The organism is Marinobacter pelagius, from assembly GCF_003315345.1.
GTDB classification, from domain to species: Bacteria; Pseudomonadota; Gammaproteobacteria; order Pseudomonadales; family Oleiphilaceae; genus Marinobacter; species Marinobacter pelagius_A.
The window spans coordinates 1-114439 of sequence record NZ_QNRO01000008.1; the positions used below are offsets into that span (position 1 = coordinate 1).

At 58.0% G+C, this 114439-nt stretch carries 99 protein-coding genes, 4 tRNA genes and 1 pseudogene (1 of these 104 cut by a window edge); 59 read left to right on the top strand and 45 right to left on the bottom strand.

Features of this window, described 5'->3' with window-relative positions:
* Positions 1-52: 52 nt before the first annotated feature.
* The 3 genes from DET50_RS08860 to DET50_RS08870 all read right to left on the bottom strand — a co-directional run bounded on the left by DET50_RS08860 (position 53) and on the right by DET50_RS08870 (position 2195).
* Positions 53-403, bottom strand: coding sequence for a transposase (locus DET50_RS08860; RefSeq protein ID WP_113862507.1), 351 nt, complete (start codon positions 401-403; stop codon positions 53-55).
* Between the two features lie 232 nt (positions 404-635).
* Positions 636-1943, bottom strand: a complete 1308-nt coding sequence (locus DET50_RS08865; protein WP_113862508.1) for a type II toxin-antitoxin system HipA family toxin — start codon at positions 1941-1943, stop codon at positions 636-638.
* Positions 1944-1946: 3 nt separating this feature from the next.
* Positions 1947-2195 carry a helix-turn-helix domain-containing protein gene (locus tag DET50_RS08870; protein ID WP_113862509.1) on the bottom strand — a complete coding sequence of 83 codons (249 nt, stop codon included), beginning with the start codon at positions 2193-2195 and terminating at the stop codon, positions 1947-1949.
* A gap of 376 nt (positions 2196-2571) precedes the next feature.
* On the opposite strand from DET50_RS08870, the gene DET50_RS08875 reads away from it, so the two are divergent.
* The 4 genes from DET50_RS08875 to DET50_RS08890 all read left to right on the top strand — a co-directional run bounded on the left by DET50_RS08875 (position 2572) and on the right by DET50_RS08890 (position 5346).
* On the top strand, positions 2572-3309 hold the full coding sequence (locus tag DET50_RS08875) for a PEP-CTERM sorting domain-containing protein (protein WP_113862510.1): 738 nt from the start codon (positions 2572-2574) through the stop codon (positions 3307-3309).
* A 359-nt stretch (positions 3310-3668) separates the two neighbouring features.
* On the top strand, positions 3669-4580 hold the full coding sequence (locus DET50_RS08880) for a hypothetical protein (RefSeq protein WP_113862511.1): 912 nt from the start codon (positions 3669-3671) through the stop codon (positions 4578-4580).
* A gap of 213 nt (positions 4581-4793) precedes the next feature.
* Positions 4794-5036 carry a DUF2442 domain-containing protein gene (locus tag DET50_RS08885; RefSeq protein WP_113862512.1) on the top strand — a complete coding sequence of 81 codons (243 nt, stop codon included), beginning with the start codon at positions 4794-4796 and terminating at the stop codon, positions 5034-5036.
* Between the two features lie 115 nt (positions 5037-5151).
* A complete protein-coding gene (locus DET50_RS08890; protein WP_113862513.1) occupies positions 5152-5346 on the top strand; it encodes a type II toxin-antitoxin system VapB family antitoxin in 195 nt (64 codons plus the stop codon).
* A gap of 75 nt (positions 5347-5421) precedes the next feature.
* Here the strand turns inward: DET50_RS08890 and DET50_RS08895 are convergent, their stop codons facing one another.
* On the bottom strand, positions 5422-6444 hold the full coding sequence (locus DET50_RS08895) for a site-specific integrase (RefSeq protein WP_113862514.1): 1023 nt from the start codon (positions 6442-6444) through the stop codon (positions 5422-5424).
* A 297-nt stretch (positions 6445-6741) separates the two neighbouring features.
* Between DET50_RS08895 and sbcB the strand changes: the two genes are divergently transcribed.
* Positions 6742-8190 carry an exodeoxyribonuclease I gene (sbcB, locus tag DET50_RS08900; protein WP_113862515.1) on the top strand — a complete coding sequence of 483 codons (1449 nt, stop codon included), beginning with the start codon at positions 6742-6744 and terminating at the stop codon, positions 8188-8190.
* Positions 8191-8285: 95 nt separating this feature from the next.
* Here the strand turns inward: sbcB and brnA are convergent, their stop codons facing one another.
* Positions 8286-8555 carry a type II toxin-antitoxin system BrnA family antitoxin gene (brnA, locus tag DET50_RS08905; protein ID WP_113862516.1) on the bottom strand — a complete coding sequence of 90 codons (270 nt, stop codon included), beginning with the start codon at positions 8553-8555 and terminating at the stop codon, positions 8286-8288.
* Entirely contained in the window at positions 8545-8808 is a 264-nt protein-coding gene (locus DET50_RS08910) for a BrnT family toxin (RefSeq protein ID WP_113862517.1), read from the bottom strand. The genes brnA and DET50_RS08910 overlap by 11 nt, the downstream gene beginning before the upstream one ends.
* 237 nt (positions 8809-9045) lie before the next feature.
* On the opposite strand from DET50_RS08910, the gene DET50_RS08915 reads away from it, so the two are divergent.
* Positions 9046-10257, top strand: a complete 1212-nt coding sequence (locus DET50_RS08915) for an argininosuccinate synthase (RefSeq protein ID WP_113862518.1) — start codon at positions 9046-9048, stop codon at positions 10255-10257.
* A gap of 158 nt (positions 10258-10415) precedes the next feature.
* Here DET50_RS08915 and DET50_RS08920 read toward each other — a convergent pair whose 3' ends face one another.
* Positions 10416-11435 carry an AraC family transcriptional regulator gene (locus DET50_RS08920; RefSeq protein WP_113862519.1) on the bottom strand — a complete coding sequence of 340 codons (1020 nt, stop codon included), beginning with the start codon at positions 11433-11435 and terminating at the stop codon, positions 10416-10418.
* Between the two features lie 474 nt (positions 11436-11909).
* On the opposite strand from DET50_RS08920, the gene DET50_RS08925 reads away from it, so the two are divergent.
* Positions 11910-12158 carry a type II toxin-antitoxin system Phd/YefM family antitoxin gene (locus DET50_RS08925; protein ID WP_113862520.1) on the top strand — a complete coding sequence of 83 codons (249 nt, stop codon included), beginning with the start codon at positions 11910-11912 and terminating at the stop codon, positions 12156-12158.
* Between the two features lie 154 nt (positions 12159-12312).
* On the opposite strand, the gene DET50_RS08930 is transcribed toward DET50_RS08925, so the two are convergent.
* Genes DET50_RS08930 through DET50_RS08945 form a run of 4 tightly spaced genes read right to left on the bottom strand, consistent with a single transcriptional unit; the run spans position 12313 to position 20219 of the window.
* Positions 12313-13581 carry an ISL3 family transposase gene (locus DET50_RS08930; protein WP_113862521.1) on the bottom strand — a complete coding sequence of 423 codons (1269 nt, stop codon included), beginning with the start codon at positions 13579-13581 and terminating at the stop codon, positions 12313-12315.
* Positions 13582-13585: 4 nt separating this feature from the next.
* Positions 13586-16843 (bottom strand): type I restriction endonuclease subunit R, encoded by a 3258-nt coding sequence (locus tag DET50_RS08935; RefSeq protein WP_113862522.1) that lies wholly within the window; start codon positions 16841-16843, stop codon positions 13586-13588.
* Positions 16843-18195 (bottom strand): restriction endonuclease subunit S, encoded by a 1353-nt coding sequence (locus DET50_RS08940; protein ID WP_113862523.1) that lies wholly within the window; start codon positions 18193-18195, stop codon positions 16843-16845. Before DET50_RS08940 ends, DET50_RS08935 begins: the two co-directional genes overlap by 1 nt.
* Positions 18192-20219: a type I restriction-modification system subunit M gene (locus tag DET50_RS08945; protein ID WP_113862524.1), complete on the bottom strand. Its 2028-nt coding sequence runs from the start codon at positions 20217-20219 to the stop codon at positions 18192-18194. Before DET50_RS08945 ends, DET50_RS08940 begins: the two co-directional genes overlap by 4 nt.
* Before the next feature lie 79 nt (positions 20220-20298).
* Here DET50_RS08945 and DET50_RS08950 point away from each other — a divergent pair, with 79 nt between their 5' ends.
* Positions 20299-20634 (top strand): type II toxin-antitoxin system RelE family toxin, encoded by a 336-nt coding sequence (locus tag DET50_RS08950; RefSeq protein ID WP_404932731.1) that lies wholly within the window; start codon positions 20299-20301, stop codon positions 20632-20634.
* 59 nt (positions 20635-20693) lie between these two features.
* Here DET50_RS08950 and DET50_RS08955 read toward each other — a convergent pair whose 3' ends face one another.
* Positions 20694-21665: a response regulator gene (locus tag DET50_RS08955; protein WP_113862525.1), complete on the bottom strand. Its 972-nt coding sequence runs from the start codon at positions 21663-21665 to the stop codon at positions 20694-20696.
* Positions 21666-22017: 352 nt separating this feature from the next.
* On the opposite strand from DET50_RS08955, the gene DET50_RS08960 reads away from it, so the two are divergent.
* Together DET50_RS08960 and DET50_RS08965 are read left to right on the top strand one after the other, a co-directional pair.
* A complete protein-coding gene (locus DET50_RS08960; protein ID WP_113862526.1) occupies positions 22018-22500 on the top strand; it encodes a YajQ family cyclic di-GMP-binding protein in 483 nt (160 codons plus the stop codon).
* Between the two features lie 78 nt (positions 22501-22578).
* The gene (locus tag DET50_RS08965; protein WP_181799960.1) at positions 22579-23913 is read left to right on the top strand and encodes an AmpG family muropeptide MFS transporter; all 1335 of its coding nucleotides are present in this window, start codon (positions 22579-22581) and stop codon (positions 23911-23913) included.
* A gap of 158 nt (positions 23914-24071) precedes the next feature.
* Here the strand turns inward: DET50_RS08965 and DET50_RS08970 are convergent, their stop codons facing one another.
* Together DET50_RS08970 and DET50_RS08975 are read right to left on the bottom strand one after the other, a co-directional pair.
* Positions 24072-24380: an MGMT family protein gene (locus DET50_RS08970; protein ID WP_113862527.1), complete on the bottom strand. Its 309-nt coding sequence runs from the start codon at positions 24378-24380 to the stop codon at positions 24072-24074.
* A gap of 156 nt (positions 24381-24536) precedes the next feature.
* Positions 24537-25298 carry an SDR family oxidoreductase gene (locus DET50_RS08975; protein ID WP_113862528.1) on the bottom strand — a complete coding sequence of 254 codons (762 nt, stop codon included), beginning with the start codon at positions 25296-25298 and terminating at the stop codon, positions 24537-24539.
* Between the two features lie 488 nt (positions 25299-25786).
* Between DET50_RS08975 and DET50_RS08980 the strand changes: the two genes are divergently transcribed.
* From DET50_RS08980 to gspD, 6 genes are all read left to right on the top strand, one after another.
* Positions 25787-26326: an FxsA family protein gene (locus tag DET50_RS08980; protein WP_113862529.1), complete on the top strand. Its 540-nt coding sequence runs from the start codon at positions 25787-25789 to the stop codon at positions 26324-26326.
* A 197-nt stretch (positions 26327-26523) separates the two neighbouring features.
* Positions 26524-26811, top strand: coding sequence for a co-chaperone GroES (gene groES, locus DET50_RS08985; protein WP_011785505.1), 288 nt, complete (start codon positions 26524-26526; stop codon positions 26809-26811).
* Positions 26812-26886: 75 nt separating this feature from the next.
* Positions 26887-28539 (top strand): chaperonin GroEL, encoded by a 1653-nt coding sequence (gene groL / locus DET50_RS08990; RefSeq protein ID WP_113862530.1) that lies wholly within the window; start codon positions 26887-26889, stop codon positions 28537-28539.
* A gap of 167 nt (positions 28540-28706) precedes the next feature.
* A complete protein-coding gene (gene gspN, locus DET50_RS08995; protein WP_113862531.1) occupies positions 28707-29498 on the top strand; it encodes a type II secretion system protein N in 792 nt (263 codons plus the stop codon).
* Between the two features lies 1 nt (position 29499).
* Positions 29500-30351, top strand: coding sequence for a type II secretion system protein N (locus DET50_RS09000; RefSeq protein WP_113862532.1), 852 nt, complete (start codon positions 29500-29502; stop codon positions 30349-30351).
* 32 nt (positions 30352-30383) lie between these two features.
* The gene (gene gspD / locus DET50_RS09005; protein WP_113862533.1) at positions 30384-32345 is read left to right on the top strand and encodes a type II secretion system secretin GspD; all 1962 of its coding nucleotides are present in this window, start codon (positions 30384-30386) and stop codon (positions 32343-32345) included.
* A 255-nt stretch (positions 32346-32600) separates the two neighbouring features.
* Here gspD and DET50_RS09010 read toward each other — a convergent pair whose 3' ends face one another.
* The 5 genes from DET50_RS09010 to purE all read right to left on the bottom strand — a co-directional run bounded on the left by DET50_RS09010 (position 32601) and on the right by purE (position 38073).
* On the bottom strand, positions 32601-34574 hold the full coding sequence (locus tag DET50_RS09010; protein ID WP_113862534.1) for a M48 family metallopeptidase: 1974 nt from the start codon (positions 34572-34574) through the stop codon (positions 32601-32603).
* 10 nt (positions 34575-34584) lie between these two features.
* Positions 34585-35172: a LemA family protein gene (locus DET50_RS09015; protein ID WP_092000506.1), complete on the bottom strand. Its 588-nt coding sequence runs from the start codon at positions 35170-35172 to the stop codon at positions 34585-34587.
* 188 nt (positions 35173-35360) lie between these two features.
* Complete coding sequence (gene sodB, locus DET50_RS09020) at positions 35361-35939, bottom strand: superoxide dismutase [Fe] (RefSeq protein ID WP_113862535.1); 579 nt, start codon at positions 35937-35939, stop codon at positions 35361-35363.
* A gap of 71 nt (positions 35940-36010) precedes the next feature.
* The gene (locus DET50_RS09025) at positions 36011-37129 is read right to left on the bottom strand and encodes a 5-(carboxyamino)imidazole ribonucleotide synthase (protein WP_113862536.1); all 1119 of its coding nucleotides are present in this window, start codon (positions 37127-37129) and stop codon (positions 36011-36013) included.
* Positions 37130-37581: 452 nt separating this feature from the next.
* Positions 37582-38073: a 5-(carboxyamino)imidazole ribonucleotide mutase gene (purE, locus tag DET50_RS09030; protein ID WP_113862537.1), complete on the bottom strand. Its 492-nt coding sequence runs from the start codon at positions 38071-38073 to the stop codon at positions 37582-37584.
* Positions 38074-38458: 385 nt separating this feature from the next.
* Between purE and DET50_RS09035 the strand changes: the two genes are divergently transcribed.
* From DET50_RS09035 to DET50_RS09065, 7 genes are all read left to right on the top strand, one after another.
* Positions 38459-39604 (top strand): RNA-guided endonuclease InsQ/TnpB family protein, encoded by a 1146-nt coding sequence (locus tag DET50_RS09035; protein WP_113862538.1) that lies wholly within the window; start codon positions 38459-38461, stop codon positions 39602-39604.
* Between the two features lie 166 nt (positions 39605-39770).
* Positions 39771-40745, top strand: a complete 975-nt coding sequence (locus tag DET50_RS09040) for a coiled-coil domain-containing protein (RefSeq protein ID WP_113862539.1) — start codon at positions 39771-39773, stop codon at positions 40743-40745.
* Between the two features lie 139 nt (positions 40746-40884).
* On the top strand, positions 40885-41727 hold the full coding sequence (locus DET50_RS09045) for a DUF2846 domain-containing protein (protein ID WP_113862540.1): 843 nt from the start codon (positions 40885-40887) through the stop codon (positions 41725-41727).
* A gap of 102 nt (positions 41728-41829) precedes the next feature.
* Entirely contained in the window at positions 41830-42072 is a 243-nt protein-coding gene (locus DET50_RS09050) for a hypothetical protein (RefSeq protein WP_113862541.1), read from the top strand.
* A gap of 166 nt (positions 42073-42238) precedes the next feature.
* Positions 42239-42314, top strand: a tRNA-Val gene (locus DET50_RS09055).
* 76 nt (positions 42315-42390) lie between these two features.
* Positions 42391-42467: transfer RNA gene (locus DET50_RS09060), tRNA-Asp, on the top strand.
* 9 nt (positions 42468-42476) lie between these two features.
* Positions 42477-42552 (top strand) — tRNA-Val (locus tag DET50_RS09065).
* Positions 42553-42797: 245 nt separating this feature from the next.
* On the opposite strand, the gene DET50_RS09070 is transcribed toward DET50_RS09065, so the two are convergent.
* Positions 42798-44204: a 3-oxoacyl-ACP reductase gene (locus tag DET50_RS09070; RefSeq protein ID WP_113862542.1), complete on the bottom strand. Its 1407-nt coding sequence runs from the start codon at positions 44202-44204 to the stop codon at positions 42798-42800.
* 398 nt (positions 44205-44602) lie between these two features.
* Between DET50_RS09070 and DET50_RS09075 the strand changes: the two genes are divergently transcribed.
* Together DET50_RS09075 and DET50_RS09080 are read left to right on the top strand one after the other, a co-directional pair.
* Entirely contained in the window at positions 44603-45928 is a 1326-nt protein-coding gene (locus DET50_RS09075; protein WP_113862543.1) for an acetyl-CoA C-acetyltransferase, read from the top strand.
* Between the two features lie 99 nt (positions 45929-46027).
* Positions 46028-46104, top strand: a tRNA-Met gene (locus DET50_RS09080).
* A gap of 451 nt (positions 46105-46555) precedes the next feature.
* On the opposite strand, the gene DET50_RS09085 is transcribed toward DET50_RS09080, so the two are convergent.
* Complete coding sequence (locus tag DET50_RS09085; protein ID WP_113862544.1) at positions 46556-48430, bottom strand: sensor domain-containing phosphodiesterase; 1875 nt, start codon at positions 48428-48430, stop codon at positions 46556-46558.
* A gap of 383 nt (positions 48431-48813) precedes the next feature.
* Here DET50_RS09085 and phnC point away from each other — a divergent pair, with 383 nt between their 5' ends.
* The 6 genes from phnC to DET50_RS09115 all read left to right on the top strand — a co-directional run bounded on the left by phnC (position 48814) and on the right by DET50_RS09115 (position 54310).
* Positions 48814-49629, top strand: a complete 816-nt coding sequence (gene phnC, locus DET50_RS09090) for a phosphonate ABC transporter ATP-binding protein (RefSeq protein WP_113862545.1) — start codon at positions 48814-48816, stop codon at positions 49627-49629.
* Between the two features lie 5 nt (positions 49630-49634).
* On the top strand, positions 49635-50483 hold the full coding sequence (phnD, locus tag DET50_RS09095; protein WP_113862621.1) for a phosphate/phosphite/phosphonate ABC transporter substrate-binding protein: 849 nt from the start codon (positions 49635-49637) through the stop codon (positions 50481-50483).
* Positions 50484-50542: 59 nt separating this feature from the next.
* A complete protein-coding gene (gene phnE, locus DET50_RS09100) occupies positions 50543-51343 on the top strand; it encodes a phosphonate ABC transporter, permease protein PhnE (RefSeq protein WP_220150136.1) in 801 nt (266 codons plus the stop codon).
* Positions 51344-51393: 50 nt separating this feature from the next.
* Positions 51394-52401, top strand: a complete 1008-nt coding sequence (locus DET50_RS09105; RefSeq protein ID WP_220150137.1) for a phosphonate dehydrogenase — start codon at positions 51394-51396, stop codon at positions 52399-52401.
* The gene (locus DET50_RS09110; protein ID WP_113862546.1) at positions 52398-53276 is read left to right on the top strand and encodes a LysR family transcriptional regulator; all 879 of its coding nucleotides are present in this window, start codon (positions 52398-52400) and stop codon (positions 53274-53276) included. The genes DET50_RS09105 and DET50_RS09110 overlap by 4 nt, the downstream gene beginning before the upstream one ends.
* Before the next feature lie 536 nt (positions 53277-53812).
* Complete coding sequence (locus DET50_RS09115; protein ID WP_113862547.1) at positions 53813-54310, top strand: CHASE4 domain-containing protein; 498 nt, start codon at positions 53813-53815, stop codon at positions 54308-54310.
* A 25-nt stretch (positions 54311-54335) separates the two neighbouring features.
* Here the strand turns inward: DET50_RS09115 and DET50_RS09120 are convergent, their stop codons facing one another.
* From DET50_RS09120 to tnpA, 4 genes are read right to left on the bottom strand one after another with little or no spacing between them, the layout of a single operon-like run.
* The gene (locus DET50_RS09120) at positions 54336-54605 is read right to left on the bottom strand and encodes a hypothetical protein (protein WP_113862548.1); all 270 of its coding nucleotides are present in this window, start codon (positions 54603-54605) and stop codon (positions 54336-54338) included.
* Entirely contained in the window at positions 54595-56223 is a 1629-nt protein-coding gene (gene tnpC, locus DET50_RS09125) for an IS66 family transposase (RefSeq protein ID WP_181799963.1), read from the bottom strand. The genes DET50_RS09120 and tnpC overlap by 11 nt, the downstream gene beginning before the upstream one ends.
* 28 nt (positions 56224-56251) lie before the next feature.
* Positions 56252-56596, bottom strand: a complete 345-nt coding sequence (gene tnpB / locus DET50_RS09130; protein ID WP_016915087.1) for an IS66 family insertion sequence element accessory protein TnpB — start codon at positions 56594-56596, stop codon at positions 56252-56254.
* Positions 56593-56883, bottom strand: a complete 291-nt coding sequence (gene tnpA, locus DET50_RS09135) for an IS66 family insertion sequence element accessory protein TnpA (protein WP_113862549.1) — start codon at positions 56881-56883, stop codon at positions 56593-56595. The genes tnpB and tnpA overlap by 4 nt, the downstream gene beginning before the upstream one ends.
* A gap of 67 nt (positions 56884-56950) precedes the next feature.
* On the opposite strand from tnpA, the pseudogene DET50_RS09140 reads away from it, so the two are divergent.
* Positions 56951-57307, top strand: a pseudogene (locus DET50_RS09140) (HD-GYP domain-containing protein); the annotation flags it as partial.
* Positions 57308-57353: 46 nt separating this feature from the next.
* Here DET50_RS09140 and DET50_RS09145 read toward each other — a convergent pair.
* Entirely contained in the window at positions 57354-59321 is a 1968-nt protein-coding gene (locus DET50_RS09145) for an EAL domain-containing protein (protein WP_113862551.1), read from the bottom strand.
* On the bottom strand, positions 59308-59847 hold the full coding sequence (locus tag DET50_RS09150) for a putative pterin-binding protein (protein ID WP_147252205.1): 540 nt from the start codon (positions 59845-59847) through the stop codon (positions 59308-59310). Before DET50_RS09150 ends, DET50_RS09145 begins: the two co-directional genes overlap by 14 nt.
* 576 nt (positions 59848-60423) lie before the next feature.
* Between DET50_RS09150 and DET50_RS09155 the strand changes: the two genes are divergently transcribed.
* Positions 60424-62553 (top strand): bifunctional diguanylate cyclase/phosphodiesterase, encoded by a 2130-nt coding sequence (locus tag DET50_RS09155; protein ID WP_113862553.1) that lies wholly within the window; start codon positions 60424-60426, stop codon positions 62551-62553.
* A 73-nt stretch (positions 62554-62626) separates the two neighbouring features.
* Here the strand turns inward: DET50_RS09155 and DET50_RS09160 are convergent, their stop codons facing one another.
* Complete coding sequence (locus tag DET50_RS09160) at positions 62627-63070, bottom strand: helix-turn-helix domain-containing protein (RefSeq protein ID WP_220150138.1); 444 nt, start codon at positions 63068-63070, stop codon at positions 62627-62629.
* 395 nt (positions 63071-63465) lie between these two features.
* Between DET50_RS09160 and DET50_RS09165 the strand changes: the two genes are divergently transcribed.
* The 3 genes from DET50_RS09165 to DET50_RS09175 all read left to right on the top strand — a co-directional run bounded on the left by DET50_RS09165 (position 63466) and on the right by DET50_RS09175 (position 67045).
* Positions 63466-64281 carry a hypothetical protein gene (locus tag DET50_RS09165; protein WP_113862554.1) on the top strand — a complete coding sequence of 272 codons (816 nt, stop codon included), beginning with the start codon at positions 63466-63468 and terminating at the stop codon, positions 64279-64281.
* 486 nt (positions 64282-64767) lie between these two features.
* On the top strand, positions 64768-65799 hold the full coding sequence (locus DET50_RS09170; protein ID WP_113862555.1) for an NAD-dependent epimerase/dehydratase family protein: 1032 nt from the start codon (positions 64768-64770) through the stop codon (positions 65797-65799).
* A gap of 508 nt (positions 65800-66307) precedes the next feature.
* Positions 66308-67045, top strand: coding sequence for a response regulator transcription factor (locus DET50_RS09175; RefSeq protein WP_113862556.1), 738 nt, complete (start codon positions 66308-66310; stop codon positions 67043-67045).
* Positions 67046-67067: 22 nt separating this feature from the next.
* Here DET50_RS09175 and DET50_RS09180 read toward each other — a convergent pair whose 3' ends face one another.
* Positions 67068-68333 (bottom strand): sensor domain-containing phosphodiesterase, encoded by a 1266-nt coding sequence (locus DET50_RS09180; protein ID WP_113862557.1) that lies wholly within the window; start codon positions 68331-68333, stop codon positions 67068-67070.
* A gap of 41 nt (positions 68334-68374) precedes the next feature.
* Complete coding sequence (locus DET50_RS09185; RefSeq protein ID WP_113862558.1) at positions 68375-69355, bottom strand: L-threonylcarbamoyladenylate synthase; 981 nt, start codon at positions 69353-69355, stop codon at positions 68375-68377.
* A 330-nt stretch (positions 69356-69685) separates the two neighbouring features.
* On the opposite strand from DET50_RS09185, the gene DET50_RS09190 reads away from it, so the two are divergent.
* The gene (locus DET50_RS09190) at positions 69686-73171 is read left to right on the top strand and encodes an EAL domain-containing protein (protein WP_113862559.1); all 3486 of its coding nucleotides are present in this window, start codon (positions 69686-69688) and stop codon (positions 73169-73171) included.
* A 27-nt stretch (positions 73172-73198) separates the two neighbouring features.
* On the opposite strand, the gene DET50_RS09195 is transcribed toward DET50_RS09190, so the two are convergent.
* Together DET50_RS09195 and DET50_RS09200 are read right to left on the bottom strand one after the other, a co-directional pair.
* Entirely contained in the window at positions 73199-74668 is a 1470-nt protein-coding gene (locus tag DET50_RS09195; RefSeq protein WP_113862560.1) for an amidase, read from the bottom strand.
* Between the two features lie 38 nt (positions 74669-74706).
* Positions 74707-75714 (bottom strand): hypothetical protein, encoded by a 1008-nt coding sequence (locus DET50_RS09200; RefSeq protein ID WP_113862561.1) that lies wholly within the window; start codon positions 75712-75714, stop codon positions 74707-74709.
* 212 nt (positions 75715-75926) lie between these two features.
* On the opposite strand from DET50_RS09200, the gene DET50_RS09205 reads away from it, so the two are divergent.
* Both DET50_RS09205 and DET50_RS09210 read left to right on the top strand, forming a co-directional pair.
* A complete protein-coding gene (locus DET50_RS09205) occupies positions 75927-77630 on the top strand; it encodes an autotransporter assembly complex protein TamA (protein WP_473741716.1) in 1704 nt (567 codons plus the stop codon).
* Positions 77627-81379 (top strand): translocation/assembly module TamB domain-containing protein, encoded by a 3753-nt coding sequence (locus DET50_RS09210; RefSeq protein ID WP_258546096.1) that lies wholly within the window; start codon positions 77627-77629, stop codon positions 81377-81379. Before DET50_RS09205 ends, DET50_RS09210 begins: the two co-directional genes overlap by 4 nt.
* Before the next feature lie 7 nt (positions 81380-81386).
* On the opposite strand, the gene DET50_RS09215 is transcribed toward DET50_RS09210, so the two are convergent.
* Genes DET50_RS09215 through DET50_RS09225 form a run of 3 tightly spaced genes read right to left on the bottom strand, consistent with a single transcriptional unit; the run spans position 81387 to position 83829 of the window.
* A complete protein-coding gene (locus tag DET50_RS09215) occupies positions 81387-82070 on the bottom strand; it encodes an SIMPL domain-containing protein (RefSeq protein WP_113862562.1) in 684 nt (227 codons plus the stop codon).
* 15 nt (positions 82071-82085) lie between these two features.
* Positions 82086-82835 carry a gamma-glutamyl-gamma-aminobutyrate hydrolase family protein gene (locus DET50_RS09220; protein ID WP_113862563.1) on the bottom strand — a complete coding sequence of 250 codons (750 nt, stop codon included), beginning with the start codon at positions 82833-82835 and terminating at the stop codon, positions 82086-82088.
* Entirely contained in the window at positions 82828-83829 is a 1002-nt protein-coding gene (locus tag DET50_RS09225) for an amidoligase family protein (protein WP_113862564.1), read from the bottom strand. Before DET50_RS09225 ends, DET50_RS09220 begins: the two co-directional genes overlap by 8 nt.
* A 197-nt stretch (positions 83830-84026) precedes the next feature.
* Here DET50_RS09225 and lexA point away from each other — a divergent pair, with 197 nt between their 5' ends.
* Complete coding sequence (gene lexA, locus DET50_RS09230; RefSeq protein ID WP_092000408.1) at positions 84027-84635, top strand: transcriptional repressor LexA; 609 nt, start codon at positions 84027-84029, stop codon at positions 84633-84635.
* 46 nt (positions 84636-84681) lie between these two features.
* Positions 84682-85173 (top strand): cell division inhibitor SulA, encoded by a 492-nt coding sequence (locus tag DET50_RS09235; RefSeq protein ID WP_113862565.1) that lies wholly within the window; start codon positions 84682-84684, stop codon positions 85171-85173.
* A gap of 34 nt (positions 85174-85207) precedes the next feature.
* Here the strand turns inward: DET50_RS09235 and DET50_RS09240 are convergent, their stop codons facing one another.
* Both DET50_RS09240 and DET50_RS09245 read right to left on the bottom strand, forming a co-directional pair.
* Positions 85208-85468, bottom strand: coding sequence for a hypothetical protein (locus tag DET50_RS09240; RefSeq protein ID WP_113862566.1), 261 nt, complete (start codon positions 85466-85468; stop codon positions 85208-85210).
* 51 nt (positions 85469-85519) lie between these two features.
* A complete protein-coding gene (locus DET50_RS09245; protein ID WP_113862567.1) occupies positions 85520-86032 on the bottom strand; it encodes a DUF6586 family protein in 513 nt (170 codons plus the stop codon).
* A gap of 196 nt (positions 86033-86228) precedes the next feature.
* On the opposite strand from DET50_RS09245, the gene DET50_RS09250 reads away from it, so the two are divergent.
* The 5 genes from DET50_RS09250 to DET50_RS09270 all read left to right on the top strand — a co-directional run bounded on the left by DET50_RS09250 (position 86229) and on the right by DET50_RS09270 (position 91842).
* Complete coding sequence (locus tag DET50_RS09250; RefSeq protein ID WP_113862628.1) at positions 86229-87587, top strand: DUF1329 domain-containing protein; 1359 nt, start codon at positions 86229-86231, stop codon at positions 87585-87587.
* A 298-nt stretch (positions 87588-87885) separates the two neighbouring features.
* Entirely contained in the window at positions 87886-89337 is a 1452-nt protein-coding gene (locus tag DET50_RS09255) for a sigma-54 dependent transcriptional regulator (RefSeq protein WP_113862568.1), read from the top strand.
* Between the two features lie 123 nt (positions 89338-89460).
* Positions 89461-89766 carry an STAS domain-containing protein gene (locus DET50_RS09260; RefSeq protein ID WP_113862569.1) on the top strand — a complete coding sequence of 102 codons (306 nt, stop codon included), beginning with the start codon at positions 89461-89463 and terminating at the stop codon, positions 89764-89766.
* Positions 89763-91505 carry a PP2C family protein-serine/threonine phosphatase gene (locus DET50_RS09265; RefSeq protein WP_258546097.1) on the top strand — a complete coding sequence of 581 codons (1743 nt, stop codon included), beginning with the start codon at positions 89763-89765 and terminating at the stop codon, positions 91503-91505. The genes DET50_RS09260 and DET50_RS09265 overlap by 4 nt, the downstream gene beginning before the upstream one ends.
* Positions 91495-91842 (top strand): Hpt domain-containing protein, encoded by a 348-nt coding sequence (locus DET50_RS09270; RefSeq protein ID WP_113862570.1) that lies wholly within the window; start codon positions 91495-91497, stop codon positions 91840-91842. The genes DET50_RS09265 and DET50_RS09270 overlap by 11 nt, the downstream gene beginning before the upstream one ends.
* Before the next feature lie 52 nt (positions 91843-91894).
* On the opposite strand, the gene DET50_RS09275 is transcribed toward DET50_RS09270, so the two are convergent.
* Positions 91895-93151 (bottom strand): uracil-xanthine permease family protein, encoded by a 1257-nt coding sequence (locus DET50_RS09275; RefSeq protein WP_113862571.1) that lies wholly within the window; start codon positions 93149-93151, stop codon positions 91895-91897.
* A gap of 2 nt (positions 93152-93153) precedes the next feature.
* The gene (upp, locus tag DET50_RS09280) at positions 93154-93792 is read right to left on the bottom strand and encodes a uracil phosphoribosyltransferase (RefSeq protein ID WP_113862572.1); all 639 of its coding nucleotides are present in this window, start codon (positions 93790-93792) and stop codon (positions 93154-93156) included.
* Between the two features lie 167 nt (positions 93793-93959).
* Between upp and DET50_RS09285 the strand changes: the two genes are divergently transcribed.
* The 12 genes from DET50_RS09285 (at position 93960) to ccmI (ending at position 105584) form a co-directional block, all read left to right on the top strand.
* On the top strand, positions 93960-94766 hold the full coding sequence (locus DET50_RS09285) for a MinD/ParA family protein (protein ID WP_113862573.1): 807 nt from the start codon (positions 93960-93962) through the stop codon (positions 94764-94766).
* 35 nt (positions 94767-94801) lie between these two features.
* Positions 94802-97084, top strand: coding sequence for an ATPase, T2SS/T4P/T4SS family (locus DET50_RS09290; RefSeq protein WP_113862574.1), 2283 nt, complete (start codon positions 94802-94804; stop codon positions 97082-97084).
* Entirely contained in the window at positions 97081-98190 is a 1110-nt protein-coding gene (locus DET50_RS09295; protein WP_113862575.1) for an ATP-binding protein, read from the top strand. The genes DET50_RS09290 and DET50_RS09295 overlap by 4 nt, the downstream gene beginning before the upstream one ends.
* A gap of 177 nt (positions 98191-98367) precedes the next feature.
* On the top strand, positions 98368-99006 hold the full coding sequence (gene ccmA / locus DET50_RS09300) for a cytochrome c biogenesis heme-transporting ATPase CcmA (protein WP_113862576.1): 639 nt from the start codon (positions 98368-98370) through the stop codon (positions 99004-99006).
* A complete protein-coding gene (ccmB, locus tag DET50_RS09305; RefSeq protein WP_113862577.1) occupies positions 98996-99718 on the top strand; it encodes a heme exporter protein CcmB in 723 nt (240 codons plus the stop codon). Before ccmA ends, ccmB begins: the two co-directional genes overlap by 11 nt.
* 33 nt (positions 99719-99751) lie before the next feature.
* The gene (locus DET50_RS09310; RefSeq protein ID WP_113862578.1) at positions 99752-100495 is read left to right on the top strand and encodes a heme ABC transporter permease; all 744 of its coding nucleotides are present in this window, start codon (positions 99752-99754) and stop codon (positions 100493-100495) included.
* A 3-nt stretch (positions 100496-100498) separates the two neighbouring features.
* The gene (gene ccmD / locus DET50_RS09315; RefSeq protein ID WP_113862579.1) at positions 100499-100732 is read left to right on the top strand and encodes a heme exporter protein CcmD; all 234 of its coding nucleotides are present in this window, start codon (positions 100499-100501) and stop codon (positions 100730-100732) included.
* 14 nt (positions 100733-100746) lie between these two features.
* Entirely contained in the window at positions 100747-101217 is a 471-nt protein-coding gene (gene ccmE, locus DET50_RS09320) for a cytochrome c maturation protein CcmE (RefSeq protein WP_113862580.1), read from the top strand.
* Between the two features lie 31 nt (positions 101218-101248).
* Positions 101249-103252 (top strand): heme lyase CcmF/NrfE family subunit, encoded by a 2004-nt coding sequence (locus DET50_RS09325; RefSeq protein WP_113862581.1) that lies wholly within the window; start codon positions 101249-101251, stop codon positions 103250-103252.
* On the top strand, positions 103249-103785 hold the full coding sequence (locus DET50_RS09330; RefSeq protein WP_113862582.1) for a DsbE family thiol:disulfide interchange protein: 537 nt from the start codon (positions 103249-103251) through the stop codon (positions 103783-103785). The genes DET50_RS09325 and DET50_RS09330 overlap by 4 nt, the downstream gene beginning before the upstream one ends.
* The gene (locus DET50_RS09335; protein WP_404932732.1) at positions 103785-104264 is read left to right on the top strand and encodes a cytochrome c-type biogenesis protein; all 480 of its coding nucleotides are present in this window, start codon (positions 103785-103787) and stop codon (positions 104262-104264) included. Before DET50_RS09330 ends, DET50_RS09335 begins: the two co-directional genes overlap by 1 nt.
* Positions 104265-104315: 51 nt before the next feature.
* The gene (gene ccmI / locus DET50_RS09340; protein ID WP_113862583.1) at positions 104316-105584 is read left to right on the top strand and encodes a c-type cytochrome biogenesis protein CcmI; all 1269 of its coding nucleotides are present in this window, start codon (positions 104316-104318) and stop codon (positions 105582-105584) included.
* Positions 105585-105603: 19 nt separating this feature from the next.
* Here the strand turns inward: ccmI and DET50_RS09345 are convergent, their stop codons facing one another.
* From DET50_RS09345 to DET50_RS09370, 6 genes are read right to left on the bottom strand one after another with little or no spacing between them, the layout of a single operon-like run.
* Positions 105604-107319 carry a BatD family protein gene (locus DET50_RS09345; RefSeq protein ID WP_258546098.1) on the bottom strand — a complete coding sequence of 572 codons (1716 nt, stop codon included), beginning with the start codon at positions 107317-107319 and terminating at the stop codon, positions 105604-105606.
* Between the two features lie 17 nt (positions 107320-107336).
* On the bottom strand, positions 107337-109142 hold the full coding sequence (locus tag DET50_RS09350; protein ID WP_113862585.1) for a VWA domain-containing protein: 1806 nt from the start codon (positions 109140-109142) through the stop codon (positions 107337-107339).
* Complete coding sequence (locus DET50_RS09355; RefSeq protein WP_113862586.1) at positions 109135-110160, bottom strand: vWA domain-containing protein; 1026 nt, start codon at positions 110158-110160, stop codon at positions 109135-109137. Before DET50_RS09355 ends, DET50_RS09350 begins: the two co-directional genes overlap by 8 nt.
* The gene (locus tag DET50_RS09360; protein WP_113862587.1) at positions 110154-110624 is read right to left on the bottom strand and encodes a DUF4381 domain-containing protein; all 471 of its coding nucleotides are present in this window, start codon (positions 110622-110624) and stop codon (positions 110154-110156) included. The genes DET50_RS09355 and DET50_RS09360 overlap by 7 nt, the downstream gene beginning before the upstream one ends.
* Positions 110621-111568: a DUF58 domain-containing protein gene (locus DET50_RS09365; protein ID WP_113862588.1), complete on the bottom strand. Its 948-nt coding sequence runs from the start codon at positions 111566-111568 to the stop codon at positions 110621-110623. Before DET50_RS09365 ends, DET50_RS09360 begins: the two co-directional genes overlap by 4 nt.
* A gap of 31 nt (positions 111569-111599) precedes the next feature.
* Positions 111600-112562 carry an AAA family ATPase gene (locus tag DET50_RS09370; RefSeq protein WP_113862589.1) on the bottom strand — a complete coding sequence of 321 codons (963 nt, stop codon included), beginning with the start codon at positions 112560-112562 and terminating at the stop codon, positions 111600-111602.
* 160 nt (positions 112563-112722) lie between these two features.
* On the opposite strand from DET50_RS09370, the gene DET50_RS09375 reads away from it, so the two are divergent.
* Positions 112723-114439, top strand: the beginning of a protein-coding gene (locus DET50_RS09375; RefSeq protein ID WP_113862590.1) for an NAD-glutamate dehydrogenase. Its footprint extends 3170 nt past the window's final position; only the first 1717 of its 4887 coding nucleotides appear in the window; the start codon lies at positions 112723-112725; its stop codon lies off the right edge, out of view.

Genomic DNA, 114439 nt, shown 5'->3' on the forward strand with positions numbered 1-114439 from the left:
CTTCGGAATAGCGTGGCATGAATGCTCCCATGCCGCCCCTGATTGGTTAAATTCAGGCGAAACCGCCTACTGGACAACTAGGCTGACAGAGGGGGAACCGGCCTTCCCATAAACTGCCGGTGCGGTCATATCTGCGATTGAAATAGCGGACATATCGCCGGCCGATGGCCTGCATGAATAATGAGATGCTTTTATCCGTTTCCGGCGTGGCCAGAAAATGGACGTGGTTGTCCATCAATACCCAGGCATGGAGGGAGACGCGGTGTTCTTCGGCGTAGTTTTTCATGAGATTTGTATAAAAGGCCTGATCGCTGTTGCCGCGGAAGATGACCTGGCGGTTGTTGCCGCGTTGGACGATGTGTTGGGGGATGCCGGCGGGGCAGAAGCGTTGGGTGCGGGGCATTTCATCACATCCTTGTGACTGCTGGGTTACTTTGGGGCGGGACTTTAGGGGGTTATCGGGAGTGAGGCTGTGATCTTTGTCACGGGGTTGGGAATTGGGGTCTGAAGAACGCCTTCTTCTGACCCCTTTTTGAAAGCTGGCTCTGAGTTTGGCTTGAAAATGGAGTCAGATGAAGGATTTCATCAGACCCCTGTGCCGGACAGGCCTCTGCGTCATCTTTGGACTCCTGTGTCTAACCCTCTGAAGTGCTCGCGAGCTTTTCGCCTTGCTTCCTGATCCCTTCCAGAATCGGCCCGCTGACATGTTCAGGAAAGCCCCCGGGCAGCATTGCCTCTATTTCGGTAATGACGCGCTCTGTCTGGGCTGAGATTTCTTTGATTAGTTCTTTGGCGTGGCTGATTGAGTATCCGACCTGTTTTGCAGTGCTCAGGAAATGTCGGGGCTGAATTCGGTTCCAATGGTAGTGTTTGTTTCGGCCCCGGACCGCCATGGCCATTTGGGCTCTTTCTGGCGGGAGGCTTCCTTGCGCCATCAGTGGGTAAGCAGATATGACATCGTACAGAGGCGTCATGCGGTAAGCGGAGCCTGGTTCTATGAACAGGCTGAAGTTCTTGGCATGCCCATCGATAGCGCCCAATAGCCAGAACAGGATCTGTGCTTTGAAAAAACGCTCGCGATCCAGGTTTGCCTGTTGGGAGCCAAGTAACAGTTCCATTCCCTCCCGGATACCCGGTCCGCCATCGCTTTCATATTTGATGGCAGGGGCGACACCCAATGCCTGGCAAAAATCCTCCTGGGGAAGCCTTATTAACCAGGAACCGTCACCAGACCAGCGCCTATCGAAGCGCTCGACAATCAATACCTTCTGGTCTGCGAATTCGGCGAGTTCCGCGTTGGGAACGGGGGCGCCGAAGGCTTTCAGAATGTGTAGGCAAAGCCATTCATTCTCGCCGCTTTCCCGAAGGTCGATGTTGCTGTGGTCGAGGAACCCGATTGGAAGCTTGAAGATGTGACTTGTCGGTGTGCTGCCGACAGGGCGCTGCCACTGGTTGTTGTGCCACAGTAGGGCTGTTTTCTCTTGTGCTCCTGCCAGGGAAATTCTGAAATTCTGTTCGCCTGTCATTCCGAGGGGCGCGTCTCGATAACCCTTGAGTAAATTTGCAATGGTTTGGGTATCCAGCGGCTCGGCGGTTACTGCCCTGACATCCGGAATGGATGCGTTCCCGGGGAAAAGCTGGATGGCGCCCACGCAGTCGCGGCCAATGGTGGACAGTAGGTCGAACGGGTGCCGGGATGGGATTTTGAACCGGGCTTGCATCCGTGCGCGAATGGCGTCTGAGTCTGGCAGGAGGTTGTCGAAAAAATTGTAGACCAGCTCACCCCTGTAGGGTGACCGTGACAAGGGTAGTGAAAGCGAGATGGCGCGTGCACCGGGCCTGTCTAGCCATTCTGCGTTGTACTGGAATTCCATTCCTCCGGAGCGGTCCAGGGTCAGTGCGCCGACATGAAGGCCGTTAAGGGCGACGATGAGTTGCGGCATGATTTACCACTCCTGGTCCCAGCCGGATGTCTGCTCAGCCGTGCCACGCTCGGAAAGCTTTAGCTCGAGATTCAGGGCGGCCAGTAACTTGAAGAGTGTTTCCAGGCGACTGTTCTCCGGGTTGTTTTCGAGCGCTGATACGGTGGCCTGTTTGATGCCAACCAGATCGGCTGCCGCTTGTTGGGTCAGGCCAAGTTCCTTTCGGGCGTTTTTGAGGGCTTGGGCTAATTGTTCGGGCGAGGTGATTTTCATGGCTATACCCTTGGGCGGATAATTTTTACGATATACCTCATAGAGGATAATGACAAGTTTATCCTCTAGTTGGGATGAGGGGCTTGGGGTCTGAAGAAAACCTTCTTCTGACCCCGTCTTGGACTGTGGCTCGGAGTTTGGCCTGAAATCGGGGTCAGAAGAAGGTTTTCTTCAGACCCCTGTGCTGTTCATCAGACCCCTGTGCCGGCCTCGTGTCCCCCTTTGCTCGTGTCGACATTTTTAACGGATGCCGGTCTGGGCGGGTTCATGGTGGGATGTAAATGCCCGTAATGAGCGTTATTCCCGGTAACCGGAATGGTTCCTGCCTTCGGACTGATGCACATTACTAATTCATAAGGAGTTATGGAGTAACACCATGCAGGGATATGTTCGATTGATGCAGGCTGGTTTGATCATTCTGGCGCTGGCGTTTTCGGCCAGGGTGTTTGCGGTGCCGGTGACCTATGACGGGATTACGTTTCCGGATGGGGATGTGAGTTTTGCCGATGGGGTTCTTGATTATGATCCGTCCTACAGTGATGAGGCTGGGCCGACGGATCCGAATTATATGGATCCTGCGGAGGCGCTGGGTGCTCCGGATTATACCGGTTCGGTTGGCTCGGTTTCTCTCGGAAGTGGCGGTCTGATTGAGCTGGTTTTTACTGATAATTCGCTCACCAACAGTGGCGACGATGCCTATGACCTTCACATCTTCGAGATTGGCCCGGATGTGGAGGATACCTTTGTTGCGATCCGGCCGACGCTGGATACCTTCGATCTTTTGGGCTCGAGCTATGACATCAATGGTGACGGGTTCTTCGAGATTGGATCTGTGAATGGTTCGACCTCCTCCCTGGATATCGACGCAATCTTCAGTGGGTTTACCGCGGGCTCGCTGTTGTTCGATGCGGTGCAACTGATTGATGACCCGGACAAGGACGGGCAGGGCGGCAGCACTGTAGGGGCGGATATTGATGCCGTGGGTGCGATTTATTCGGCGCCGCCAGCACCTGACAAGCCGCCGGTGGCCAGCGTGCCTGAGCCGGGTACCATTGGATTACTTTCAATTGGGTTGTTGGCCCTGGGGCTGGTTCGGCGCCGGACCTCGGGCTGAGTGGCGTGCACCTGGGGTCTGAAGAACACTTTCTTCTGACCCCGTCTTGGACTGTGACTGTGAGTTTGGCCTGAAAATGGGGTCAGATGAAGGCTTTCATCAGACCCCTGAGCCAAGACCTCTGAGTCGGCCGCAGAGCCCTGTGCCTGCTTCACGCTCTTCCTCCACATTTCCTTCCCTCGATTGTGAATAGCCGCACACCACCCGCCATGGCTTCTCGGATATAGTGCTTCCGTGGCTGATCAAAAAGAATACAAAGTGGCCGCCTGCGATCGCTGGTAAAAAGAAAAATAAGCCGCGGTGGCAGTGGAGTCGGGCGTCGAAACTGGCTCTTGAATCAACAATCCGAGATACAACCTATGAAACAGCAAGCGTATGGATACGCTGCCCTTGCCGTGTTCTGCCTGGGTTTGGCGCCCGTTGCCCATGCAGAGCTTGAGCCCATTTCCGAGGAAAGGATGGGCGAGGTGACAGGGCAGGCTTTTATGAACATTGAGAACCTTCCTGTGGACACCACGGCCTCCGGGCATGAGTTCACGCGGATGACCCTGAATATGGATATCGAGACCAGGGTCAATATCGATGATGTCGTGGTCGGCCAGATTGATGGTGGGGCGGATTTTGCTGCCAGCCATGTGGCGCTGGGCCATATTGCCCGGGAGGGCGACGGCGCCCAGTACGACGGCGTGACCTACGCGGCCGGTGAAGCCGTTCCTTTCGAAGCCTATGATCCCTATATCGAGCTGGCGGTGGATCCGGATGAGGTGAATCCGGATAACTCGGTTGGCCGGCTTTCTGGGTTCCGGATGGGGTTCAAGCAGGCTCGGGGGTCTGTTTCTTCAAATACCACCTCCTTCAGTGGCGATATTGGTCTGGTGATCAATGACTCTTCGGGAAACCCTCAGCAGGCGACCCTGTTCGGGCCAGATAATCTCGAAACCACAAAGCGTGCAACGCAGATTGGTATCGCTGACGCAAATGGTGCCTGTGTGCCCGGCGAAACATGCGCTGCTTTATCCCAATTGCGTTCGCTTATTGTCGGTGCTGATAATGGCTCCGGTGGAACCGGCTTCACCGATGATTTCTTTATAGGTTTCCAGCGCGAGGATGTGAAGTGGCAGAGTCCCGACGGGGCCAATGTAATTGAGGCTGGGCAGGGGGTGTTTATTAACCTGCCGACCAATATGACGGTGGATATGAGTACTTTGACTGGAGCCGGGGTGCCGCGGTTGCGGACGCACCAGACGGATTTGGGAGAGAGTCTGTTCTAGGGTTGCCTGTGTTGCACGAGGGGTCTGAAGAAAGCTTTCTTCTGACCCCGTCTTGGACCTTGGCTCCGAGTTCGGCCGGAAGTTGGGGTCAGAAGAAGGTTTTCTTCAGACCCCTTTGCCAGAGAGTGAATTACAGTTCCCTGAAGAATCAGGGACTGAAAGAATGCCTCAGGATCATTGAAATTTATCGGGTTGAATTTCAGGAGAGGTGGGATGCCTGGTTTAAAAGGAAAGGATGTCCATATTGACGATCGGTATCTTCATGTGGAGTTGGAGGATGGCCGGGTTATTTCAACTCCGGTCTCCTGGTATCCCGAACTTGAGCGGGCTTCAATTTCCGAATTTCGGAAGTACCGCTTCATTTGTGACGGCACGGGGATCGAATGGGAGACGCTGGATTACCATTTGAGTATCGAGGCGATGCTGTATCGAGACGCTAAGCAGGGTGCGGCGTAAACAGGGGGGGGTTCTCGGACGGTGATTGTCGCTCTGAAGTTAATTGTAATCGTATCCGTATCTGTGAAGCCCTAAGTTGTGTATATATTGGTCTGTTTCTGCACAGAGGAGCGGCATGAGAACGAACATTGTCATAGACGACGAATTGATGGCCGCAGCTTTGAAGGCATCGGGTTGCGAAACCAAAAAAGAAGCTGTCGAGAAGGGCTTGAAGCTGTTGGTACAGGTGAGCAGGCAGAAGGAAATTTGTCAGTTGCGGGGCGAAATAAAGTGGGAGGGTGATCTTGATGAAATGCGGAGCGCCAGATGACTGTAGGACAGGCCGCATCCATGTCTGCCTGTCCGCAGTTAAATCACAACCTTAAATTAATAGAGCATCATCCTCTTAACCGAGAGAAGGATCCTGAGAGGAAGAATCGTCAGGAATATCTTCAAGTGAGCTATCCAGTGTGTTGGTGTCCTCCCTTACAGGGTACGTGGCCTCAACCTTCACTAGCATTCCGCTACCTCCTCTGGCCCTCCGCCCTTGAGCGAAGTGGCCATAGGCGCTGCGCGATTTCCCGGAACGATGCCCTAGAGCCAGAGACAACAAAGTAGTGTTTTGGTTGGCGCTTTTGAGGTCGCTTGAAAACTGGTGTCGAAAACAATACGGAGCAAGTTCTGGCCAGCCAAGTGCGGTCACCACTTTTTTAAAACGCTTTCTGAAAGAGTCCGGATTTGGGCACATTATTTCAATTTCGGGACGTCGGGTGTGCGACATCACCGAGATGACCTCTTGGGCGAAAGGGTTAAGTGCCGAGACCGTAATAATTCGTTCAGGCTGTCCGCCGCCCGTTAAATCACTGACCTTCGCTCCCTTGATTGTCACTTCGAGCCCGACCTCCACAACTTTGAGCTCAATACCCTTGGCCGTTTCTGCGGGCCTGCAGCCTGTCATCGCGTATATTTGGCCCAACAACCAATCCTCAGGTTGAAGCTTTTGAATAACGACTTCTCGCCAGTTTTTCGGCTTTCCCTTCAGTGCCTTTCGCTTGGAGTTCTTTTTCCGCTCAACCTTTGGTGTGTAGCTCTTATCTAGCGCATCCAAAAGATTCGGGTAAAGTAGTTCCAATAAAAGGAAAGACCATGCCTCGGCTAGATGATGCCTCTCCTCGTTTCGATAGCGGTCAATATATCCGATTATCGTCGCGAGGCGGTGTGCCTCGAAATATCGAAATGCGGCCCGTACGGTCTTGGCCGTGTTTCTTCGTAGGTCCCTTTCCACGCAATAATCGATCCACTCCTTGTCGACTAAACGACTAGCAATTTGCTTATATTTTTGGAGTGTTGAAGGAGCCTGGTTGCGTAAAACGCCGGCTGCAAACTCCCGAACGTTGTCCTCGGATAGCGGATGTTGGTTTAGATGCATGTTAAATATTCCTGATAGTTAGGTCATTGGAAGATCTCTCCGGCCGGTGAGATAAAATGTTGCGCGCGATTTCATCCTAAAGGTGTTGTCAGTTGGTCTGGGCCGAGAGCCTATAAAAAATCTATATTGAATTCGAATATGCATATGTCATGTGAGCATAAGTGTTGAGGGACGGCTTTGTAGCGGGGGTTTGAAGGCCTTAAGAGGCTGTTCAAGGCACAACCAGACGGGAGCTGTTTGTTTCAAATCCGTTTTTCGTTCTAAACTCCTGCATTCTGCGTTCTTAGGAGGTTGCATTTGATCCGCTCATTCTACTGGCACGATTACGAAACCTTTGGTGTCGATCCGGTGCATGACCGGCCTGCACAGTTCGCCGGGGTTCGGACGGATGCGGATCTGAATATTATTGAGGATCCGCTGGTGATCTACTGCAAGCCGACGGACGATTACCTGCCGTCACCTGAAGCCTGCCTGATTACCGGGATTACGCCACAGAAAGCGGTGGAAGAGGGCTACCCGGAAGCGGAATTCATTGCCCAAATCAACGAGGCGTTCAGTCAGCCGGGAACCTGTGTGGTCGGGTACAACAGCCTGCGATTTGATGACGAGGTAACGCGGCACACGCTGTATCGGAACCTTCGCGATCCCTATGCCCGGGAGTGGCAGAACGGGAATTCCCGGTGGGACATCATTGATATGGTGCGGCTGACTTACGCGCTGCGGCCCGAGGGGATCAACTGGCCGAAGAAGGAAGACGGCAGCCCCAGTTTCAAGCTGGAGGAGCTGACGGTGGCCAATGGCATTGCCCACGAGAGTGCCCACGATGCCATGTCGGATGTGGAGGCGACCATTGCGGTGGCCAAGCTGATCAAGGAAAAGCAGCCCAAGCTGTTCGACTTTGTGTTGCAGAATAAAGACAAGCACTCGGCCCGGCAGATGCTGGATACCGGGACCATGAAGCCGGTGTTTCATATTTCCGCCAAATACCCGGCCAGCCGGGGCTGTTGTGCGATGGTGGCGCCAGTGGCGGACCACCCCACCAACAAGAATCTGGTAATTGTCTATGACCTGCGGGAAGACCCCGACGAGCTGATTGCGGCTACGCCGGAGCAGATTCGTGAGCGGGTGTTTACCTCCCAGGCGGAGTTGGGGGAGGGTGTGAGCCGGTTCCCGCTCAAGGGCGTGCAGCTGAACAAATGCCCGGTGCTGGCGCCGGCGAATATGTTGTCAACGCTCTCGGCCGAGCGACTGGAAGAGCTGGAGTTGGATGGCGATGTACTGCGTGCCAACCTGGCCAAGCTGCGCAAGGCGCCGGATCTTCCGGCTCGCATTGCCCAGGCGTTTGACCAGGATTTTGAGGGCAGTGACCTGACCGATCCGGACGAGCAGCTCTATGCCGGTGGGTTTATCAGCAAGACCGATCGGGAAAAACTGAACTGGCTGCTGAGCCAGCCGGTGGAGACGCTGGGAGAGCAGGAAGTGCGGTTCGAGGATGACCGGCTGCAGGAGCTGGTGTTCCGATATCGCGCCCGGAATTACCCCAGCACCCTGATCGGCGAGGAGATGGAGCGCTGGGAGCAGTTCCGCTCCGAGCGGCTGATGCACCCTAAGAAGGGCTGGCGGTCGCTGGAGGCCTATGCCCACGAGCTGCAGCGCCTGGCGGCCGATCCGCAGCTGACGCCGGAGAAGCGGCATGTTTTGGAAGAGTTGCATTTTTATGGAGAGTCGTTGATTCCTTATGTGTGATGGCGCACAGGGGGTTGATGGGCAGAGGGGTCTGAAGAACGCTTTTTTCTGCCCCCAAGTTCCATCCAGCTTCTGAGTAGAGATCTACCGCTCCTCTAATGTGCGCCGCCTGTGGCGTCACCATTGAGCGGCTTATTAGCAGACTCTGCCTGTAAACGCTCAACCAGCCACACCTTGATGATCGATTGGCGGGTAACGCCAATGCGCGCCGCCTCGCGATCCAACGACTCTACAACCCAGGCTGGAAAATCAACGTTGATTCGTTTTTGTTCCTGATTAACACGGCGAGCAGAAGACAGGTCGAGGATATCAACAATATCTTCCTGATCTTCCTCAAATTTTTTATCGAAGTTTTCAGCTTTCATAGAGCTCAACCTCCTTCTTACGGGAACGCCTGACAGAAATCAGGCGAATACGACCTTCCTTGTAGGTAACGACAGCGGACCAATGCTCTTCACCAATCTTGCCTATCAGCACGAATCTTGGCTCGTCTTCTGATTTTGCTCGGATTTCCAGCAGGTATGGATCCTTCCATAGCCCTTGGGCAGCTACGAAATCAATTCCGTGCTTATCTAGGTTCGCTTGGCTTTTGGTTTTGTCGAACTCAAACTCATCCATGAGTAAAAAATATTCCTTTTTTACTCAAATCGCAAGATGCTGGAGGGGGGGTTGAGCTGCTAACTCGGGGTCAGAAGAAAGTTTTCTTCAGACCCCAGTGCCCAACCAGACTCCGCTGCCGCGCCAGACCCCTGTGCCACGCCCCCACCATTCGCCCAATAGCCTTTCCTCCCGCACTTCCGTACAATATTGCTCTTCTTTTCAACACATCCATTCTGTTCAGTCTGGAGCAAGGGCATGTCTGATATCAAAAAGGTGGTTCTGGCCTATTCCGGTGGCCTGGATACTTCCGTGATCGTGCGGTGGTTGCAGGATACCTATAACTGTGAGGTAGTGACGTTCACTGCCGACATCGGCCAGGGCGAGGAAGTGGAGCCGGCGCGTGCGAAGGCGGAAGCGCTGGGCGTGAAGGAGATCTACATCGAGGATCTGCGCGAGGAGTTTGTGCGCGATTACGTGTTCCCGATGTTCCGCGCCAACACCGTTTATGAAGGTGAGTACCTGCTGGGTACGTCCATTGCCCGCCCGCTGATTTCCCGTCGGCTGATCGAGATTGCTAACGAGACCGGTGCGGATGCTATTTCCCACGGTGCCACCGGCAAGGGTAACGACCAGGTGCGTTTCGAGCTGGGTGCCTACGCGCTGAAGCCGGGTGTGAAGGTGATTGCGCCCTGGCGTGAGTGGGATCTGAACTCCCGCGAGAAGCTGATGGCCTACTGCGACGAGCGCAACATTCCGGTGGAGAAGAAGAAGGGCAAGAGCCCGTACTCCATGGATGCCAACCTTCTGCACATCTCCTACGAAGGCATCAACCTGGAAGATCCCTGGGCGGAAGCCGAGGAAGACATGTGGCGCTGGAGTGTTGCTCCGGAAGACGCGCCGGACAAGCCGACTTACATTGAGCTGACCTATGAGAAGGGCGACATCGTTGCCATCGATGGTCAGGCCATGAAGCCCCACGAGGTTCTGGAGCACCTGAACAAGGTGGCCGGCGCCAATGGTATCGGCCGGATCGACATCGTCGAGAACCGCTACGTGGGCATGAAGTCCCGCGGCTGCTACGAAACCCCGGGCGGCACCATCATGCTGCGTGCGCACCGTGCCATCGAGTCCATCACCCTGGACCGCGAAGTGGCCCACCTGAAAGACAGCATCATGCCGCGCTACGCCGAGGTGATCTATAACGGTTACTGGTGGTCCCCGGAGCGTGAGGCTCTGCAGGCGCTGATCGACAACACCCAGGAATACGTCAACGGTACCGTTCGCCTGAAGCTCTATAAGGGCAACGTGGACGTGGTTGGCCGGAAGTCTGACGATTCCCTGTTCGACGAGAAGATCGCCACCTTTGAGGAAGATCAGGGTGCGTATGATCAGAAGGATGCGGAAGGCTTTATCAAGCTGAATGCATTGCGGTTGCGGATTGCGGCCAGTAAGGGGCGGAAGCTCTGAGGTAGGGTTTAAGACGGGGTCAGATGAACGCTTTCATCTGACCCCTTTTTTTATGCTTTCACTTTGGGGTTGAGTCTAAGTTGGGGTCAGAAGAAGGTTTTCTTCAGACCCCTGAGTTGCTCCGGGGTCTGATGAACTCCGTTCATCTGACCCCATCTTCACGATTCCCCACGCCGAAACTCCCCGGGCGTCTTCCCCGCCACTACCTTGAACTTCCGGTGAAACGACGTGGTCTCGCTATACCCCAGCCTCAGCGCAATATCCGGTATCGCCATGTCGCTGTTTCGCAGGTAATCCTCCGCCATCTGTTGCCGCACTTCATCCAGTAAGCGCTGGTATGACACGCCTTCCTGGCTCAGTTTTCGTTGCAGGGTGCGGCTGGTGAGGCCGAGGTCTTCGGCCACGAGGTCTTGCCGGGTGATGCCTTGGTTGAGCTGCTTCTGGATGCAGTGTTTCACCCGGGTGGTCAGATCGCTGTCGGTTTCCAGGGATGCCAGTTGGGTGAGGGCATGGGCTTCCAGGGTTTTGCGCAGCAGCGGGTCGGGCTGGCGGAGGCGGCTGTCCAGCAGGGCTTTGGGGAGGGTGATGCAGTCCTCCTCGGCCCCGAACACGACAGGGCAGTGCCAGCGCTGATGGTAGGCGGCTTCCTGCTTTGGGTCTGGCGATTGCCGGCGCAACTGGACGGCGGTTGGCGCAGTGGTGGTGTCATCTGCCAGCCAGCGGGCGTAGTTGATCCAGGAGGCAAACACGTTATCCACCAGGTGCGGGCGCACCACCCGATCGTCGTAGTTGCAGTGCCAGGTCAGTTTGAGGGTATCGCCATGCACGGACAGGCGGGTGGTGCCCATGTCGCCGACCAGTTTTTCGAACGGGGCAATTCGCGCCACGGCTTCGCCCAGGGTGGAGCAGCTCATGGTGATGTAGCCGAGCACGCTGTAGGAGCCGGGTTGCACGAAATCGCCGGTTTCCAGGCCGAGGATGGGGTTGTTGGCCATGTCGACGAGCTGGCGGATGAAGTTCTGGAACTGTTCGCCGTTGATGCGGTCGTCATCGGTTTCCAGGATGGCGGGATCCAGTCCGGCACGGGTAACAAGAGGGCGGATATCGATGCCCGAGGCTTCGGCGGCACGGACGTATTGGCGCAGGGCAGCGACGGAGACGGTTCCGGGAGTTGTCATGGTTATACGGTACGGCTTTGTTGTCGTCGTTTGTTGCCGAGTATACAGGAGAAGCGGGGCGGGACTCAGGCCAAATAAAAAGGCCAGCTAAAAAGCTGGCCTGAAAACACGGAAAGAACGAAAGTGCCTGAAAAAATTCGTTAATCCTGTGAACTCATCGCCCATATGGCGGCGGAGGTACTGCACGGCTCCTCCGCCATGGGGGATACTGCTTGAATCCACGGCTTTAGATTACGTATTTGCTCTCGACATGTCTGTTTGTGAGTTGTGTCTCAGTGTTACGGATTGTTTTTTGGGTGGGCTGTACATTGCCAGAGATCAACCGGAGCTTGGCCGGAAAAGCATAGATCGTCAACCGCGCTGGTAAGATTGCGCATATCCTCTAAAAAAGACCTTTAAACCAGTCATTTTGCTTGCCAAAATGTGTACCCTCTAACACAATAAGACCTAATAACAGGTCCTTTAGGTGATCGCATGACTCATCAAATCTACTCAGAAGTTACCGCAAGCATTTCAGAGCTCAAAAAGAATCCGATGGCGGCCGTGGATTCCGGAGAGGGATTTCCAATTGCTGTTTTGAATCGGAACAAGCCTGCATTTTACTGTGTTCCGGCTGAAGTTTATGAAGCCATGCTCGACAGATTGGACGATCAGGAGCTGGCAGCCATTGTGAAAAAAAGAAGTGCAGAACCAAGCGTTCGAGTTGACCTGAATGAGCTTTAAATATTCGGCTATTTGCATTCTAGGGTTGGAATTCCCTCGCTCTGACCCTGGATTCGAGATCAGGTCAAATGTAGCCTCTGGTTGGATTTCTCTGTTTTTCGCTGCCTCACCAGAATCTAACATTGGTTGGATTCTCTGATGCAACTCTCTCGCGTTAATCCAGCTCACCACTCTCTGCCTGTTTCAACAACGTCGGAATGTGCGGCCCATATTCCACCTTGCCGTGACCTGCTCGAATACCACTCCCGACCTTTCGGGCTTCTTTGGAGTACAGCGTCTTTGCTCGAATGATGGGGTAGCTGTAACCCCGACCTAATCGGTTGGACATCTTGATCAAACCGTTGAGCCCTTCGGTGTAACCATTAGTGATCGGGAATGGTGCATCCCAGTAGGCAAAGATGTCGTCGTAATGGTTGTGAACCGTTTTGGCCAGCTTCTTGAATGCCACTAGCCCTTGGTCTGGCAAGCTGTTCTCCCAGGCTTCAAAGGCGTTCTGAGCGCTCTGCTTGTCGGGTTCATCGTAGATGCAGAAGAAGGCTTCCTTGAAATCATAGGCTACGGCAAGCTCTGGGATCGCCTGCTTCACGACCTCCAGCGCCTTTTGTTCTGCGGGCGTCAGGTTACCGGGCCGCTTCAGGGTGAGCCAGCGAATGGACTTTTTGACGTAAATCCGGTCTTCTTTGCTTAGCTGAGCCTGATAGTTCTTGCGCTCAACTTCCAGCGCTTCGGAGGCCATTTTAACGACATGGAATTTGTCGATAACCAGCTTGGCGTTGGGCAGGTATTGAGCAAAAGAACGTTTGAAGGGCCGCCACATATCCGTACAGACCCATTCCACCTTGTCAGCGTCCGGTAAATCCTTGAAGAAGGGCTTCAGGTGCTCTTGAGTACGATGCTCCAACATATCAAAGACGTTGTTGGTTGCCAGGTTGGTAATTACACAGCGATACCCGCCTGCCAGGTTCACTTCGTCGATGCCCATGATGACCGGGGTTTCATAGCGAACGGTTTGGGAGAGTTCCTCAATGAGGTCATGAGCGATGTTCTTGACGGTGTTCACCGCCACGCCGGTTTGCTCGGCTAAAGCATGGAAGGTGGTTCCAAGGCACTGTTGCCGAATGACATCGACCAGCCGTTTGGTGGCTCGGCGTTTGTCATCCAGAAAACTCAACTCCGGCATGGACATTTTGCCGCACAACTCACATCGAAAGCGCGGGCGCTGAACTTCAAGACGGACGGGCTCCATGTACAACGGCGTGTCCATGAACTTGTTTTTGCGCGTGCCGTGTTTGTGCATAGGAGTGTTGCAGTCCCCACATAACGGCACCTCGACCGTTTCCGGCTTGGCAACTATCACAAGGCCTTTGCTCTCATGGCGCATATCCACCGGTTTTATGCCAGGCAGATTCAGCAGGTCAAGCATCGGCTTAATCCATATCCAAGTCGATGTCTTGGCCTTCGCGCAGCAGGTCATACACCACGTCAACCAGTGCGGCCATGCCCTGACGATCAGACTTGAGCACCTGGGTGGCCAGCTTCTGGTGACTGGACAAAGCACGTACCACCGCTTGCTGAACAGCGCCAGGCAAGTTGCCTTTCATGGCCTGTTCGCGGGTGTTGCTTTCCACCTGAGCCATCACCACATCGCTTTCACCGGCGATTGAAAAGATCTGATTCACGAAGGCCACCTGATCCTGAATCGGCGTTGCCTCACCAAACAGGCTGTTGAGCCGCTCAATAATCTCTTTGACGAATTTCGGCTTGTCGCCTGCCACACCACCACCGCCTGCACCTACCGGTTGCAGTACCGGGGTTTCGCCTTCGTCCTCCGCGTTCTCTGAACGAGCATTGATGTCAAAACCGGTGAGCACCAGGCCGGTCAAGTCAACGGTTTCAGGTGCTTCGTGCAATAGACGCTTTTGCAAGAGCTTGGCGAAGGCGGCGAAGTTCTCCAGCTCCGGGTCGCCAAAATCAATCAGTTGGGCGATATAGGAGTAGGTACGACAAAAACGCCCCAAATCCGACTTGAAGCCAATCAGCGCCTTGATTTGCTCGGCGTACTCATCCTGATGGTGATCGGCAGACTTCATGCCCGCCTCATCACCTTTGGCGCGGGCCTTCTCAAAAGCCGCTTCCCAGGTCGCCATGCCATCGCGCAGCATCTTCATCTTGTCGTTATACAAGGCCGTCGCTCCAGCAGTGGCGGCATACAGTGCCTTGTGCTGTGGCGATTTGGTATGGGTGATGTCGCGGATGGTCTTGAAGCGAGCTTCCTTGAACGTAGCCAAGTCCTTCTCGTCGTACAGGCCGTGCTCGTCCAGGCGCTCCTTGATCTCATAGACCACATTGAGGTCTTGCACTTCGTCGATGTGAGCGCCCTTGTCATAAGTGGTAAAGGCCTGGCGCACGTTCTCCGGGTCGTTCACAAAGTCGATGATAAAGACCTCATCCTTACCTGGTGCCGTCCGGTTGAGGCGGGCGAAGGTCTGCACAATCTCCACATGGTTGGCGATTTTCTTGTCTACATACATGGCGACCAGTTTGGGCTGGTCAAAGCCGGTCTGGAACTTGTCGGCCACCAACATCACCCGGTATTCAGGGCGGTCAAAGGCAAAGCGCAAATCCTGCCCTTGGACATCCGGGTTCATGCTCTGCTCAGTGAACTCCTCGCTCTCATCGACGGTAAACACATCGTCCTTAAACTCACCGTCATCCTGGTGCATCACCTGCTTGCCGGTCATCTTGCCGGAGAAGGCCACCAGTGAATGAATAAAGCCGTACTCGCTGTGCTGCTCGATATAGCGGTCAAACGCCTTCTTGTAGCGAATGGCGGCGGCACGGGAGCTGGTGACCACCATGGCCTTGGCCTTGCCATCCAGCCGATGGGCGACGTTCTTGGTGAAGTGCTCAACGATAAACTGCACCTTCTGAGTCACATTGGTGGGGTGCAGGGACATCCACTGTGCCAAGGCGCGTTTGGCGGCCTTGCCGCTCACCCGCTTACTGTCTTCAACTTGCTTGGAAAGGTTGAAGGCCGTTTTGTAGGGCACATAGCCTTTCAGCACATCGAGAATGAACTTCTCCTCGATGGCCTGGCGCATGGTGTACAGGTGGAAGGCTTGTGGCGGGTTATCGTTCGAGGCCGGCTGGCTCGGGTCTTTCGGGCGACCGAACAGCATCAAAGTGGAGTGCTTCGGCGTACCGGTAAAGGCGAAATAGCTGATATTGTCCGGACGGGCGCGGGACTTTTGCAGTTGTTCCAGCAACTCATCCACCGTCATGGTGGACATCTTGCCTTGCCCGCTCATTCCCAGTGCGGCTTGCAGCTTGGCGGCGGTAGCACCGGTCTGCGAGTTATGCGCCTCATCAATGATCACCGCAAAGTTTTTCCCTTTCAGGGCTTTGTCGGTGATGATGGCTTCCATCGCATAGGGGAAGGTCTGAATCGTGACCACCACAATCGGTGTTCCAGACAACAGAGCTTCCGAAAGCTGCTTGCTCTTGGACTTGGACGATTTCTGCCGGTCGATGGCGGCGATCACGCCAAACTGGTGGTCAATCTGCTTCACCGCATCCTGGAGCTGGCCGTCCAGCACATTGCGGTCGGTGACAATAATCACGCTGTTGAATACCGCGTCGCCGTTGTCTTCGCGCAGCTTCACCAGATCATGGGCCGTCCAGGAAATGGTGCTGGTTTTGCCGGAACCGGCGCTGTGATCGCACAGGTAGGTCATGCCTGGGCCGTTCTGACTGGCATCGGCCAGCATCTGGTTCACTGCCGTCCACTGGTGGAAGCGCGGAAAAATCAGGGTCTCTTTCTTTGACCAGTTGCCCTGAATATCCACCACGTCCTTTGTCTCTACGTAGACAAAGCTATGGAAAATCCGCAGCCAGGCGTCCGGCTGGCAGACCGCCTCCCAGAAGTAGGCTACCGGGTATTCCTGGGTACCATCGGCCTTGATCTCACCGGGCGGGTTGCCCGCATGTACCGCGCCGCTTTCGTCCTTGCGACCCTTGTTGAACGGCAGGAAGAACGTATTTTCCCCTTCCAGCTTGGTTGCCATCATGATTTCGGAATCAGACATGGCAAAGTGCACCACCGCCCCGCGCTTGAAGGTCAGCAGTGGTTCCCTTCGTTTGGTCTTGGGATCATACGGCAAGCGGTCATTTCGGTATTGATCCATCGCCGCTTCCGCCGACTGGGTAAAGTCGGTTTTGAGCTCCACCGTCGCCACGGGAAGACCATTGATAAACAGCACCAGGTCAATGGCGAACTCACGAGCGGGGTGATACTTCAGCTCGGGCACCACGCGCAGAATATTGGCCTGGTAGCGCTCAATGACTGTTGCATTGCGCTTGTCTTCCGGTGCGGCCTCGGTCATCTCGATCAGGCCGCAACCGGCAATGGAAAAGCCCTGACGCAGCACCTGCACAGTGCCTTGTTTCTCCAGCGCTTTATCCAGCCGCGCCAACAATACCTCTAGGGTCTTGGCCCCATTGAGCCGTTCCAGCTTGTCCCACTTTTCCTGCTGGCCGCTGGTCTTGATCCAGCTTTCCAGATCTTCGGGGTATACCGCTCGCTCGGTGTCGTAATGCTGGTTATCGCCTAGCTTCCAGCCTTGTTCTACCAGTCGGTCGATGATGTATTGCTGGAAGTGTTTTTCCTGATGGGCGGATGTCTGCATTATTGCTCTCCTCGCAAATCAATCTGGCCGGTCACAGCGGCGGTAATAAAGGCGGCGCGGCGCTCTTTGAGCAGGGTAATGCTTTGTTCCGCCTTGCCGATCAGCGTATCAATGCGGGCGGTTTCGCGGTCGAGGGTGGCGGCGATGGTGGCTTGTTCGTCTGGTGGAGGCAGCGCTACTGGGGCATTACCAATAGTATTTTGATTCAGGCCATATCGGGTTATTCCCGGCGACTCAACAAAGAAGTGAGCTTTTGTATGATCCGACTGGAGCGAACGATGGATATAGCTTCCATAGTTATCATTTAAGGCACGAATCATGGTGAGATGATAGCCACAAATCACTCCGGGCATATCATGTGGAACAAAGGCTGGAATCCCTATGTCGGACGGGTCTTCCGAATCCTTCGTGATAATGACATCGCCTTTTTTCAGAGTGAACTGCTCAATCTCGTGGGTGCTGGCAGTAGCCTGCATGAAAGGCATATCATCACTGATGAACTCGTTGTAATAGACATCCGTGTAGTTACAAAGCTCAACCGTCTGCTGGTCTTCGTAGCTCTTCTTGTCAACGCCACTATTAGAGTAACGCCCGACATGACGTAGTCTTTTCACCTCCCAATGCTCCGGCACCTGCCCAATCCACTCAACGCCAGAATCTTTCATCCGCACATTAGGGTTCAAACCTTTCGTAACTGCATGGGTGATCAGCGCCTGGCGCTTTTCCTTCAGCAGCTCGATAAAGCGGGTTTTCTTCTGGATTAGCGCATCAATGCGGGCGGTTTCGCGGTCGAGGGTGGCGGCGATGGTGGCTTGTTCGTCTGGTGGAGGCAGCGCTACTGGGGCATTACCAATAGTATTTTGATTCAGGCCATATCGGGTTATTCCCGGCGACTCAACAAAGAAGTGAGCTTTTGTATGATCCGACTGGAGCGAACGATGGATATAGCTTCCATAGTTATCATTTAAGGCACGAATCATGGTGAGATGATAGCCACAAATCACTCCGGGCATATCATGTGGAACAAAGGCTGGAATCCCTATGTCGGACGGGTCTTCCGAATCCTTCGTGATAATGACATCGCCTTTTTTCAGAGTGAACTGCTCAATCTCGTGGGTGCTGGCAGTAGCCTGCATGAAAGGCATATCATCACTGATGAACTCGTTGTAATAGACATCCGTGTAGTTACAAAGCTCAACCGTCTGCTGGTCTTCGTAGCTCTTCTTGTCAACGCCACTATTAGAGTAACGCCCGACATGACGTAGTCTTTTCACCTCCCAATGCTCCGGCACCTGCCCAATCCACTCAACGCCGGAATCCTTGTACGCGGGATACACTTTGTACTGGCTCATTCGCTGGCCACCTCTGCCAGTAGCGCGGCAATCTCGGCTTCCACCTGCTTCAGGTCTTCATCAATATCATGCAGCTTGCGCGGCGGCTGATACTGGTAGAAGAAGCGGTTGAAGTTGATCTCGTAGCCGACGCGGCCCAATTGACCGTCCTTGGCATCGGTAAAGCTCTCGTCCAGATAGGCATCCGGGACATGGGGCAGCACTTCGCGGGCGAAGTAGTCGTCAATGTCTTCCAGGTAGGGGACATTTTCGTAATCGGTCAGGTCAGTATCCGGCACCAGGTTGCCGTTGGCATCCGTGACCGGCTCGGCTTCCGGGTCTTTGTGACCAAAGGCGTTGATCAGCGCGGCGATAAAGGTCTTGTTTGCCTTGACCTTGAGCTGCTTGGCTTCGTCGGACTTGATTGCGTCCTTGGCAAAGGTTTCTGCCCAGCCATAGGTCTGCGTTTGCCCGATCAGCGGCTTGAGGGCGTCGCGCCAGAATGTCTGATGCGCGTCAGAGAGCTTTTCCCAAGCGGGGTCGGCTTCCAGCCGCTCCGTGCCTGCCTTATCCAGTTCCAGGGTCATGCGCAGCGGGCGCAGTACCTTGATACGGCGGTAGCCAAAGGTGCGGTAGTCGAGCATCCGGGAAAGCGCATCGGTTTCCCCAGCGGCGTAGATGTCCAAAATCTGGCGGCACTGATCATGGCTGACAATACGGCGCTTGTTGCCCTCGTTGCGGATTGAAGTCCACAGGTCGGTGGCGTTGATCAACTGCACCTTGCCTTTGCGCTCCTGCGGCTTCTTGTTAGACAGAATCCACAGGTAGGTGGCGATATTGGTGCGGAAGAACAGATCCGTTGGCAGGGCCACAATGGCTTCAATCAGGTCGTGTTCCAGCAACCAGCGGCGGATTTCCGATTCGCCAGACGCGGCACCACCGTTGAATAGTGGCGAGCCGGACAGCACGATAGCGGCGCGGCCACCGCCGTTGATCGGCAGCTCCAGTTTGCTGGCCAGGTGCATCAAAAACAGCATGGAGCCATCGCTGATCTTCGGCAGGCCTGGCCCAAAGCGGCCCAATTCGCCTTTCTCGTGTTCCGCTTCGACGGCGTTTTTGTCCTTCTCCCATTTCTTCCCAAAAGGCGGATTGGACAGACAGTAGTGGAAACGCTCACCGGCAAACTGGTCGTTGGACAGCGTGCTGCCTTGACGAATGTTCTTCGACAGGTCGCGGCCAGGGTCGGACTCCAGACGGCGGATCAGCATCCCCGCCACACAAACCGCATGGGTTTCCGGCTCCAACTCCTGGCCGTGCGGCACCAGTACCGGCGGTACCTTGTCGCGGCCACCGTAATCGCCCACATGGTTCATGGCATCAGTGAGGAACCCACCCGTGCCGCAGGTCGGGTCATACAGGGTACGAATCAAACCGGGGCTGGCCTCAAACAGGGCGTCATCCGGGTCAAGCAAAAGCGCGGTCGCCAAGTGAACGATGTCACGCGGCGTCATGAAGTCCTCGGCCCCTTCGTTGACCTCGGCACCAAAGCGGCGAATCAGGTGTTCGTAGATGTTGCTCATCACCCGATCCGGCACCACATCAGGGTGCAGGTCGATCTTGGCGAAATTCTGGCAAATCTTGTACAGCAAGCCAGCCTTCTCCAGCCGGATCACGGTATTGCCGAACTCGAACTCCTCGAAGATAGCGCGGGCGTTATCCGAAAACAGGGCGATGTAGTCTTCCAGATTGCGGCGCGTCTTGGTGCTACCGAGGGTGCCAAGGGAGTATTCTGAGGTGTTGTAGAAGGGGTATTCAGCGGTTGAGCGCAGAATGGTGTCCAGCTCAACATCGGCATCCTTGAAAGCGGCGTATGCCTCTCTCACCGCCTCGCGGGTCGGCTCCAACGCACACTCCAGGCGGCGCAGCAAGGTAAACGGCAAGATGATTTTGCCAAAGTCCGTATGTTTGAAGTCCCCCCAAAGGTCTTCCGCGTTCTTCCAAATAAAGTCAGCCTGTGAAGCTGCCGATCCCGTAAATTCGTTCATCCTGGCCTCCAACCACCTTTTGCACGAAACGCTATCATGATCAGCTGGTGATTATCAACCATATTTTGCACAAAAGAGGATGGATTCCAATTCTTGGCTGAATCTGCAATCCTACCTCAGAATGCAAATAGCCAAATATTCGCTTGCGTTCAAGCCCTCAGCCCTGAAGGAATGGAAAAAGCTCGCACCGGCGATTCGAGACCAGTTCAAGAAAAAGCTCACAAAACGGCTAAACGATCCACACGTTCCAGCTGATGCCCTATCCGGGCTTTCAGGTTGTTACAAGATTAAACTGAGGAGTGTCGGTTATCGTTTGGTCTATCAGGTCGAGGATGCAGAGGTTCTCGTTACTGTTGTTGCTGTGGGGCGGCGCGAACGTGGTGCCGTCTACAGCAAAGCTGAAGATCGCATTTAACTTTTGGAGGTGGGCGTTCAACTCGGGGTCAGATGAAGGCTTTCATCAGACCCCTGGGGTCACCCTGCCTGCAGCGCCCTTGGCGAGACTTCGGTAAACCGACGCGTTTCGTAAGCACTCATCAGTCCCTCCATAGCGGTGTGTTCCATGTCGTGCACGGAGGGCGAGCCGTTGGTGGCGTCGGCTCGGCAGAGGACCATGCCGGCTTCGACGGAGATGTAGCCTACAGAGGTTTTCAGGGCTTTGTGGTTGATGCCGTCGAAGATGCGGCGGAAGGTGGTGGCGGTGCAGTGTTCGCGGTTCGGGACGTAGGCAACCAGGGCGAACTGGTTGTCACCTACGCGGCATAGCACATCAATGGGGCGGACCAGGGATTTCAGGCGGCGGGCGATGCCGGTGGCCAGTTCGCGCATCACTGATGGCGGGTGCTTGCGGCTCAGTTCCTGCCAGTTGCGGATGCCGCACAGTACGTATGCGGCGGCACCGCCCCGGGCTTCGGCGTGGCGCAGGGTTTTGTCCAGGCGGTCCCGGGCGTATTTGTGGTTACAGAGGCCGGTTTCCAGATCGATGATGTTGGAGGATTCCAGAACCCGGTTGTTTTCGATCAGCAGAGCGTTGGTCCGCAGCAATGTGTTCTGACGGTCGGCCATGCGGTCGGCGGCGAAGATCCGTGGGATTAGCTGCTTGGTCATGTCCGATTTGCAGATGAAGTCATCCACGCCTCGGTCAAAGGCTTCGGACAGAGCTTCCACGCCTTCCCGGGCGGTGAGCAGGATGACGTAGGTGTAGTGTTTGGCCAATTCGTCCTGCTGCCGCACCTGGTCCGTGAGCGCCAGGCCGTCCATTTCCGGCATCAGCCAGTCGGCGATCAGCACGCTTACCGGCCGCTGCTCGATCATTTCGAGGGCGGCGGGGGCGTTGTTGGCCACGCGTATGTCTCGATAACCGGCATTTCGCAGGGTGCGTCCAACCACCATACTGCTGAATTTGGCGTCATCGACGACGAGAATGGGTAGGTCCAGGTTTGGCATAGCGTCTACTTCTTTCCAGTCCATTGTCAGATGCGGTGTTTGCCGGGGCTTGGTATGATCCTCGGCATGAATCGGGGGCTTGCGCCTGGGGTCTGAAGAAAGCCTTCTTCTGACCCCATTTTCGACATTGCCCGCTAAGATGGGGTCAGATGAAGGTTTTCATCAGACCCCTGAGTTGGCCTTGAACTCGCGGCTTGCACGAGGGGTCTGAAGAACGCTTTCTTCTGACCCCATTCTCGACTTAGCCGCTAAGCTGGGGTCAGATGAAGTCTTTCATCAGACCCCGACGTGCCACGTCAGCCCCTGACATTTTCGCCAGTATACCTCTGCCAAATTTTGGAGAATGACGACCATGCCCTCTTTTGACATAGTTTCTGAAATAGATATGCACGAAGTCACAAATGCGGTGGATCAGGCCAAGCGGGAGCTGGGTAACCGCTGGGACTTCAAGAATGTGGAGGCGGATATCGAGCTGGAGGGCGAGCGCATTACCATCAGCGCCGAGCAGGAATTCCAGCTGGAGCAGCTGAGGGACATGCTGCGGATGGCGTTTGCCAAGCGCAACATCGATACCAGGGCGCTGGCGGAGGAAGGTGACAGCAAGGCCGGCAAGCTGGTGAAGCAGCATTTCACGCTGAAGCAGGGCATCGAGACCGACAAGGCCAAGAAGATCGTGAAGATGATCAAGGACCAGAAAATGAAGGTCCAGGCCAGCATCCAGGGCGACAAAGTGCGGGTGACCGGCAAGAAGCGGGACGATCTGCAGGAGGCGATTGCCATGCTCCGTGAAGCCGAGCTGGATATTCCGCTGCAGTTCAATAACTTCCGCGACTGATCCGGGGGCATTCCTATCCTATTCTCCACCCGCTGGGCCCTGGTCCGGGACACGCTATACACCTACACCCGTTGGCAGGTGATTGCGCTGCTGTTCCTGGGCTTTTCGGCGGGCCTGCCGTTCCTGCTGGTGTTTTCCACCCTGAATGCGCGACTGGCGGATGTGGGGGTGGAGACCGCGACGATCGGTTTCTTCAGCTGGCTGGGGATTACCTATTCCATCAAGGTGTTCTGGGCGCCGGTGGTGGACCGCCTCAAGTTGCCGGTGCTGGACCGGGTATTCGGTAAGCGCCGGAGCTGGATTTTGCTGGCGCAGGCGGGGATTGCCACGGGGCTTTACCTGATGGCCCAGGTGGATGCCACGGTCAATCCCGAGCTGATGGCCTGGTGTGGGTTGCTGGTGGCGTTTTCCTCCGCGACCCAGGACATCGGCATTGACGCTTACCGGATCGAGATTGCCGAGGAGCGGCTGCAGGCGGCATTGGCGGCAACCTACATCTTCGGTTATCGGCTGGCGTTGCTGGTGGCCGGAGCCGGGGCCCTGTACCTGGCGGAGTTCTGGTCCTGGCAGGTGTCCTATGAGGTGATGGCGGCGCTGGTGGGTGTCGGCGTGCTGACGGTGCTGATTGCCCGGGAGCCGCAGGTCAATCATTTTGCCGCGGCGGCTGACATTGCCCACAAGATTGAAGACGAGGCGGCGAAGCGCAGCCACCTGTCCCCGCGCCTGGCCCGGCTGGCTGGCTGGTTCTATGCGGCGGTGGCAGGGCCCTTCCTGGATTTTTTTCGCCGGTACCGGGAGCTGGCTGTGGTGATCCTGGTGCTGGTGGCCGTGTACCGTATCTCCGACATTGCCATGGGTGTGATGGCCAATCCCTTCTACCTGGATTTCATGGGCTTCTCCAAGACCCAGGTGGCAGATGTCACCAAAATCTTCGGCTTCTTCATGACCATCGCCGGTTCGCTGGTGGGTGGCGTGCTGGTGGTGCGCTACGGCGTGCGCAAGATCCTGCTGGCCGGCGCGATCATGACCGCGGCGACCAACCTGTTGTTCGTGCTGCTGGCGCAGTATCCGCCGGATATCGTGACCCTGGCCGTGGTGGTGAGTGCCGATAACCTTAGTGGCGGTATTGCCAATGTGGCGCTGATTGCCTGGCTTTCCAGTATGACTAGCGCTTCCTTTACCGCGACCCAGTATGCGCTGTTCAGCTCCCTGATGACCCTGCCCGGGAAGTTTTTGGGCGGGTTCTCGGGCATTGTGGTGGCGGATTTCGGCTATGCCGAGTTTTTCACCATCTCCGCGATCATGGGGATACCGGCGATTATGTTGGTGCTGTTCCTGATGAGCCGCGGGGAGCGGCTGGATGCGCTGGCGCCGAGGGCGGAGGCTGGGGTTGAGTCCGAGGGACGGGCCTGAAGACAAGGAGTGGGGCCGGACTTTGGCACAGGGGTCTGATGAAAGCTTTCATCTGACCCCATTTTCAGTCTAACAGTGGAGTTTTGGTCCAAGTTGGGGTCAGAAGAACAAGTTCTTCAGACCCCTGTGCCTGGCCCAGCCCCTCTGTGCACACCCCCTCACGGTTGCCACTGAAATCTGCGCATCGACACCCGCCCGTTGACCACTTCGACTCCTTCCGCTTCCAGGCGCCCAACCTGGACCCGGAACATCTCCGAATCCTTCGGAAACGCAATTTCCCCGGAGCTTCGAATCACCCGGAACCAGGGCACCTCGTGACCTTCCGGCAACTGCCCCAGGGCGCGGCCGACGAAGCGGGCCTGTTTGCCAAGGCCGGCCATGTGGGCGACCTGGCCGTAGCTGGCGACTTTGCCCGGGGGGATGGCGTGGACGACTTGCCAGATTTTTTGGGGTTTGGTGGGTTCCATGGTTGGCTAGGGCATTGTGGTGAAGTTGGATCGGGGTCTGATGAACGCTTTCATCTGACCCCTGCTTGGACTTTGACTCCCGGGTCTGATCTAAGTTGGGGTCAGAAGAGCAAGCTCTTCAGACCCCTGTGCCGGCCTCAGACCCCTGTGCAAGCTTCAGAGCCGCAGGCCGCCATCGATTTCGATCACCCGGCCGGAGGCGTAGTCGTTTTCGAAGATGAAGGCGACGGTGGAGGCGATTTCGGCCGGTTTGCCCATGCGTTTAAGGGGGATGCCGGCGGTCATTTTTTCCAGGGCTTCGGGTTTCATGGAACCGGTCATTTCGGTTTCGATGAAGCCGGGGGCGATGCCCATGCAGCGGATGCCGTAGCGGGCGAGTTCCTTGGCCCAGACGGGGACCAGGGCGGAGACGCCGGCTTTAGCGGCGGAGTAGTTGCTCTGGCCCATGTTGCCGGCGCGGGAGATGGAGGCGATGTTGATGATGACGCCCTGGTCGCCGTTCTCGATCATGCGGGTGGCGGCTTCGCGACCGCACAGGAACACGCCGGTGAGGTTGACGTCGATGACGGACTGCCACTGGGACAGTTCCATGCGTTTCTCGACCTTGCCGTCCTTGACCTTCACCATCAGGCCGTCACGCAGGATGCCGGCGTTGTTGACCAGGCCGTTGAGTTGTCCGAAGTCTTCGACGATGGTTTTGAAGGTGGCTTCCACCTCGTCTTCTTTGGCCACGTTGCAGACGTAGGTTTTGGCTTCGCCGCCGGCTTTGTTGCAGGCTTCGGCGGCTTCTGCGAGTTTTTCCGGCATCAGGTCGATCAATGCCACTTTGGCGCCTTTGCCCGCCAGGTATTCGGCCATGGCACGGCCCAGACCCTGGCCGCTGCCGGTGATTGCAATCACGGAATCTTGAAGTTTCATGGTTTGCCCTAATTGAGTTATCAGGTGGTTTTACGTTTCTGTGTGCCGCGAAGAGTCGTTTTTGTGGTGGGGAGTATAACCGTGAAGCCGGGGTGAGATGAACTTGGGGTCTGCACGTGGGGTCTGATGAAAGCCTTCATCTGACCCCGACTTGGACGGAAACTCTGGGGCTGGATCCGGAAGATGGGGTCAGAAGAAGGCTTTCTTCAGACCCCTTTGCAAGAGCCCAACTCGGGGTCAGAAGAACGAGTTCTTCAGACCCCTGTGCGGGGCGACACTCGGGGTCTGATGAAGGCTTTCATCTGACCCCTGCTTGGAAGGGAACTCTGGGGCTGGATCTGAAAATGGGGTCAGAAGAAGGTTTTCTTCAGACCCCTGCTTGGGCTGAAGCTTCAGTGCTGGATTTGAAGATGGGGTCAGAAGAACAAGTTCTTCAGACCCCTGTGCAGCGCAGATCCCTGTGCATATACATACCAAAAGGAGGCACTTTGGCCATCTTTCTTTTCTTATTCATAGTCATGCCGATCGCCGAGATGGCGGTGTTGATCCAGGTGGGTGGCATGATAGGGGTGCTCAATACCATCGGGCTGGTGCTGCTGACGGCGGTGATCGGCGCATGGTTGTTGCGGCAGCAGGGGCTGGCGACGTTGCTTCGGGCGCGGCAGCGGCTGAACAGTGGTGAGTTGCCGGCCCGTGAAGTGGCCGAGGGGCTGATTCTGGCGGTGGGCGGTGCGTTGTTGCTGACGCCCGGCTTTATTACCGACACCATCGGCTTTCTGTGCCTGATCCCCGGTACCCGTCATTTCTTCGCGGCCCAGGTGCTTAAGCGGATGGTGATTTCGGGGCAGAGCAGCAGTTTCTATTTCCGGGCCGGCGGGGGTGATCCGTTTGGTCAGGACCCCTTCGGTGGCCGTGACAACCCCTTTGGCCGGCAGCGTCCGTTCGATCGGGACGGGAACGGCGACATCATCGAGGGCGAGTACCAGGACCGCACCGAACGGGACCACGATCGCATCGAAAAAAAGTGAAAAAAATTTTCATCCGGGGTGTTGAAAATACCTACGCCAACCCCATTAAGGTCTCACAAGTTCGCTGCGGGCTGATATCGGCTGTAAATCAGCCGCTTATGCAGCCGGGCAATTTGGCTGGATCAGGTGCAAACCCGGTCCAACCTCATTAACAACTGTCATTGCCACATTAATCTGACTATTGGAGAAACCGAGCAATGAAAATTCGTCCGCTACACGATCGTGTTGTCGTGCGCCGTAAGGAAGAAGAAGAGAAAACTGCGGGTGGCATCGTGCTGCCGGGTAACGCCAAAGAGAAGCCTTCCCAGGGTGAAGTAATTGCCGTCGGTAACGGCCGCATCCTGGATAACGGCGAAACCCGCGCCCTGGCGGTCAAGGTGGGTGACACCGTGGTTTTCGGCCAGTACGCCGGTAACACCGTCAAGGTTGACGGTGAAGAGCTGCTCATCATGAGCGAGAACGACATCTACGGCGTGCTTGAGTGATCGCTGAGGCGACAGGCACGAACGCTCATTAATCCGATTGGTTCAATTTCGGTTTAACGAACAGGAATAGAAGACATGGCAGCAAAAGAAGTTAAATTCGGTGATAACGCGCGAAAGCGCATGGTCGCAGGTGTCAACATCCTGGCGGACGCGGTCAAGGTAACCCTGGGTCCCAAGGGCCGTAACGTGGTTCTGGAGAAGTCTTTCGGTGCTCCGACCGTCACCAAGGACGGCGTTTCTGTGGCTAAGGAAATCGAGCTTTCCGACAAGTTCGAGAACATGGGTGCCCAGATGGTGAAGGAAGTTGCTTCCCAGGCCAACGAGAACGCCGGTGACGGTACCACTACCGCAACCGTTCTGGCCCAGTCCATCGTTAACGAGGGTATCAAGGCCGTCACTGCCGGTATGAACCCGATGGATCTGAAGCGCGGCATCGACAAGGCAACCACTGAAGCCGTGAAGGCGATTCGCGAAATGGCCACTCCGTGCAACGACAGCCGCAACATCGCCCAGGTTGGCACCATCTCCGCCAACGGCGACGAGACCATCGGCAAGCTGATCGCGGATGCGATGGAGCGTGTTGGTCAGGAAGGCGTCATCACCGTTGAGGAAGGTCGCAGCCTGGAAGACGAGCTGGATGTGGTTGAAGGTATGCAGTTCGACCGCGGCTTCCTGAGCCCGTACTTCATCAACAACCAGGACAACATGTCTGCCGAGCTGGATGACCCGTACATCCTGCTGGTCGACAAGAAGATCTCCAACATCCGCGAGCTGCTGCCGGTGCTGGAAGCTGTGGCCAAGGCTGGCAAGCCGCTGCAGATCATCGCCGAGGACATCGAGGGCGAAGCCCTGGCGACCCTGGTTGTGAACAACATGCGCGGTATCGTGAAGGTCAACGCCGTGAAGGCGCCTGGCTTCGGTGACCGTCGCAAGGAAATGCTGCAGGACATCGCCATCCTGACTGGCGGTACTGTGATCTCCGAAGAAGTCGGTCTGACCCTGGAGAACACCACCCTGGATGACCTGGGCACCGCCAAGCGTGTCAACGTCACCAAGGAAAATACCACCATCATCGGCGGTGCCGGTGCCCAGGCGGACATCGAGGCTCGCGTTGAGCAGATCCGCAAGCAGATCGAAGACAGCACCTCCGACTACGACAAGGAGAAGCTGCAGGAGCGCGTAGCCAAGCTGGCTGGCGGTGTGGCCGTGATCAAGGTTGGCGCCGGCTCCGAAGTGGAAATGAAAGAGAAGAAGGCCCGCGTTGAAGACGCGCTGCACTCCACCCGCGCTGCCGTTGAAGAAGGCATCGTGGCCGGTGGTGGTGTCACCCTGATCCGTGCCATCGCGGCTCTGGAAAAGGTGGATGCCATCAACGAAGAGCAGAAGGCCGGTGTCAACATCCTGCGCCGTGCCATGGAAGCTCCGCTGCGCCAGATCGTGTTCAATGCCGGTGGCGAGTCTTCCGTGGTGGTTGCCAAGGTTCGTGACGGCGAAGGTGCCTTCGGCTACAACGCGGCCACCGAGACCTACGGCGACATGCTGGAAATGGGTATCCTGGATCCTGCCAAGGTGACCCGTTCCGCGCTGCAGGCCGCTGCTTCCGTGGCATCCCTGATCATCACCACCGAGGCGATGGTTGCGGACGAGCCGCAGGAAGAAGGCGCCGGCGGCGGCATGCCGGACATGGGTGGCATGGGCGGAATGGGAGGCATGGGCGGCATGATGTAATGCCGGCCAGATCCCGACCGGGCCCCGATTTCTGAGGCTTGGCCCGATCTACCCTGAAAAACCCCGCACCGGGTCACACTGGTGCGGGGTTTTTTCGTTTTTTGTCATGAACTTGCCCCATGCCTTTGTTAGACTCGGATTCCAGTCTTTTTTGTGTGTATTAATGAATGAGTGACGCCGAAACCAAATCCTTTTTTCGCCCGGGCAAGCTGCTGTTGCTGTTCCTGCTCGGGGCGCTGGTGTATTTGGTGGCACTCGTGATCCTGGTGCCCGCCGGCTGGGTGTGGCAGCAGGCGTCCGCTCATGTGAATCTGCAACCCCAGCTGCAGGTCCGGCAGGTGTCGGGCAAGCTGTGGGACGGTGCCGCCGGGGTCGTGGTTGCCGGTTATCCGCTACGGGTGGATTGGGCACTGGGCTGGCCTTCCCTTGGCGGGATGACGATGCCCGTCGATATCAAACTGGATACGGCCCAATCCTCGCTCCAGGGTGATCTGACGATGGGCTGGCCACTGAGTGCCGCGCTGGATGCCTCGGGCCATATCGGGGTGGCCGAGTTCCGGGAACTGATCCGCAAGAGCCGCGGCGCGATGATCGAGGGGGATGTTACTATCGAGCGTCTGCAGCTGGCCTGGGAAGATAACCGGATTACCCGGGCCGATGGCCTTGCTACGTGGCCTGGCGGCCGGGTGACCTGGCCCATGGGGGACCAGACCGGTTCGGCGGATTTCCCGCCCATGCAGGCCAACCTCGATACGGTTCAGGGCGGGTTGGAGCTGAAGATCGCGGAGCAGGGCGGCAGCGGGCCCGCCGCCCAGGCCAATCTGCTCTGGAGCGGCATGATGGAAATCCAGGTCTACAAGCGTATGGTGGATCTGGCCGACCAGCCCTGGCCGGATTCGGCAAGTCCGGACGATGTGGTGTTCCGGGTCCGGCAACCGTTGATTCCGGGAGGCCTGTAATATGATGGTATTTCCTCGCCAGGCCCAGGCTCGCGTCTCCCGGATTCTCGCAAATCTGTTGCTGCTGGGGCTGACCCTCTACCTCGCGGTTGCCCTGGCCCGGGTCACTTGGCTGGTGGCCTGGGATGACCGTCCGGTGCCGGTGGCACCGTCCTCGGAGGCGCTGGGAATGGCTGCATCCGGTGGCCAGGATTTCCCCATCGCTGGTTATGATTTCTTCGGGCGCCCCAGTGTTCAGGCGGGCGTGGCGGATTCCGTGAAACGCTCGGCGCCGGAGACCGGTCTGCGCCTGCGGCTTGAAGGAGTGCTGGTTGGCGAACGTCCGGAGGTTTCCGGTGCTATAGTTGCAGGAAGTAACGGCGAAACGGCCTATTATCGCGTGGGTGACATGTTGCCCGGCAGTGCCGAGCTGGTCGAGGTGGAGCCGAACCGGATTCTTTTGCGCCGGAGCGGGCGTTATGAATCACTGACCTTTGAGGAATCGGTTGATTCCGGCATGGTTGCAGAAGTGGAGGATGTACCGGCAGAATCGTCACCGGAGGCGTTCCTGGCGAGTGTCCGGGAGCAGGTGGAGAGCCAGGGTGCCGCGGTGCTGGCCCAGTACGGCCTGAGCCCGGTGGATGACAGCGGCATGTCAGGTTATGTCTACGACGGTTCCAACGCCATGCTCAACGCAGTCAACCTGCAGGCCGGGGACGTGATCACTGCCATCAACGGCCAGCGGCTGGGTGATCTGGAACAGGACAAATCCCTGCTGGAAAGCTGGCGCGGCCAGGCCCAGCTGGAAATCGAAATCGAGCGTGACGGAAGCATCCTCACTTTTAGTTATGCCATACCCGAGCAGTGGCGCTGAACGGGATCAACGATACAGGACGAAATCGCCAGATGTATAACCACAAGACGAATCTTCTACGGGCCATTGCGCTGCTGATCCTTCTCCCGATGATGTCCCTGGCGTACGCACAGGAAGAGACCTGGAGGCTGAATCTCAAGGATGCGGATATCCGTGCCTTCGTGACCCAGGTGGCAGACATCACCGGCTACAGCTTTGTGGTGGATCCCCGGGTCAAGGGCAAGGTGACGGTGCTCTCCAGCGCCCCCATGAACAAGGATGAAATCTACGATCTGTTCCTGGCGGTTCTGAACGTGCATGGTTTTACCGCCATTCCCGGGGAAGAGGTGATCAAGATCGTGCAGCAGGTGGACGCCAAGCAGTCCGCGGAAATTCTTTCCCGCTTTGAGGAAACGCCCTCGGAGCAACTGATCACCCGGGTAATCCAGATTGATAACGCCAACGCCCTGGAACTGGTGCCCATCCTGCGTCCTCTGGTCGCCAAGTACGGACACCTGGCCGGTGTGGCGGCGGCCAATGCCCTGATTGTCAGTGACCACCGTTCCAATATCGAACGCATCGAGCAGATCGTCCGGGAGCTGGACAGCCCCTCCAAGTACGAGGTGGAAGTGATCCAGCTGCAGGAAGCCTGGGTCGGTGACATGGTGACCCTGCTGCAGGAGCTGGCGCCGGATGAATTGGGTAAGGCCGGGGGCGAGAATGCCGCCCGCAAGTACAGCGTCACCGCCGATGAGCGCAGCAACCGTCTGATTCTCCGGGGCGATGAAACCTTCCGGGAAAAGATGCGTGAGTTGATCCGCAAGCTGGACCAGCCCTCGGCCACCGGTGGCACCACCAAGGTGATTCGGCTGAAGCATGCCGATGCCAAGAATCTGACCGAGATCCTCAAGGGTGTGATGGGTGAGGTGCTCAAGGAAGGCAGTGCGGCCAGTGGCGGCGGTACCGGCGGTGCCAGTGGGAATCCGAACAACAATTTTTCAGTCTTCGCGGACGAGGGCCTGAACGCCCTGGTGGTCCGTGGTGATCCCTCTCTGATGCAGGAAGCCGAGCAGATTGTGGCGCAACTGGATGTTCGCCGGGCCCAGGTGATGATTGAGGCGGCCATTGTCGAGATCAGTGATGAGCTGGGGCAGGACCTCGGCGTCCAGCTCGCGGCGGGGGACGAGTCCGGTGAATCGACACCGGTAGTCGGTACCAACTTCGGCAACGTCGGTCGGAGTCTCGGGGATGTGCTCACTGCAATCCTGAGTGGGTCGGCAATCACCCCGGCGACGGGAGGTATCACCATCGGCGCGGGCGAGCGGGACGAGGATGGCCTGAGCTGGGGTATCCTGCTCCAGGCGTTGTCCACCTCTACTGCAGCGAACCTGCTGTCCACGCCGAGCATCATTACCCTGGATAACCAGGAATCCGAGATCACCGTGGGTCAGAACGTGCCGTTCCGGACTGGCCAGACGGCCGTTACCGGCGATGGCCTGAGCAACCCGTTCACGACCATCGAGCGCCGCGACGTGGGCCTGACCCTCAAGGTCACCCCGACCATCAGCGCCGACGGCCTGGTTCGGCTGGTGGTGGAGCAGACCACCGAGAGCGTGGCCGACAGCATCGAGAATGCCTCCGATATCGTCACCAACAAGCGTGAAATCAAGACCACTGTACTGGCGGACGACGGCGAAACCATCGTCCTCGGTGGCCTGACCCGCGACGATCTGCAGGTCACCAAGAGCAAGGTGCCCCTGCTGGGGGATATCCCGGTCCTCGGCCGCCTGTTCTCCTCCGAATCCCAGAGCCGCATCAAGCGTAACCTGCTGGTGTTCCTGCGCCCGACCATCATGCTCGGCAAGGCTGACGCCGTCGCCGCGACCGACGACAAGTACAAGGCACTGTGGGACGTGAACCTGAACGTCCGCGAGAAGCTCGGCCTCCCCCGGGGGGAACAGCGGCCGGCGATTGATGAGCTGTTTGATGCCGGCAGCGAGATGCGGGCGCAGTGATGAAAAAGGGGGCTTGTGCACCTCTTGGGGTCACCCCTCGGGGTCTGATCCAACTCAGGGGTCTGATGAACTCGTTCATCTGACCCAATCTTAGGCCCAACTCAGGGGTCTGATGAAGACCTTCATCTGACCCCATGTTCAGGCGGAACCTGGGAGCATGAAGTCCAAGCCGGGGTCAGATGAACGAGTTCATCAGACCCCAAGGGGAGCATCAGACCCCTGAGTCCCATCTGACTCCACCTCCACCCTGCCGTCCTACAACGGCGGCATCGGACAATCCATCTGATCCGCCACCAGCCGCATCAGTTCATACTCCCTGACCTCCACCTTGCCATCGTGGCTCACACAATGAGCGCAGGCGTCGATGATGGCGGGCTTGAGCAGCGGCGACAGGCTGTTCAGCGCCCTCAGAGCCTCCTGCAGCTGCCGCATGGTGACTTTCTCCAAGGGCGGGAGGTCTTCCTTCCGGCTATCTACAAAGCCGGCAATGGCCTCCTGATACAGCTTCTGCGCCTCGGTGTTATCGGCGGTCCCGGCGCGGGCCATGAGGCTCAGCAATCGTTGGATCGCCGGTAACAGCGGTTTATAGCTCTTGTGCCGAACGGGCACCACCCGTCCGGCGTTATCGCCGAGGTGGCGGGACAGAAAGCTGGTGAGGGTCAGCTCGAACAGGCTGATCTTCTCGTCCGCCGCTGCGAGCTTCCGCACATTATTGATCAGCCCCTCCCGTTCCTCCGGATCCAGCTTGCGCAGCGCCGGCATGGCCAGTTCCAGGGCGGGGAAGCGCACGCCTTCACCAATGCTTTTCAGGGCTGGGAGGATCTTGGCCATGATCTCCGGCTGACAGCCCAGCACCGGGTGCTCGGGCAGCAGGGCCAGGCGTTCCTTTTGTAATTCCCGCGAGAGCTCACAGACGAGCATGGCATAACAAAGTTGGATGGCGCCGGCGCGGGTGTAGAGCAGGGTACGAAAGGTGGCCGGAATCTGCTCGAGGAATGCGATGGCGAAGTCCTCGCCCTGCCGGGTGACTGTGCCCACGTGGCTCGACAGTTCTTTCGCCGGCACCGGCGCGGCGCGGCTAATGGGTGAGGTGCGGCCGGACCGGACCGGCTGGTAGATGTCCCGGGCAACGTCCGCAATACCCGCCGCACCGGCCGGAGCCTGGGTTCCGGTACGGAGATCGGCGCTGGGCCGGGTATCCCGCAGACGGCTGCGCAGGCGGGCCAGCAGGCCGGGCTGGATGGTGTTGATGCGCACATCGATGGGCGGATGCGAGGCCAGCAGCGAGGTGAATTTCATCCGCGCGGCTTCGCCGAAACACATGTGGTTCATATCACTGGCATGGCTGGTGGTATCCAGGTATCCGCCTTTCATGCCGATCTTGAACAGGGCGCCGCCGATGCCTTCGGGATTGCGCGTAAACTGCACCGAGGAGGCGTCCGCGAGCATCTCCCGCTGGCGGGACACCGCAGACTGGATCAGGCGGCCAAAAAACACGCCCACATAACCGATGATCATCAGGGCCAGGCCCACCAGCGCCATGGCGGCCTGGGCGCGGCCATCGCGGTTGCGGGAGCGGATGCCATGGCTGCTGTAGAAGCCGGCGCGCAGCAGGAACTGGCCGATCTGCCCGATCATCAGGATGCCGGCCAGCAGGGCAATCAGGCGGACGTTAATCCGCATGTCACCATTGAGTATATGGCTGAATTCGTGCCCCACCACGCCCTGCAGTTCGTCCCGCGTGAGCTGGGTGAGGGCACCGTGGGTGACCACCATCACTGCCTCGCCCGGCGTGTAACCGGCCACAAAGGCATTGATGCCGGTCTCCTGGTCCATCACATACAGTTCCGGCACCGTCACACCACTGGCAATGGCCATTTCCTCGACAATGTTGCGCAGTTTGCGCTCGTCCGGATCGCGGGTATCCGGATCAATGGCGCGGGCGCCGACCATGCGGGCCACCCGTTCACCACCGCCGGCCAGGTCGACCCAGCGCACCAGCGAACCGATGCCAATCAGGGCGACCACCGCCGAGGCGGTAATGAGACCGTGGCTTGAGAGCAGCCAGTGGTGGAAGGCGAGGCTGGAGGTTTCGCTACGGGTGACCAGGTAGCCAACGACGCAGACCGCGAGGGTGATCAGCACCACCGCGGTCAGGAACAGGAACACCAGCAAACCGGTGTTGCGCCGGGCATGGGCCTGGCGCTGGAAGAATCCGGGATGAGCCATGGCTCAGACCTTAAAATGCAACTTTCGGGGCCTGGCGGGCTTCCGGGGACTCGAGCTGGAGCTGAGCGGTTTCCTTGAACGCGAACATGCCCGCGACGATGTTGTTGGGGAACTTCTCGCGGAAGATGTTGTAGTTCATCACGCCATCGTTGTAGGCCTGACGGGCAAAGGAAACCCGGTTCTCGGTGCTGGAGAGCTCTTCCATCAGCTGCTGGATGGTTTCGTTGGCCTTCAGCTCCGGGTAATTTTCTGCCACGGCGTAGAAGTTGGCCAAGGCCTTGGTCAGCAGGTTTTCGGCGCCGCCCAGGCGCTGGATCTTGGTGCTGTCCCCCGGGTCAGTGGCGGCATCCTTCTGGGCGCTGACCGCGTTGTTACGGGCTTCCATCACCTGGGTGAGGGTGGATTTCTCGTGGGTCAGGTAGGCCTTGGCGGCTTCCACCAGGTTGGGAATCAGGTCGTGGCGCCGCTGCAGCTGCACGTCAATCTGGGCAAAGCCGTTCTTGAACTGGTTGCGCAGGGACACCAGCTGGTTGTAGATGAACACCAGATAGATCACGACGACAGCGATCACTGCCAGGCCGATAAGGGTCGTTCCCATTTCAACTCCTCTGAATGGTTGGTCTGAATCTACTTCCTTGAGTATCCATGATTTTTTCAGAGATTTCCCGGCAGGGTTGTATCAATTTGTTCATTTTTGGTGCTGAGCGGATACAAAAACGCCCGCACGGAGGCGGGCGTTTGCCGGCGGCCCGGGTGGACCGCCGTCTGAAAGCCAGAATCGGCTGATTATGCCAGGTTTTCGTTGACGAAATCCCAGTTAACCAGGTTCCAGAACGCTTCCAGGTAGTTCGGACGGGAGTTGCGGTAGTCGATGTAGTAGGCGTGCTCCCACACGTCTACGGTCAGTACCGGCTTGTCCGCGCCAGTCAGCGGGGTTTCCGCGTTGCTGGTGTTGACGATGGCAACGCTGCCGTCAGCCTTCTTCACCAGCCAGGTCCAGCCGGAACCGAAGTTGTTGGCGGCCTTGTCGTTGAACTCTTTCTTGAAGTCTTCGAAAGAACCGAAGGCTTTCTCGATGGCGTCCTTGGCTGCGCCAGTCGGCTCACCGCCACCGTTCGGGCTCAGGCAGTGCCAGTAGAAAGTGTGGTTCCACACCTGGGCTGCGTTGTTGAACAGCGGGCCGCTGGAGCTCTTGATGATGTCTTCCAGGGACTTGTTGGCGTTGTCGGTGCCTTCAATCAGGCCGTTCAGCTTGGTGACGTAGGTGTTGTGGTGCTTACCGTAATGGTACTCGAGGGTTTCCTGAGAGATGTGCGGTTCCAGTGCGTTTTTTTCGTAAGGCAGTGCGGGAAGTTCAAATGCCATGAGGTCGTTCTCCCTGTCTCTCTGTTTATGTGGATGTACAGTAGCGCAATATAAGGTCGATTTGAGCTATATCAACCCTTTGGTGTCAAAGAACTTTTAAACTCCGGACAGCCCGGCAGGAACTGCGCGCAGTTCCGGACCCGCCAGACCAGCTCTTCGTAGCTGTCCGCCAGAATGTTCACATGACCCAGCTTGCGGCCCGGTCGCTCCCCTTTATTGTAGAGGTGAACGTGCGCGTAGGGCAGTTCCAGAATCCGCTCGATGTCGCCGTGCTCGCCAATGATATTGATCATACAGCTTAGACCACGGGGCGCGACATTTCCCAGCGGGTGGCCGCTGACGGCGCGGATGTGGTTCTCGAACTGGCTGGTCATGGCCCCTTCGATGGTCCAGTGGCCGGAGTTGTGCACCCTCGGCGCCATCTCGTTCGCCACCAGGCCATCGTCGGTTTCGAACAGCTCAAGAGTCAATACGCCGACGTAGTCCAATTCGTTCAACAGCGCCTTGATGTAACGCTCGGCGTCTTCCTGGACGTGCCTCTCCAGGCCGGGGGCCGGGGCGATGGAGTAGCGCAGGATGCCTTCGTGGTGAGTGTTCTCCGCCATCGGATAGAAGGCCAGGTCGCCGTCTTCGGCGCGCACCGCGATGATGGACACTTCGCGCTTGAAGTTGACGAATTTCTCGACGATCAGGAGTTGGTGCCCAATGCTTTCCCAGGCGCTTTCGGCGTCTGCCGGATCTTTCAGGACAGCCTGGCCCTTGCCGTCATAGCCTTCGGTGATGGATTTGGCGACCACGGGGCAGCCGAGCTCTTCGGCGGCGGCTTTGAGGGATTCAGCGCTGTCGGCGATTTTCCACTCGGGAGTGGGGATGCCCAGCTGGCCAAACAGGGTTTTCTCGGCTTCGCGGTTCTGGCACACCTGCAGTGCTCTCGGGCAGGGGTGAACCGGCTTTTCTTTGGCCAGTTTTTCGGCAACTTCGACTGGCAGGTGTTCGAATTCGTAGGTGACGCGGTCTACTCGGGACAGGAAGTCGTCCAGGTATTGGCCTTCGCGGTCGATGATGACTTCGCCGAGCCCGGCGCTGGGGCTGCCGGACATGTCGTAGAATACAAAGGTCTTGGCCAGCGGGTATCCGGCGAGGGCCAGCATGCGCCCGAGTTGGCCGGCGCCTAGTACACCAATTCTCATTTGTGTTCTCCTGCCATGGTTTGGCATATGAGTTTAGTCTGATTTCTGGTCTGGCTTCGGGAGTGTGAGCGGGTTGGGCAAGGCTTTCCAAAACACGCTCCTGGCGGCACGTCCCTGTGACGCTTGAGCTCCGCCATCCATGGCTCCGCACAGTTTTGGAAAGCCTTGCCCAACCCGCTCAACGGAACCTTGTGCAAAGCCGCTCGTTCACATCGCGATAGCATTAACCTCTCTTCCCAGCTCTTCGCCCTGAATTGGCTAGTCTCTGCGCTTGAATGGCTATCACAACAGGTTCGGGGAGTCTTAGGGGTATCCTTTCCAAAACTGTTGAGGGCCATGGACGGCCCGAAACAAGCGCACATGGACGTGCTCGTAGCGTGTTTTGGAAAGGATACCCCTAAGACTCCCTTCTCCCAAGTTTGGTATGCCAGCTTGATTTGGGTTGTCAGGTCTTACTGATCGCTCGGGTCCGGATTATCGAGGACTGTCTGCGTTTGGGTCGAACGAAACTCTTCGACCGCCTTCCGGACATTATTATCGAACGTGCCGATGATTTGTGCTGCCAGCAGGCCGGCGTTGGTGGCTCCCGCCTTGCCGATGGCCAGGGTGCCAACGGCAATGCCGCCGGGCATCTGGACGATGGAGAGCAGGGAGTCGAGGCCGTTCAGGGCTTTGGACTGGACCGGGACACCGAGCACGGGCAGGGCGGTCTGGGAGGCGACCATGCCCGGGAGGTGCGCGGCTCCGCCGGCGCCTGCGATGATGACTTTCAGGCCGCGGTCTGCAGCGGTCTTGGCGTAGTCAAAGAGCAGGTCCGGAGTGCGGTGGGCGGAGACGACTTTGGTTTCGTAGGGTACGCCGAGCTGTTCGAGCATGTTGGCGGCGTGTTCCATGGTGGGCCAGTCGGATTTGGAGCCCATGATGAGTCCTACAAGCGGCTGCATATGCAACATCCTGAGATAATTGGAAAGCCGGCCATTGTATGTTTTGGCTACTTACCATGCAACTTGGCTATTGGGGTGCATGGTGCCGGGTGGGCACTGAAGAAGGGGCCGTCCCCAGGGGTCTGATGAAAGCTTTCATCTGACCCCATCTTAAGGTCCGTCTCCGTGGTTGCCGCCAAGGAGGGGTCAGAAGAAAGCGTTCTTCAGACCCCGGCCCGATACCGACATTAGCAGAGCTTCATTTCACCCTGTTCATCACTATATTTGCGCGAGAAACCCCGTCGTTCAGGTCGGGGAGGGATAGCGCGTCGGCCTGAGCCGACCCTGTTCTCGCTGCCTCCTTTTGGTGGTTGCTATCTGTTGGTGCACTGTATAAATTAACAGTATGACAAAGCGCGCCTACAAATACCGGTTTTATCCCACGCCCAAGCAGGCAGAGTTGCTTGCTCGGACGTTCGGGTGTGTGCGTTTTGTCTACAACGCGGTGCTTCGGTATCGCATCGACGCCTTTTACGAACGTCAGGAAAAGGTGGGCTATGCGAACGCCAGCGCCCATCTGACGACTTTGAAAAAGGACCCAGACCTGGCGTTCCTGAACGAAGTCAGTTGTGTGCCTCTGCAACAAAGCCTTCGGCACCAGCAAACCGCGTTCAAGAACTTCTTTGACGGTCGAGCTCGGTATCCCCGGTTCAAAAGCAAGCGGCACCGCCAGTCGGTGGAATTTACCCGCTCGGCGTTTCAATACCGGAACGGGCAACTGTTTCTGGCCAAGTCCAAAGAACCGCTGGCGGTTCGCTGGACCCGGGATCTGCCCTGTGAGCCGACCACACTTACCGTCTCCAAAGACAGCGCCGGACGCTACTTTGTGTCCTGCCTGTGTGAGTTTGATCCCAGGACGTTGCCCGTCACTCCGAAGATGGTGGGCATTGATCTGGGCCTCAAAGACCTGTTCGTGACCAGCGATGGGCATCAAACCGGCAATCCTCGCCATACGGTGAAATACGCGGCCAGGCTGGCAAAGGCGCAACGGCGCCTGAGCCGGAAGAAGCTCGGCTCCCGAAACCGGGCGAAAGCCCGGATGAAGGTAGCGCGACTTCACGCCAAACTCTCTGATTGCCGGATGGATAATTTGCACAAATTGTCCCGCAAGATCGTGAGCGAGAACCAAGTGATCTGCGTCGAATCGTTGAAGGTCAAGAACATGCTGCGCAACCGCTCGCTGGCCAAATCCATCAGCGATGCCGGCTGGGGCGAGTTCGTTCGCCAACTGGCGTATAAAGCGGAGTGGGCTGGCCGAAAACTGGTCGCCATTGACCAGTGGTACCCGTCGAGCAAACGCTGCTCAGCGTGCGGCTTTGTGATGGACGCCATGCCACTGGATGTGCGGCACTGGACCTGTCCAGAGTGCGCAGCCAAACACGATCGCGACCTGAATGCCGCTATCAACATTAAAGCCGCCGGGCTGGCGGTCTTAGCCCTTGGAGAGAATGTCAGTGGCATGGAGTCAGTCTCCGTGTCCAGTTCTCAGTGAATTGGGAATCCTCTTCCTTCAGGTGGAGGAGCAGTCAAAAGTGCATGTATTATCAGTTGTTGACCTGAAAAGCGGCCATAATTCAGACAGAGATGGTCGGGCATTTCTCATTAACGATCCGATCAACAGAAGAACGAACAACCAGAACCCAGAGCCAGGAGCAGTAATGGATTCCATCCGCCCAGATGACGACGAACTCCGAGCAGACGCGCCGATTGGCAGTAGCGAACGGAAACGGCCGGCTCCGAAAAAGGCTGCCGCTGCGCCGGCTGCTCGGTCCGGTGGTTCGGGCGGGTCCGGGAAGCGGCCGGTTGGTAACGGAAATGGCAACGGAGGCAACGGAAAGGGTGGTCTGGCAGCGGTCTGGTTGTTGCTGATTGCCGTTGCGGTGGCCGCGGTTGCCGGTTGGTATTCCCAGAATCAGCGGATTCAGGCGTTGGAGTCGCAGCTGGAGGAGGCGGATTACTGGGCGCGGCAGAGTAAGTTGGCGTTGGCGCGGTTTGAGGGTGAGCTCTCGGAGACCGGGGAGAATCTGCAGGAGCGGGGGCAGTCGCTGGAGGAGCAGATCACGTCAAACAAGTCGGGGCTGGAGGAAGCTTCCAGTGAGATCCGGAAGTTGTGGGTGGTGGCCAATGAGCGCAACAAGGCCCGGCTGGATGAGCATGAGGAGCAGTTGGCGACGCTGAAGTCGGCTCTGGAGGAAGAGAAGAAGGCGGTCGCCAGTCTGGAAGCGACTCTTGAAGAAGCCAGGGCTTCTCTGTCTTCGGAGATTGCCTCGCTTGAAGAGCAGACGCAGACGTCGATTGTTGCGCTGAAGGAAAACACCGCCCAGGCCTCGGAGCAGATTACCAAGCTGAGTCAGCAGATGGCGGATGTGGATCAGGTGATCGAGAGCCGCATTCGCCGGTTCGAGCAGGAGCAGAAGCTGGGCATCAGTGGCATGGAGAGCCGGATTACGGCTTTGGAGAAGAAGACCGATGGTGTGGCTGGCAGTTCGGAGGTGCGTTCGCTGCGTAATCAGTTGGCCTCGCTCAAGCAGACGGTGGACTCCATCGATGCGTCCCGTGCGCAGCTGACATCTCGCCTGGTGCGTTTGTCTGATGAGGTGGACCGGCTGGAGGCGAGAGTGTCCGGTCAGTAACCAGGTAGATTCTGCTTGTCTGAACGGAGTGCCCGGCGCTTTGTAACAGTTTGTATTCATCCCTTGCGGTAGCTCTCATTTCTGGCGCGAGCCAGTTGTTATGATCAGGCGACTCGCAACGGGATGAAGAGCAAGAACAATGAGCAAACGAACCCTTCTGGCGCTGTCGCTGCTGATCTTTGGTTCCGGGTGCACGGTGTACCAGTCGATCGGCAAGAGCGTTGGTTCCTTCCTGCATCCGGTGTCCGGCCCCGATTTCGTTCACATCCCGGATGGTCAATGGGATCGGGATAACGCCCTACTTTATTTCTATCGCACCCATTCCCAGTGGGCGGCGGATGAGATCGAGGCGCCGAGCGTCTACATTGATGACCACCACTATTTCAACATCCGCAATGACAGTTACACCTGGCTCGAGGTCAGCCCCGGTGAGCGTCACATCGCCATGCGACGGCCTCTGCTCGGGCTGGAGGGGCTGAATTCGTTCAGCCTCAGTCTGATTGCCGATGCCACGCTCCGGGTGGAGCCGGGGCAGATCTACTACCTGCGGTACAATGAGCTCACGGAACCGGAGCAGATTCATCCGGACCTGGATCCGGAGCATCCCCTGGCCGAGGGGGATCTTCAGCTGGTGACTCGCAGCTATGCCATGCAGGCAGGGGAAATCGTATCGACCCAGTTTCTGAACAGTGATTTGCTGGCGCCAAACCATGCCGCTACCTCGATTGTGGAGGTCAACGAGGATATCGATTACGAACGCTCGCTGGCTGCGCTGGAAGAAGAGCGGGAACTGGAGGTTGAGCGCCTCAAGGAGGCGGGGAAGTACGAACCCGCGCCCTGGTACTGGCCGTTCGGTGGTGGCCCGTCGGAGCCGCTGGAAGCCGAGCGGAAGATCCGTAAGCTCGAACGGGATTATGCGGCGCTGGAGGAAGAGAGGGAGCGTCGTGAGGAGGCGGAATCGGGAGGCTGGTGGTTTTTCTGAGCATTGGCTGAATCGACAGGGTGCAGGAGCGGTTTCACAATTGTGAATGCCGGAACTGGTAACTACACTGCATTCAGTAAAATGAATCAGGAAGTCAGGAAAATGTCTTTGAAGGATCGCTTGCAGGGCAGCCTGGAAAAGCTGGCCGATGATGTGGTGCCTCGGGCCATGCAGGGGCTTGAGGATGTCCGGAGACGCCTTGATGAGCTGAATTGCTCGCTGGCGAGTCGGTCCATCCCCGATGACCGGCGCTCAAGGGTGAGTGAGTTGTCCCTGCGCCAGAAGGCCGAGCAGGCGGGCCAGCGGCTGGTCGAGAAGGGGACGAAAAACCGCTCCGGTAAATGACCGGTTTCTGATCAGGTTTTGGTTGAAAATCGCCCGATTTTGAATGGCTTGCAGATTTTTTCAGAAAATTCCCGGAAAAGGTTTGACACCGTCAGCGAAATGCTTAAAATGCGCGTCTCACTTGCTTGAGACAGCAAGGACTTGAAAGCCTCTCGAGGTTGGAAGTGGGTGGTTAGCTCAGCTGGGAGAGCATCGCCCTTACAAGGCGAGGGTCGCAGGTTCGATCCCTGCACCACCCACCACTTTCAGAGTCTTTCAAAGGCATCACCGGATCACCCCATCCGGTTTCAGGTTCAAGCCCACGAGCTGAATTGATGCGGAGCGGTAGTTCAGTTGGTTAGAATACCGGCCTGTCACGCCGGGGGTCGCGGGTTCGAGTCCCGTCCGCTCCGCCATTTTTTCCCGGGTGGTTAGCTCAGCTGGGAGAGCATCGCCCTTACAAGGCGAGGGTCGCAGGTTCGATCCCTGCACCACCCACCAGAATTCCGAAAAGGCCGATCCACGAGGATCGGCCTTTTTTCGTTCCAGGGGATCACTCAGGGGTCTGATGTTGCTTAGGGGTCTGATGAAAAGCCCCCGGCTTTCCATCTGACCCCATTTTCAGGTCAAGCTCCGAGCTTGCCGCTAACTTGGGGTCAGATGAAGGCTTTCATCAGACCCCTGGGGTCGAGTCAGGCGTGAAAACGGGGTCAGATGAAAGCGTTCATCAGACCCCGCCCGGCACCTCACTTCCCGATCAACGACTGCCCACAAACCCGCACCACATTCCCGTTCACGCCGTTGGACGCCGGGCTGCAATACCACGCAATCGCTTCGGCCACATCCACCGGCAGCCCGCCCTGGGACAGGCTGTTCATGCGCCGGCCGGCCTCACGGATGGTGATGGGCATCGCGGCGGTCATTTGGGTTTCGATGAAACCCGGGGCGATGGCGTTGATGGTGATGCCGTTCTTTAGCTGCTTGGCCATGGCTTCCACGTAGCCGATGACACCGGACTTGGCGGTGGAGTAGTTGGTCTGGCCGAAGTTGCCGGCGATGCCGCTGATGGAGGAGATGCACACGATTCGGCCGTTCTCCCGCAGCAGTTCCCGCTTCATCAATTCCTCATCGATGTGTTCCTCCGCCGAGAGGTTGACGGCAATGGTCATGTCCCAGAAGTGTTCGGGCATGTTACCCAGGGTCTTGTCGCGGGTGATGCCGGCGTTGTGGATGACGAGGTCCACACCGCCGAAATGTTCCTCGGCGAAATCGGCAATCAGCTTTGGAGCATTCGCGTCGGTGATATCGCAGGCCAAGGCCTTGCCCTTGATGGCATCGGTGACTTTTTGCAGGTCTTCCATGGCCGGCGGGATATCCAGGCCGATCACGGTGGCGCCATCACGGGCCAGGGTGCGGGCGATGGCCTCGCCGATGCCCCGGGACGCGCCGGTCACCAGGGCAACTTTGCCGGTTAGCGGAGCGACCGGGTTGGTGGCCGTCGCTTCCGTGCCCTTGCCGATCCGTACGACCTGTCCGTCGACATAGGCAGAGCGGGCGGAGAGGAAGAAGCGGACGCTGGAATCCAGCTGCTTCTCAGCGCCAGGTACCATTCGGATCAGGTTGGCGGTGGCGCCTTTCTTGCCGATTTCCTTGCCAACGGCCCGGACAAAGCCTTCCAGCGCCTGTTGGGCAGCGGCCTGAGGTGCCTTGCGGCAGCTGGCCGGGTCCATGCCGATCACCAGTACCCGGCCGTTACCGGCGATTTTCTTGATGGTCGGATGGAAGAAGTCGTAGACCGCCCGCAGCTCCTCGGGAGTCTTGATGCCGGTGCCGTCGAAGACCAGGGCGGAGAATTTCTGGTCAATCTCGCCGCCAATTGCCAGGGGCTTTGCCTTGTTACCCGCTTTGGCGGAATCGGTGAGAGCGTCCGGGCCAGTGGCGTGATGCAGGGTGGCGGCGCTGGCGCCGAGGATGCTGCCGACAGTGGCGATGGCCCGGGCACCGGACGCTGCGCCCACCAATACATCGCCTTCGATGAATGGCTGGTCGGTGCGTTTCAGGCGTTTCAGGGGCACGGGTGAGGGCAGGCCCAGGGATTGGGCGGCGGTTTTGCCGACGGGGGTGTTGACGATTTTGAGGTAGAGGTCAGACATTGGGTCTTCCTTGTATTTGCGGTTGGATGCAATTTGACCTACAGGGTAAAGAATCCTTTAGTTTTTGGATTGACTCAATGCTTTTGGTTGGTTGTCAGGGGTGCCAATGAGGGATTTTGGTTCGCCGCTAGACTGGCACTGCGTTAATTCGGGCAGTTGGGGAAGGGTGATTGGGGATGGCTTTCCAAAACCCGCTCAAGCACGTCCCTGTGGCGCTTGAGCTCCGCCCCTCAGTGCTAAATGCTCCTGCGTCGCACTGAGGGTCCAGGGCCGGCCGTCCATGGCCTGCCCGTGAAGAGCTTTCGCTCTTCACCCATGGCTCCGCACAGTTTTGGAAAGCCATCCCCAATCACCCCGTACACTGTCCGTGAATCCAATTTCAACTCAGGGAAACGACGATGGCACAGGCTCCAAAGCGAACCCAGAAAAAGCCAACTGCGAAGAAAACGAATAACGGGATCCGCCGTGTTGCAGTGATCGGCGGCAACCGCATCCCCTTCGCCAAATCCAACACCGCCTACAGCAAGATCAGTAACCAGGAGCTGCTTACCTCCGCGCTCCGTGGCCTGGTAGATCGTTTTGATCTTCAGGGCAAGCGCATGGGCGAGGTGGTCGCCGGGGCGGTGATCAAGCATTCGCGGGATTTCAATTTGACCCGGGAATCGGTGCTGAGCTGCGGGCTGGCGCCGGAGACGTCGGCTTATGATATTCAGCAGGCCTGTGGCACTGGGCTCGAGGCGGCGATTCTGGTGGCGAACAAGATTGCCCTGGGGCAGATCGAGTGCGGGATTGCCGGGGGTACCGATACCACCTCCGATGCGCCGATCGGTGTCGGAGAGGGTCTTCGGGAAATTCTGCTGGATCTGAACCGTGCCAAGACGGCGAAGGAGCGGCTGAAGATTCTGGGTCGGTTCCGGCCGGGGCATCTGGTGCCTGAGATTCCGGAGAACGGCGAACCTCGCACCGGGATGTCGATGGGTGAGCACGCTCAGGTGACGGCCAAGGAGTGGGACATTGCCCGGGAAGATCAGGATGTCCTGGCCTGGGAGAGTCATCAGAAACTGGCGAAGGCTTATGAGGAAGGTTTTTTCAGTGATTTGATGACGCCGCTGGCGGGGCTGGAGAAGGACAATATTCTGCGTCCGGATACCACCCTGGAGAAACTGGCGACGCTGAAGCCGGTGTTTGATCGGGAGAACGGCACCATGACCGCTGCCAATAGTACCGCGCTCACCGATGGCGCGTCCTGCGTATTACTGGCCAGCGAGGAATGGGCGAAGGAGAACAACCTGGAGGTGAAGGCCTGGCTGACGTTCTCGGAAGTGGCTGCGGTGGACTTTGTCGACAAGAAGGAAGGTTTGCTGATGGCGCCGACCTATGCGGTGCCCAGGATGCTGGAGAAGGCCGGTCTGACGCTGCAGGATTTCGATTTCTACGAGATTCACGAAGCATTTGCCGCGCAGGTCCTGTCCACGCTAAAGGCCTGGGAAGATCCGACCTTCTGCAAGGAGCGTCTGGGACTGGACAAGCCGCTGGGAAGTATTGATCGGGACAAGCTCAACGTGAAGGGCAGCAGTCTTGCCACGGGCCATCCGTTCGCCGCCACCGGAGGCCGGATTGTGGCTACCCTGGCAAAACTGCTGGAGGAAAAGGGCACCGGCCGTGGTCTGATTTCCATCTGCGCCGCCGGCGGACAGGGGGTTACGGCGATCCTTGAGCGATAAGTTAGGGGATAGCCGTAATATCCTTTGACAGGATAGGCTCCAGACCGTATCATGCGCGCCACGTTGATCGGGGTTCCCCCGGTTAGCAAAAAGTTTTGATGCGGGGTGGAGCAGTCTGGTAGCTCGTCGGGCTCATAACCCGAAGGTCGTTGGTTCGAATCCAGCCCCCGCTACCACTATTGAAACAAAGCCCGCTTTTGCGGGCTTTGTTGCTTTTGAGCGGGGGCTTTTGGGTCAGCGCTATTTATCCGCGCTTCGCGCGGAGTTGCTGCTGCCGCAGGCGCTTGTTCGCGCCTGCTCCCCGCTACCATATAAAAGAGAGGTAGATCAGTTAGTTACTGGTCTGCCTTTTTTCGTTTTGGGGGCATGGTCAGCCCTTGTGACGTATATGTGACAGATATGTGCCGATGCTTGTGACAGGATTTTTTGCCGCTGCGCGCAAATGACCGTAAGGCACTTTGAGACGCATGCCTTGACTGCCCTCTCACCGATTCGATTTATTAGGTCGTTCTATCCAGATTGAGTTTACGTGCTCAATTCTAACTCTGAATATCAGATTTAATTCATAGGTACCAGGCGAAAACTTGCGAGATTACTCAATATGACGCGGCTGGACTCCTACGGTAGCTAATTGTTGTTTTGTTTATCTAACTCATCCAGAAAGCCATTGGCTGTCAGCGGCCTTGCATAGCGATAGCCCTGTGCAAGGCAATAACCATGCTGTCGAAGAAAGGCTTCCTGAGTATCTGTTTCAACCCCTTCCCCTACCGTCTCCAGATTCAGGGATTTTGCGAGGCTGGATAAGCTGGCTACAACGGCTGCACCAGCTCCCTCAGGGCTGTCCGAAACAAACGCCCGATCAACCTTCAAAACGTCAAATGGAAGTTGGATCAGTCGACTCAATGAAGAATGCCCTGTTCCAAAGTCGTCCAATGCGAGCTTAAAGCCGCAGTCGACCAGTTTTTTCAAAAGCTGAGTAACCTGCCCATATTGCTCAATGAGACCGCTTTCGGTTATCTCCAGTTTTATCTGAGAGGGCCTCAAGCCAGCGTTCAAGGTGATGGTTTCAAGCTGAGAAGCCAAAGCCGGATCTTGTAGTTGCTTGGGCGAGACGTTAACAGACATCCACAGATCCTGCCTGGAAACATCACGCCAGTGCCTGAGCGTCCGACAGGCCGTGTCAAAAACCCATGATCCCATTTTACCAATGAGGCCCAGCTCCTCCGCCAAGGGTACGAATACATCTGGACCAATCGGCGGCTCTCCCGAATCTGGCCATCTGACCAGTGCCTCAGCCCCGATAATCTTATTACCAGCATTCAGGTCTACGATGGGTTGGAAAACAACCGCTAACTGCTCTTGCTCAACGGCCTGACGCAACCGAGACTCGGTGGCAACAGCGTGTTTATACTCTTCCTTCAGTTCTGAGTTACCCCAGCACATCGAACTTGCGTTAGGCGTGTCTTTTTGTGCTTTGACCGCCGCATCATCGGCCCTCTCAAGAACGGAATATCCACTTGGGTCGCTACTTAACGAATGTGCGAGGCCTAATTGGGCAGAAAGATAAAAGTTTTCGCCCCCGCACACGAAGGGCGATTCGAATTCCTCAAGCAGCTTTTGACCTTGCTCTGCTGCCCATTGGGTAATCAGGTTTATTGCTTGCTTTCCTGTGGAAGCAGAAGAGATCCGTGTAAGGAGAAGGCTTACGTCATCGGTTCTAGCCAGAAGATCCGCTGGCTGGGTCGCCTTCTGAATTCGTTCCACAACCTGTTGTAATAATTCATTACTGAAAGGAGTTCCATAAGCGCGGCGAATTCGTTCAAGACCGGGCAAACGAACCTGAATCATGCCAGCCACGCTCTTAAGACTGTTATCCTTGCTGAACTGCTCGTTTAAATGTGCCAATACGCCCCGACTGTTTACCAGACCAGTGACCCCGTCTTCCTCACTTGCTTGTAAGAAGCGCTTTTGTGCGTTCACATGACTCTCGCGCAGCTCCATGGTGCGAATAACGAGATCTGCCAAATAGCGATACAGGCTGAGGTCGTGGTCAGAAAACCATTCAAAAATATTTGCTCGCGTATCTAGCAGGCAAAGGGTCCCCACTGCATGACCATCTCTTGATATCAAGGGCATCCCGGCGTAGAAACGAAGCTTCAATGGTCCTGTGACAAAGTGACTGGTGTTGTAGACCGGATCTTTTTGTAAGTCCGGGACCAGAACCAACTCTTTCTTTGCAACCGTCCGTTCACAGAATGTTTTACCCACTGGCGTATCGGGTGCACAGATACCATTCGACGAAGCTTTTACCCATTGGCGGTGATCGTCTATCAGATGGATGGTGGCCAATTCCACTTCAAATAGGGATGCAGTCAAACGAGTGATCGTGTCAAACACCCCTTCAGTTCCCGTATCTATGATGTTGAGACGGTAAAGCGCTTCGAGACGAGCGGGGTCGCTTAGATAGTCGAATTCCTGCTTTGGGAGTGGGTGTGCAGCCATTTTTATCTGCCTTTTTTAAGATCGAAACATCTATTTGCCCACTACGCCAGACGTTTTAGGGAAGATCAACCCGGCAGTCACCAATTAAAAGTAAGCGTCTGGGCATTACAGCTTGTCAGGCATAGCCGGCTTCCATCCGGTTGAAGGGTGATAGCTCGTAAATGGCGCTGTTCTTATGCGTTGGCAAGCGGATCAGCACGTCTTTCGGACAGCCATAAGGGGGCCTGCTCATATAGCAATAGTTACAATCACCCGAGATCGAGGGTTTCGATCTTCCGACACAAAACCTTCAAATAGATGTCACCAGCCTGTCATTCGATTCGATCAGGGTAAGCGATAACAAAACGTTATCGAAATCTCTGTTTGATTACGAAAGGCGAAGCATGATTGAGCTCAAAGGCGTCAACGTTACTTATCCGGGCGGTACCCGCGCCCTTAAATCCACGAACTTGCGATTCGAGGGCGGCCAGTTCGTTGTCCTGCTAGGTGCCTCCGGCGCTGGCAAATCCACGCTGTTGCGGTGTCTTAACCATCTTACACCTCCAACAGGTGGCTCCATTACTGTCGACGGGATTGGAACCCTGCAGGGCCGGAACCGTTTGCTAACCCATCGCCGCCAGACCGGCATGATTTTTCAGCAGCACCAGCTGATTGGGCGTCGATCCGTGCTGCAGAACGTGTTGACCGGGCGCTTGGGTTATCACAGCACTCTGCGTTCGTTCTGGCCCTTGTCTGACCAAGATCGCTCGGTGGCGCTAGCCTGTATCGAGCGGGTGGGGTTGTTGGAGAAGTCCTTGGTCCGAGTTGATAGCCTTTCCGGAGGCCAGCAGCAACGTGTGGGCATCGCCCGGGCTATGGCCCAGGAGCCACGACTTCTGCTGGCCGACGAACCGGTGGCCAGCCTGGATCCAGAATCCTCTCATCGGGTGCTGAGCCTGATTCGTGATGTCTGTGCTGAAAAACGCATACCCGCCATTGTCAGCCTTCACCAGGTTGAATTAGCGCGGACCTTTGCTGATCGCATCGTTGGTATTGCCGGCGGCTCCGTCGTGTTCGACGACGTGGCTGGCAATCTCTCGAGTAGGGAGCTGGACCGCCTGTATCGTCAAGCGTCCGCGCCGCTGCCCGAGGCCGAAACACAGGGTCATACCAGGCCCTTTACCCCCGTTGTCCCCCAACCTTTGGAGAACCAAATATGACCCTAATGATCCGTTTCTTCTCTCTGGTACTGATGCTGGTTGCCTTCAGCGTCCACGCCAGTGACAAAACCAATCCCGACACCCTCCGCGTGGCGCTGCTGCCGGATGAGAATGCTGCCACCGTGATCAAGAACAACAAACCCCTTCAGTCCTACCTGGAAGAGAAATTGGGCAAGGACATTGAGCTGGTTGTAACCACCGACTACTCCTCTATGATCGAGGCCATGCGCCATGGTCGCCTGGAGCTGGGTTACTTCGGCCCGTTGTCCTATGTTCTAGCCAAGTCCAAGAGCAATATCGAAGCCTTCGCCGCGATTCGCAAGGGGGGTAGTACCACTTACCACTCGATTCTCATCGGTAATGCCGCGGCCGGCGTCGATGATTTTCAGGACATCAAGGGTAAGGACGTGGCATTTGGCGATGTGGCCTCTACATCCAGTCACCTGATTCCCAAATCGATGATGGCGGAAAAGGGGCTCAAGCAAGACTCTGACTATCGCGAGCACTTTTTAGGCGCCCACGACGCTGTAGCCATGGCGGTGATGAATGGGCGTGCGCAGGCAGGTGGCCTGAGCCATCCCATTTTCAAGTCACTGGTTAGCCGCGGCATTGTCGACAAAAGCAAGGTCAACGAGATTCAGGTATCCAAGCCGTTTCCCCAGTACCCCTGGACTATGCGTTCTGATCTAGCCCCTGAATTGAAAGAGCGGATCCGAAACGCCTTCTATACGCTGGACGACGCGGCAGTGCTCAAGCCGTTCAAGGCCGATGCGTTCGATCCGATCGAGGATGCGGATTACGACGTGGTCCGAGATCTGGGTCGCATGTTGGAACTGGAATTCGCCAAAAACTGAACCGGTAAAGACCTGCTCACCCAGGGTGGGCAGGTCTATTTGAAGTGAGAGGCCCTTTGATGATGCAGATCACCTATTCTGAACTGCTGCGCCAGCGTAATCGTCAGATCCGTCGTCAGTCCCTTCAAATTGGGCTTGTCGCGGCGATTATCCTGGTTTGTAGCTACTACGTTGGCCTGTTCGATGGCACCCGTCTGGCCGACGGTGTCCCTAGTATGGGCAGCCTTATCGGTGAAATGATTCCCCCCGATTTTAGTGACGCCCGTGACTGGGTGGCTCCGCTTATGGATACGCTTGCCATGAGCGTGGCGGGCACGGCCTTGGCGGTGCTTTTTTCCATACCACTGGCCTTGCTGGCTGCTCGAAATACGACTCCCCATCCGGTGGTCTACCATGTCGCACGGGCGATCCTGAACGGGCTGCGGTCAGTACCTGAATTGATTATGGGCATCATTTTTGTCGCTGCCGTGGGTTTTGGTGCTCTGCCAGGTGTTCTGGCTCTGGGCCTGCACTCGATCGGTATGGTGGGCAAGTTCTTTGCCGAATCGATCGAACACGTAGACGAAGCTCCGGTGGAGGCCACGCAGGCCGCCGGTGCCACGCGCCTGCAGGTAATCGTCCACGGAGTTTTGCCTCAGGTATTACCACAAATGGCAGACGTTTCCATCTATCGGTGGGAATACAATTTCCGTGCTTCGACGGTTATGGGCATGGTCGGTGCTGGTGGCATCGGGTTCGAGCTCATGGGCTCATTGCGGCTCATGCAATATCAGGAGGTGCTAGCCATTCTGCTGGTGATCCTGCTGATGGTCACCGCCGTTGATGGCCTTAGCTCTCTTTTACGCCGTCGCTTTAAGTGACAGGGCGCCGCTCTCTCCCACGTGATTCATCTTGTGACGGAAAAATTACCGTGAATAAACCTCGAGTACTGATTACCCATTGGGTCCACGACTCCGTGGTGGGGAAGCTATCGCCCCATTGCGAGCTTATCCTTAATCCGGAGATGGAACCGTTTGACCGCGAAACGCTCTTGGCCCATGCACGTGAGGCCGATGCCATGATGGTGTTCATGCCAGACAGCGTCGACGCTGAGTTCCTTGAGGCTGCCCCTAACCTCAAAATCATCAGCGCTGCGCTTAAAGGTTATGATAATTTTGACGTTAAGGCGTGCACTGAGCACGATGTCATTTTCACCATTGTGCCTGACCGGTTAACCGTCCCGACGGCCGAACTCACTATCGGTCTGATGCTGGCGACCGGGCGTCGAATGGCTGAAGGCGACGCCGCGATTCGGCGAGGTGATTTCCAAGGATGGCGAGCCCGCTTCTACGGGACCGGTCTGGCCGGCTCTACCGTTGGAATCATTGGCATGGGGCAGGTCGGCCGGGCCATCGCCAAGCGTTTGCAAGCCTTTGACTGCCGGATTCTCTACAGTGATCCCCAGGTCATGCAAGTAGAGCAGGACTCGCCTTGGGACGCGAGCGCCGTCACGCTGGAGCGGCTGCTGGCCGAGAGCGATTTCGTCGTGCCCATGGTGCCGATGAACGCGACCACCCTGCACTTGATCGACCGTTCTGCCCTTGCGGCGATGAAGCCTGGCGCAATATTGGTCAACGCGTGCCGCGGCTCGGTGGTGGATGAAAACGCCGTGGCTGACGCCTTGGAATCCGGTCATCTGGGAGGCTATGGCGCCGATGTTTTCGAGTTGGAAGAGTGGCATAGGGGGGATCGCCCCGCGCACATCAATCCAAGGCTGCTCTCGCATCCGCGGACCTTTTTCACGCCGCATCTAGGTTCGGCCGTGGATCGCGTGCGTCGAGAGATTGCATTGGAGGCGGCGGACAATATTTTGCAGGCCCTGCGCGGCGAGGTGCCCAAGGGCGCCATCAACGATGTCCGGCGGCGTCTACCCACATGAATCTGAAGCATGTTGAGAGCTTCATCGCGGTGGCGGAAGCGGGCAGCTTTCGTGATGCCGCCGTCCGCTCGGCTCGGTCCCAGCCGCTGCTCTCCCAGCATATCCTTAAACTGGAAGCGGAACTTGGTGTGCGCCTATTGGAGCGGCAGAACAATGGCTGTTATCCCACGCCCCGGGGAGAAGCTTTCCTGACTTACGCCCAAAGTCTGCTGAAATTAGCACGGCATGCCCGGAAAGCCACTGGAGAGGGACAGGTAGCACTGGGCGCGGCATCCAATCCTGGGGTATTTCTGTTGCCGCCGCTCATCAAAGCGTTTCGTGAGACCCATCCCAACATCGGACTCGACTTTTCCATAGGCTCCAATCCCGACATCACCGATAGATTGTTATCAGGTGAGCTCGACGTCGCTGTGCTTGAGTGCTGGCAGGACCACCCCGGGTGTGTTGCTGATTCTTGGGGGAACGATGAGCTGGTGATTATTGTTGGTCCTGAGCATTCTTGGGTGGGACGGAAAACAGTGTCTGCCGAGGCGTTACGGGGTGCGGAGCTGCTGGGTGGCGAACGTGGCAGTGGCACCGGACGCATCCTGCGAGAGTGTCTGGGAGATATCTCCCAGACAATTCGTGTTCCCATGAATCTGGGCAGCACAGAAGCCGTCAAGCGGGCCGTTGAAGCAGGTCTGGGCATGTCCATTGTGCTGGCGACGAGCGTAGCCAATGAAGTCCGGGAAGGGCGGCTCGCTGCTCTGCGACTCTGCGACAGACGTATCTACAAACGCCTCTACCTAGCCTACCGCGCGGAAATGCCCGACACATCCAATGGGCGACTGCTCATAGAATTCCTGGGTGGCCACAAAGCTGGGGCGCAGATCTGAAAATCGGTACGGTTTACCTTCATCATTATCCCAAGGTTGGTTTTAGCCTTTATACTCTGTGACGGTAGGCCTTCTTGTTCGAGCTGCCAAATTGATTGGGTTTGATAGCGAATTGGAACTTGCGCAGCCTGAAAAATGCGTCAGTACTTGGGGCACACACATGGAAAAACACTCAATGACTAGCTCCAGTAATAGTTCAGCTACGGCATCTACGCGCTCACCCAAGGCGCAGCGGGTCACTTCCGAAAAGCCATATCGCTTGACGCCATCCGAGATCGAATCGCTGCGGCAAGACTCGATCAAGGCAATGGCGCAACTGATGAAATAGGGCTTCTAATTAAACGGGCGTGGACGCCGAGACAGTAATCTCATATCGTCACTTCAATTGGAGCCTCTTGATAACGGTGTATTTGACGGCAAATCGGCAACACAGGTTGTCGCGGTTCGTGCCGACGTTGTCAGTTAATGCAGACCAACCGAAAGCCATCGTTGGGCGTAGAGGTCACTGTTCTGAAAAACGAAATGTCTTTTAAGTGATGGATTTAGGCAGCCGAAAAGATTGGTTGAACTTCATTTGTCTCTCTGAACTTCCAAAAGCTCACCTACCTCGCAATCAAAAAGCTTGCAAAGCTTGTCCAACGCATCGAGATCAATTCTCTGGGCCGTTTCCTTATATCGTGATCGTCGAGCAGGACTTCGCCAGGTTCGAGAGTATCGCAACGGATTGGGGGTTTTGGGACGACACCTACGAGTTTGCGCAAGATCGAAACCAGCGTTATATCGATTCCAACTTCAAGGAAATATGGCTCGAAAAGTACGGCGCGGATCTACTGAATGTCCGATCCTGGAACGACGGCTGGGATGCCACTCTGATTTCAGAGCAAAGTTCTCTTGATCTTAAGGTATTGGAGCGGATGCCAGACAATTTCCGCCAGGATACCGGGGCTGGAATCGTTGTGATCGACGGAAACCCCTTGTTGCTTGGCTTTTCAAAAATAAAGGGGTCGGATGGCCAGCGCCCATCTGAGGGGTAAGCGTTCATTCCACGACGTAGTTGACCTACTTCACGTCACGCAGAGGCCTCAATAACTCCGGAGAGACCTTGTATTGCTTCCTGCCATCCTCACCCAGCACGATCACACTCTTGCGGTTGATCTTGGTGACGATCCCCAGTACGGGTCCTTCCCGGCCCTCGAAGGTCACTTTCAGGCCTACCCGCAACTGGCTTAGCGCCTGGAGATTTTCCTGATCCCTCAGTTCGTCGATGCGCCGGCAGATGTATTGATTCAGTTCCAGCAACTGGTCGATGCTCATGTCTTCAATGCGCATGAACGGCCTCCGGCTGTTTGCCCTGTCGGTCAGGGTGGCGCAGATCGATCAGTGCCCGTAACGGGTTCTCGGCGAACCGGGTTTTCCAGAGGCGCGGGGTCAGGTCGCTGACTTCACTGGCCGGGTGCTGGCTGATGCGTTGCAACACGTCCACCAGGTAAGTGTAGGGGTTAATATCGTGCGGTTTGCAGGTACTGATCAGGCTCTGGATGATGCCCAGGTGTTCCGCGCCCAGTTCGGTCCAGCAGAACATCCAGTTTTTCTTGCCCATTGGAATGGGGCGTAGCGCCCGTTCCAGGTGGTTGGTGTCTGGTTGCACGTCCGGGTCTTCCAGGAACACGGTCAGGCTTGCTTCCCGGCTGAGCACGTAGTTCAGGGCTTTGGTCAGTGAGTCGCTGGGCAGCAGACCCCCTTGCTCCAGCTGATCCCGGCACCACTGGAAGAAGTCGCTGACCACCGCCTTCGAGTGGTCCAACCGGTACTGGCGTTTCTTCTCGCCGGTCAGCCCTTGAGCTTTGATGGTCTCTTCATTCTGGTACAGCTTCGCGATCCGTTGCAGGGCCTCGGTGACTGTCTCCGGGTAATCCTTCTGTGCCTCGATAAAGTAACGGCGGCTGTGCACCCAGCACTGGGCGTGGGTGATGTTTCCCTGGGCGGCGGTATACCGGGCATAAGCCGCGTAGCCATCACTGATCAGCGTGCCGCTGAACTGATCGCTGAGCACCTGTTCGATGTGCGCACGCCCACGGCTGTTTGAGTAGGTGAACACAACCTCGTCGGCATCGCCGTATAACGGCCAGAACCAACCGGATTTCATTTTGCCCTTTTGCGGGCCTGCCCGGCCCTGATGACCAGCTTTGATGGGCGTTTCATCCATGGCCAGCACCCGGCTGCGCAGCGCCTTATCGGTCTGGGCATCCACAATGGGGCGCAACAGGTCAATGGCGCGCTTGACCAGGTTTGTCAGGGTGCTGCGGCTGACGGTAATGCCCGCCTGTTGAATGCGCTGGTGCTGGCGATACAGCGGCAGGTGGAACTGGAACTTGTCCACCAGCAACCCGGCCAGCAGGCTGACATCGGCCAGGCTGTTGTCCAGCACGTTGAATGGAGCCGGAGTTGTCACCGGCTTCTCGGCTCCTTTGCGCCGGAACACCGGGCGTTCGCATTTGAGCACCACATAGCTGGAGGCCCGCTGGGCCAGCCGGTAGGTGGTCTTGCTGCCGACCACTTCGTACTGATCGGCCTCTGGGCCGGTCAGCTCCGGTGGCAGGTGTTCAATGACTTCTACCGGCACATCGGCAGTAAAGCGCAGGCCGGTATCGTTCAGGCAGTCGTCGTCCCGCTGCTTTTTGCCGGTGCCGCGCTGATAGGCCTTGATGGTGCGTTTTTCTTCATCAGCAGGCTGCTCCGGCAGCGGCGCTTCATCTGGCTGGAACAGGCTGTCCTGTCCTGGCAGGTCATACACCTGCTTCTCGGATTTGGGGCCGAACAGCTGCTTCTTGAACCAGTCCAACTGTCGCTGCATGACCTTAAGTTGTTCACGCAGCAACGCATTCTCCTCAGCCAGGGCCGGGTCGGAAGATGGGTTGGAATGGGGGGTGGAAGCCATTGAATTCATGGCCGATATTATACCGGAAGTCCGTCCTCTATACCCCTCTAAAACGCTTGAACTGGCGGTATTTTTGCACTTCGATACCATCGATCAGCAGTTGCAGATCCGTCAGGGTCAGGGCCCGCTGACCAGAGGCGGATAACGGCACCCGGAACTGCCCCTGCTCCAGGCGCTTGGCCCACAGGCAATAACCGGTGGCGGTAAAATACAGCATCTTCATCTGGGTCTTGCGACGATTGACGAAGACGAAATACTGGCCGCTGAGCGGGTCGTGCTTCAGCTGATTCCGGACCAGCGCGCTCAGGCCCCGGAACGATTTGCGCATGTCCGTGGGTTCGGTGCATAGCCAGATGCGCGCCTGGCTATCGAGCCCGATCATCCGTTCTGGCTCAGCCGCAATTCGACGCCGTTGCCCAAGCTCCGCACAATGTTCCAGCCTGGGCCGGAAGATGGAGAGTTGCCCATCAATGACGAGAGATCCAGAAAACCGGCTTCACCGGAACCTGACGCCTCATCGGTCGACGGGCCGGACAGGCGCTTGCGCCAGTTGCAGAAGCTGGCGTAACCAATATTCTCCTGTTTACAAAACTGTGGAGCTGACAAGCCGCTGGCGCGCTGCTGATCAACCAGGGCCTGCCACTGTTCGGGTGTGCGGCGCTTTCTCATGGGGGTAACCTCGTGTCGGAAAATGTGAGGTTACTGTAGGGCGAATTTCAGCCGGGCGGCAGAACGTCCTGAAATGAACGCTTACTGTGAAATCGGGGCGGAGATCCTGGGAGATGATGAGTCCGAGCTGCTTGAATTGGCTCGCATAGTGGCGCTGACCCACCATGAGCGCTGGGACGGCACAGGATACCCGGCAGGTCTCAGCGGTGAGGATATTCCCAGGGTGGGGCGGATTGTTGCCATTGCGGATGTATTTGATGCGCTGACCTCAGAACGGCCTTACAAGCGGGCCTGGACGGTCGGGGATGCGCTGGGTTTGATCAAGCAGGAAGCCGGGACTCATTTTGATCCTGAGCTGGTAAAGCTGTTTGAGCAGTGCTTGCCCCGGATTCTGGAGATCAAGGAACGCTATGCAGAACCCTGATAATCAAGGAGTGTATGGCTTAGGTTTTTGATTTTACCCAACTGAATTACTTCATCAGGTAGGTTGAGCGCAGACTGACTTCTTGGTGTGCCGTTGTGTCAGTCATCTCGCTTACCAGACATGACAGAAAAGAAGTGAAGTCCATCGGTTTGTATGCATAGTATCCTTGCACAAAGTCAGCTTTGTTGCGGGCGACAATATCCCACTGCATTTTGTTCTCAACACCTTCTATAACAGTTTCGACACTCAGCAAATGAGTTATATCAATGATGCCTCTGAGGAAATGCTCACTAGCCCGATTGGACTCTATTCGGTTGACAAAATTCCTGTCAATTTTCAGCTTGTCAATCTGGAGTTTTTGCAGATACTCCAAGGAAGAGTAACCGGTACCGAAATCATCCAGGGCAAGGTTCACGCCAAGCGCCTTTAACTCCTGGAGAATGGGCACCGTTGATTCAAACTCGATACAAGCATTGTCCTCGGTGATTTCAAGGCAAATGTTGTCCGGTTTCAACCCTGCGGATAACACGGTCGTTTCCAATAGTTCCGGGAGCTCAGATGAAATGAGCGAAGGATTGAGATTAATCGATAGAAATCCGTCAAACCGTAAAACTGAGCAAATCTGGGAAGCTTCGGAGGCGATCTGTTTAAGCAGCCATTCCCCGAACACTTTGCCGAGCTGGTGATGTTCACAGATGTCGACAATAATGTTCGGGGGAACCGATGTGCCGTCTCCAAGCCTGCATCTCAGCAAGACTTCGGCACCAGCAATCGTTTTATTCCGGTCAACGCGAACGATTGGTTGATAAACGAGTGAGAGACTGAGGTCGGAGAAAGTGTGACCCCGGAAGAAGTGAACCAACTCTCTGAGAACCTTCCTTTTAAATTGGTATTCTGAAATCAGATTGTCATCAGCGATGGTCAGGTCCGCGCCTTTGTTTAGCGAGTGACCCAGGGCACGCAACGCGTTCGTGTGCCTGATGCGCCAACTACGATTTTCACTGAGTTCTGGGTTGCCGGGATCGGCGCCCATAGCAAACTGAATCGGCACGGTGGAATGCTCGGTTTTCCAGTCAAACGATGAGCGGTCAAGAATCTTCTGAGCTGCTCTGGCCGGATCTGTGGAGGTGTCCCTTCTAATGATCACAAACTCGCCGTATGACAGATGAACGAGAGTGTCCGTTTCGGAAATGCAACGTGCCAGCTTTCTCGCGCTTTCGCGAATCAGCGCATCGGTCTCGGAATCGCCGTGGTCGGTTTGAAGTGTCTGAAAGCTTTTGATTTCACACACCAGGTAAAGGTCATTCTCGGTGACGGCTCTTCTCTGCCTCAGAAAGTGCCGGTTAGGAAGACCTGTCAAAGGGTCTGTTTTGAACTGCTTTTTCAGGTAGATCAACGCGAAGAGGAAATAGACCAAACCTGCACTCAGCATTACAAGCAGTAACGTGCGGATTCGGGATACCTGGTTCAGGTCGTGGTCGAACTGTTGGGTGAGGTTACCGGACTCTCCACCAATCAGGTTATCGATAACGAGTTGATTGATTCCAGTATGAATGGGCCTCCAGTTATTTCTCAATTGCCTGAGCGGGTTCTCAGCGATTCCGTTTCGTGCCAACCCGGAAACGATGGGATCCAGGGCTTTGAATCGTGTGAAAAGATGCTTGATCTCGGCGACGTTGTCATTGAATCTGCGTACCGCATAGGTCTCGTCGCTGGTCAGAAGGTATTCAAACCTGCTCCAAAGTACGTCATAACGGATTTTCAGCTTCACCGGTTGTGCAATCCGCGTATCCGCGAGAATGATCTCCCGGTCGAATGACTTCGCTTCGTCACGAAACTGGGCCAGACTCCAGGAGGCAAGGCGGAGGCCGGACAGCGAGATATCGGCCCGATTGCGACCTTCGTAAAAACTGAATCCAATGACCAGTATCAGAAAGCATGTCAATACGAAGACGGAAAAGGTAACACGATGGGAAAAAAGCCGGTAAAGAAGCGTGGATTCAGTCCCTGGCATGCTGGCCTCCCAACTTGATTTTATTTAGCTGCCACACCATTAGTTTATGGTAATGCTCGGAGTCCAGTTCTTCTCTCTCGCTTAAAGGAAGTATGACCCAGTAAGGGCCGCGTTCACGGATCGAGAGGCGGTCACCCTCCTTACGAGTCGCCAGGAGGGCGTCGGCTTCCTTGAGTTCTCCCATGGTGGTGTGAACGAAGTAGTTGTTCAGGGCGTATAGAGATACCTTGGTGTTGTCCTCGATATCACCTCCGGCCACCGAGTTTAGCAAGTCCGCCAGCACGGGACCGCTGAACTCTATACTGCCTTTGTAATACGGGGAGTGGGTCTCAATGCTTTGCTGAGGCAGGTTGTCGAGATCATAAGGCGTGAGTTCAACCAGAGCCCGCTCGTCCTCAAAGACAATTTTCAGCTTTGGCAGAAAAGCTACTTGTGCCGTCGATGTGGAGGGCAGCAAAAAGAGTAGACAGAGAGCTATGGCATGACTAATGCGTGAGTGGGCACTGGTTAAATAGAATGGGGCCACGATTTTCCTCTCATAGTCGTCACATATGACCATTTACTGTAAAAGAAATGAGTATTTATTTCCACAATATGCGGTCGTATGCAGTCGGATCTCAAAACGTTAAGAGAGAGCACACCTGGTTGCTTCCGGGAACCGGATAAAAATATTAAAAAAAACAATAAGGTGGAGTCATAATTCTGAGGGAGGGCTTATACGGAAAGCTCAAGGATGAGGTTTTGCTGATTGCTGTAACTGTAAATCTTAAGCTCAAATTAGAAATCACCTCGTTCTTTTTGCAAGATTTTGCATATTTTCCGCAGTGACTGATGCATCATTGCGAGTAGCAATGAAGTTTTATGGGCAATGAATACAAAGCCTTTAAAAAACAGTTGGCTAGGGATCTTATCTGATAGACGGCAGGTACATGCTCAAGATAGGCCAAGCGGAGTGACTTGATAGTTACATCCAACTGAGGTCTCCGTTTCAAAAAGTACTAAAAAAGAGTAGTGTGTAGAGTTGATAGTGATTGTGCCTCTCCGACCGGAGAGTTGAGCGCGAAGTGAGAGTTAGTATGCCAGTGAGGTTCAGGGCAGATCTATGAGGTTGGTTAAAGGTGGAAAGTCGGAACTCGGCTCCAATGTGGTCTCAGGGAATTTTTCGTCGCCCGGGAAATCGCTTTTCTATTCGCGCACCTTTTATGAGCTGCCCGTAGCGGGCCTGCTCATTCAGGTGACATCAGAGAACCGGATCGTCGATGCCAACAGGCTGGCAATTGAAGCGCTTGGTGTCTCTGCCGTTCAACTGATCGGAGCGAAATTTGAGGACATATTTGATTTGTCAGCCGATGCAGAATCATTGCTCACTGGTACCGCTGTTGATTGCACGGTCTTGGACGGCTCACCACTGGAACCTGAGAGCTGTGATGCCGTTTTCGTGTCGTCCAAAGGGGAGGAGCGGGGTGTCCGGTTTTTCGGTGTCAACACGCTGGAGGCAAACGAGGAACGATTTCTGATCCTGACGTTCAGGCTCATCAAGGAATTCGACCGCTCTGATCGGGAAGATATGCGTTCGACCCTGACCGTGCACGACCCCCTGACAGGACTACCCAATACTGTTGGCGCAGAGCGAACGCTCGAGAGCCTGTGCAAAACCCTTTCGGCAAGATCCAAAGATTTCGTGGTCGCTATCTTTTCGCTTGAAGGTTGGCGACGTGAAGCCGAGAATTTTCCGCCCGATCTCGCCGATGAGCTCGTGTCTGTTCTGGCGAACCGGTTGAAGGTTTTTATCGGGGATGGAGTTTTTATTGCCCGGTACAGAAGGGATGAATTCCTCATTCTTGTGCATGGGCGCGCTGATTTCCGCGATGTCCTCGACAAGATGTTTGCTGCATTGAACCGGGAAATCGTAACCCGTGGCTTCGAATTTCAACTCGCGGTAAATGCAGGCGTCTGTGTTCGTGAGATCTGGGAAGCCATGCGCCCGGAGGAGTTGCTATTAAAGGCCAGAAAGGCTGTCTCCAGGGCCAGTTCCGGTGCCAGCCCGAGTTTTATTGTTCACAGGCAAAGGGCTGGACGATATAGCAAAGCCATCGAGAGGGAAGCTCAGGAGGTTATTGACGCATTTCGCAGGAATGAGTTCTGCTTGCATTTCCAGCCGGTTGTTGGCCTGCCGACCGGACGAGTTCAGTTCGCCGAAGGCTTGCTCCGCTGGAAGCATCCTTCAAAGGGAATTCAACGGCCTGTTGATTTTCTGAGCTCTATTGAAAGTTTCGCCATTTTCGACGAAGTCGGACTGTGGGTCCTTGATTTAGCGCTGGCCACCCTCGAGTCGTGGCAGCGCAGAGGTATTTCCATCAGTCTTTGCATCAATATGGCGGCCCAGCAGCTGGCCAACGAGGTTCTTCTGGAAAGAGCCCTGGCTATTTGCGCAAATTATCCAGAAGGCATCGTCAAACGGTTGAGCATCGATATTAACAGTCTCGAGTATCTGGACGATCATCGTTCGCTGGAAAAACCCTTGAGGGAGCTGTATGCGCGGGGCATTCGTTTTGCGATTGATGACTTTGGTGAGGGGGGGTCAAAGATTCTCTCTTCGCCGCTTGTGCCCATTGATTGTATAAAAATTGGGCAGAGCTACATCTCTGGCCTTGAGGACGATCTTGGCGCCATATTCATTGTGCAGAACATCGTAGACTTTGCCGGCGAATATGGTGTTGATGTGGTGGCGAAAGGGATTGAGACCTCGGGACAGTACAAACTTCTGGAAGCAATAGGTTGTTCAGGAGGGCAGGGTTTCGGTATCTCCCGGCCACTCGCGGAGGATGATCTGATCGGCTATCTCACCACGCAGGGTGCCAAGGACCTTTCCATAACACTCCCGGAAGAGGGGGCGGGCCGTCATGATCTCTACTCATTTGCTTTGACGGAGCACAAGCTGTTGCTCAGAGAAATTCTCAGCCAGGCGAAGCGTAGCAACGTGGCACTGCCAGAGAAAAAAGACGATCTTGAGTCGTTCCTGGCGTCTGTTGAGAGGCTAGAGGCAAACCTCAGTCTACCTTCTAAGAGCACGAGGCTTGAGCAGATCAAAAAATCAGTCAAAAGGATGATTGATGAGGTGGATGAACTCGAACAGGTCCATCCAGCCGGTAAGGAAGCGCTTCTTAAAGAGGCGGTCATTGTGCTGAGCGAGCTGATACATGAAGTCGGCGGTGCAAAGGGTGGAAAATAAATCTTCCCCGCCCGGGACGCGAAAACAAACCGACTTCATCTGACCGCCAGGTTATGCACTATCATTCAAAGGATCAGACGGCTCTCTGCGTGGTTTCGAAAAAGTGGCTCTGCAGATGTTCGAAACGCTTCTCCAGCTCTCTCAGGCGTTGGCGCTTCGTCGCGTCGTTCAGCAGATCCTCAAGGTCGTCTGTGGCAAGCCCCTCCAGTGTCTCGATCAGCCGGGCTTTTAAGCTTTCCCGGCTCCGGGGGGCGCTGCCTGTTTTTGCTTCGGGGGTGTTGATGGTGCTCTCCCGCATCATCTCGCCCTCGCCGTATAGCAGCCAGTCCAACGAGGCCCCCTGGGACTTTGCACAGTCAACACACAGTGCGTAGGGGACAGCAGATCTCTGGCGCCAGGAGCTCAGAGTTTGCGGGCTGATGTCCAGAGCTCGTGCAAGTTCTGCGTCCTTCTCAACGCCGAACAGCTGTTTCATCCTTGAGAGAACGGCTTTAACGCCTGTGTCATGTTGAATCACAATTCTATCCTCTCGTTTTGAGTTGAATTCTTTCGGTTCCGAGTCTGCCCCGATACTCAATCATGCTATTTCGCACAGTGGACCCATTCCGAATGTCATAAAGTGTAGACGAATATGCGCGAGAAAATCAAAACTGCATCACATTTTGAAGGCGGGCCTTACGTCATTTGCACATAATCGCTTCATCGGGTAAACGCTGGCCTGACATTCAAATGCGTATGGATCGCCTGCGCTAACATCAAATTCTCATGGCAGCAAGAGGGTCTGAACAGGAGTCGGAATCCAGGTGTCGTTGTATGATTCCTGCGCACCACACGTTGAGTTTCTTGTCCAGAAATACTAAAATTGCATACTGTTGGGCTCGTCTGGGGTACCAGAATCAGGAGTGTCAAAGTATGTTACGTAACAGTTTAGTCAGCACTTACAGGCAGAGCGCCGGGTTTCCCACGTTCGGCATCCGGAATGTTGGAGGGCTGACCCGCTTAAGGGGGCGGACAATCTATACCCGCCAACATCAGCCGGCTGGCTATGAATTCAGAGTGCCGGATCGGTCCGGCACACGCTCCCCTGTCGGCGAAGGTCTAGGCTACACGTTGCCGGATGCTCAGCCTGATGTGCATGTTTACCTGGCGTTTCTGAGCAGGCTGGTGGTTGCTTGCGACAGAGAGACCAGTGAAGTGCGAGACCTGATGGGGGAGCCCAGTCTTCAGCAAGGGACCTTTGTGTTGATTCAGGTCTCCTGGTTCGTTGTGGCTGATGCCAGATTCCAGGATTCTCTGGTGAGAGCTGCCGGTGCTATTCGCAAGGAAGGTTTCAGGTTGAAGATCGCCATCGACGCACGAGAGCTCGAGGATGTCCGGGATCTGAGGCTGTTTCGTCAGGCCCTGTTCCAGCTCGAGGATGAGGGCATTGGCGTCGTTCTCAAGAATCCGCAATCGGGCCGCGATTCCCCATTTGCGGAATCCGTTGTGTACCGGGCAGTTCCGCAACTCTCCGTTTCTCCTGATTGGTTGGGTATTGGGGAGGATGAGTCACGTTTCGATCATTCGTTGTATTTTGAGCGAATCACGTTGCTGAACTCGGCGATTCATGAAGATGGGAAGACGGTTATTTGCGAGGGGGTTGCCAACGAGTGGCAGCGATCCTTCTTGTCTTCGTTGCCCGTCAGCCTTTTTGTTTTCCAGGGCTCTCGGGATGACGTCACCATCTGATCGATCATTGCCAGCTTTCGACTCGGTGATTAGGGGGCTGGCTGCGAATGATGATGTTGACTTGCGTGTTGACGAATCGGGGAGTTTATCTCCGATTACTACGGTCTGGCCATCGATTGCAGCTCCTTGACTTCTGACTGGGCGAGTCGTGTTTCTGCTGGATCAGTCAGTGAAGTGGCCATCGCGCAAGTCATTCTACTCTCGGATCGTTATGACCTGGTATTTGGCAGTGACCAAGTGGCTGAGCAATGCGCAGTAGCAGACTGAAATGGCGGCTATCGATAAACGCCGCAGGCAATCCGTTGCTCTTGATGAAAAGCTAAGGCCGCGAGGCTCTGTCCGACTTTCTCCCTCCGTGTTACACAAAGATACTCAAAAAGAGTATTTGTATGCCGTTTAATCTACTATCATCCAGTACTAAATAGTCGGTTCGAGTAAGCGTGCTTGGACCCTCTTGCGTGTGGTTCGGTGAGAAGGCGATGAGTCATGAGTGAAAGGTTTGTTCAATGCCAACGGGAGCTCAGGGAATCTCCGAAGGTCTGGTTAATCACAGGGGTTGCTGGTTTTATCGGGTCAAACCTTCTTGAGTGGTTGCTGGAAAACAAGCAAACAGTCATCGGTATCGATAACTTCGCTACCGGATATGCTGAAAATCTCGCAGACGTCAGGGAGTCGGTTGGGCCCGACAACTGGAAGAACTTCCAGTTTATCGAGGGCGATATTCGCGATCTGCAAACCTGTCGGGATATCGTCAGGGGCGTTGATCACGTACTGCATCAGGCTGGGCTCGATTCGCCTCAATGGTCGATAAAGGACCCGGTTGGTTGCCACGATGTAAACGTTAAAGGATTTCTCAACATGATGGTGGCATCTCGGGATGAAGGGGTGAGTAGCTTCACCTATGCTGTCTCGAGTGCTTGTTATGGCGATCATCAGTCCGAAGTCAAAAGGGAAGACCGGACGGGCTCTCCCATGTTCCCGGCTGCTGTTACCAACCGGATCAACGAGCTTTATGCCGACGTATTTGCCCGTAACTATCGGTTCAGGCCAATAGGGTTGCGTTATTTTGACGTGTTCGGTCCCCGGCAGAATACCGGGGGTCATGAAGTGCCTGTTATATCGCGATGGATTTCGTCCATGTTGTCCGGCAAAAAGGTTGCCATCCCCGGAGACGGTGAGGTGCGCAGGGATTTTTGTTACGTGGGAAATGTCGTCGAAGCAAATATTCTGGCCGCGCTTGCCAGTGATGATGCAAAGGCGCAGGTGTACAACGTTGGTGTGGGCGTTGGAACAACATTGAATGAGCTATTCGATTTCCTGAGATTTGAGCTGTCCGCCCTCTACCAGGACTACCTGCACTCTCCGGAATATACGCTTCACGATGTAGATTACGACTATTCAGAGTGCGCTGATATCGGCAAAGCTCGGGAATTCCTCGGGTATACCCCCGCCTTTGATCTGCGCTCGGGCTTGTCTGCTGCCTCATCCTGGTTTGTCCACAGGAATATGGCAAAGTAAACAAAATGTTGATTGTTCTTCAGGTTTAGGCAACAATATCTTTACGGTCGGTCGATGCTTCGGGCTCACCCCTCGGGATTAATCCGTTCCTGCCATCGGCCAACCCCTTCGGATGCCCTCCCCATGTCCTGCCTTCCAGTCTCGGGGAGGGCCTTTTTCTGCTCGCTATTCACTCTTTATTTTTTAGCGCTAGTCAACATTTTGTTGTACATGATACTCAAAACAAGTATCTTTGTGGGCTCAAACAACCCAATATGAAGATTCCTCTCCAGAATTTCCGGAAGCCTGGAGACGAAGTGGCAGGATGAGCAGGTGTCTGATACCGGGATCACTTTTCGATCGGTGAGGGTACCACTATCCAGGGCCGACTAAACCGCCATTAGAAGGCGATGTGCCGTTCAGGATGAATCCAGCGGGAGGTCTGCTTTGAGGCAAAGGTATCGTGCTTGAAAACTTCTGGCAGCTCTGTGGCAGAGTTTCTGAGCTGACGTTGACGGATTGAGTGTTTATGAAGCTTGTTGTCATCACTAGAAACCAGAACTGGCGAGAGTTCATTCTGGATATCCCCGAGTGTGAAATCGTCACTATGGAGGGAGCAGATGGAACTTTCAGCTCCGATGGCTCGAGTGCAAATGATCCTGACATAATCCTCCTGGATCTGGACATATCAGAGGTCGGGTATGCACCTGAGCTTTCTTCGCATACCCGCAAGAGATTTGGCTGGTGGCCATATCTCATAGCGACATCGCCGAGTTACCGGCTGAACCTGGATGCCTTGTTATCGGCAGTGAACAGTGGCGCTGATGATTTTTTGGAAGAGTCGTATGACACCAATATCATTCTGGCAAAACTTTCGGCTTTCCGGAGGCGCCATTATTTTGAGCTGAAACACTTCAGGAGGGGGATCAATTACACCGCGAATATCAAAAACCGAATGGTTGAGGTGGGAGGCGAGCCGGTCCAACTCAGCGAGAAGGAGTTCGATCTTTTCAACTTCCTGTTCAGCAACACAGATGCTGTGTTTGATCGGGAGACTATCTATCGGAATGTGTGGGGACGCGGCGATGCCTATTCAACACGGACACTTGACACGCATATTTCCCGGTTAAGAAGACGCCTTCAACTTGACGGTTCGTATGGTTTGAGGCTGAAGCCAGTCTATGGTGTAGGGTATATGATGGAGAGGGTTATGGGCTCAACCGTTTCCCAGACACAAATGACCGGGAATATGTTGCCTCAGGCCTGAGGCAACAGTGTTTTCTGCCAGTTCAGATATAACCGCCAGATCTGAGCTCTTCGACCGTCATGGGTTTGCCGGTCAGGTAGCCTTGGCCTTTGTGCACGCCAAGCATACGCAATTCACGAAGTTCTGCGCCCGTTTCAATCCCTTCCGCCACAATTTCGCTGCCAGTGGCTTCGGCAAACGCAATAATGCTTTTGGCCAGGGCCTGCTTGCGATAATCGGTGTCGATATCTCGCGTAATGCTCATGTCGAGCTTGATGATATCAGGCTCCAAGGAGAGGATATGCCGAAAACTGGCGTATCCCGCTCCGGCATCGTCTACTGCTAGCCTCGCTCCCCGGTCTCTGAGTGGTCGCAGTGCCTCTGCAATAAGATCATAGTCTTCAATGCTTGAGTGTTCTGTAACTTCAACAATGGTTCTCGCAGGATGGAGGCAGTTCAGTAGGTCGTCTTTATCAGTTTCGAGAATGGTTTCTGGCGAGATATTGACTGAAATGTAAATTTCTCCGGGGATCTCTTCTGCTGTTGCCATTGCTTTTTCTATCGCATGGAGTTCGAGTTTCTCCTGCATTCCGCCTTGCTGAGCTTCCTCGAACCAGATATTTGGTGGCTTTCTTGCTGGTGTATCAAATCTGGAAAGCGCCTCCAATCCAACTACTTCGCGTGACCGCAAATCGATGATGGGCTGAAGGGCGATGTGCAGCCTGTCCTCACGTAAAATTCGCTCAATTTCGGAAACCAGTTCTTCCTTCTTACTTCTTTCTGCCTCTTTTCGGGAAATATGCAGGCTGGCTATATCTGCGAAGGTTCGGAGGATCTCCATGTCCCGATTGGTGACACCGGGCTCAGGGCGATGGCTGAAACAACAGAAAGTGCCGTAGATTTCCCCATTATCAAGTGTTATCGGAACGCTCATGTGACTGCCGACCGGTAACGTATGGGTGCCAGGCAGTTTCCGGGTTGCATGTAGCTTTCTGGCGTCATGGATCAGTTCCGGTAACTCACCGTCAACTACTTTTTGACAGTAACTGGTTTCGGCAGGATCGGAGTCGCCGGGAGTGAGGGTGACCTGGGCATTATGACCTGCATCGACAAAATCGAAGTAGCGGCGGCCATCCTTAAGATTAGAAACAAAGGCTACATCCATGCCCAGGTGATTTCGGGCCGCTTTCAACATTGTCTGAAGCGCTGCTGCAGAATGGTTCTCAGCCGGGTCGAGAACACTTTTGAACAGGGCTGGTCCAAGCCTTGGCGCCGATTCTGTCATACCACACCATTTGAATTGTTCCATTCAGCCCAAGCATACATTTTCATCTGCAATACTTCACTCGCCTATCTCGAACATGCCCGCCTGAGTCTGTCGTGAACGGCCATCCAGCGGTCCGTCTCCGGTGGCAGCTCGATGAACAGATAATCCAGGGCAGCCTGGTCCATTGAGTGCATCGCGGTATACAGCATTCGGGCATACTCATCCGGATCGGCAGCGAGCCGGGTGGATTCGGTGGCCTCAGGTCCGGGAACGGATTGCCACCAGATCACGCCAATGCGGGCACCCTTGGGAGCGCGTCGGGGGAACTGTTCTGAAAAGTCACCGGCAGGTAAGCCAATAGTTGGTGTATTCGGCTGATAGTGACGCTTGACGTTTCCGGGAACCGCTTGCTGTGAGGGAGATTTACCTGACAAGGAAATGCCCAGGCATTGTTCGATGTCGCGTTGACTGATTTGTCCCGGCCTCGCAATGGAGGGCCTTTCGCCGGTGAGATCCACGATTGTGGATTCGATTCCGACTGTGCAGTGACCGCCGTCCAATACGGCGTCGATTCTTCCGGACATGGCGTTTATCACATGCTCGGCGCTCGTGGGGCTGACCCTGCCATAAGGGTTGGCAGAGGGCGCAACAATATCGCGACCAAGCAACTTTATTGTTTCAAGGGTGGCACGATGAGCCGGCATCCTTAACGCAATCCCGGGTTGGCCGCCGGTTATGAAGTCACTGACACTATCTTTCTTCGGCAGAAGTAGTGTCAGCGGACCCGGCCAGTATTCTTCAATAAGCTTCCAGGCCGTCTCTGGCACTTTACTCGCCCATTGCTCGATTCTGCGTGGATCTGAAAGATGGACAATCAGAGGGTGTCCCAGCGGCCGTTGTTTGGCTTCGAAGATCTTTTTAACTGCCCGGGGGTTGGCGGCATCGCCGGCAAGACCGTAGACGGTCTCGGTGGGAAGGGCTACCAGTTGGCCACGTCGGAGCAGGTTTGCTGCGTGTTCGATGGCGCCTGATTGTGTAGCGTCGAGTTTAAGAGTGTGGGGCATGGTTGTTCAGCAGGGCGTGGGTTGAGTTGAGCCGTTGGGCTATTCCAGTCAATTTTACTGTACAAGTAATATCGTTAAGATCTGATATTTAAATATTAAAAGATCGGTATTTTCGATGTTTTGGGGTGGTTTCCTGGATCAATGCGGTTGAATCCTTACTATGAAAGCCATCTTTTGCAAAAGTTTACGGAATCTGACGTTGTTCAAAAAAAATACCATTGAATGGCGGGTCATTTTGGTGCGAAATATGCGAACGATTTACTTTATAAGGCTCGTGCACTAAGGCGATGAGTTTTTAAGCCGTTTTTTCTTCCCTGGTTTTCTCTACCGATGCTCCCGACACCCAATGAATTCCGGCTGCAGGCGATCCTGCTGATCCTGTTTGGCTGCAGTGTCCTTACGGGCTTAATCAGTTTTGCCGTGGAGGCTATGCCCTTCCTGGCCGTGCCGGAGCGCTTGACGCTCAGCCCGGAAGGTGCGCCGGCTATCATCCTTATCGGTTTCGCCGTCCTTGCCCTGACTTTCCCAGGGCGCTTTTGGCGGATGCTGGCGGGAGGTCTGGTTTCCATATTCGGCCTTTACGGGCTGATCCGTTGGCTGCTTTCTCTCTGGTCAGGGGTTGGACTGCACCCGGTTAGCGTTTCTTATGTATTGGACCTGCTGCCACCGTTGGCGCTGCTGCTGATGGCTGGCGTGAGCTTTTTGGGTGTGCGCAGTGCCAGGGGGAGTCTGTTCGGATTCATTACCGGCTGCACCAGCGTGGGCATTGGTGCCATTGTGCTTGTCAGCCATTTGTACGAGGGACTCGATGCAGAGGCCAACGGACTTGGGGCAGGCTTTTCCATGATTGGGGGGCTGTACTGTATCGCTTTCGGTGCAGTCCTCGTGCTCCTCTCTGAACAGAAGGCGAGCCGGCGGTTTTCGGTTCACTGTAAGGGCGCTTCTATTGGCTTGTTGGCTGTCACGGGCACCTTCGTCCTGTTCCTGTTGGCGAGTTGGACCATCAATATGCAGCGCCATCAGGAGGCCCGGACAATCCTCCAGCACTATCAGGAAATCCTGGAGCATGGGGTGGATGAGCACGTCAGACTGATCGACCGTCTGGCCGGGCGTTGGGCCGCTGCGGATAATGATGTTCCCGATGAAACCAGGCGACGGGAAGTCAGCCGCTACTATCCAGACAAGCCGGCCCTGGATGCATTGATGGTCGTCAGGGGAGAAGGGCAGCCACTATGGCGATCGGCACGGTCCCCGGGGGATTTGTTGTGGCTGATGGATCAGGTCGTCAAGCCTGATGTTTTGTCGTGGCTGCGGCGGGCCCGAGAGCAGAACATCGCCAACAGCTGGTTTTTCCCTGACAGTAGCGATCCGTTCAAGGTCCTGAGCCTCGTCGCCACCAACCGTGCCGCTGGCGAGTTTCTCGCTGTCTTCGATATCCGTGAGATGTTGGCGTACGAGGTGCCCAACAGCAACCATGAATTCGACCTTGCGCTCAAGCCGGTCGGGCCTGCTTTGGGAAAAAGTGATCCGAGCCTGAATACCGGTCTGTCTGAAATCCGTGAAACGACTGTCGTCGAGCTTGACCCCGGAGCCAGTGTATTGCTAACCGCCAAGGCAGGCCCACCTGCCTTGTTTTCGCTTCGTTTTTTGTTTCCGATGACGGTTCTGCTTTTCGGTCTGTGGATGAGTTATCTGCTGATCGTGGGGCGGAATTTGCTTGGCGCCTATAAAGACCAGGCGAAGGTGCTTGGTAAGGCCGAACAGGAGTTCCGTTCCCTTTTCTCCCGATCACCCGATACCATCATTGCCTTCGACAAACAGGGCTATTACCGTGCACTGAATTCGGTAGCCAAGACCCTTGTCGGCCTGGACGACTCTGATGTCGGGGTTACACATTACCAAACGGTATTGCGAGCCGCAGTGATCACCGAGGATGACAAACGCCGATTCGAGACGGCCTTCTCTAATGCCGTTGCGGGGCACACCCAGTCCTTCGAGATCGGCTTTGTCTCTCCGGGAAGCTCAGATATCCGGAACTATGAGTGTGACTTTCTGCCCATCGTGGTGGACGATGCCGTCACCGGTGCCTATTTCATTGCCAAGGACATCACCGAGAAACTGCAGTCCCAGGAAAACCAGCGAATTCTCAAACGCAGTCTTGAATCCACTGATAACGGTGTCGTGATCGTGGATCACCGGGCGGAGAGTTTGCCGGTAGTTTATGTGAACCCTGCCTTTTGCAGAATGACGGGCTATTCCGAAGCCGAGGTTATCGGCGCTCCGGCCAGGCTGCTCACCGGACCGGAAACGGAAGAAGCGGACATCAGACGCATCAGGCGTGCTGTGAAAGCAGGCCGCTGCATCAGCCTGACGATGAAAAGCTATCGTCGGGACGGGACACCTTTCTGGAACCAGCTGTCCGTGACCCCCGTGCGTGACCCCGGTGGCGAAATCACCCATTACACTGCCATCATGCGGGACATTTCGGACAAGAAAGAACAGGAGCAACGGCTGGCATATCAGGCGACCCACGATGTCCTGACAGGGCTGGGCAACCGGGCACTGTTCGAGGATCACCTGAAGCATGACGTTTCCCTGGCAAAGCGGAGCGGACAGGTCCTGGCGGTGCTGTTTATCGACCTGGACGAGTTCAAACCCATCAACGATACCCTGGGCCACAAGGTTGGGGATGAACTGCTCATCAGCGTGGCGCGCAAACTGGAGACAGTGATCCGCCCGACCGATACCCTGGTCCGGTTCGGAGGGGATGAATTCGTGCTCCTATTGCCAGATGTGGAGTCAGTACGAGGGGCGGAAAATGTGGCGGAGCGCGTTCTGGAAGAACTTTCCAAACCGCATGTCATTGGTTCTCATGAGCTCTTCATTTCCGCAAGCATCGGTATCAGCGTGCTATCCGACGATCTGGATCAGCCGGAAAAACTGCTACAACACGCCGATATGGCCATGTACAAGGCCAAACAGCAAGGCCGAGACACCTATGAGCTTTTTTCGCCGGACCTTGATAACAAGCTCTCGAGGCGAGTGGCGCTCAGAAACGAACTGCAGGAGGCTATTCAGTCCGGCCAACTGGTGTTGCACTATCAGCCACAGGTAGATCTATTCGGTTATCTGTGCGGCCTTGAGGCGCTCGTTCGCTGGAAGCACCCGGAGAGGGGGTTTATCTCGCCCGCCGACTTCATCCCGATGGCGGAAGAGACCGGTCAGATCGTGCAGTTGGGCAAATGGGTGACGACCCAGGCCTGCCGTGACGCGAAGCGGCTCCAGGAAATGGGGCTTCTCAGGGGCCGTATGGCGGTCAACCTGTCGCCGTTGCAGTTTCACCGTCGCAGTTTCCTGAGCTCGGTAAGGAGTATTCTGGCAAAAACCGGGCTGCGGGCGGAATACCTGGAACTGGAGCTTACCGAAGGGATCCTGATGAGGGATACGGATGGTGCGGTCGATATACTCAACGCCCTGGCGGGGATGGGCATTGCCACGGCAATCGATGATTTCGGAACGGGGTATTCGTGTTTCGCGTATCTGCGGAACCTGCCCGTGGACAAGATCAAGATTGACCGGAGCTTTGTTGATCGTGTCACCACCAACGACAAGGATGCGGCTGTGTGCAAGGGTGTCATCACGCTCGCCCGGGAACTGGACCTGAAAGTCATTGCCGAGGGCGTCGAAACGGAAGAACAGGTCCGGTTCCTCAGTGGCAATGGTTGTGAGGCGTTCCAGGGCTACTATTTTGCCAGACCGATGGCCTTTGACGATCTGGTCGAGTGGAGCAGTCAGGGGGTCACAACCGAGATTTGAAGCCTTGGTTGGTAACATGTCCCCGACTTATTGCGGTGGAGTAAAGCCAGCCAGGCGGTGCTCCTCCAACAACTCCCCAAACCGAATCGTCGTCAGATCCATCCCCGGCGCCCCAATCACCTGCACGTTATAGGGCAGGCCTTCTTTAGTACGCCCGATCGGTACTGAGGTGGCGGGCAGCCCTAACAGCGTCGCCAGAGCAATCCAGCAAAACTGATCCATATAGGCCCTGGGTTTGCCAGCCACGCTGATACGCCGCTTGAAAACGGGTTGGCTGTGGTCGTGATGGATGGCAGCTGTGGGGGTGATCGGTGTGAGCAATACATCGAAATCCTCGAACAGGGTTTCAATCTCGGCCCGCATCTTTTCCCGGACTTCGCTCCACTGCATCCACTCATAGATCCGCTGGTTCACCCCGCGGGCGTATTCGCCAATGTAAGGGGTGATCGGGCCCAGCAGATGTAGCCAACGCTCCAGCAGTGCGATCCATTTCATCTGTCGGCGTTGGGCCGGTTTCAGCGAGGTTCCGATCAGGCTGCCCAGCAGGTTGAAGTAGACCGGCAGGATGTGTTCCAGGCTGAGCAGGGGATGATCGGTCTCGGCTACGAGGGCCCCCCGGTCTTCCAGGTTTTTGCCCAGGTTCCGGTAGCCTTCCACCAGCTCGTCCTCCACCGGGCAGAGGGAGTCGTCCAGCCACAGCGCTACCCGGGCCTGATCGAGCTTTTCTAAACGTGTTGGTTCCATGGTCAGGGTCCAGCTGCGACCCTCGGCCGGGCGCGGGCCGGCGATAACGTTCAGTAGCAATGCCAGATCTCGCGCATTCCGGGCCATGGGGCCGCCTTCGGCCAGGTCCGGTTGCGATTGGGTGCCCGGAGGCCCGGGGATGTGGCCCCGGAACGACACCAGTGACCGACTGGGTTTGTGACCGAACACGCCACAGAAATGGGCGGGTATGCGGATCGAACCGGCCAGGTCGCTACCCACCTCCAGCGGCGTGAATCCCGCTGCCAGGGCGGCTGCTGCGCCCCCGGAGGAGCCGCCGGGGGTGCGGGTCACGTCGTAGGGGTTGTTGGTGACACCGAACAGCTTGTTGTAGCTCTGCAAATCCGTGGCGTAGACCGGAATGTTGGTTTTACCCAGGATGATGGCGCCGGCGTCTTCCAGGCGCCGGACCACATCTGCATGGCGTTCCGGCCGGTGATTTTTCAGGGCAGGGGCGCCGGCGGTACAGGTCATGCCGGCCACTTCCCAGGTGTCCTTGAGGGTGAGCGGCAGGCCGTGCAGGGGGCCCAGCTCCTGGTTGTTCGCACGCTGCCGGTCCGCCTCCCGGGCCTGCTCCAGGACACGATTTTCATCCAGCGTGACCACCGCATTGATGGCGGGGTTCTGGTCCCGGATGCGGGCCAGCAGGGCCTGGGCGAGCTGTTCGCTGGTCAGTGCGCCGTTCTCAAGCTGGCGCAGAAGTTCGTGGGCCGGTTGGTAATGCAGGGCGTCCATGGGCAGTCTCTTGTTGTTTTGGGCGTCTTTCTTATACGTTACGGCAGCTGGGCACGCCAGTGCTTGACCTTAACCTGGCCTTTTATGGCATCCAGGATCTCGATGATCAGGTCGATCAGCGCCTGGTTCTGGGTTTCGTCGGCGGCCACCTGGTCCGGGCTGGGCAGGAAGACGTTCACGATATCCTCGATGAACGCGTGGTTGGAGCTGGAAGCCAGGTCTTCCAGGATCTGGTGAATCACGTTGGCGACGATGTCACCAACGGCGTCCTCCAGGGTTTCCTGGATCGTGGGGCCGACCACCGGCAGGTATTTCAGGCGGGACAGCTCCATATTTTGTTTCAGGGCGTTGTCCACGCGCCCTTCAAGGTAGTTGCGTAGCGCGCCCCGGTTGGGCACATAGCCTTCCTGTGCCGCCTCGGCCACGCGCTGGGAAATCCACTCCGAGAGCATGTCACGGCGTGGATAAAGGATGTCTTTCTGGATCCTGTCGAACAGCGGCGACCCCCGACGAACCTCATCCTGGACGCCATTGAGGACCTTGAGCACAATCCGGTCGGACAGCTCCTCCATGAACGCCTCATAATAGAAGTTCACGAACCGGTAGATCTTTGTGTTGGTGACGTCGATGATCCGGTACTGGTGCAACCGGTAGATGATGGAGATCACCCGCAGGATACGGAGGAAACGCAAGCTGCCCACCGGGATACAGCCCACCAGGTCGTACCAGTGAATGAACGGGTAGAAATACCACCGGTCATAGACACTGGCTCTGATGGCATAGCCCCAGCGCACGAAGAATTCCGTGAGGAAAATGGTCACGAAAATCATGTCGTAGAAAATGAACCGTTCGTGAATGGGATGGTAGGCAGACTGCAGCGCCGGGGCATGCTCTTTCAGCAGGTTCTGGATGGCGACAAAATTGTAGATGGAGTCCCAGATTATGAATGCCAGGTTCAGGATGAGCAGGCCGAGCATCAGGAAATCGATGATGAACCAGATGAGCTGGTGACTGGACTTCAGGTTTTCCCGGTTTATATGCAGCATGTAGTGGCCACTTATCCGATCTGGAGGCTGTGTAAGTCCCTGACAGGTTAGCGTATTTGTACCCCAAGCACGACAGGCTCCTCAACTTGACCGCCTGACGTTAAACTTCCAATCTTTAATGGAACGTATAGCACCCCTACGGAAAGAACATCACAAGCTGGAGCCTGTCTATTAACCCGATCCCGAGAATTTACCCGTTCTGCCTGTTGCTGGTGCTGGTGTCGCTGTGGCCCGCGGCGGGGCTTGCCCAGCAGGTCGAGGTTCGGGTGAAGGGAGACTATCCGGAGCTGGAAGCCAACGCCGAGGCCTTTATTGGTGAGGTCGACGGTCGTAGCGAAGGCAACCTGAGGCGTTATGCGCCGACCGCAGTTGAGCAAGCCAGTAGGGCCTTGCGGGCCCTGGGCTATTACAGTCCCCGTATAGACTGGCAGGTGAAAGCGGGCGATGCGGATGAGCTGGCCACGCTGATACTGGAGATTGAACCGGGAGAACCGGTACGAGTGACCTCAAGGCAGGTGGATATTCGGGGGGCGGCCGCAGAAGACCCGGCGTTTGTGGGTAAGCTGCCGGAGCAGCCAGAAATCGGCGATGTGCTGGATCATGGCGAATACAGCAATCTGATCAGCACCATCCAGAACCTTGCCCGCCGGCGCGGCTACTTTGATGGCAGGTTTGTGGCCCGGGTCCTGAGAGTCAATCCCGAGCAATACAACTCCGAAATCAGGGTGTTGTTCGACTCTGGTGAGCGATACCGGCTGGGCGAGGTCAACTTCGAGGAAGGGCATTGGTTCGAAACATCCTTACTGCAGGACTATGTCACCTTCAAGCCAGGCACCTTTTACCACTCGGATATCATCGCCCAGCTGAATCGGGACCTGTCCAGCAGCGGGTATTTTTCCGGGGTGGATGTGGATGCGCTGCCAGGAAATGCCGTCGATGGGGTGATTCCGGTGAGTGTCGCCGTTAGCCGGCGGGATCGCAGGTCGGTAGCGGCCGGTGTCGGTTTTTCCACGGATGTTGGCCCCCGCTTCCGGGGTACCTGGCGCGAGCATTGGATCAATCCGATGGGCCACAAGCGCGGGGCCGAAACCGAAATATCCCAGCCCCGGCAGAACCTCAGCACCTGGTACGAGCTGCCCCTGGATCCGCCGATGACAGACCTGATCCGCCTGACCGCCGGTTACCAGCGGGAGGATATCGAGAACGTGGAATCCGAACTGCTGACCCTGGGCCAGCAATGGCAGCACCAGCTGGACAACGGCTGGTTGCAGGTGCTGTCCATCCGCTGGGAGGGCGAGCGCTTCAACATCGGCGATGATGAGAAAGGCACCAGTAGCCTGCTGCTGCCAGGTATGGGTTATTCCAAGCTTCACCAGGACTCGCCCCTGGACCCGTCCCGGGGTTACCGGTTGCAGCTGGATGTGACCGGCGCCCACCGTGCGGTGCTGTCCAAGGTTGATATCCTGCATGTCTACGCCCAGGCCAAGGGGCTGTATACCCTGTTTGACAATCACCGGTTCCTGGGGCGATTCCAGATCGGCGCGGTTGGCACCAACCGGTTTGAGGATGTGCCGCCTTCTTTGCGTTTCTTCGCCGGTGGTGACCAGAGTGTCCGGGGCTACGGCTATGAAACCCTGTCACCGGAAAACGACAATGGCGTGCCGGTGGGCGGGCGTTACCTGATGGCCGGCAGTGCCGAGTACCAGTACGAGTTTGCCGAGCGCTGGCGGGTGGCTGTATTTGTCGATCATGGCAATGCCATCAACGATCTGCTTGATCCTTTGGCCACCGGCGCCGGTATCGGCCTGCGCTGGGTCAGCCCGGTGGGGCCGTTGCGCCTGGATATCGCCAAGGGCCTGGATCCGGAGTTCGGCGGAGGCTGGCGAATTCACTTCTCGATGGGGCCGGAACTGTGACCGACGAAAAGCAGGCAACGGAAACGGTTGGCAAGAATCGCCGCCGCAAGTGGCACCCGTTGCGCTGGGTGGGTGTGATCCTTGCGGTGATCGTCCTGGTACCGGTGTTGCTGATCGGTGCGGCCCTGCTACTGGTTCGTTCGGAAGCCGGGACGGCCTGGGTTATCGAACAGGTACCGGGGCTGACAGTGGACGAAGGGCAGGGCTCTCTGCTGGGTCGCTGGCAGGCGAGCCGGCTGCAATGGCAGGGCTACGGCATCAATCTGGATTTGCAGCAGCCGTTGCTGGACTGGTCGCCCTCATGCCTGTTCGAGAAGCGTTTGTGCGTCGACACGTTGCACGCACAGTCCATGGATCTTGAAACAGCCCCGTCGTCCAACGGCACGGAACCCGCTTCGGGCTTCGCCCTGCCGGTGGTCGACATCCCGCTGGCCCTGGAAATATCGGACGTTCGTATCGGGGCGTTCACGGTCAATGGATCCCTGGTCTGGGATCGGTTTGAACTGGATGCTGGCGGGTCTGGTGCCAGCTGGCAGCTCGAGCGGGTTCACTACCAGCTGGCGGACTATGCCGTCACCGCCCGGGGGCGGGTGGAAACCCGGGGAGACTGGCCGGTCGATCTCGAGGTCATTGCCACATTGCCGCCACCCCGAGGGGATCAGTGGGAGATTGAAGTGAACCTGGCCGGCAGCATCGAAGATCTGCGCCTGGAGGGCCGCAGCCGTGGCTATCTTGATGCTGCCCTTTCCGGGCAGGTGGCGCCTCTGGAAACGTCGCTGCCGGCACAACTGCGGGTTGCCTCTGAGCAGTTCACGGCCCTGGATGGCCTTCCTGATACACTCACCTTCCAAAATCTTATCGTGGAGGCGGACGGATCGCTGCAGCAGGGTTTCCGCGCCAATGGTAAGGCCACGCTGCCGGGTACCGTCGGACCGGTGGCATTAAGATTGTCAGGTCTGGTCACCACCGCGGGGGCTGACAACCTTGAACTGGTGCTGGCCACGGAAGGGGAACAGCCGGGTGAAGCCAGTATCCGGGGCAACCTGGGCTGGACCGGTGGATTTTCCGCCGATGCTGACCTGTCACTGGATCGATTCCCCTGGTATTCGCTGCTGCCGGATCTGTCCCAGCCGCCGGTCGAACTCAATACCCTGACCGGCAGCTTCCGCTGGGCGGACAATCAATACCAGGGTTCCCTACAGGCGGAGACCCGAGGCCCGATGGGCGAGGCCACCGTTGCAGCGTCCCTGGACGGCGATCTCAAGGGGGTCAACCTCTCGGAGCTTGCCCTGCAAACCGGCGCCGGATCGGCCACCGGCAGTGGTCGGGTCGGTTTTGATGGACCGGTGACCTGGCAGGCCGCCCTTGAACTCAGTGATTTCAATCCGGGATTCTGGGTGCCCGCGCTGGAAGCGTCGCTCAATGGCGAGGTAAAAAGCGAGGGCTCCCTAGTGGATGCTCCGGTGCCGCGCATGACCGCGAGCTGGGACCTCACGGGTACCTGGCGATCCCACGAGACCCTGGCGACCGGCGCCCTCGATACCGCAACCGGCAGCTGGGTGGTATCCGGTCTGGAGCTGGTTGTGGGGGATAACCGGGTCTCCGGAACGGGTACCTGGGGGCCTGAACTGTCCGCAGACCTGGCCCTTTTCCTGCCCGAGCCGGATCAACTGCTTGCTGGTCTGGACGGCGAGCTTGAGGCGTCGCTGAATCTTTCCGGCAGCCCTGAGGACCCGGTTGCAGAACTTGCAGCAAGTGGCCAGGCCCTAAGCTGGCAGGACCAGCTGACCATCGGGAATGTCACTGTGTCGGCCGCTTTGTCGGAAGGCCAGATACTCGAGGCCAATGTTGATGCGGAGGCCATTGAGGCGGCCGGTCAGGAACTGGAATCACTTCAACTGAAAGCCACCGGCAGTCAGCAGGATCACACGCTGACGGTTGATGCCCGGCATCCGGAGGCACAGGTCTCACTGGCGTTTGCCGGCGGCTTTGCCGAAGGGTGGCAAAGTTGGTTGGGAAATCTTTCGAGGGGGGACATCGCGATTCCGGAGCAGGATCAACGGTGGCGGCTGCAGGCCCCGGCGGAACTGGCCTGGGAGCCGGATGGCCGGGTACGGTTCGGTGCCCATTGCTGGGCCTGGCAGCGGAGCTCGGTGTGCGCGGAGGACCAGTTGCTGTACCCGAGCCCTGATATTGCCTATCGCATCAGCCGCTTCCCCACTGAGGCGCTGGCGCCACTGTTGCCGGAAACGCTCCGGTGGCAGTCGGAGCTGAACGCCGAGGTGTCCTTCACCCAGGGCGATGCAGGCCCCACCGGCCGGGTGTTTGTTGATGCGGGCAGTGGCGAATTCGATGTTTTGGTCGATGGCGAGTGGGAGGCGTTGGGTTACTCATCCCTGACCGCGGAACTGGCCCTGCAGCCCGAGGTGGCGAATGTCGATATCCGGCTGGATGGCGACGCCCTTGGCAGTTTCCGTCTGGATCTGTCCGTCGACCCCGACAGTCCTGAGCGCAGGGTGGACGGGGACTTCAGTCTGCAGGGTCTGGATCTGGCCCTGGCCGGGGTCTTTACCGGGATGCAGGAGGTGGCTGGTGAAATCAGCGGTCAGGGGCGGTTGTCTGGTCCATTGATGAAGCCTGAGGTGACGGGCGAGCTGGCACTGGTGGACGGGCGGATCATGGACCCGACCTTGCCCATGCCTCTTGAGGATATCCTGCTGCAAGTGAATCTGAATGGTTACTCCGCTGACCTGAGCGGCCGGATTCGCAGTAACGAACGCAGTGAGACAACACTGGATGGTACCCTGGAGTGGTCCGGAGCGCCCCGGGGCAGTCTGGCGATTGTCGGCAGCCGGATTCCCTTCAACATCGAGCCCTACGCCCGGCTGGAAATTGCGCCGGATCTGGAGGTGACCTTCAGTGAGGGCGATCTGGCGGTAACCGGCGAGGTGGCGGTGCCCAGGGGCAGTATTGAAATCAAGTCCCTGCCAGCCCAGGCGGTCCAGGTCTCCGAGGACGAGGTTATTGTGGGCGTGGAACAGGAAGAACCCGCCATCCGTTCGATGAACATGGATGTCACCGTCCGGGTCGGAGGAGAGGACGTGGTCACCTTCGCTGCCTTTGGTGTCACAGGTAATCTCCAGGGCACCCTGCGCATCGGCAACGATATGGACACCCGGGGCACCTTGCAGCTGGTAGAGGGGCACTATGAAGCCTATGGCCAGGAGCTGGAACTGCGCACGGCCCGGTTGCTGTTCGTGGGCAATATTACCGAGCCTTACCTCGAGATCGAGGCGATACGTGAGGTTGGCACCGTGGTGGCCGGGCTGAGACTCAGTGGGCCGGTCCAGTCGCCATCGACCGAAGTCTTCTCGAATCCGGATATGCCGCAGTCCGATGCGCTGTCCTACCTCATCCTTGGCCGGGCGCCCCAGAGCCAGGGCGACGAAGGCCAGATGAGCCGGGCCGCCCTGTCACTGGGTCTGACCCAGGCCAGCAAGGTCACCGGAGAAATCGGGGAGGAGTTGGGCATCCGGCAGCTGACCCTGGAAGCTGAAGGCGCGGGCGAGCAGACGTCGGTGGTCGCGAGTGGCTACCTGACAGACGACCTCAGCGTGCGTTATGGGGTGGGGATTTTTGAGCCCATAACTACCGTGGCCTTGCGGTACGATCTCGGCAAATACTTCTATCTGGAGGCCGCCAGCGGCCTGGCAGCCTCCCTGGATATCTTCTATACCCGGGATTTCTGACTGTGCGTCATTCGAGGGTGAAAGTGGCGGAAACCGAGGCCGTAATTTCACGGATTCCGACGCTGCTCACCACGTCCTTGGCGCTTCGGGCCTCGGCCATCATCATTGGTACCGGCCGGTAACCGCTGTTGATGTTCATGGTGACCACCTCGCCACAGGACTGTTGCAGTTCGGCAGCAACAAACTCGCATCGGGAGCGGGCATCGGCGATGGCGGCCGCCAGGGCTTCCCGCTCCAACTGCTGCTCACCGGAGTGGTAGAACTGCTGCGGCCCCAGGTTGTACTCCATACCCAGCGCCTGGGCCTGCTCCAGCAGCGGGTTGAGCAGCGTCAGGTCGCTGATGCTGAAGCTCACGGTCTGGGAGGCGACGGCCTGCTGGGTCGCCTGGCCACCACGCTCTGCCGGCGGGATTGTCCGGGTATAGAGATTGAGCCGGGCATCGCTGTAGTCAGCGAGCTGGTCCCGCCAGGCTTCGATGCCTTCCCGCCATGTCTCCATCTGTTGCCGGACCTGTTCGCTGGCCTTGGCGGCGAGCGGATCCTCGGCGCTGGCGGTGAATTGCAGGCGGGCGCTGTCCGGTTCATAGCGAACCGATCCCTCGCCCGTGAGGGTCAGCTCGCCGGCCAGTGACAGTGCAGGCGCCATGGCCAGGGAGATGAGAGGGAGCAGAAAGCGGTTCCGTCCGTTCATGATGGTAGTACTCCTTCAGGATGTGGTTTCAGGATCGGCCGGCCCGGCTTCAGGTTCCAGCCGGGCCAGTTTGAAGTTGCGGGCCGCCTCGACAAATTGGCCGAAAATGCGTCGATGGCCACCATGATACAGTAGATATTCCGGATGCCACTGCACACCCATGAGCCACTGGCCCCGGGTGTTTTCGATGGCCTGGACAAACAGGTCGTTGTCGACGGCGACCACCCTCAGGTTCCTGCCCAGCCGCTTGATCGCCTGGCTATGGATGCGGTTGGCGCCGATCACCGGGCCGTGCATCAACTGCCCCAGCCGGCTGCCAGTGACCAGCCGGACGGTTTGCAGGGGCAATAGCAGGGGCCTGTGCCGGGTATGGACCCTCAGGGGCGTGACGTTCTGGCACAGGGAACCGCCATGGAACACATTGATGAACTGCGCCCCGCGACAGATGCCCAGTACCGGAATGCCGATCGCTTCCGCTTCTTTCAGCAGCCGTTGGTCAGTGGCATCCCGCCGGCGATCGTAGCGGGCGGTCACCTGGGGTTGCTGGCCGTAGTTCGCAGGGTGTACGTGGGTGCCGCCGGAGAGCACCAGGCCGTCCAACAGTGAGACATCCACCCGGGAACCGGGGCGAATATAGTGGGTGCGGGCACCATGCATCCGCAGGCCCAGGCTGATCAGTCGATGGGCGAGACTGCGCCGGGCCGGGCCGCTGATACCTATGGTGACCCCCGGAATTTCCGGGGCCTCGCGGAATTCTTCAGACATAACCCTTGGTACGCAGCCATTGGTCTGTGGTTTCCGGCCAGCTGTGAGTGAGGTTGTGGAAACTGAACTTCCGGCTTTCCCGGAACAGCTCCCTCAGTTCGGCCAGGTCACCGGCGCGGTTGGCAATCTGTTCCAGAATGACCCAGTCGTTCCACACGCTGGAGAAATGCCACCCGGGGTTGTCGATGTCGCAGTCCGGCAGGCGGTAATGCAGGGTGGGCCGACTCTTGATGCGTGGATCGTGGACATACTGGCCGAGCAGGTCGGCGTCCAGATGCGCGAACAGGGGGAGCAGATCAAGCGCCCGGTTCCTGGTTGGATTGAACTCCAGGTAGTCCCGCATCAGCTTCGACTGGTCGGGAGCGTAGCCGTCCTCCATCAGCAGATCGGTATAGCGGGAGGTCCAGGGTTCAATGTAGGTGGTGAATTTCCGGCTGATGTCCAGCTGGTGCCTGGCCTTGAGCCAGTCGTACAGCGCTGCGAAAGCTTGCAGATAGCGCACGATGGTTGCCGGTTCGAGATCCGGTAGCTCCGGGTTGAGCTGCAGGCCGAAAGCAAAGTAGATGGCCTCACGGCTGCCCAGGGCCCCGAGCAGGCGCAGTTCATCCACCAGCGTTTCCACGTCCTGCAGGCGGGACAGAGGGATCGGTGGTGTCACGATTTCCAGCGGCACGATCTGTTCGGCCGCCGCATCGATCACGTCCATGGCCTGGCCACCCAGTTCGCGGATTGAGCGGGGCAGGCGCTGGTCGGCCAGGTCCAGATCCTTGATGGGATCCGAATCCAGCTCGATGGTGAAGGGGCCCAGATCGGTTTCAATCCTCGTGACATAGCGCGACACCGGCTCTGCCGGCCCGTCCAGCAACCTTGCGGCATGATCCACCAGTACTTCATAACCCAGGCCGGACAGCTCCACCTCCACGCCAACGCGGCGTTCGTCTCCATCGTTATTGAGCCGCACGTCCGGTAACGCGCAGGTGCTGGTCTGTGACATCGGTTTCCCTGACTCTGCATGCATGGTCTTTTCACCATAACACATCCCCCTGTTGCCAACGGGTTACGCAGGCGTCAGAAAATCGGTGGGCGGGCTTTACACTGGATAAAACACTGTATATAGTCAATTCACTGTATAAAAAAACAGGCCTGTCCATAGCCGGATGGCCTGTCACCTGGACTGACCGGAGTAACGGAATGAAGCTGACTGCCAGGCAACAACAGGTACTGGATATTATCCGTCGCTATGTCGACGAGACGGGCTACCCGCCCACACGGGCGGAAATTGCGGCGGAGCTGGGCTTTCGCTCTGCCAATGCGGCGGAGGAGCACCTGAGGGCGCTGGCCCGCAAGGGCGCGATTGAAATGGTACCCGGCGCCAGCCGAGGCATCCGTTTGCCGGAAGCCGAGGAGGATCTTGGTCTTCCGGTGATCGGCCAGGTGGCTGCCGGTAGTCCGATCCTGGCCCAGGAGCATATTGAGGATCACTGTACTCTTCAGCCGGATTTCTTCTCGCCGTCCGCAGATTATCTGCTGCGGGTGCGCGGCATGAGTATGAAGGACATCGGCATCCTTGACGGCGACCTGCTGGCTGTTCACCGCACCCAGGATGTGCACAACGGACAGGTGGTCGTGGCCCGGGTCGGGGAAGAAGTAACCGTCAAGCGTTTCCGGAAGGATGGAACCAAGGTGTACCTGATTGCCGAGAACGAGGAGTTCGAGCCCATCGAGGTAGATCTGACCGAGCAGGAACTGTTTATCGAAGGCCTGGGCGTGGGTGTCATACGTCGCTCTGATCTGCACTGAACCGGGCCAGCCAAAGAGAATCGATAAAAGAACAAGCGGGTGACTTATGGAACAACTGAGCTTCAACCAGAATCTGGCTTATCAGCAAGGCATCCTGTCCCATTCCGAGCCGGCGTCGGGTGTTGCCGGGCGACGAGCTGTCATCCGTGCCCGCCGTAACCCCGAACCTCGTCCCGCGGAAGTCACCGGTAATGTGACCGAGATTATTCTGCCTCAGGGCCAGGTGGAGAACTTCCAGTTGCTGCTGCCGATGCTGACCCAGCTTAACCAGGAAAAGCGCTGGCTCGCCTGGATTGATCCGCCCCAGGAGCTTGTCAGCAAGTGGCAAAAGATGCATGGCATTGTCACAGGGGAGTTGCTGGTACTGCGCTCGACCTCCGAGCTGCCGGCCCAGCAGCTGGCTGAACGCGCACTCCGGGCCGGTACCTGTCACGCGGTGGTGATGTGGACCCGCAAACTCGGCCGTTCGGCACTGGAATCACTCCAGAGCGCATCGGCCGAGGGTAACAGTCACGGGGTGGTGCTTCGCCAGCGTTGAGGGCCAGTGGCAGGCCAGGCGCCTGCCGTACTGTTCAGTGCAGGGTATAGGAGGGTTGCGGGTCGATTGCGTCCGCCTCGTCTTCTTCCCAGTCAATATCATGGGTGATATCGCCCACCGCTTCGATGCCGGCAGCGATCATGGCCTTGGCGACATTCATGTCGCGATCTTCCATCATTTCCCGGGCTTCCTGGGAGAAAGAAATTCTTACCAGTGGCGCACTGTCGTCGTCGATCCGGCGCAGTGCATAGTCGCCGTTACTCAGTTGTACAATTTCAAAAAACGATGGTGACATTCAGTAAACCTGTCTGTTGTTGAGATCCGGAAGCCCGAGCCTGGTGATGATTCACCACTCGCTGTGCTGCTCTTCCAGATCGTCGGCAAAATGTTTGAGCGCGCCCAGGGTCTTGAGTAACCCGGTCGTTGACCTGTCCGGCCCGGTTTCCGCTGAAACCGCGATGATGTTGTCATCCGTTACGGTTTTCCGGGTCGCCGGTGGGCGACTCTGGCTCTGTTCCAGTTGATCCAGGTGATTCCACCAGCTGCCAGCCTCCGACGCGAGGTCTCGCAGGCGGTACACCTCGTTGGCATCCGCGCCGATCAGTGCCGCCAGTTCCTCCAGGGTCTCCGGCTCGGCATTCCGTTCCTGATAGAGTCGGGCAATCATCACCAGCAGCAACCTGCGGCTGCGCAGTACCAGCTCTATTGCACCCTGTATTGCCGCTTCCCGTCGGAGCGCCTGCTCCGCTTCCGGTGCCGGCTGCCCATTCGCTGATAATGCGGGCAGATCAAGCTGCCCCAGCAACGTCTTGGACAGAAACAGTTTTTGAGAGACCAGCGAATGCCATTGCGAGGCCATGGAGTACCTGCGATTTCGGATAAGGAAGATCTGGCAGATTATTAAAACGAGGATTGTACCATTTATGTGCAACGATTTCTGCACCTGTCTCATGATTCTCTGCGCCTTCACAAGAAGATACAAACATTCACTTGAAACGAGCGTTTGAATTTGGCAAAAAGCAGCCCGACCTATGGAACTGCTGGAGATGTCAGGTATGCGAAGCCACATTGTCGCGGGTGCAGCGGCGGTACTGTTCGGATTGTCCGGGCAGGCACTGGCCAAGGTGAGTCCGGCGGAAGCCGCGAAGCTCGGGAACGAGTTGACCCCGGTGGGTGCCGAGCGCGGGGCCAATGCGTCAGGGACCATTCCAGAGTGGACCGGGGGGCTGAGCACTCCGCCGGCAGAGTGGCGCCGTGGGGAAATCGAAACCAATCCGTTCCCTGACGACAAGCCCTTGTTTGTCATTACCCGGGACAATCTGGATCTGTACCGGGACAAGTTGACCGACGGGCACATCCGGATGATCGAGCAATACGGCCCGGATTTCTTCATGCCGGTGTACCAGAGCCGTCGTACTGCCGCGTTCCCGGAGCATGTGTACGAAAAGTCTGTCGAGAATGCCACCAGCGCCGAGCTGCTGGATAACGGCAACGGGGTGCGCGACACCATCATGACCAGCCCGTTCCCGATCCCGCAGAATGGTCTGGAGGTTATCTGGAACCATATCCTTCGTTACCGGGGTACTGAGATATCCTTTCGAAGTGCTTCGGCAACCCCCCAGACCGACGGTTCGTACAACCCGGTGGTCAACGAATATGACTATTTCTTCGCCTACAGTCGCAAAGGGGCGGAACTGGAAGAAATCGACAACAAGATTTTCTATCTCAAAACCAACACCATTTCGCCTTCATCTCTGGCGGGCACGATCACCGTGGTCCACGAAACCCTGGACCAGATTCGTTCCCCGCGCCTGGCCTGGCGCTACGACTCCGGCTCCCGCCGGCTGCGTCGCTCTCCCAACCTGGCCTATGAAACGGACTTGCCGAATTCGTCATCATTGCGTTCGGTTGACCAGAAGGACATGTACAACGGCGCGCCCAACCAGTACGACTGGACCCTGAAGGGCAAGCGTGAAATGTACGTGCCCTACAATGCCTACAAGCTGCACGGCGATGCGGTCGAAGCGGATGATGTCATCCGCCCCCGGCACATCAACCAGAAACTGACCCGGTATGAATTGCACCGGGTGTGGGTGGTTGAGGCCACGCTGCGCACCGGCATCAGTCATATCTATTCCCGCCGGGTGTTCTATGTGGACGAGGACAGCTGGCAGATTCTGGCTTCCGAGGAATATGACGCGCAGGGTAACCTCTGGCGGGTTTCCGAGGCCCACAACATCAGTTACTACAGCGAGCCGGTGTTCTGGACCACCATGGAAATGACCTATGACCTGAAAGCCGGTCGCTACTACATCGATGGCCTGGATGATGGCTTCAAGCCCTACGACTTCACTCCCGGCTTCCGGCGCAACGAATTCACCGCCTCCGCCGCCCGCCGGGCTGCCCGCCGCTGATTATTGAAGACGGGGTCAGAAGAAAGCGTTCTTCTGACCCCAATTTGGCCGGCCACTTCAGAGTCCAGTGAAAACGGGGTCAGATGAAGGCTTTCATCAGACCCCGATCTGGCCTGCAACTCCGGAGTCGAGTGAAGACGGGGACGCCCCTCTCCTGCTTAGCCAAACCTCCGGGGTCAGAAGAAAGCCTTCTTCTGACCCCATCTTCACGTCGTCTATCTCCTCAGTCGCGTCATAAAATTGACTCCCGCCATCGGGCCGTCTTAAATACCAGTAAAGTATCCAACGGAAGGTCAAAATGTCTAAAGATAACAAAGTGCTGGTGCTCGGTGAGGACGAACTGAGGCAGCACGATCTGGTTACGATCCTCGAATTTGTCGGCGAAGGGCAGGTCGTCGCCGGCGACGAAGCTTTGGCGCTGCTGGCCGATGGCGAGGAGTCACAACGGGAAGAAGTCGGGGTCGTTCTGGTCAGCGGTGCCGGCAGCGTCGTCGGCGAAACTCTTGCCCGGGTGTGTGAATTGCTTCCAGGGGTGCCGATATTGCTGGTGAACGGTACCGACCCTTCCGGGCTGGCCGACCAATGCGCCAGCCACATCATTGCCCGCCTCGAATGGCCACTGAATTACGCCAAGTTTGTGGACTCCCTGTATCGGGCACAGATATACCGGGACCAGGCTGACCGCAGCCGGCAGGAGCGAGGGCATTTGCGTGGTTTGCAGCTGTTTCGCAGTCTGGTCGGCACCAGTCGCAAGATCCAGCATGTGCACCAGCTGATGGAGCAGGTGGCAGACATGGACGTGACAGTACTGATCACTGGTGAATCCGGCACCGGCAAGGAAGTGGTCGCCCGCAACTTGCACTACCATTCCTCCCGGCGGGATCATCCCTTTGTTCCGATGAGCTGCGGCGCAATCCCGGCCGAGTTACTGGAGAGCGAGCTGTTCGGCCATGAAAAGGGGGCATTTCCCGGTGCGATTTCTGCCCGGGCGGGGCGGCTGGAACTGGCCGGTGGTGGCACCTTGTATCTGGATGAAATTGACGCGCTGCCGCTGCCGCTGCAGGTGAAGCTGCAACGGGTCCTGCAGGACCAGACCTTCGAGCGCATGGGTAGCCATCGCAGTGAAAACGTCGATGTCCGGATCATTGCCGCCACCGACCGGAGCCTTGAGGACATGATCGAGGCCGGTGAATTCCGGGAAGATCTCTTTTACAGCCTGAATGTCTTTCCCATCGAGATGCCGGCTCTCCGGGAGCGGGTGGAGGACATCCCGCTTCTTATCAACGAATTGATCTCCCGCATGGAGAAGGAAAAACGGGGTTCGTTGCGCCTGAACTCGGCGGCGATCATGAGCCTGTGCCGTCATGACTGGCCCGGAAACATCCGCGAACTGGCAAACCTGATCGAGCGGCTTGCTATCATGCACCCCTACGGCGTGATCGGAGTGCAGGAATTGCCGAAGAAATTCCGCTATGTCGACGATTACGATGAGAACCGACCGGTTGAGGACTCCGGCATGCCCTCCGGAGTGCCCGGTCTGGTGGGGCTGGATGCCCCGGCACTGCTGCCGGTGAATGGCATCGATCTGAAGGAGTACCTTTCCAACCTCGAGAAACAGCTGATCCAGCAGGCCCTGGATGAAGCGGGCGGCGTGGTGGCCCGGGCCGCGGAAAAGCTCCGCATCCGTCGGACGACGCTGGTGGAGAAGGTGCGCAAATACGGCCTTCGGGAAGAGTCGGCCGAATCCTGAGAGCTCGCACCGGCGACAAAAGCTCTGTTCTCAGCTATCCTGAACTCCTGAAGAGCGTGGCCAGTTCCGTACTGTGAGGGCTGGTCGCAGTCGCTACATGGATTGCTTCTGGAGGTTTTGTGAATGCCGATACAGACGAGCCTCGCCGAGGACGGCAAAACGTTGGTTATCCGGATTGAAGGGCGCTTTGACTTCAGTACGCACCAGGCGTTCCGGGATTCCTACGAGCATGCCGGCGCGAAGGTGACCAACTACGTTGTTGACCTGTCGGACACCACTTACCTCGACAGTTCTGCCCTGGGCATGCTGCTTCTGCTGCGCGACCACGCCGGTGGCGACAGTGCCCGGATCTCGATCGAGAATTGCAACAGTGATGTCCGCCGCATTCTCTCCATCTCCAATTTCGAGCAGCTTTTTGCCATCAAGTGACCCAACACAGCCTGCGAATTCTGATTGCAGATGACAGTGACACGGACCGTCTGATCCTCCAGGCCCTCATCAAGCGCCTGGGTCACGAGGTGATAGAGGCGACGGATGGCCTCGAGGCTGTGGAAAAATTCCGAGAGGGAAGCCCGGACATTGTCCTTCTGGACGCCCTGATGCCCCGGATGGATGGCATGGAAGCCGCCCGGCACATCAAGGCCCTGGCGGGTGAGCGCCTGGTGCCGATCATTTTCCTGACCTCCCTGTCCGATGCCGAAGACCTGGCCCGGTGCCTGGAGGCCGGCGGCGACGATTTCCTGACCAAGCCCTACAGCCGGGTGATCATCGAGGCCAAGATCAAGGCCTTTGACCGAATGCGGCGGATGCACGATACCCTCTCCAGCCAGCACGAGGAAATCAGCGAGCGCAACCGGCAGTTGCTGGAAGAGCAGACCATTGCCAGACGGGTGTTCGACAACGTCGCGCACACCGGTTGCCTGGATTCACCAAACATCCGTTACCACGCCTCGCCGCTGTCGGTGTTCAACGGTGATGTCCTGTTTGCCTCGCCGCGGCCTGCTGGCGGCATGCTGATATTCCTGGGTGACTTTACCGGCCATGGTCTGCCGGCGGCCATTGGCGCCATGCCCGTTGCGGAGATCTTTTACGGGATGGCGCGCAAGGGTTTCAGTGGCGCCGATGTGCTCAGGGAGATCAACCAGAAACTCAAACTCATCCTGCCCACCGGCATGTTCTGTTGCGGTGCCATGGTGGAGGCAGATTTCAAGCTGGGGCAGCTCAGGGTCTGGAATGGCGGGCTACCGGAGGCCTGGGTGCTGCGGGGGGATGGAGAGCAGTTGCTATTGCCATCCCGACACCTGCCCCTCGGTATTCTGCCCCCGGAGCAGTTCGAGAGCGTGATGGAAACCGTGCACGTCCAGCCTGGTGACAGGTTGCTGGTGATGACCGATGGCGTGCTGGAGGCAGCGAATGGCCGGGGAGAACTGTTCGGGCTGGCCGGAATCCGTCGCTGCCTCGAGCAGGTGGAGCCAGCCGGGCATCCGTTCGATGTGGTTCTGGAGGGTGTGCGGGCGTTCAGTGACAAAGCCGCCGAGTCTGATGACCTGACCCTGGTTGCCCTCGATATCACAGACCAGCCAGCGGTGCCTGACGTGTCGGGGCAGTCATTGCCCTCGGCCCTGGCCGGGCCGACCGAGTGGCGGTGTGAGTATGAAATCCGGGAGCGTACCCTCGGTGACTTCAGCCCGTTGCCGCTGTTGTTGCATATCTGCCTGGAGGTGCCAGGGTTGCGGACACGGGGTGGCGAGATCTATACCCTGTTGTCCGAGCTCTACAACAATGCACTCGAGCACGGCGTCCTGCAGTTGCCATCGGAGTGGAAGCGCAGTGCCGAGGGGTTTGGCCGGTATTACTCCGAGCGGCAAGCCAGGCTGGCGCGGGTTGAGGGTCATTACATCCGGTTCAGCCTTCACCACACCCGGAAACCCGGTGGCGGCCGCCTGCGTGTGGTCTGTGAAGACAGCGGTGCCGGCTTTGATTTCCGCAATCATCCGCTGGTTTCCGGTGAGACCGGGGAGGGCATCGGACCCCGTTATGCCGGTCGTGGTTTGTTGCTCTTGAAACGTCTGAGTAAAAACATCACATTCCGGGGCAAGGGTAATCACGTCGAAATCGTTTATGATTGGAATTTCTCAGCGCACCAGGGGGATGGTGATGACAGATAGACAACACCTTGATGAAGAGGCTCTGGCGGAACTTCAGGACGTCATGGAGGATGAGTTCGATGTTCTGATCCAGACCTACATCGTTGACTCCCGGGACCGCATAGCCAGCCTGAAAACCGCACTGGCGGCATCTGATGCCGATGCTTTCGCCAAGACCGCCCACAGCCTGAAGGGCAGTTGCATCAATATTGGCGCGCCCCGGCTTGGGGAGTTGTGCCTGGAAGCGGAAGAAGCGGGCAAGGCTCAGGATCTCGGGGAGGCATCCCGACTGGTCGCGGCGATCGAGCAGGAGTTTGCGGCCGTGACTGGCCTGCTAGAGGGGTTCCTGGTGCGCTGAAGCCATTCCGGATACCGGCACCCTGAGGGCCCCGGTATCCGGTCGAAAGGCTTCAGTCGGTCTTCTGCTCGTAGATGGCCTTGCCCCAGGCCTCCTTGCTGCCCGGCAGGACCAGGTTGAGGGCAACCGCCACCACCGCACACAGGGCGATCCCTTCAAGTTGGCCAAGCGCCATGTTGCCGATGCCGAACACCAGGGTCACGCCGACGATCACCAGGTTGCGTGATTCGGACAGATCCACCTGGTGACGGATCAGGGTGTTCAGCCCCACCACTGCAATGGAGCCGAACAGCAGGCACAGGATGCCGCCCATCACCGGTACCGGAATGGTCTGCAGGGCCGCACCGAACTTGCCGACAAATGCCAGAACGATGGCCACGACCGCTGCCCACCACATTACTTTCGGGTTGAAGTTCCGGGTCAGCATGACCGCGCCGGTTACTTCCGAATAGGTGGTGTTGGGCGGGCCGCCCAGCATGGACGCCGCACTGGTGGCCAGGCCATCCCCCAGCAGTGTGCGATGCAGGCCCGGTTTTTCCAGGTAGTTCTTGCGGGTCACGTTACCGATGGCCAGGACATCGCCGATGTGTTCGATAGCCGGGGCAATGGCCACCGGAATCATGAACAGGATGGCGCTCCAGCCGAACTCCGGGGCCACGAAATCGGGCATGGCAAACCAGGGCGCTTCCCTTATTGGCGTCATATCCACGATGCCGGCAAACAGGGACAGGATGTACCCGACAATAACACCGAACATTATTGGAATCAGGCGGAAGATACCCTTGGCCCAGAGGGTCATGACGATAGTGACCGCCAGCGAGATCATGGCAATCCAGATGGCGGTGTCGTAGGGCACCAGTTCAGCGGAGCCGTCACCGGCCTTTCCCGATGCCATGTTGACCGCAATGGGCGCCAGGCCCAGGCCGATGGTCATGATTACCGGCGCGATCACCACCGGCGGCAGCAAGCGGGTGACGAAGCCGGTACCACGAAGTTTTACCGCGGCACTCAGGAGGATGTACAGGATACCCGCGGCCATCAGGCCGCCCATGGTCTGCTCCAGCCCGAACTTGCCCTTGGCGGCAATGATCGGAGCGATGAAGGCGAAGGAGGAGGCCAGAAAAATGGGTATCTGCCCGCCGGTCACGACGTGGAAGATCAGGGTGCCGATGCCGGCGGTGAACAGCGCGACGTTAGGGTCCAGGCCGGTGATCAGCGGCATCAGCACCAGGGCGCCGAAGGCGACCAGGAGCATCTGGGAACCGGCAATGACCTGTTTCCAGACCGGATCGTTGGTATGGTCCTGCATGTTCAGACGTCCTTCTGCTTGGTGCCGAAGATCTTGTCACCGGCATCGCCGAGGCCCGGCAGGATGTAGCCCTTGTCATTCAGGCGCTCGTCCACGGAGGCAGTGTAGATGGAGACGTCCGGGTGTTTGTCCAGGACTTTCTTGATGCCTTCCGGTGCCGCTACCAGCACCAGTGCGCGGATCTCGGTGCTGCCGGCCTTCTTCAGAAGGTCGATGGTGGAGATCATGGAGCCGCCGGTGGCGAGCATCGGGTCAACGATCAGGGCCATACGCTGATCCAGTTCCCCCACGAGTTTTTCCAGATAGGTGCTCGCTTCCAGGGTCTCCTCGTTGCGGATCTGGCCGACCACGCTGACCCGCGCGACCGGAATCAAACTGAGCACGCCGTCCAGCATGCCCAACCCGGCACGGAGGATAGGAACAATGGTCACCTTTTTACCGTGAATCTGCTCGACGTTCACCGGGCCGGCCCAGCCTTCGATGGTTTTTTCCTGCAGGTTGAAATCCTTGGTAGCTTCGTAAGTCAGCAGGGCGCCGACTTCCTGTGCCAGCTCACGAAAATTCTTGGTGCTGATGTCCGCGCGGCGCATCAGGCCAAGCTTGTGGCGGATCAGGGGGTGTTTTACCTCGTGGATTGGCATTGGGTCACCTGTGTGTCTGGGATTATCGGGTCAAGATTGACGGATTTGCGCGTAAATGGCGCAAGGATACCGTATCTGGAAAGGCGCGTCAGGTATCATGAAATCCCCCGGGTGTTGCTATAAGATGGCACTTTCTGCGGGTTGCGCGGCAAGAGACCAGAAACACTATGACAACTGCAAATCCGGTACAGGTCATCGCGGTATCCGGCGGCAAGGGCGGCACGGGCAAAACCAGTATTTCAGTGAATCTCGCCATTGCGCTGGCGGAAAGAGGCCGGCGGGTCGTGGTCCTGGACGGAGATCTCGGCCTCGGCAATGTGGATGTGTCGCTGGGGATCACAGCGAGCCACACCCTTCAGGAGGTTCTGGAAGGCGAGTGCGAACTTGAGGATATCCTGGTGCAAGGGCCCGCCGGAATCCGTATCGTGCCTGCGCCCTCCGGCAGCCTGCGAATGACCCGGCTCGAGGCCCAGGAATACGCTGGCCTGATCAACGCCTTCAGCGAGCTCGGGGACCAGATGGATGTTCTGATCATTGATACCGCCTCTGGCGTGTCCGAGGCAGTGGTCAGTTTTCTGCGGGCGGCCCAGGAGTTGCTGCTGGTGATCTGCGACGAACCCACCTCCATCACCGACACTTATGCCCTGGTCAAACTGATGAACCGGGACTACGGGATCAACCGGTTTCGCGTGCTTGCCAATCAGGTCCGTAGCGAGCAGGAAGGCCGGCAGCTGTATGACAAGCTGATCCGGGTTACCGAGCGTTTTCTCGATGTGGCGCTGGAATACGCAGGTATGGTGCCCCATGATGAGGCCTTCAGAAAGGCAGTGCAGCGCCAGCGGGCCGTGGTGGAGGCGTACCCCCGTGCCAGGGCCTCACTGGCGATCAAGGCCCTGGCGGAAAAAGTGGATAGCTGGCCACTGCCATCGTCTCCCCGCGGCCATGTGGAATTCTTTGTGGAGCGGCTTGTCTGAGCCCGAACGAGGTCTGATCTTGATGGATACTGGTAATGAATAAACTGTACCCGAGGGCCAGCACGGCCCTGCATGCCGTTTCCCGCCACGAGTTTGTTGCCTGCTCGGACCTCGCCCCCTCCATCACCGGACACTCCATTCCCCGGGAGGAAACCGTCCGGCATCTGCTGTCCCTGATACCTGAAATCGAGCCGGACCAGACTGTGATGCACGTTGGTGGTGGCTCGGGCTACCTCGCTGCAGTGCTGTCGGAGCTGGCCCGGCGGGTCATTTATGTGGAGCGCAACCCGGTGGTCGCCGAAGCGGCCCGGGAGCGTTTCTTCCGGCTCGGCCATCACAACGTCGATGTGGTGGCGGCCGATATCGAGAGCGCGCCCGAGTTGGATGTCCTGTGTGATCTGGTACTTTGCACCACCTTCCTGCCGAAGCGTGACGTGGTGCTGCCATTTCTCCGGAACCAGGGCCGGCTGGTCTGCCTGGAGGGCCGGGCCGGGCCGGTTCCGAGCCTGGCGATGTTTGAGAAGCAGGGCTTTGGCCTGGTCCGGTTGCGCACCCTCGGCTGGGTCGATTTCAACCGCAATGCGGAGCAGATCCTGATTGATCTCGGGGTTATCGATGAAAAAGTGCTTGCCGAGTCCAAGGTCGAGGCGGCCCGGACCAATGCCCGGGTACTGGATCTGGTGCGGCGCAAGCTCAACCTGGAGGAGATCGATCTGTTCCGGACGCTGGCCCAGCAGCGGGGCATGGCGTTCAAGGAAGCGGACGAGTTGCTGCCGGAGCTGCAGCCCGCTCTGTTCCGGCGATTCTCACGAACGTTCCTTGACCTGTCGCGACTGGTGCCGGTGGCGGAAGCCGATGGCAAGATCATCGTTGTTACCGACGATCCCGATGCCCGCACTGACCAGCTGGAGCGGCTGACGCCCAAGTCGGTGATCGAGTGCCTGCTGGTCACGCCGACGGATTTCCGCCGGCTATGGTCCGCTCTGGATCTGACCGCCCAGGGCAAGCAGTTCGTGGCGGATCATGGCGCTGGCGGTGATGACCGGCAGGGACAGCGGGCCGAGACGCCGGCTGCGCTCGGGGAGCATGGTGGCAACAAACAGGTGAGCCCTTACCTGGTCTCGGTGTACGAAGCCATTCTGCTGGACGCGGTCAGTGAGAAGGCCAGTGATATTCACATCGAGCAATACGGCGAGCGGGTCCGGATTCGTCTCAGGGTTGATGGCGAACTGCACGATCTGCCCCAGTATCAGCTCAGTCCCCGCGAACTTCGGGGGGTGATCAACGTCATCAAGCTGCGTGCCGAACTGAACATAGCCGAGCACCGACTGCCCCAGGGCGGGCGTTCCCAGCTCAAGCTCGGGGATGCCGCCTACGATCTGCGGATCCAGACCCAGCCGTCGCTGCACGGCGAACACGCGGTCATCCGGCTGCTGCCCCAGACCGGCCGCGCCATGACCATTGCCGAGCTGGGCATGTCCAGGACCATCGGTGCCCGCTATCAGCGCCTGTTGGATAACCCCGCAGGCCTGGTGCTGGTGGTCGGGCCGACCGGATCCGGCAAGTCCACCACGCTTTATGCCGGCCTGCAGACCCTGGCCGATGATGGCCGCCGCAAGGTCATCACCGTCGAGGATCCGATCGAGTACTCCATCGACAATATCCAGCAGACCCGGGTCCGGACCGAAATCGGCTTTGGCTTCGCCGATGCCATGCGGGCCTTCGTCCGGGAAGATCCGGACGTCATCCTGGTGGGTGAGATCCGGGATCAGGAAACCGCCCTCGAGGCAATTCGCGCTTCCCAGACCGGTCATGTGGTGCTCTCCACTCTGCACTGTAACGACGCGGTGGACTCGCTCCAGCGCCTGTACGATCTTGGCGTTCATCCCAACTCCATCGCCGGTGAGCTGCTTGCGGTCATTGCCCAGCGGCTGGCCAAACGCATATGCCGCCATTGCCGGCAGCCGGCGGAGCCGGACCCCGGCATCCTGGCCGAGCTGTTCCCTGATGGCGCCCCGGCCGATTTCCGATGTTTCCAGGGGGAGGGCTGTGACAAGTGCAATGGCCGGGGCACTCACGGTCGGGTCGCCATTGTCGAGTACATGGAGGTGGATTCCGACATCCGCAACGCCATCTCCAGCCAGCCACCCATCGGCGAGTTGCGTTGGCGGGCCCTGGATGCGGGCCTGATCACCATGCGTGACAGTGCCCTGGATCATGTAATCGAAGGGGTGATTCCCCTGTCTGAATTGCCGCGTATCCTGCCGAGGGAGCGCATGGCACCGGAAGTTCGTGGCGGCCGCAGGAGTACCCGATGACAGCCAGCAAAACAACACAGCAGCACAAGGCCGCCCAGCGGGAACCGGCCGAGGTTACTTACGCCGTGGAACTGGACAAGCTCGCCTCCCTGGATGAGGGCCCGGTGCCGCCGGGGTGGCGCATGTCCCCCCGGGCGGTGGAAAAGTTTGTCATGGGTGACGATGCCCTGGGCATCGAGCGCAAATTCGTGGCAGACCGGGCCATGGTGGTCCGTATCATCATTTCCCTGTGCACCAGCCGGGGCTGCCTGCTGGTGGGCGAGCCCGGCACCGCCAAGTCCTGGCTGTCGGAGCTGCTGGCGGCCGCGATCTCGGGCGGTTCAACCCTGACCCTGCAGGGTGGGGCGGTCAGCCAGGTCAGCCAGTTGCTCTACAGCTGGAACGAGGCAATCCTGAAGAACGAGGGGCCGTGCCTGAAAGCTCTGGTGCCCAGCCCGTTGCTACGGGGCATGATGGAAGGTCGCCTGGTCCGGTTCGAGGAGATCGCCCGTTGTCCCCAGGCGCTGCAGGATGCCCTGCTGTCGGTCTTGTCCGACCGGGTGGTGGTGATTCCGGAGCTGGCCGGAGACGAGGGCGTCATCCTGGCCCGGGAAGGGTTCAATGTGGTCGCCACCTCCAACAGCATCGATGAGGGAGTGCACGCCATGAGTGCGGCCCTCAAGCGCCGGATGGACTTTGAGGAGATACGGCCGATTCGCAACCTGGCCGACGAACTGGACGTGGTGGTCAGGGAGGTCCGCAAGGCCAATGCCGCCGCCGGTGTTTCCGTGGAGCCGGACCCCCGAGCGCTCGAGGTGCTGGTGACCATGTTCCATGAGTTGCGTAACGGCCAGACCCTCGACGGGCGCAGTACCGACCGCCTGGCGGGGGCCGCACTGTCCACCGCGGAAGCGGTAGCCGTTGCCCATGCCGCCAGTCTGAACGCCTGGTATTACGGCGGAGACCCGATGACCGTGGAGCAGCTGATGCATCACATCATTGGCTCGGCGCTCAAGGACCAACCGGAGGACCGCCGGCGCCTGAAGCATTACTTCGAGACGGCGGTTGCTGCCCGGGAAGGGGACAACTGGAAACAGGCCTGGGCCCTGCGATCACTGATCCAGTAGTCAGCCTGTGTCGACCTTATGTGGCAAATTGATGTGGGGCATGAGTAATCCGGAAAACCTTTGGTTATAATACGCGCCGCCGGCAGTCCCTGCCGCCAATGATGTCTGCACCCGCCGTGTCAGTCATGAATACACCCGGTGCCGTGATAACGCGCATCGCCTGGATTCGGGGCCCTGATGTCTGAGCCGTTACTAAAGGCTGTCAATCTCCAGTGTGAACGGGATGAGCGGATACTGTTCCGCGAGCTTTCCTTCTCCGTAATGCCGGGGACGGTGACCCGTGTCGAGGGTCCGAACGGTTCCGGCAAGACGACCCTTCTGCGCATCCTCGCCGGCCTCAACGATGCCTGGTCCGGAGATCTGTACTGGTGTGGCCAGCCCAGGGCGAGGCACCGGGAAAGTTTTTTGCGTAACATGCTCTACCTTGGCCATCGGCCCGGCATCAAGCCGTTGCTCACACCCATGGAAAACCTCCATGCCCTGATGGCCGGGCGTCGGCCGGTGTCCGAAGCGGTCCTCTCGCGGGCACTGGAGGGCACCGGGCTGGCCGGCTATCAGAACGTACCCTGCCGAAACCTGTCCGCCGGACAGCAGCGGCGCGTGGCGCTTGCACGATTATTGGTTGCGGACGAGCCCCTGTGGTTGCTGGATGAGGTGTTCACCGCCATTGACGCCGATGGCGTCCAGGCGATCGAGGCGCTGCTGCAGCAGCGCGCGGCGGAGGGCGGTGCCGTTGTGGTGACAACCCACCACGACCTGAAGCTGCCGGGGATGCAGCGAATCGTACTCGGGGGAGGCTCGGTCAATGACGGGTAATCCGGTACGCGTGCATCCGGTGGCCGAGGGTGTCAGTGTCGCCGGTGCCATGAAAGCGGTTTTCCTGCGCGACGTGAAAGTCGCCTTCCGCCAGCGCCAGGATTTGCTTAATCCCCTGCTGTTCTTCGTGATGGTGGTAACCCTGTTCCCCCTCGGAGTTAGCCCGGAAGTGTCATTCCTGCGGGAGGCCGGAGCCGGTATCCTGTGGGTGGCGGCTCTGTTGTCGGTATTGTTGTCCCTGGATCACCTGTTTCGCCATGATTTCGATGATGGAACACTGGAACAACTGGTGTTGCAGCCGCAGCCCCTGTTCCTGCTGGTGCTGGCGAAGACCCTGGCGCACTGGATGCTGACCGGTCTGCCGCTGGTGATTCTTACGCCGGTGCTTGGGGTTATGATGCATCAGCCGGGGAACTCTATCGGCATTTTGTGTCTAACGCTGCTGATCGGTACGCCCGTGCTGAGCCTGATCGGTTCCATTGGTGCGGCGTTGACACTGGGGCTGCGGTCGGCGGGGGTACTCTTGTCCCTGCTGATCATTCCACTGTACATTCCGGTGCTGATTTTCGGAACCGGAACGGTTGCGGCGGCGTCGGAGGGTGCCCCGGTGGGGGCTTATCTGGCATTGATGGGGGCGTTTCTGTTTCTGGCCCTGACGCTGGCTCCGTTTGCTTCGGCATCAGCACTGAAAATCAGTATGTCCAACAGCTAACAAACACGGTAACGGGTTAACGGGTACCAATCGATGTGGCAATTTTTTCATAAGCTGGGCTCACCCAAATGGTTTTACGGGATTGCGACCCGTCTGATGCCCTGGCTGCTGGTGGTCGGTGCGGCGCTGCTGCTGGCCGGCGTGGTTTGGGGGCTGGCGTTTGCCCCGAAGGATTATCTGCAGGGGAACAGCTACCGGATCATCTTCATTCACGTGCCCACGGCCTTCCTGGCCCAGTCGGTGTATATCATGATGGCGGTGGCGGCGGTTGTCACACTGGTGTGGCGGATGAAACTGGCCGACGTCTTTGTCAAGGCGGTGGCCCCGGTGGGCCTGGTGCTTACCTTTCTTGCCCTGTTCACCGGCGCGGTCTGGGGCAAGCCCACCTGGGGTACCTGGTGGATCTGGGATGCCCGTCTGACCTCCATGCTGATCTTGTTGTTTCTCTATGGCGGAGTCATTGCCCTGGATCGGGCCATCAATGATGAAAAATCCGCCGCCCGCGCCGTGTCGGTTCTGGTGCTGGTCGGGGTGGTCAACATTCCCATTATCAAATACTCGGTGGAGTGGTGGAACACGCTGCATCAGCCCGCCACCTTCAAGCTGACGGAGAAGCCGTCCATGCCCGCGGAAATGTGGGTCCCCCTCTTGCTGTCGGTACTGGGGTTGTACTTCATTTTCGGCTGGCTGGCCTGCCTCCGGATGCAGACGGAAATCATCTTCCGCGAACAGCGAACCCGATGGGTAAAAGATCTCGTGATGGCGGGGAGGCCCTGAACCATGGCGTTTGAATCACTCTCCGCCTTTATTGCAATGGAAGGCCACGGCCCCTACGTATGGACCTGTTATGGCGTTTTTGTCGTTCTGCTGGCCGGGCTGATGCTCTGGTCGCAGCGACGGCGCCGTACAACGATGGAAGCCTGTCGCAGGAATTATGAGCGCGAGGCGCAGGGGCAGCAGCGGACTGCACGGCCAGCGGCCACGTTTACCCGAGTTGAAGTTTCCCAGGACTGACAAGCAGGTTACCCATGCATCCGATCCGTAAAAAACGGCTGACCATTGTACTCTTCCTTCTCGCCGGTATTGGCGTTGCGGTGGCGCTGACCACCTATGCCCTGCGGCAGAACATCAATCTGTTTTATGATCCCTCGCAGATCGCAGCCGGGGAAGCACCCCGGGATGTGCGTATCCGTGCCGGCGGAATGGTTGAGGAGGGTTCGGTGATCCGTGACCCGGACAGCCTCAAGGTTGAATTCCGCGTCACCGATTTCAATTCCTCGGTGCCGGTGGAGTACACCGGTATTCTGCCGGACCTGTTTGCCGAGGGACAGGGTGTGGTTGCCATGGGCAAACTCGACGGTCAGGGCCGGTTCGTGGCAGACCAGGTCCTGGCCAAGCACGATGAGAATTACATGCCGCCGGAGGTGGCGGATGCGCTGGAGAAAGCCTCCAAGGCACAGCCGAAGGCGGGCGAGACAGCCCAGTCGCCGTCGTATTGAACCAAACTCCCAGCCTGAATAGGGGATTCTGATGTTTCCGGAACTCGGACAGTTTGCACTGATTCTTGCGCTGTTGCTGGCAGTGCTCCTCTCCGTCGTGCCCCTGGTCGGTTCGGTGACCGGCCGGGACAATCTCCAGGCATTCGCCCGGCCTCTGGCGTCGGGCATGTTTGTGTTTATTGCCATGGCCTTCGGCCTGCTGACCCATGCCTTCCTGACCGATGACTTTTCAGTGGCCTACGTGGCCAACAACAGCAACAGCATGCTGCCCTGGTTCTACAAGTTCAGTGCCGTGTGGGGTGGCCACGAGGGCTCGCTGCTGCTGTGGATCCTGATGCTGTCAGGCTGGACTATGGCAGTGGCGATTTTCAGCCGGCGCCTGCCCACGGTGATGATTTCCCAGGTGCTTTCGGTACTGGGTATGGTTTCTGTCGGTTTCCTGCTGTTTATCATCATCACCTCCAACCCCTTCGACCGTCTGTTGCCCAACGTCCCGGCTGACGGCGCGGACCTCAACCCCTTGCTGCAGGACATCGGCCTGATCATGCACCCGCCGATGCTGTATATGGGCTATGTCGGCTTCTCCGTTGCCTTTGCCTTTGCCATCGCCGCACTGATCAACGGCCGTCTGGATGCTGCCTGGGCACGCTGGTCCCGACCCTGGACTACGGTGGCCTGGGCGTTCCTCTCGATCGGCATCGCGCTCGGGAGCTGGTGGGCCTACTATGAACTCGGCTGGGGCGGCTGGTGGTTCTGGGATCCGGTCGAGAATGCGTCCCTGCTGCCCTGGTTGTCCGGCACCGCGCTGATGCATTCGCTGGCGGTCACCGAGAAGCGCGGTGTGTTCAAGAGCTGGACCGTGCTGCTGGCGATTGTCACCTTTGCCCTGAGCCTGCTGGGCACTTTCCTGGTGCGCTCCGGCGTTCTGACCTCGGTTCATGCCTTTGCCTCCGATCCGGAGCGGGGCAAGTTCCTGCTCATGTTGCTCGCGATCACCGTGATTGCGAGCCTGACTCTGTATGCTTTCCGGGCCCCCGTGGTGCACGTCCGCGCCCGCTATGGTTCGCTGTCCCGCGAAATCTTTCTGCTGTTGAACAACGTGTTGCTGGTATCGGCCACATTGTTGGTGGCGATCGGTACCCTCTATCCGCTGGTCCTGGATTACCTGGAGATGGGCAAGCTGTCTATTGGCGAGCCGTTCTTCAATCTCACCTTCAGCCCGCTGGCAGTGGCGGCCGGCCTGCTTCTGGGTGCCGGTATCTTTTCCCGCTGGAAGAAGACCGATGGCGGCTGGCTTGGTCGTAAGCTGCTGTGGCCACTTGCCGTCAGTATCCTGGCCAGCACCGCCGTGGTCATCGGCTATGGCGGATTCAAGCCCTGGGCGTTTGCCGGTGTCTTTGCCGCCATGTGGGTGACCGTAGCCACCCTCTGGGACCTGTGGGATAAATCCTCCTCCCGAAAGGGCCGCCTCCACGGCCTGAAGCGGCAATCCCGCAGTTACTGGGGGATGATTCTGGGGCACCTGGGGCTTGCCATGGTGATGGCCGGTGCCACAGTGGTTTCAAACTATGGCATCGAACGGGATGTCCGGATGACACCGGGCGACGTCGCCACCGTGGGCGACTACCAGTTCGTGTTCACTGACATTGGTGAGCGCCGTGGTCAGAACTTCACCGCCCAGTATGGCGGCTTTGATGTGATGCTCGATGGCGAGAAGGTTGCCGAGCTGCATCCGGAAAAGCGCCAGTACAGCGTAGGCATGAGCGTGATGACCGAGGCGGATATCGATGCCGGCCTGTTCCGGGATATCTTCGTGGCGATCGGTGAACGTCTCACAGAGGATGCCTGGGCCATACGCCTGCAGTACAAGCCCCTGGTGCGCTGGCTCTGGCTCGGCGCGCTGGTGATGGCGATCGGTGGTTTCCTGGCCATCTCCGACAAGCGCTACCGGATCCGGGACCGCGCCGATGAGCGGGTTCCGCAGAGCACCCGGCCTGCTGGTGGGGTTAAAGGTGAAGCGGAGGCCTTGTCATGAAGCGCTTCCTGCTGTTCCTGCCATTGCTGGTAGCCCTGGTGCTGGGCGTGGTGCTGTTCGCCGGTATCGGTAAGGACCCGACCAAACTCGAGTCTGCCCTGATCGGCAAACCGGTACCCGAGTTTACCCTGGCGGACCTGCACAATCCGTCGGCAACTCTGGACCGCAGCCTGTTCCGGGGCGAGATTTCCCTGCTCAATGTCTGGGGGACCTGGTGTCCGTCGTGCCGCGATGAGCACGATGACCTGATGTGGCTGGCGAATGACAAAGGCATCAACATTATCGGACTGAACTACAAGGACAAGCGTGAGGATGCCCTCGTCTGGCTCGAGCGCCTGGGCGATCCCTACCAGACAACCATCTATGACCCCAAGGGTATCCTGGGCTTCGACCTGGGCGTTTACGGAGCCCCGGAGACCTTCGTGATCGATGCCGAAGGCGTGGTCCGGTACCGCCATGTCGGTGTGGTCAACCCGAAAGTGTGGGAAGAAACGCTGCTGCCGGTGATCGAAGAAGCGCGGGGTAATAGCTGATGATGCGATTTATACTGGCGGCTCTGTTCGCGCTGACTGCAGGCCTGGTACAGGCGGAAGTCGCCGCCGTCTATGATTTTGATACCCGCGAACAGGAAGTGCGTTATCAGAACCTGATTGCAGAGTTGCGGTGCCCGAAGTGCCAGAACCAGAATATCGCCGACTCCAACGCGCCCATCTCCCAGGATATGCGTAACGAGGTGTACGAAATGATGCAAGCCGGTGCCAGCAACGAGGAGATCGTTGATGCGCTGGTCGCGCGGTTTGGCGAGTTTGTCCGCTACAAGCCGGAACTGGACAGCCGAACCTTCCTGTTATGGGCGACACCGGCCATCGCCGTCTTTGGCGGGCTGCTGGTGGTTGCCGGCGTGGTCATCCGCGCCCGGCGCGTTGAGCGCCAGGCAGCAGGCCTTAGTGCTGAGGAACGTGCACGCGCAGAACAGATTCTGAAGGGGCAGGACAACACCAGCGACAGCTGAGCGGATGCCTGAACCGACCGAACCCATTTCCCATGCAGTGACGACATTTTCATGACCAATACTTTCTGGATTGCCGCGACGGTACTGATCATTATCGCCCTGGCTTTTGTGCTTTTCCCGGTGCTGTTCCAACGTTCCAATGCCCGAGCCCGGGCGGATATCCGTAACCAGAACCTGATGGCGTACCGGACCCGGATGAAAGAGCTCGATGATGAGTTCGAAGCCGGTATTCTGGATGAGGACAACTACCGACAGCTGAAAGAGGAGCTGGCGGGCTCCATGCTCGACGATGTTCCCGAATCAGAGCAGCCCCGCTCCGTGGTGCCCGGTCGCAAGAGTGCCATTGCGGTGGCCCTGGTCTCGGTTCTGGTATTGCCCGGTGCAGCCTATTACCTGTACCAGGAATGGGGCGCCATGGATCGGGTTGAACAATATATTGCCATGCAACAGATGCAACAGACCGATGCCGGCCGTCAGGCACAGATGACGGATCTGGTGGCGCAGTTGCGGGACAGGCTCGAGGCCGCCCCCGATAACCCCGATGGCTGGGCCATGCTGGGGCAGAGTTACATGCGCCTGGAACAATACCAGGAGGCCGCCTGGGCATTCCGTCAGCTCGCCAAGGTGGTGCAGGATAACGATCAGGCAGAGTCGGTGGCGCTGGGTCTTTCCGCGCAGGCGCTGTTCTTCGACAGTCAGGGCGCGATGACAGAAGCTGTCACCGAGGCGATCCGCAAGGCCCGTGCCCTGAACCCGGACGAAGTCAACGCCCTGGGGCTGCTCGGCATCAATGCCTTCAGTCAACAGAATTACCGCGAGGCCATTGAATACTGGGAGCGGATCGTGACCGTGGCGCCGGACCACCCCCAGATCGCCTCGATCCGGGGCGGCATCAACGAAGCCTATAACCGTCTGGGTGAAACGCCGCCCGAGGTTCAGGCCCCCGCCGATGCGGGCGGTCCCGGTGTGACCGTCGAGGTGTCCCTGGCGGATGCTTTCCGGGACCAGGTGCCGGCGGACACGACCTTGTTCGTGTTTGCCCGTGAAGCCGGTAACTCGAGTGGACCGCCACTGGCCGTCGCGCGCCTGACCGCCGGCGATCTGCCGGTGACCCTGCGGCTGGACGATGGCAACTCCATGTCACCGCGGGCGAAAATTTCCAGTGCTGATGAGGTGCTGGTCACGGCCCGCCTGAGCCGCTCGGGCAGTGTTTCGGCCCAAGCCGGTGATTGGCAGGGCAGTGTCGATGAGCCCGTCGTCGTATCCGGCGAGGATGCTGATCCGGTCCGATTGGTCATCGACCAGCAACTGACTAACTGATTCGGGCAGCCGGCGCTGGTCAGGGCGACAGATTATCCGGGTAAAGGGGGCGCAGGCCGTCCTCCCGGGTGGTCCGGGCTTTCCCGCGCCGAATCTTTTCCAGGGCCCTGACCAAAGCCTTCCGCTCTGCCAAACCGGATTCAGCCTTACCTTTCCCTGCAAACAGGTCCGCCTGCAGGCGTTCAAGTTCGGCGGCCAGGGTGTCATCTCCCAGAAACTTCACAACATCCCCGGCGGTTTGGAACAACCGATCCGGGTGTCGGTGCTGCATCCACCGGATCAGGTAGTGGGGTGTTTCCGCAGATCCCTTCCTGGCGGCGATGATGAGTTCGTCAAATAGTGCCCGCTCATTGCTGTCGACCTCATGGGATGCGGGCGGTCTGTTCGATCCCTGGCCATTCTTTCGTGACCTCCACCAGCCAGCGGCAGTGGCAGCCCAGGCGATGACCAGAGCCAGACTGACCCAGGCCCAGATCGAGACGGTTGCTTCCTGGGAAGTGCCAGGCTCCGGCCCGGTGGCCATGCCGGTGGTTCCGGAATCGTCCGCCGGTGGCTCGGGGGAGGGTGGCACGGCGGCAGCACCGGTATCGGTGACTGACAGGGTCCGGGCAGGAATCACCGCGACCTGCTGGCTATCGGTGTCGGTGTCCCACCAGGCAATCCGGACTTCCGGCAAGGTCATCTCACCGGCTCGCACCGGAACCAGCGCGATGGTCTGTTCGAGGGTGGAGGTCAGTCCCTCGGGCGTCATCTGGGTACTTCTCTGCGGCTGGTCGGGGTAGGCACGGATTCCTGGAGGCGTGTCCTCGGGTAGTGGCGGCAGGGCCTCCGAAGGCAGATCACTGGCTTTCAGGGTAATCCGGCGGGTCAGGTTCTCACCCAGGTCTACTTCCAGGGTCGGCGGCAGGCCGCTCTCCGCCAGGGACAGGTCGCTGGCGGGAAGCCAGGTGTCGCCGGTAAATTCGTCCGGTACGGGCTTTACCGGGACGGCAAAGAACTCCTCGCTGTCCCTGAGGAATCGTAGCTTGCCTTCCTGGGTACGTGCCTGGCCCTCGAACCGGATGGGGGGCAGATCGAGCTCGCCGGTCCTCTGCGGAAACACCGCATAACGCCGTTCAACGACCCGGTAGCGAACGCCGTCCCGGTACCGGGTATACTCCTGCTGTTTGCCAAGGCTCTCGATGATGGCATGGGGATGTTCCGGCTCGGACAGCTCACCCCGGATCAGGTTGCCGGAAAAGAACAGGCGAACGGTCAGGGTCAGTTGCTCCTGAACGTAGACCTCGGCCTTGTCCGCCGACAGCTCGACAAAGCTGTCCCGGACTTCGGGGCCCTGGTCCGGCCCGGAGCCCGAGATGACATCAATGGTTACCGGCTTCGAGGTGGCATCCCTGAAGGTGAGTTCCGGAATGGTGAGTTCGCCGGTCCGGGTGGGAGCCAGCTGGTAGGTCCAGGTGATTTCGCCGATCATCTGGCTGTTGACGGTACGGATGCTGTATTGCTGGTTGCGGGCGAGGATCTCGAAATCCGGCTCGACCTTTTCGATATCGGGCGCGGGCAGCTGGGACAGATCGAACTCGAACAGGTTGCTGAGGTTAATGTCCAGCTCCATGGTGCCCTTGACCGTGACAGTCAGAACCTCGCCTTCATAAAGCTGCTTGCGGTCCGGCTCCACGGACAGCTCACCGGCGCAGGCCGGGAAGGCCAGCGCCAGCAGCAGCCATAATCCGGTCATCGTTGCCAATATCCGTTTTACCATGGTGTATCGCCTTCAGCGGGTGGTGTCTGACGTTCCTGGTATTGCTGCAGGAACTTCCGGCGTAGCAGGCCCCCTGGATTGTCGGGAATGCGCCTGAGCCATTGTTCCTGCCCCTGGGTCAGGGGTGTTTCCGAGATCTCGGCCGGGGCTTGTGCCTGTTGCCCGTTCTGTTGTTCTCCGGACTCTCCCTTTTGGCCCGTACCCGAATCCTGCTTCGGCTGCCCGGGGTCCGATTCCTGCTCGCCCTGACCGTTATTCTGGCGGCTGTCCGATTGGCCGGATGGGTCCTCTCCGGAAGGCGAAGGCTGTTGCCCCGCTTGTTGGTCATCGCTTTGCTGCGACGGGTTGTCCTGGCTGCCGCCCTCGGAATTCTGGTTCTGTTGTTGCTGGCTGTCGCCCTGGCCCTGCTGGTTCTGTTGCTGTTGCTGTTGCTGTTGCTGCTGTTCAATCAGCTGCTCCACCAGATCCCGGTTGTGGCGGGCGTCCTCCATCTCCGGTGCCTGCGCGAGAGCGTTCTCGTAGGCTTCGAGTGCCTGTTCGAGCTTGCCCGCCCGGGCCAGGGCATTGCCGCGGTTGTAATCCGCCGCCGGTCCGGGCAGGGATTCATACAGTTTGGCGGCCTGTTCATATTCACCGGAGCGGTAGAGAGCGGGGGCCCGCCAGGACGGGCTTTCGAGTTCACGGGCGGCCTGCTCGGGATCCTCGCGGATCAGCTCCGGCGCCCGCTGATCCTCCCGTTGCCAGAGGCTGTCCCAGCTTGCAGCCTGGGCCGGTTCAGGCATCAGGGGCAGGACCAGCAGGGTAAGCACCGCGAACCCGCCCCGGCGCCAGCCCAGCAGGAGAAGCGGGAGCGCGAGCCAGAGTAGCCAGTAACCGTCATCCTGCCAGCGATTCACGGTCTGGTCCGAATCGGCAGATTGCCAGTCTTCGCTGTCTTCCGGCGTCAGTTTCAGTGCCTCGATATCGGTGTCATCCAGGGTCAGCGGGTGAAAGGAGCCGCCGGTTTCTGCGGCCACACCGGAAAGTGCGCCGGGATCGGCCCGGGTAATCACGATCTCCCCGTTTTCGCGCATGAAGCCCCGTTTGGCCAGGGGAATAGGGCCGCCACCCTCGGTACCGACCATCAGGGTGCTCAGGGTGTAAGGCGTGCCTGCCAGGGCGTGGGTGATTCCGGGCAGGTACCCCTCCCGGACATCATCGGTGATCAGCAGGATCCTGCCTTTGCCTGGCGCTCCCTGTTGCAGAAGTTCCGTTGCCCGGGTGACTGCCAGATCGGCGCGGTTACCCTGGGCCGGCATGATGGTGGGGTGGAGTACGTCGAGCATGGCTTCAATGGTACGGGTGTCATCGGTCAGTGGTGTGACCACGTGGGCATCGGCAGCATAGACCACCAGACCGTTGAGACTGCCTTCCCGGGCCCCGAGGATATCCCGGATCTTGCGTTTGGCCCGGGTCAGGCGATCGGGTTCCACATCGGTGGCGAGCATGGACAGCGACAGGTCCAGCACCATGACCAGGCTGTCTCCCGGTTGTTTCAGGGGCGTGGGTGCTTCCCGCCAGGCCGGGCCGGCCAGGGCAACCGCCAGTATCACCAGCGCCAGGGAGACCGGAACAAGGGGAGAGCCACCCCTGCCTTTCTGCTGTCCCCCGGAACGGATCAAAGGCGAAAGTAGTGGGGCGGGAATCAGCCGTGACCAGCCGCTGTCGCCGTGGCCTGCGTTGCGGAGTATCACCACAAGCATCGGCACTGAGAAAAGCAGCAGCAACCAGAGCGGGCGAAGGAAATGGAAATCAGCCATGCTCCGCTCCTTCCGCTGGTTCTGCGCGGGATTGGCGGCGTCGGGTGATGAAGCTTGCCAGGCCGACAATCAGCCACAGGCCGGTCGCAAGGCCCGTCGGCCAGACAAACAACTCGGCCACCGGACGGTAGAATTTGCCCTCCAGTTCGATGGCTTCGAGTTGGTTGATGCTTTCATAGATCATTTCCAGCTCGGGCAGGCTGCGGGCCCGGAAATACTGGCCTCCGGTGGCTTGCGCCATCCGGGTGAGCAGACCCTCGTCCAGGTCCCTCGACGGATTTACCCGTCGGGAGCCGAGCAGGCCACGCTGGACCATGGTGTCGGCGCCGATCCCGATGGTATACAGCCTGACGCCCGCGGCGGCGGCAATTTCCGTGGCCTTGTCCGGACTGATCTCCCCTGCGGTATTGGCACCGTCGGTGAGAAGCACGGCGACCCGCTGTTCCTGGGGGCGGTCCCGCAAGCGTTTTACCGCCAGGCCGATGGCATCACCGATAGCCGTGGCCCGGCCTGCCATGCCCAGCCCCGATTCCTGCATCAGGGTGCGCACGGTCTCCAGATCGAAGGTCAGTGGCGCCTGGACGTAAGGCTCGGTGCCAAACAGGATCAGGCCGAGACGGTCGCCCTTGCGCCGCGAGATGAAATCATTCAGCACGTGTTTGACCGCCTGCAGGCGGTTAATGCTCCGGCCCTGGATCACCATGTCCCGCTCGTCCATGGAGGGGGAAATATCGACCACAAGCATGAGGTCACGACCGGTAACGGGTAGCTGCACCTGCTCGCCCACATACTGGGGTCGCGCGAGCGCCAGGACCAGGAGAAGCCATAGCAGAGCGAGCATCAGCTTGCGCCACCAGGGGCTGCCGCTGCCCTGGCGACTGACACCGGGCAAACCGGACAGCCAATGTCCGGTGGGCAGGACCGGGGCGTCCACCTGCCTGCGGGCCGGTCGGCGCCACTGGATCAACAGCGGGAGCAGGGCGATAACCAGCACCCAGGGATAGGCCAGGCTCAGCATTTCTGCCCTCCCAGCCAGTGGCGGGCAAACCGGATGGCTTCACCGGGATCGGCCTGTACCCTCGGCTGCCAGGCGGCATGGACCATCGCCTCGAGCCGGTGTCGTTCAGGAGACTGCCCTTCTGGCGTCGTGTCGATCAGGAAATCCACCCAGGCGTTGCCGCTGAGGGCCTGAGGCTGACTCTCCGGGTGGCATTCCCTCGCTGCCTGCTTGAGCAGGGTGTTGAGAGAGGTGAACCAGGCAGGTGTTGGTTCCGATTTTCGCTCCAGGTCGGTCAGGGCTCGGATGGCCTGCCGGCGCCAGCGATTGCGTCGCCTGCGGCGAAGCAAGGCTATCACTACCAGCGCAAGGACAACCAGAACCAGCGCGGCAAGCACCCACCAGCCCGGGGCCGGTGGCCAGAAACCGCCGGTGGCAGGAAGATGGATGTCGCGCAGTTGGCTCAGAGGATCCTGTGGGTTCATCCGATCCGTCCCCTTGGCCCGAGCAGGGACTTCAGCACTGACGCTGGATCCTCTCCGGTCGAAACCATGGCGGAAGCCACACCGGCGGTGCGGAAACAGGACGCCAGCCGTGTTTGGTGAGCCGTAATGCGTTCCCGCCAGGCTTGTTGAAAACGGGGGTTGCCGGCATCGAACCAGATCGGACCGTCCGGACCGGCGACCGCAAACCGACCACTATCGGGCAACTGTTGCTCGAGCGGGTCCACAATCCGGATGGCGTTGACGACATTGTGGCGTGCCAGGGCGCCGAGCAGGGAGGCGGTATCCTCCGAGATTTGCAGGAAATCGCTCAGTACAAAGATGCGGCTGCCGGTATGAGCAACCCGACGGGCTTCGGCCAGGGCCTGATCGAGCCAGGGCCCGTTATCCATGCCGGAGGTGGGCAGCCCGCCGTTCCGGTCGGGTTTGTGCTGCTGTTCCGCCAGGGAGTCGAGCAACCGCAGCACCGATTTCTTGCGGCGGGCCGGGCGAAGCACTTCCAGCTTCTCACCATTGAACACGATTCCGCCAACCTGGTCTCCGGCCCAGAGGGCCAGCCAGGACAGGATCGCTGCCACCTGGGCGCAACGGACCTGCTTGTAGGCGCCGGTACTGGCGAAGAACAGGCTGGGTCCCAGATCGCACAGCAGTAGCACGGGCCGCTCCCGTTCCTCCTCGTACAGTTTGGTGTGCGGGGATTGCCTTCGGGCAGTAACCCGCCAGTCGATGCTACGGATGTCATCGCCCGGCTGGTACTGGCGCACCTCGGCAAAGGCCATGCCGCGCCCCCGTTGCGGCGAGCGCTGAAGGCCCGCCTGCCGGGAGCGGACCGGTCGCGCGGAACGCAGTTTCAGGGCCCGGGCATCGGCCTGCAACCGGATCAGGTCGGGCAGGTTGATGTGTGTGGTGGCTTGACTGCTTACCATGGTGTCTGGTCTTGCACAGGGATATGGAACCTCAGGCGGCGACCGGAACCCGGTCGATCAGCCGCGCGATGACCGCGTCTGGCGTCATGCCCTCGGCTTCGGCCTCGAAGGTCAGCAGGATCCGGTGCCGGAGCACGTCAAAGGCCATGGCCCGGACGTCATCCGGAGTGACATAGTCACGGCCATCCAGCCAGGCATTGGCGCGGGCACACCGGTCCAGGGCAATGGTACCCCGGGGGCTGGCGCCGAAAGCGGTCCAGCGGGCCAGTTCCGGATCCAGGCTGGCGGCATCCCGGGTTGCCAGCACCAGGGCCAGCAGGTATTGCTCAACCGGTTCGGCCATGTAGATATCTGCCGCCTCGGCCCTGGCCGCGAAGACCTGCTCGGCACTGATCCGGGTTTCCGTCTTTGGCAGTCCCTGGCGGTAATCGTTCCTCGCCAGGTGCAGGATGGCCTTTTCGGCTTCGGCGGAGGGGTAGTCAATCACCACATGCATCAGGAAACGGTCCAGCTGGGCTTCAGGCAGCGGGTAGGTGCCCTCCTGCTCGATAGGGTTCTGGGTGGCCATCACCAGGAACAGCTTGTCCAGCGGGAAAGTCTTCAGGCCGACGCTGACCTGCCGCTCACCCATGGCTTCGAGCAGGGCGGACTGCACCTTGGCAGGGGCACGGTTGATTTCGTCGGCCAGCACGAGGTTGTGGAAGATCGGTCCTTTCTGGAATTCGAACTGCCCGGTCTCGGCGCGGTAGATCTCACTGCCGGTGACGTCCGACGGCAACAGGTCCGGGGTGAACTGGATGCGGTGGAAGTCCCCCTCGAGGTGATCCGCCAGGGCCTTGATGGCGGTGGTCTTGGCCAGCCCGGGCGCCCCTTCCACCAGCAGATGGCCATCCGCCAGCAGGGCAATGAGCAGCCGGTCCACCAGTTTTTCCTGGCCAATGATCCTTTTGGCTAACTGTGACCTTAACTCCCCGAACGTATGCTGTAGTGACATTGGATGTAACTGCTCCCTTATCCATGTCCCGTCAAGGAACTGTATTGTTCGTAAGTAGTTGCCGCAGTTTTCGCATCTGGACGGCAAAAATCAAGGGTTTGACTATGCTTATGTGACGATACGTCGATTACGTTTATTTCACACTGACCAGAGGTAAATCATGAACGCGCTGACTGTGGCCAGCAAGGAACAGTTTTTTGAGCAACTCGCTGATGCGTTTTCCCAGAAGATTGCGAAGACAGAGGCGAAAAAAATCAGTGAATTTGCGAAGCAGCATTACGCGCACATTCCTCTTGAAGAGTTAGTGAGTCGACGATTCTCGGATACCTACGGTGCCATCCTGGCCGCCTGGCAGTTCCTGCAGAAGCGGAGTGCCGACGAGACCCCGGTGGCGGTATTCAACCCGGATCTTGAAAGTGATGGCTGGCAGTCCACCCACACGGTCATTTTCATCCTGCATCCGAACATTCCGTTCCTGATCGATTCCCTGCGGATCGCCATCAACCAGCGGGAAATCGGTACCCATTCCATCCAGCACTCGATCCTGCAGGTGGACCGTGACAAGGACGGCAAGCTCAAGAAGCTGCATTCCACCAAGAAGAGTGGCTCCGGAGCCGAGTACGAAGCCTTTATCGTTCTGGAGATTGACCGGCACAGCAATCCGGCAGACCTGAAAGAGATTGAGGAAGCTCTGCAGACCGTACTGCACGAGGTACGGATCGCGGTCTCGGACTTCAATGTGGTGACTGACAAAGTCAACCGGATTATCGGCGAGCTGGACGACACCACCGCCGGTATCAGCGACGAAGAAAAGGAAGAGGCGAGGGCCTTTCTGAACTGGCTGGTTCAGGACCACTTCACCTTTCTCGGTTATGACGAATACGATTACGTGAAGGACAAGAGCGGTACTGTCGTTCGCCGGGTCGCCAACTCTGAGCTGGGTATCCTGCGGGTCAACAACGAGCGCCCGGACCGGGTTCGCCTGAACGAGCTGCCCCAGCGCACCCGTCACGAGATGACCCGCACCGACGACATCTTCATCTTCGCCAAGTCCGCCCAGCGCTCGCGGGTGCATCGCCCGGCCTACCCGGACTACATCGCGGTCAAGAAATTCAACGACAAAGGCGATGTGGTCGGTGAGCGTCGTTTTCTGGGGCTGTACACCGCCCGGGTCTATAACGAGCGGCCCGACGAGATTCCGTTGCTGCGCCGGAAGTTCCAGAGCGTGATGAAACGTTCCGGCTTCCTGCGGGACGATTACGCCGGCAAGGAGCTGGAGCAGATCCTGACCCTCTATCCACGGGATGAGCTGTTCCAGATCGAGACCGATGAGCTGCTCCGGGTGGCGAAGAACATCCTGTATATCCAGGAGCGCCGGCGCATCGAGCTGTTCATGCGCGAGGATGTCTATGGCCAGTTTGTCACCTGCCTGGCCTTCTTTCCGAGGGACATCTACAACACCGAGCTGCGCCTGAAGGTGGAGCAGGTGCTGTTCGAGACCCTGGAAGCCGAGGATATCGAGTTCGTTACCCACTTCTCCGAGTCGGTCCTGGCCCGGGTGCAGTTCACCATCCGGGTGCCCCAGGTGGAAAACCGCCAGTTGCCGATCGCGGAGATCCGGGAGAAGGTTATTGATCTGGCCCAGTCCTGGCGCGACGGCCTTTACGAGGCGCTCAGCGAAGCCTATGGCGAGGAGCGCGGCAACGAGTTCTACCGGCTCTGGGCCGGTGGCTTCCCGGCCAGTTACACCGATATGTTCTCGCCGCGCCGGGCCGCCATCGATCTGGACCACATCGCTGCCGCAGCCGATAGCGATGACCTGGCCATGAGCTTCTATCGGGCCCTGGAGGAGGATGAGAGCACCCTCCATTTCAAGC

Excerpts from the sequence above, each read along its gene's own strand:
- DET50_RS09190 (WP_113862559.1), top strand. The coding sequence starts at position 69,686 with ATGCTCCCGACACCCAATGAATTCCGGCTGCAGGCGATCCTGCTGATC.
- DET50_RS09025 (WP_113862536.1), bottom strand. The coding sequence starts at position 37,129 with ATGAGAATTGGTGTACTAGGCGCCGGCCAACTCGGGCGCATGCTGGCC.
- lexA (WP_092000408.1), top strand. The coding sequence starts at position 84,027 with ATGAAGCTGACTGCCAGGCAACAACAGGTACTGGATATTATCCGTCGC.
- DET50_RS09165 (WP_113862554.1), top strand. The coding sequence starts at position 63,466 with ATGTTACGTAACAGTTTAGTCAGCACTTACAGGCAGAGCGCCGGGTTT.
- ccmD (WP_113862579.1), top strand. The coding sequence starts at position 100,499 with ATGGCGTTTGAATCACTCTCCGCCTTTATTGCAATGGAAGGCCACGGC.
- DET50_RS09295 (WP_113862575.1), top strand. The coding sequence starts at position 97,081 with ATGACAGCCAGCAAAACAACACAGCAGCACAAGGCCGCCCAGCGGGAA.
- DET50_RS08920 (WP_113862519.1), bottom strand. The coding sequence starts at position 11,435 with ATGACAACTCCCGGAACCGTCTCCGTCGCTGCCCTGCGCCAATACGTC.
- DET50_RS08915 (WP_113862518.1), top strand. The coding sequence starts at position 9,046 with ATGTCTGATATCAAAAAGGTGGTTCTGGCCTATTCCGGTGGCCTGGAT.
- DET50_RS09345 (WP_258546098.1), bottom strand. The coding sequence starts at position 107,319 with ATGACCGGATTATGGCTGCTGCTGGCGCTGGCCTTCCCGGCCTGCGCC.
- DET50_RS08875 (WP_113862510.1), top strand. The coding sequence starts at position 2,572 with ATGCAGGGATATGTTCGATTGATGCAGGCTGGTTTGATCATTCTGGCG.
- DET50_RS09255 (WP_113862568.1), top strand. The coding sequence starts at position 87,886 with ATGTCTAAAGATAACAAAGTGCTGGTGCTCGGTGAGGACGAACTGAGG.
- DET50_RS09050 (WP_113862541.1), top strand. The coding sequence starts at position 41,830 with ATGTCTTTGAAGGATCGCTTGCAGGGCAGCCTGGAAAAGCTGGCCGAT.
- DET50_RS09075 (WP_113862543.1), top strand. The coding sequence starts at position 44,603 with ATGGCACAGGCTCCAAAGCGAACCCAGAAAAAGCCAACTGCGAAGAAA.
- DET50_RS09360 (WP_113862587.1), bottom strand. The coding sequence starts at position 110,624 with ATGAACCCACAGGATCCTCTGAGCCAACTGCGCGACATCCATCTTCCT.
- DET50_RS09180 (WP_113862557.1), bottom strand. The coding sequence starts at position 68,333 with ATGGAACAATTCAAATGGTGTGGTATGACAGAATCGGCGCCAAGGCTT.
- DET50_RS09290 (WP_113862574.1), top strand. The coding sequence starts at position 94,802 with ATGAATAAACTGTACCCGAGGGCCAGCACGGCCCTGCATGCCGTTTCC.
- DET50_RS09240 (WP_113862566.1), bottom strand. The coding sequence starts at position 85,468 with ATGTCACCATCGTTTTTTGAAATTGTACAACTGAGTAACGGCGACTAT.
- DET50_RS09245 (WP_113862567.1), bottom strand. The coding sequence starts at position 86,032 with ATGGCCTCGCAATGGCATTCGCTGGTCTCTCAAAAACTGTTTCTGTCC.
- DET50_RS09070 (WP_113862542.1), bottom strand. The coding sequence starts at position 44,204 with ATGTCTGACCTCTACCTCAAAATCGTCAACACCCCCGTCGGCAAAACC.
- DET50_RS08960 (WP_113862526.1), top strand. The coding sequence starts at position 22,018 with ATGCCCTCTTTTGACATAGTTTCTGAAATAGATATGCACGAAGTCACA.
- DET50_RS08945 (WP_113862524.1), bottom strand. The coding sequence starts at position 20,219 with ATGAACGAATTTACGGGATCGGCAGCTTCACAGGCTGACTTTATTTGG.
- gspD (WP_113862533.1), top strand. The coding sequence starts at position 30,384 with ATGTATAACCACAAGACGAATCTTCTACGGGCCATTGCGCTGCTGATC.
- DET50_RS08925 (WP_113862520.1), top strand. The coding sequence starts at position 11,910 with ATGACTCATCAAATCTACTCAGAAGTTACCGCAAGCATTTCAGAGCTC.
- DET50_RS09285 (WP_113862573.1), top strand. The coding sequence starts at position 93,960 with ATGACAACTGCAAATCCGGTACAGGTCATCGCGGTATCCGGCGGCAAG.
- tnpB (WP_016915087.1), bottom strand. The coding sequence starts at position 56,596 with ATGATCGGGCTCGATAGCCAGGCGCGCATCTGGCTATGCACCGAACCC.
- DET50_RS09260 (WP_113862569.1), top strand. The coding sequence starts at position 89,461 with ATGCCGATACAGACGAGCCTCGCCGAGGACGGCAAAACGTTGGTTATC.
- purE (WP_113862537.1), bottom strand. The coding sequence starts at position 38,073 with ATGCAGCCGCTTGTAGGACTCATCATGGGCTCCAAATCCGACTGGCCC.
- DET50_RS08950 (WP_404932731.1), top strand. The coding sequence starts at position 20,299 with ATGGATTCCAATTCTTGGCTGAATCTGCAATCCTACCTCAGAATGCAA.
- phnC (WP_113862545.1), top strand. The coding sequence starts at position 48,814 with ATGATTGAGCTCAAAGGCGTCAACGTTACTTATCCGGGCGGTACCCGC.
- DET50_RS09035 (WP_113862538.1), top strand. The coding sequence starts at position 38,459 with ATGACAAAGCGCGCCTACAAATACCGGTTTTATCCCACGCCCAAGCAG.
- DET50_RS09370 (WP_113862589.1), bottom strand. The coding sequence starts at position 112,562 with ATGTCACTACAGCATACGTTCGGGGAGTTAAGGTCACAGTTAGCCAAA.
- DET50_RS09000 (WP_113862532.1), top strand. The coding sequence starts at position 29,500 with ATGATGGTATTTCCTCGCCAGGCCCAGGCTCGCGTCTCCCGGATTCTC.
- DET50_RS09120 (WP_113862548.1), bottom strand. The coding sequence starts at position 54,605 with ATGCGCATTGAAGACATGAGCATCGACCAGTTGCTGGAACTGAATCAA.
- DET50_RS09015 (WP_092000506.1), bottom strand. The coding sequence starts at position 35,172 with ATGGGAACGACCCTTATCGGCCTGGCAGTGATCGCTGTCGTCGTGATC.
- tnpA (WP_113862549.1), bottom strand. The coding sequence starts at position 56,883 with ATGAGAAAGCGCCGCACACCCGAACAGTGGCAGGCCCTGGTTGATCAG.
- DET50_RS09335 (WP_404932732.1), top strand. The coding sequence starts at position 103,785 with ATGATGCGATTTATACTGGCGGCTCTGTTCGCGCTGACTGCAGGCCTG.
- gspN (WP_113862531.1), top strand. The coding sequence starts at position 28,707 with ATGAGTGACGCCGAAACCAAATCCTTTTTTCGCCCGGGCAAGCTGCTG.
- groL (WP_113862530.1), top strand. The coding sequence starts at position 26,887 with ATGGCAGCAAAAGAAGTTAAATTCGGTGATAACGCGCGAAAGCGCATG.
- DET50_RS09275 (WP_113862571.1), bottom strand. The coding sequence starts at position 93,151 with ATGCAGGACCATACCAACGATCCGGTCTGGAAACAGGTCATTGCCGGT.
- DET50_RS08975 (WP_113862528.1), bottom strand. The coding sequence starts at position 25,298 with ATGAAACTTCAAGATTCCGTGATTGCAATCACCGGCAGCGGCCAGGGT.
- DET50_RS09365 (WP_113862588.1), bottom strand. The coding sequence starts at position 111,568 with ATGGTAAGCAGTCAAGCCACCACACACATCAACCTGCCCGACCTGATC.
- phnD (WP_113862621.1), top strand. The coding sequence starts at position 49,635 with ATGATCCGTTTCTTCTCTCTGGTACTGATGCTGGTTGCCTTCAGCGTC.
- groES (WP_011785505.1), top strand. The coding sequence starts at position 26,524 with ATGAAAATTCGTCCGCTACACGATCGTGTTGTCGTGCGCCGTAAGGAA.
- DET50_RS09270 (WP_113862570.1), top strand. The coding sequence starts at position 91,495 with ATGACAGATAGACAACACCTTGATGAAGAGGCTCTGGCGGAACTTCAG.
- DET50_RS09195 (WP_113862560.1), bottom strand. The coding sequence starts at position 74,668 with ATGGACGCCCTGCATTACCAACCGGCCCACGAACTTCTGCGCCAGCTT.
- DET50_RS08955 (WP_113862525.1), bottom strand. The coding sequence starts at position 21,665 with ATGCCAAACCTGGACCTACCCATTCTCGTCGTCGATGACGCCAAATTC.
- DET50_RS09155 (WP_113862553.1), top strand. The coding sequence starts at position 60,424 with ATGAGGTTGGTTAAAGGTGGAAAGTCGGAACTCGGCTCCAATGTGGTC.
- DET50_RS09085 (WP_113862544.1), bottom strand. The coding sequence starts at position 48,430 with ATGGCTGCACACCCACTCCCAAAGCAGGAATTCGACTATCTAAGCGAC.
- DET50_RS08885 (WP_113862512.1), top strand. The coding sequence starts at position 4,794 with ATGCCTGGTTTAAAAGGAAAGGATGTCCATATTGACGATCGGTATCTT.
- DET50_RS09115 (WP_113862547.1), top strand. The coding sequence starts at position 53,813 with ATGGATTTAGGCAGCCGAAAAGATTGGTTGAACTTCATTTGTCTCTCT.
- DET50_RS08880 (WP_113862511.1), top strand. The coding sequence starts at position 3,669 with ATGAAACAGCAAGCGTATGGATACGCTGCCCTTGCCGTGTTCTGCCTG.
- DET50_RS08870 (WP_113862509.1), bottom strand. The coding sequence starts at position 2,195 with ATGAAAATCACCTCGCCCGAACAATTAGCCCAAGCCCTCAAAAACGCC.
- DET50_RS08860 (WP_113862507.1), bottom strand. The coding sequence starts at position 403 with ATGCCCCGCACCCAACGCTTCTGCCCCGCCGGCATCCCCCAACACATC.
- DET50_RS08940 (WP_113862523.1), bottom strand. The coding sequence starts at position 18,195 with ATGAGCCAGTACAAAGTGTATCCCGCGTACAAGGATTCCGGCGTTGAG.
- DET50_RS08865 (WP_113862508.1), bottom strand. The coding sequence starts at position 1,943 with ATGCCGCAACTCATCGTCGCCCTTAACGGCCTTCATGTCGGCGCACTG.
- ccmA (WP_113862576.1), top strand. The coding sequence starts at position 98,368 with ATGTCTGAGCCGTTACTAAAGGCTGTCAATCTCCAGTGTGAACGGGAT.
- DET50_RS09330 (WP_113862582.1), top strand. The coding sequence starts at position 103,249 with ATGAAGCGCTTCCTGCTGTTCCTGCCATTGCTGGTAGCCCTGGTGCTG.
- DET50_RS09010 (WP_113862534.1), bottom strand. The coding sequence starts at position 34,574 with ATGGCTCATCCCGGATTCTTCCAGCGCCAGGCCCATGCCCGGCGCAAC.
- DET50_RS08935 (WP_113862522.1), bottom strand. The coding sequence starts at position 16,843 with ATGCAGACATCCGCCCATCAGGAAAAACACTTCCAGCAATACATCATC.
- DET50_RS08970 (WP_113862527.1), bottom strand. The coding sequence starts at position 24,380 with ATGGAACCCACCAAACCCCAAAAAATCTGGCAAGTCGTCCACGCCATC.
- upp (WP_113862572.1), bottom strand. The coding sequence starts at position 93,792 with ATGCCAATCCACGAGGTAAAACACCCCCTGATCCGCCACAAGCTTGGC.
- DET50_RS09235 (WP_113862565.1), top strand. The coding sequence starts at position 84,682 with ATGGAACAACTGAGCTTCAACCAGAATCTGGCTTATCAGCAAGGCATC.
- DET50_RS09040 (WP_113862539.1), top strand. The coding sequence starts at position 39,771 with ATGGATTCCATCCGCCCAGATGACGACGAACTCCGAGCAGACGCGCCG.
- DET50_RS09310 (WP_113862578.1), top strand. The coding sequence starts at position 99,752 with ATGTGGCAATTTTTTCATAAGCTGGGCTCACCCAAATGGTTTTACGGG.
- DET50_RS08890 (WP_113862513.1), top strand. The coding sequence starts at position 5,152 with ATGAGAACGAACATTGTCATAGACGACGAATTGATGGCCGCAGCTTTG.
- tnpC (WP_181799963.1), bottom strand. The coding sequence starts at position 56,223 with ATGAATTCAATGGCTTCCACCCCCCATTCCAACCCATCTTCCGACCCG.
- DET50_RS08910 (WP_113862517.1), bottom strand. The coding sequence starts at position 8,808 with ATGGATGAGTTTGAGTTCGACAAAACCAAAAGCCAAGCGAACCTAGAT.
- DET50_RS09045 (WP_113862540.1), top strand. The coding sequence starts at position 40,885 with ATGAGCAAACGAACCCTTCTGGCGCTGTCGCTGCTGATCTTTGGTTCC.
- DET50_RS09250 (WP_113862628.1), top strand. The coding sequence starts at position 86,229 with ATGCGAAGCCACATTGTCGCGGGTGCAGCGGCGGTACTGTTCGGATTG.
- DET50_RS09145 (WP_113862551.1), bottom strand. The coding sequence starts at position 59,321 with ATGCCAGGGACTGAATCCACGCTTCTTTACCGGCTTTTTTCCCATCGT.
- ccmI (WP_113862583.1), top strand. The coding sequence starts at position 104,316 with ATGACCAATACTTTCTGGATTGCCGCGACGGTACTGATCATTATCGCC.
- ccmB (WP_113862577.1), top strand. The coding sequence starts at position 98,996 with ATGACGGGTAATCCGGTACGCGTGCATCCGGTGGCCGAGGGTGTCAGT.
- DET50_RS08895 (WP_113862514.1), bottom strand. The coding sequence starts at position 6,444 with ATGCATCTAAACCAACATCCGCTATCCGAGGACAACGTTCGGGAGTTT.
- DET50_RS09185 (WP_113862558.1), bottom strand. The coding sequence starts at position 69,355 with ATGCCCCACACTCTTAAACTCGACGCTACACAATCAGGCGCCATCGAA.
- DET50_RS09225 (WP_113862564.1), bottom strand. The coding sequence starts at position 83,829 with ATGTCACAGACCAGCACCTGCGCGTTACCGGACGTGCGGCTCAATAAC.
- DET50_RS08930 (WP_113862521.1), bottom strand. The coding sequence starts at position 13,581 with ATGCTTGACCTGCTGAATCTGCCTGGCATAAAACCGGTGGATATGCGC.
- brnA (WP_113862516.1), bottom strand. The coding sequence starts at position 8,555 with ATGAAAGCTGAAAACTTCGATAAAAAATTTGAGGAAGATCAGGAAGAT.
- ccmE (WP_113862580.1), top strand. The coding sequence starts at position 100,747 with ATGCATCCGATCCGTAAAAAACGGCTGACCATTGTACTCTTCCTTCTC.
- DET50_RS09170 (WP_113862555.1), top strand. The coding sequence starts at position 64,768 with ATGAGTGAAAGGTTTGTTCAATGCCAACGGGAGCTCAGGGAATCTCCG.
- DET50_RS09110 (WP_113862546.1), top strand. The coding sequence starts at position 52,398 with ATGAATCTGAAGCATGTTGAGAGCTTCATCGCGGTGGCGGAAGCGGGC.
- phnE (WP_220150136.1), top strand. The coding sequence starts at position 50,543 with ATGATGCAGATCACCTATTCTGAACTGCTGCGCCAGCGTAATCGTCAG.
- DET50_RS09220 (WP_113862563.1), bottom strand. The coding sequence starts at position 82,835 with ATGTCTGAAGAATTCCGCGAGGCCCCGGAAATTCCGGGGGTCACCATA.
- DET50_RS09355 (WP_113862586.1), bottom strand. The coding sequence starts at position 110,160 with ATGCTGAGCCTGGCCTATCCCTGGGTGCTGGTTATCGCCCTGCTCCCG.
- DET50_RS09215 (WP_113862562.1), bottom strand. The coding sequence starts at position 82,070 with ATGAACGGACGGAACCGCTTTCTGCTCCCTCTCATCTCCCTGGCCATG.
- DET50_RS09350 (WP_113862585.1), bottom strand. The coding sequence starts at position 109,142 with ATGGCTGATTTCCATTTCCTTCGCCCGCTCTGGTTGCTGCTGCTTTTC.
- DET50_RS09200 (WP_113862561.1), bottom strand. The coding sequence starts at position 75,714 with ATGCTGCATATAAACCGGGAAAACCTGAAGTCCAGTCACCAGCTCATC.
- sodB (WP_113862535.1), bottom strand. The coding sequence starts at position 35,939 with ATGGCATTTGAACTTCCCGCACTGCCTTACGAAAAAAACGCACTGGAA.
- DET50_RS09325 (WP_113862581.1), top strand. The coding sequence starts at position 101,249 with ATGTTTCCGGAACTCGGACAGTTTGCACTGATTCTTGCGCTGTTGCTG.
- DET50_RS09175 (WP_113862556.1), top strand. The coding sequence starts at position 66,308 with ATGAAGCTTGTTGTCATCACTAGAAACCAGAACTGGCGAGAGTTCATT.